At 44.1% G+C, this 115,343-nt stretch carries 130 protein-coding genes and 1 pseudogene (2 of these 131 cut by a window edge); 15 read left to right on the top strand and 116 right to left on the bottom strand.

Annotation, left to right across the window (positions count from 1 at the left end; genetic code table 11):
- From MKY66_RS12150 to MKY66_RS12040, 23 genes are all read right to left on the bottom strand, one after another.
- Positions 1-448: the 5' portion of a phosphotransferase gene (locus MKY66_RS12150; RefSeq protein ID WP_076216238.1), read on the bottom strand. Its footprint begins 347 nt before the window's first position; the window shows 448 of its 795 coding nt (coding positions 1-448); it begins with the start codon at positions 446-448; the stop codon falls past the left edge of the window.
- 18 nt (positions 449-466) lie between these two features.
- Positions 467-742, bottom strand: a complete 276-nt coding sequence (locus tag MKY66_RS12145) for a hypothetical protein (RefSeq protein WP_047842597.1) — start codon at positions 740-742, stop codon at positions 467-469.
- A 165-nt stretch (positions 743-907) separates the two neighbouring features.
- Positions 908-1,399: a GNAT family protein gene (locus tag MKY66_RS12140; RefSeq protein ID WP_076216240.1), complete on the bottom strand. Its 492-nt coding sequence runs from the start codon at positions 1,397-1,399 to the stop codon at positions 908-910.
- A 251-nt stretch (positions 1,400-1,650) separates the two neighbouring features.
- On the bottom strand, positions 1,651-2,838 hold the full coding sequence (locus MKY66_RS12135; RefSeq protein ID WP_143760390.1) for a glycoside hydrolase family 5 protein: 1,188 nt from the start codon (positions 2,836-2,838) through the stop codon (positions 1,651-1,653).
- Positions 2,839-3,045: 207 nt separating this feature from the next.
- Positions 3,046-3,462, bottom strand: coding sequence for a hypothetical protein (locus MKY66_RS12130; protein WP_083657361.1), 417 nt, complete (start codon positions 3,460-3,462; stop codon positions 3,046-3,048).
- A 26-nt stretch (positions 3,463-3,488) separates the two neighbouring features.
- Positions 3,489-4,517, bottom strand: coding sequence for an alpha/beta hydrolase (locus tag MKY66_RS12125; RefSeq protein WP_076216244.1), 1,029 nt, complete (start codon positions 4,515-4,517; stop codon positions 3,489-3,491).
- A 50-nt stretch (positions 4,518-4,567) separates the two neighbouring features.
- Entirely contained in the window at positions 4,568-5,203 is a 636-nt protein-coding gene (locus MKY66_RS12120; protein ID WP_076216246.1) for a hypothetical protein, read from the bottom strand.
- Positions 5,200-5,745 (bottom strand): GNAT family N-acetyltransferase, encoded by a 546-nt coding sequence (locus MKY66_RS12115; RefSeq protein ID WP_179088582.1) that lies wholly within the window; start codon positions 5,743-5,745, stop codon positions 5,200-5,202. The genes MKY66_RS12120 and MKY66_RS12115 overlap by 4 nt, the downstream gene beginning before the upstream one ends.
- Positions 5,746-5,905: 160 nt before the next feature.
- A complete protein-coding gene (locus tag MKY66_RS12110; protein ID WP_076216248.1) occupies positions 5,906-6,373 on the bottom strand; it encodes an NUDIX domain-containing protein in 468 nt (155 codons plus the stop codon).
- A 155-nt stretch (positions 6,374-6,528) separates the two neighbouring features.
- Positions 6,529-6,987 (bottom strand): GNAT family N-acetyltransferase, encoded by a 459-nt coding sequence (locus MKY66_RS12105; RefSeq protein WP_076216250.1) that lies wholly within the window; start codon positions 6,985-6,987, stop codon positions 6,529-6,531.
- On the bottom strand, positions 6,984-7,553 hold the full coding sequence (locus MKY66_RS12100) for a hypothetical protein (protein ID WP_076216252.1): 570 nt from the start codon (positions 7,551-7,553) through the stop codon (positions 6,984-6,986). Before MKY66_RS12100 ends, MKY66_RS12105 begins: the two co-directional genes overlap by 4 nt.
- Positions 7,550-8,092, bottom strand: coding sequence for a GNAT family protein (locus tag MKY66_RS12095; RefSeq protein WP_076216254.1), 543 nt, complete (start codon positions 8,090-8,092; stop codon positions 7,550-7,552). The genes MKY66_RS12100 and MKY66_RS12095 overlap by 4 nt, the downstream gene beginning before the upstream one ends.
- 2 nt (positions 8,093-8,094) lie before the next feature.
- Complete coding sequence (locus MKY66_RS12090) at positions 8,095-8,592, bottom strand: GNAT family N-acetyltransferase (protein WP_076216256.1); 498 nt, start codon at positions 8,590-8,592, stop codon at positions 8,095-8,097.
- 479 nt (positions 8,593-9,071) lie between these two features.
- The gene (locus tag MKY66_RS12085; protein WP_076216258.1) at positions 9,072-9,539 is read right to left on the bottom strand and encodes a DUF2691 family protein; all 468 of its coding nucleotides are present in this window, start codon (positions 9,537-9,539) and stop codon (positions 9,072-9,074) included.
- 48 nt (positions 9,540-9,587) lie between these two features.
- Complete coding sequence (locus MKY66_RS12080) at positions 9,588-10,118, bottom strand: AAA family ATPase (RefSeq protein WP_076216260.1); 531 nt, start codon at positions 10,116-10,118, stop codon at positions 9,588-9,590.
- A gap of 12 nt (positions 10,119-10,130) precedes the next feature.
- Complete coding sequence (locus tag MKY66_RS12075; RefSeq protein ID WP_256704344.1) at positions 10,131-10,616, bottom strand: GNAT family N-acetyltransferase; 486 nt, start codon at positions 10,614-10,616, stop codon at positions 10,131-10,133.
- Between the two features lie 25 nt (positions 10,617-10,641).
- Positions 10,642-11,166: an AAA family ATPase gene (locus tag MKY66_RS12070; protein WP_076216264.1), complete on the bottom strand. Its 525-nt coding sequence runs from the start codon at positions 11,164-11,166 to the stop codon at positions 10,642-10,644.
- 190 nt (positions 11,167-11,356) lie between these two features.
- A complete protein-coding gene (locus tag MKY66_RS12065; protein WP_076216266.1) occupies positions 11,357-12,421 on the bottom strand; it encodes a polysaccharide deacetylase family protein in 1,065 nt (354 codons plus the stop codon).
- Positions 12,422-12,639: 218 nt separating this feature from the next.
- Positions 12,640-13,692 (bottom strand): ABC transporter substrate-binding protein, encoded by a 1,053-nt coding sequence (locus MKY66_RS12060; RefSeq protein WP_076216268.1) that lies wholly within the window; start codon positions 13,690-13,692, stop codon positions 12,640-12,642.
- A 42-nt stretch (positions 13,693-13,734) separates the two neighbouring features.
- Complete coding sequence (gene yjfF / locus MKY66_RS12055; protein ID WP_076216270.1) at positions 13,735-14,709, bottom strand: galactofuranose ABC transporter, permease protein YjfF; 975 nt, start codon at positions 14,707-14,709, stop codon at positions 13,735-13,737.
- The gene (locus tag MKY66_RS12050) at positions 14,699-15,742 is read right to left on the bottom strand and encodes an ABC transporter permease (RefSeq protein ID WP_083657362.1); all 1,044 of its coding nucleotides are present in this window, start codon (positions 15,740-15,742) and stop codon (positions 14,699-14,701) included. The genes yjfF and MKY66_RS12050 overlap by 11 nt, the downstream gene beginning before the upstream one ends.
- Before the next feature lie 4 nt (positions 15,743-15,746).
- A complete protein-coding gene (locus tag MKY66_RS12045; RefSeq protein ID WP_076216272.1) occupies positions 15,747-17,258 on the bottom strand; it encodes a sugar ABC transporter ATP-binding protein in 1,512 nt (503 codons plus the stop codon).
- Positions 17,259-17,343: 85 nt separating this feature from the next.
- On the bottom strand, positions 17,344-18,366 hold the full coding sequence (locus MKY66_RS12040; protein ID WP_076216274.1) for an ABC transporter substrate-binding protein: 1,023 nt from the start codon (positions 18,364-18,366) through the stop codon (positions 17,344-17,346).
- Between the two features lie 243 nt (positions 18,367-18,609).
- Here MKY66_RS12040 and MKY66_RS12035 point away from each other — a divergent pair, with 243 nt between their 5' ends.
- From MKY66_RS12035 to MKY66_RS12025, 3 genes are read left to right on the top strand one after another with little or no spacing between them, the layout of a single operon-like run.
- Positions 18,610-20,421: a sensor histidine kinase gene (locus MKY66_RS12035; RefSeq protein WP_076216276.1), complete on the top strand. Its 1,812-nt coding sequence runs from the start codon at positions 18,610-18,612 to the stop codon at positions 20,419-20,421.
- Between the two features lie 5 nt (positions 20,422-20,426).
- Positions 20,427-22,016, top strand: coding sequence for a response regulator (locus tag MKY66_RS12030; protein WP_256704345.1), 1,590 nt, complete (start codon positions 20,427-20,429; stop codon positions 22,014-22,016).
- Positions 22,009-22,974 (top strand): substrate-binding domain-containing protein, encoded by a 966-nt coding sequence (locus tag MKY66_RS12025; RefSeq protein ID WP_076216280.1) that lies wholly within the window; start codon positions 22,009-22,011, stop codon positions 22,972-22,974. The genes MKY66_RS12030 and MKY66_RS12025 overlap by 8 nt, the downstream gene beginning before the upstream one ends.
- Positions 22,975-23,108: 134 nt before the next feature.
- Here MKY66_RS12025 and MKY66_RS12020 read toward each other — a convergent pair whose 3' ends face one another.
- The 6 genes from MKY66_RS12020 to MKY66_RS11995 form a co-directional block, all read right to left on the bottom strand.
- Complete coding sequence (locus MKY66_RS12020; protein ID WP_036670493.1) at positions 23,109-23,633, bottom strand: GNAT family protein; 525 nt, start codon at positions 23,631-23,633, stop codon at positions 23,109-23,111.
- Positions 23,634-23,671: 38 nt separating this feature from the next.
- On the bottom strand, positions 23,672-23,995 hold the full coding sequence (locus MKY66_RS12015) for a hypothetical protein (protein WP_076216282.1): 324 nt from the start codon (positions 23,993-23,995) through the stop codon (positions 23,672-23,674).
- A 45-nt stretch (positions 23,996-24,040) separates the two neighbouring features.
- Positions 24,041-24,487, bottom strand: a complete 447-nt coding sequence (locus MKY66_RS12010) for a GNAT family N-acetyltransferase (protein WP_076216284.1) — start codon at positions 24,485-24,487, stop codon at positions 24,041-24,043.
- Between the two features lie 180 nt (positions 24,488-24,667).
- The gene (locus tag MKY66_RS12005; protein WP_339807143.1) at positions 24,668-25,495 is read right to left on the bottom strand and encodes a phosphotransferase; all 828 of its coding nucleotides are present in this window, start codon (positions 25,493-25,495) and stop codon (positions 24,668-24,670) included.
- 75 nt (positions 25,496-25,570) lie between these two features.
- Complete coding sequence (locus tag MKY66_RS12000) at positions 25,571-26,503, bottom strand: hypothetical protein (protein ID WP_076216287.1); 933 nt, start codon at positions 26,501-26,503, stop codon at positions 25,571-25,573.
- 34 nt (positions 26,504-26,537) lie between these two features.
- A complete protein-coding gene (locus MKY66_RS11995) occupies positions 26,538-27,365 on the bottom strand; it encodes a methyltransferase domain-containing protein (RefSeq protein ID WP_076216289.1) in 828 nt (275 codons plus the stop codon).
- Positions 27,366-27,712: 347 nt separating this feature from the next.
- Here MKY66_RS11995 and MKY66_RS11990 point away from each other — a divergent pair, with 347 nt between their 5' ends.
- Both MKY66_RS11990 and MKY66_RS11985 read left to right on the top strand, forming a co-directional pair.
- Positions 27,713-28,186 carry a MarR family transcriptional regulator gene (locus MKY66_RS11990; RefSeq protein ID WP_076216291.1) on the top strand — a complete coding sequence of 158 codons (474 nt, stop codon included), beginning with the start codon at positions 27,713-27,715 and terminating at the stop codon, positions 28,184-28,186.
- A gap of 41 nt (positions 28,187-28,227) precedes the next feature.
- Entirely contained in the window at positions 28,228-28,677 is a 450-nt protein-coding gene (locus MKY66_RS11985; RefSeq protein WP_076216293.1) for a DUF1569 domain-containing protein, read from the top strand.
- Between the two features lie 42 nt (positions 28,678-28,719).
- On the opposite strand, the gene MKY66_RS11980 is transcribed toward MKY66_RS11985, so the two are convergent.
- From MKY66_RS11980 to MKY66_RS11915, 14 genes are all read right to left on the bottom strand, one after another.
- The gene (locus tag MKY66_RS11980) at positions 28,720-29,316 is read right to left on the bottom strand and encodes an HAD-IA family hydrolase (protein ID WP_076216295.1); all 597 of its coding nucleotides are present in this window, start codon (positions 29,314-29,316) and stop codon (positions 28,720-28,722) included.
- Between the two features lie 48 nt (positions 29,317-29,364).
- Entirely contained in the window at positions 29,365-30,300 is a 936-nt protein-coding gene (locus tag MKY66_RS11975; RefSeq protein ID WP_076216297.1) for an acetamidase/formamidase family protein, read from the bottom strand.
- 89 nt (positions 30,301-30,389) lie between these two features.
- Positions 30,390-30,917: a DUF5662 family protein gene (locus MKY66_RS11970; protein WP_256704340.1), complete on the bottom strand. Its 528-nt coding sequence runs from the start codon at positions 30,915-30,917 to the stop codon at positions 30,390-30,392.
- Complete coding sequence (locus MKY66_RS11965) at positions 30,884-31,393, bottom strand: AAA family ATPase (protein ID WP_076216299.1); 510 nt, start codon at positions 31,391-31,393, stop codon at positions 30,884-30,886. The genes MKY66_RS11970 and MKY66_RS11965 overlap by 34 nt, the downstream gene beginning before the upstream one ends.
- Positions 31,394-31,447: 54 nt before the next feature.
- Positions 31,448-31,930, bottom strand: a complete 483-nt coding sequence (locus MKY66_RS11960; RefSeq protein ID WP_076216301.1) for a DinB family protein — start codon at positions 31,928-31,930, stop codon at positions 31,448-31,450.
- Between the two features lie 30 nt (positions 31,931-31,960).
- Positions 31,961-32,617: a DUF4367 domain-containing protein gene (locus MKY66_RS11955; protein ID WP_076216303.1), complete on the bottom strand. Its 657-nt coding sequence runs from the start codon at positions 32,615-32,617 to the stop codon at positions 31,961-31,963.
- A gap of 99 nt (positions 32,618-32,716) precedes the next feature.
- Positions 32,717-33,112 (bottom strand): VOC family protein, encoded by a 396-nt coding sequence (locus tag MKY66_RS11950; protein ID WP_076216305.1) that lies wholly within the window; start codon positions 33,110-33,112, stop codon positions 32,717-32,719.
- Positions 33,113-33,145: 33 nt separating this feature from the next.
- A complete protein-coding gene (locus MKY66_RS11945; protein WP_256704342.1) occupies positions 33,146-33,673 on the bottom strand; it encodes a YfiT family bacillithiol transferase in 528 nt (175 codons plus the stop codon).
- Between the two features lie 298 nt (positions 33,674-33,971).
- On the bottom strand, positions 33,972-34,373 hold the full coding sequence (locus MKY66_RS11940; protein WP_076216307.1) for an NUDIX hydrolase: 402 nt from the start codon (positions 34,371-34,373) through the stop codon (positions 33,972-33,974).
- Positions 34,374-34,783: 410 nt separating this feature from the next.
- Positions 34,784-36,070 carry an IS110 family transposase gene (locus MKY66_RS11935; protein WP_339807176.1) on the bottom strand — a complete coding sequence of 429 codons (1,287 nt, stop codon included), beginning with the start codon at positions 36,068-36,070 and terminating at the stop codon, positions 34,784-34,786.
- A gap of 168 nt (positions 36,071-36,238) precedes the next feature.
- The gene (locus MKY66_RS11930; RefSeq protein ID WP_076208811.1) at positions 36,239-36,448 is read right to left on the bottom strand and encodes a hypothetical protein; all 210 of its coding nucleotides are present in this window, start codon (positions 36,446-36,448) and stop codon (positions 36,239-36,241) included.
- Between the two features lie 48 nt (positions 36,449-36,496).
- Positions 36,497-36,667 (bottom strand): hypothetical protein, encoded by a 171-nt coding sequence (locus MKY66_RS11925; protein WP_179088476.1) that lies wholly within the window; start codon positions 36,665-36,667, stop codon positions 36,497-36,499.
- An 86-nt stretch (positions 36,668-36,753) separates the two neighbouring features.
- A complete protein-coding gene (locus MKY66_RS11920) occupies positions 36,754-37,278 on the bottom strand; it encodes a hypothetical protein (protein WP_076208812.1) in 525 nt (174 codons plus the stop codon).
- A 199-nt stretch (positions 37,279-37,477) separates the two neighbouring features.
- Positions 37,478-37,681: a helix-turn-helix transcriptional regulator gene (locus MKY66_RS11915; RefSeq protein ID WP_036670472.1), complete on the bottom strand. Its 204-nt coding sequence runs from the start codon at positions 37,679-37,681 to the stop codon at positions 37,478-37,480.
- A 171-nt stretch (positions 37,682-37,852) separates the two neighbouring features.
- Here MKY66_RS11915 and MKY66_RS11910 point away from each other — a divergent pair, with 171 nt between their 5' ends.
- On the top strand, positions 37,853-38,140 hold the full coding sequence (locus MKY66_RS11910; protein ID WP_076208813.1) for a hypothetical protein: 288 nt from the start codon (positions 37,853-37,855) through the stop codon (positions 38,138-38,140).
- A 147-nt stretch (positions 38,141-38,287) separates the two neighbouring features.
- On the opposite strand, the gene MKY66_RS11905 is transcribed toward MKY66_RS11910, so the two are convergent.
- From MKY66_RS11905 to MKY66_RS11790, 24 genes and pseudogenes are all read right to left on the bottom strand, one after another.
- A complete protein-coding gene (locus MKY66_RS11905; protein ID WP_076209477.1) occupies positions 38,288-38,689 on the bottom strand; it encodes a GNAT family N-acetyltransferase in 402 nt (133 codons plus the stop codon).
- Positions 38,690-38,820: 131 nt separating this feature from the next.
- The gene (locus MKY66_RS11900) at positions 38,821-39,042 is read right to left on the bottom strand and encodes a helix-turn-helix transcriptional regulator (protein WP_179086413.1); all 222 of its coding nucleotides are present in this window, start codon (positions 39,040-39,042) and stop codon (positions 38,821-38,823) included.
- 264 nt (positions 39,043-39,306) lie between these two features.
- Positions 39,307-39,960, bottom strand: coding sequence for a lysozyme inhibitor LprI family protein (locus tag MKY66_RS11895; protein ID WP_076208814.1), 654 nt, complete (start codon positions 39,958-39,960; stop codon positions 39,307-39,309).
- Between the two features lie 205 nt (positions 39,961-40,165).
- Positions 40,166-40,816, bottom strand: coding sequence for a DUF4304 domain-containing protein (locus MKY66_RS11890; RefSeq protein WP_076208815.1), 651 nt, complete (start codon positions 40,814-40,816; stop codon positions 40,166-40,168).
- A 207-nt stretch (positions 40,817-41,023) separates the two neighbouring features.
- A pseudogene (locus MKY66_RS11885) lies at positions 41,024-41,566 on the bottom strand (GrpB family protein).
- Between the two features lie 154 nt (positions 41,567-41,720).
- Positions 41,721-42,704: a phosphotransferase gene (locus tag MKY66_RS11880; protein WP_076208816.1), complete on the bottom strand. Its 984-nt coding sequence runs from the start codon at positions 42,702-42,704 to the stop codon at positions 41,721-41,723.
- 203 nt (positions 42,705-42,907) lie between these two features.
- Entirely contained in the window at positions 42,908-43,369 is a 462-nt protein-coding gene (locus MKY66_RS11875) for an NUDIX domain-containing protein (RefSeq protein ID WP_076208817.1), read from the bottom strand.
- 356 nt (positions 43,370-43,725) lie between these two features.
- Positions 43,726-44,418: an inositol monophosphatase gene (locus tag MKY66_RS11870; RefSeq protein WP_305956031.1), complete on the bottom strand. Its 693-nt coding sequence runs from the start codon at positions 44,416-44,418 to the stop codon at positions 43,726-43,728.
- Between the two features lie 129 nt (positions 44,419-44,547).
- Positions 44,548-45,318 carry a nucleotidyltransferase domain-containing protein gene (locus MKY66_RS11865; protein ID WP_076208818.1) on the bottom strand — a complete coding sequence of 257 codons (771 nt, stop codon included), beginning with the start codon at positions 45,316-45,318 and terminating at the stop codon, positions 44,548-44,550.
- A gap of 200 nt (positions 45,319-45,518) precedes the next feature.
- The gene (locus MKY66_RS11860; protein WP_339807142.1) at positions 45,519-46,355 is read right to left on the bottom strand and encodes a Cof-type HAD-IIB family hydrolase; all 837 of its coding nucleotides are present in this window, start codon (positions 46,353-46,355) and stop codon (positions 45,519-45,521) included.
- Between the two features lie 180 nt (positions 46,356-46,535).
- Complete coding sequence (locus tag MKY66_RS11855) at positions 46,536-47,162, bottom strand: Type 1 glutamine amidotransferase-like domain-containing protein (RefSeq protein ID WP_076208819.1); 627 nt, start codon at positions 47,160-47,162, stop codon at positions 46,536-46,538.
- 207 nt (positions 47,163-47,369) lie between these two features.
- Positions 47,370-48,029: an HAD hydrolase-like protein gene (locus tag MKY66_RS11850; protein ID WP_076208820.1), complete on the bottom strand. Its 660-nt coding sequence runs from the start codon at positions 48,027-48,029 to the stop codon at positions 47,370-47,372.
- A gap of 236 nt (positions 48,030-48,265) precedes the next feature.
- On the bottom strand, positions 48,266-48,985 hold the full coding sequence (locus MKY66_RS11845) for a ferritin-like domain-containing protein (protein ID WP_076208821.1): 720 nt from the start codon (positions 48,983-48,985) through the stop codon (positions 48,266-48,268).
- A 221-nt stretch (positions 48,986-49,206) separates the two neighbouring features.
- Positions 49,207-49,545, bottom strand: a complete 339-nt coding sequence (locus MKY66_RS11840; protein WP_143760253.1) for a hypothetical protein — start codon at positions 49,543-49,545, stop codon at positions 49,207-49,209.
- A 281-nt stretch (positions 49,546-49,826) separates the two neighbouring features.
- Positions 49,827-50,207, bottom strand: a complete 381-nt coding sequence (locus MKY66_RS11835) for a retropepsin-like aspartic protease (RefSeq protein ID WP_076208823.1) — start codon at positions 50,205-50,207, stop codon at positions 49,827-49,829.
- The gene (locus MKY66_RS11830; protein ID WP_076208824.1) at positions 50,208-50,450 is read right to left on the bottom strand and encodes a hypothetical protein; all 243 of its coding nucleotides are present in this window, start codon (positions 50,448-50,450) and stop codon (positions 50,208-50,210) included.
- A gap of 252 nt (positions 50,451-50,702) precedes the next feature.
- On the bottom strand, positions 50,703-51,317 hold the full coding sequence (locus tag MKY66_RS11825; protein WP_339807141.1) for a DUF1643 domain-containing protein: 615 nt from the start codon (positions 51,315-51,317) through the stop codon (positions 50,703-50,705).
- A gap of 275 nt (positions 51,318-51,592) precedes the next feature.
- Entirely contained in the window at positions 51,593-52,084 is a 492-nt protein-coding gene (locus MKY66_RS11820) for a GNAT family N-acetyltransferase (protein WP_076208826.1), read from the bottom strand.
- A gap of 310 nt (positions 52,085-52,394) precedes the next feature.
- Positions 52,395-53,492 (bottom strand): Gfo/Idh/MocA family oxidoreductase, encoded by a 1,098-nt coding sequence (locus MKY66_RS11815; protein ID WP_076208827.1) that lies wholly within the window; start codon positions 53,490-53,492, stop codon positions 52,395-52,397.
- A 63-nt stretch (positions 53,493-53,555) separates the two neighbouring features.
- Positions 53,556-54,728: a Gfo/Idh/MocA family oxidoreductase gene (locus MKY66_RS11810; RefSeq protein ID WP_076208828.1), complete on the bottom strand. Its 1,173-nt coding sequence runs from the start codon at positions 54,726-54,728 to the stop codon at positions 53,556-53,558.
- A complete protein-coding gene (locus MKY66_RS11805) occupies positions 54,725-55,639 on the bottom strand; it encodes a sugar phosphate isomerase/epimerase family protein (RefSeq protein ID WP_076209479.1) in 915 nt (304 codons plus the stop codon). Before MKY66_RS11805 ends, MKY66_RS11810 begins: the two co-directional genes overlap by 4 nt.
- Before the next feature lie 342 nt (positions 55,640-55,981).
- Entirely contained in the window at positions 55,982-56,479 is a 498-nt protein-coding gene (locus tag MKY66_RS11800; protein ID WP_036670453.1) for a metallophosphoesterase, read from the bottom strand.
- Positions 56,480-56,638: 159 nt separating this feature from the next.
- Positions 56,639-57,073, bottom strand: a complete 435-nt coding sequence (locus MKY66_RS11795; protein ID WP_076208829.1) for an Rrf2 family transcriptional regulator — start codon at positions 57,071-57,073, stop codon at positions 56,639-56,641.
- A gap of 41 nt (positions 57,074-57,114) precedes the next feature.
- Positions 57,115-57,492 (bottom strand): DivIVA domain-containing protein, encoded by a 378-nt coding sequence (locus MKY66_RS11790; protein WP_017689054.1) that lies wholly within the window; start codon positions 57,490-57,492, stop codon positions 57,115-57,117.
- Between the two features lie 199 nt (positions 57,493-57,691).
- On the opposite strand from MKY66_RS11790, the gene MKY66_RS11785 reads away from it, so the two are divergent.
- On the top strand, positions 57,692-58,258 hold the full coding sequence (locus tag MKY66_RS11785; RefSeq protein WP_076208830.1) for a TraR/DksA C4-type zinc finger protein: 567 nt from the start codon (positions 57,692-57,694) through the stop codon (positions 58,256-58,258).
- 191 nt (positions 58,259-58,449) lie between these two features.
- Here the strand turns inward: MKY66_RS11785 and MKY66_RS11780 are convergent, their stop codons facing one another.
- The 7 genes from MKY66_RS11780 to MKY66_RS11750 form a co-directional block, all read right to left on the bottom strand.
- Entirely contained in the window at positions 58,450-59,142 is a 693-nt protein-coding gene (locus MKY66_RS11780) for a helix-turn-helix domain-containing protein (RefSeq protein ID WP_076208831.1), read from the bottom strand.
- A gap of 133 nt (positions 59,143-59,275) precedes the next feature.
- Complete coding sequence (locus MKY66_RS11775) at positions 59,276-60,565, bottom strand: MFS transporter (RefSeq protein WP_076208832.1); 1,290 nt, start codon at positions 60,563-60,565, stop codon at positions 59,276-59,278.
- Positions 60,566-60,825: 260 nt separating this feature from the next.
- Positions 60,826-61,101: a barstar family protein gene (locus tag MKY66_RS11770; RefSeq protein WP_076208833.1), complete on the bottom strand. Its 276-nt coding sequence runs from the start codon at positions 61,099-61,101 to the stop codon at positions 60,826-60,828.
- Between the two features lie 14 nt (positions 61,102-61,115).
- Positions 61,116-61,556 carry a ribonuclease gene (locus tag MKY66_RS11765; protein ID WP_076208834.1) on the bottom strand — a complete coding sequence of 147 codons (441 nt, stop codon included), beginning with the start codon at positions 61,554-61,556 and terminating at the stop codon, positions 61,116-61,118.
- A 268-nt stretch (positions 61,557-61,824) separates the two neighbouring features.
- A complete protein-coding gene (locus MKY66_RS11760) occupies positions 61,825-62,832 on the bottom strand; it encodes a Gfo/Idh/MocA family oxidoreductase (RefSeq protein ID WP_076208835.1) in 1,008 nt (335 codons plus the stop codon).
- A gap of 2 nt (positions 62,833-62,834) precedes the next feature.
- Entirely contained in the window at positions 62,835-63,209 is a 375-nt protein-coding gene (locus MKY66_RS11755) for a helix-turn-helix transcriptional regulator (RefSeq protein ID WP_036609188.1), read from the bottom strand.
- A gap of 515 nt (positions 63,210-63,724) precedes the next feature.
- Positions 63,725-64,873, bottom strand: a complete 1,149-nt coding sequence (locus MKY66_RS11750; RefSeq protein ID WP_076208836.1) for an acyltransferase — start codon at positions 64,871-64,873, stop codon at positions 63,725-63,727.
- Between the two features lie 72 nt (positions 64,874-64,945).
- Here MKY66_RS11750 and MKY66_RS11745 point away from each other — a divergent pair, with 72 nt between their 5' ends.
- The gene (locus MKY66_RS11745) at positions 64,946-65,338 is read left to right on the top strand and encodes a DUF202 domain-containing protein (RefSeq protein WP_256704103.1); all 393 of its coding nucleotides are present in this window, start codon (positions 64,946-64,948) and stop codon (positions 65,336-65,338) included.
- 176 nt (positions 65,339-65,514) lie between these two features.
- On the opposite strand, the gene MKY66_RS11740 is transcribed toward MKY66_RS11745, so the two are convergent.
- The 11 genes from MKY66_RS11740 to MKY66_RS11690 all read right to left on the bottom strand — a co-directional run bounded on the left by MKY66_RS11740 (position 65,515) and on the right by MKY66_RS11690 (position 80,440).
- Positions 65,515-66,120, bottom strand: coding sequence for a general stress protein (locus tag MKY66_RS11740; RefSeq protein ID WP_017689064.1), 606 nt, complete (start codon positions 66,118-66,120; stop codon positions 65,515-65,517).
- A 350-nt stretch (positions 66,121-66,470) separates the two neighbouring features.
- Positions 66,471-68,990: an ATP-dependent helicase HrpB gene (gene hrpB / locus MKY66_RS11735; RefSeq protein ID WP_076208837.1), complete on the bottom strand. Its 2,520-nt coding sequence runs from the start codon at positions 68,988-68,990 to the stop codon at positions 66,471-66,473.
- A 153-nt stretch (positions 68,991-69,143) separates the two neighbouring features.
- Positions 69,144-69,950, bottom strand: coding sequence for an SDR family NAD(P)-dependent oxidoreductase (locus MKY66_RS11730; RefSeq protein ID WP_076208838.1), 807 nt, complete (start codon positions 69,948-69,950; stop codon positions 69,144-69,146).
- Positions 69,951-70,323: 373 nt separating this feature from the next.
- Entirely contained in the window at positions 70,324-71,166 is an 843-nt protein-coding gene (locus tag MKY66_RS11725; protein WP_076208839.1) for a hypothetical protein, read from the bottom strand.
- Positions 71,167-71,176: 10 nt separating this feature from the next.
- Complete coding sequence (locus MKY66_RS11720) at positions 71,177-71,929, bottom strand: vWA domain-containing protein (protein ID WP_017689069.1); 753 nt, start codon at positions 71,927-71,929, stop codon at positions 71,177-71,179.
- 32 nt (positions 71,930-71,961) lie between these two features.
- Entirely contained in the window at positions 71,962-74,037 is a 2,076-nt protein-coding gene (locus MKY66_RS11715) for a hypothetical protein (RefSeq protein ID WP_076208840.1), read from the bottom strand.
- Positions 74,038-74,195: 158 nt separating this feature from the next.
- Positions 74,196-74,471, bottom strand: coding sequence for a WXG100 family type VII secretion target (locus MKY66_RS11710; RefSeq protein ID WP_017689071.1), 276 nt, complete (start codon positions 74,469-74,471; stop codon positions 74,196-74,198).
- Between the two features lie 187 nt (positions 74,472-74,658).
- Positions 74,659-75,207 carry a WXG100 family type VII secretion target gene (locus MKY66_RS11705; RefSeq protein ID WP_017689072.1) on the bottom strand — a complete coding sequence of 183 codons (549 nt, stop codon included), beginning with the start codon at positions 75,205-75,207 and terminating at the stop codon, positions 74,659-74,661.
- Between the two features lie 6 nt (positions 75,208-75,213).
- Positions 75,214-76,044, bottom strand: a complete 831-nt coding sequence (locus MKY66_RS11700; RefSeq protein WP_047842537.1) for a hypothetical protein — start codon at positions 76,042-76,044, stop codon at positions 75,214-75,216.
- A 16-nt stretch (positions 76,045-76,060) separates the two neighbouring features.
- Complete coding sequence (gene essC / locus MKY66_RS11695; protein WP_076208841.1) at positions 76,061-80,065, bottom strand: type VII secretion protein EssC; 4,005 nt, start codon at positions 80,063-80,065, stop codon at positions 76,061-76,063.
- Between the two features lie 54 nt (positions 80,066-80,119).
- Positions 80,120-80,440, bottom strand: coding sequence for a hypothetical protein (locus tag MKY66_RS11690; RefSeq protein ID WP_074094613.1), 321 nt, complete (start codon positions 80,438-80,440; stop codon positions 80,120-80,122).
- Between the two features lie 422 nt (positions 80,441-80,862).
- On the opposite strand from MKY66_RS11690, the gene MKY66_RS11685 reads away from it, so the two are divergent.
- Entirely contained in the window at positions 80,863-81,102 is a 240-nt protein-coding gene (locus MKY66_RS11685; RefSeq protein WP_074094612.1) for a hypothetical protein, read from the top strand.
- A 123-nt stretch (positions 81,103-81,225) separates the two neighbouring features.
- Here the strand turns inward: MKY66_RS11685 and MKY66_RS11680 are convergent, their stop codons facing one another.
- From MKY66_RS11680 to MKY66_RS11655, 6 genes are all read right to left on the bottom strand, one after another.
- Positions 81,226-81,378, bottom strand: coding sequence for a hypothetical protein (locus MKY66_RS11680; protein WP_164783094.1), 153 nt, complete (start codon positions 81,376-81,378; stop codon positions 81,226-81,228).
- Positions 81,379-81,620: 242 nt separating this feature from the next.
- On the bottom strand, positions 81,621-83,099 hold the full coding sequence (locus MKY66_RS11675) for an aldehyde dehydrogenase family protein (protein ID WP_076208842.1): 1,479 nt from the start codon (positions 83,097-83,099) through the stop codon (positions 81,621-81,623).
- Positions 83,100-83,268: 169 nt separating this feature from the next.
- Entirely contained in the window at positions 83,269-83,808 is a 540-nt protein-coding gene (locus MKY66_RS11670; protein WP_076208843.1) for a GNAT family N-acetyltransferase, read from the bottom strand.
- Between the two features lie 113 nt (positions 83,809-83,921).
- A complete protein-coding gene (locus tag MKY66_RS11665; RefSeq protein ID WP_076208844.1) occupies positions 83,922-84,260 on the bottom strand; it encodes a L,D-transpeptidase in 339 nt (112 codons plus the stop codon).
- A gap of 56 nt (positions 84,261-84,316) precedes the next feature.
- Positions 84,317-85,462, bottom strand: a complete 1,146-nt coding sequence (rsgA, locus tag MKY66_RS11660) for a ribosome small subunit-dependent GTPase A (RefSeq protein ID WP_339807140.1) — start codon at positions 85,460-85,462, stop codon at positions 84,317-84,319.
- A gap of 411 nt (positions 85,463-85,873) precedes the next feature.
- On the bottom strand, positions 85,874-86,467 hold the full coding sequence (locus MKY66_RS11655; protein ID WP_076209482.1) for a metalloregulator ArsR/SmtB family transcription factor: 594 nt from the start codon (positions 86,465-86,467) through the stop codon (positions 85,874-85,876).
- Positions 86,468-86,645: 178 nt separating this feature from the next.
- On the opposite strand from MKY66_RS11655, the gene MKY66_RS11650 reads away from it, so the two are divergent.
- The 3 genes from MKY66_RS11650 to MKY66_RS11640 all read left to right on the top strand — a co-directional run bounded on the left by MKY66_RS11650 (position 86,646) and on the right by MKY66_RS11640 (position 88,983).
- Positions 86,646-87,644: a YpdA family putative bacillithiol disulfide reductase gene (locus tag MKY66_RS11650; protein ID WP_076208845.1), complete on the top strand. Its 999-nt coding sequence runs from the start codon at positions 86,646-86,648 to the stop codon at positions 87,642-87,644.
- A gap of 5 nt (positions 87,645-87,649) precedes the next feature.
- Positions 87,650-88,093 (top strand): DUF441 domain-containing protein, encoded by a 444-nt coding sequence (locus MKY66_RS11645; RefSeq protein ID WP_036609212.1) that lies wholly within the window; start codon positions 87,650-87,652, stop codon positions 88,091-88,093.
- Between the two features lie 377 nt (positions 88,094-88,470).
- On the top strand, positions 88,471-88,983 hold the full coding sequence (locus MKY66_RS11640) for a hypothetical protein (protein WP_036609214.1): 513 nt from the start codon (positions 88,471-88,473) through the stop codon (positions 88,981-88,983).
- Between the two features lie 99 nt (positions 88,984-89,082).
- Here MKY66_RS11640 and MKY66_RS11635 read toward each other — a convergent pair whose 3' ends face one another.
- Both MKY66_RS11635 and MKY66_RS11630 read right to left on the bottom strand, forming a co-directional pair.
- Complete coding sequence (locus MKY66_RS11635) at positions 89,083-89,532, bottom strand: NUDIX domain-containing protein (protein WP_076208846.1); 450 nt, start codon at positions 89,530-89,532, stop codon at positions 89,083-89,085.
- Positions 89,533-89,588: 56 nt separating this feature from the next.
- Positions 89,589-89,885 (bottom strand): HesB/YadR/YfhF family protein, encoded by a 297-nt coding sequence (locus MKY66_RS11630; protein ID WP_036609218.1) that lies wholly within the window; start codon positions 89,883-89,885, stop codon positions 89,589-89,591.
- Between the two features lie 485 nt (positions 89,886-90,370).
- Here MKY66_RS11630 and MKY66_RS11625 point away from each other — a divergent pair, with 485 nt between their 5' ends.
- Positions 90,371-92,116 carry an ABC transporter transmembrane domain-containing protein gene (locus tag MKY66_RS11625; RefSeq protein ID WP_076208847.1) on the top strand — a complete coding sequence of 582 codons (1,746 nt, stop codon included), beginning with the start codon at positions 90,371-90,373 and terminating at the stop codon, positions 92,114-92,116.
- A 12-nt stretch (positions 92,117-92,128) separates the two neighbouring features.
- Positions 92,129-94,216: an ABC transporter ATP-binding protein gene (locus MKY66_RS11620; RefSeq protein ID WP_076208848.1), complete on the top strand. Its 2,088-nt coding sequence runs from the start codon at positions 92,129-92,131 to the stop codon at positions 94,214-94,216.
- Positions 94,217-94,403: 187 nt separating this feature from the next.
- Here the strand turns inward: MKY66_RS11620 and MKY66_RS11615 are convergent, their stop codons facing one another.
- The 8 genes from MKY66_RS11615 to MKY66_RS11580 form a co-directional block, all read right to left on the bottom strand.
- On the bottom strand, positions 94,404-95,030 hold the full coding sequence (locus tag MKY66_RS11615) for a YdcF family protein (RefSeq protein WP_076208849.1): 627 nt from the start codon (positions 95,028-95,030) through the stop codon (positions 94,404-94,406).
- Entirely contained in the window at positions 95,027-95,572 is a 546-nt protein-coding gene (locus MKY66_RS11610; RefSeq protein ID WP_053061520.1) for a hypothetical protein, read from the bottom strand. Before MKY66_RS11610 ends, MKY66_RS11615 begins: the two co-directional genes overlap by 4 nt.
- Positions 95,573-95,671: 99 nt before the next feature.
- On the bottom strand, positions 95,672-96,382 hold the full coding sequence (locus MKY66_RS11605) for a hypothetical protein (RefSeq protein ID WP_076208850.1): 711 nt from the start codon (positions 96,380-96,382) through the stop codon (positions 95,672-95,674).
- Complete coding sequence (locus MKY66_RS11600; RefSeq protein WP_076208851.1) at positions 96,379-97,434, bottom strand: ATP-binding cassette domain-containing protein; 1,056 nt, start codon at positions 97,432-97,434, stop codon at positions 96,379-96,381. The genes MKY66_RS11605 and MKY66_RS11600 overlap by 4 nt, the downstream gene beginning before the upstream one ends.
- Before the next feature lie 6 nt (positions 97,435-97,440).
- A complete protein-coding gene (gene argS / locus MKY66_RS11595; protein WP_076208852.1) occupies positions 97,441-99,171 on the bottom strand; it encodes an arginine--tRNA ligase in 1,731 nt (576 codons plus the stop codon).
- A gap of 278 nt (positions 99,172-99,449) precedes the next feature.
- Positions 99,450-99,584 carry a hypothetical protein gene (locus MKY66_RS11590; RefSeq protein ID WP_256704105.1) on the bottom strand — a complete coding sequence of 45 codons (135 nt, stop codon included), beginning with the start codon at positions 99,582-99,584 and terminating at the stop codon, positions 99,450-99,452.
- Between the two features lie 123 nt (positions 99,585-99,707).
- Entirely contained in the window at positions 99,708-100,043 is a 336-nt protein-coding gene (locus MKY66_RS11585; RefSeq protein ID WP_036609230.1) for a four-helix bundle copper-binding protein, read from the bottom strand.
- A 73-nt stretch (positions 100,044-100,116) separates the two neighbouring features.
- Positions 100,117-101,235, bottom strand: a complete 1,119-nt coding sequence (locus tag MKY66_RS11580) for a GTP-binding protein (protein ID WP_076208853.1) — start codon at positions 101,233-101,235, stop codon at positions 100,117-100,119.
- A gap of 170 nt (positions 101,236-101,405) precedes the next feature.
- Between MKY66_RS11580 and MKY66_RS11575 the strand changes: the two genes are divergently transcribed.
- Complete coding sequence (locus tag MKY66_RS11575) at positions 101,406-101,924, top strand: molybdenum cofactor biosynthesis protein B (RefSeq protein WP_076208854.1); 519 nt, start codon at positions 101,406-101,408, stop codon at positions 101,922-101,924.
- A gap of 68 nt (positions 101,925-101,992) precedes the next feature.
- Here MKY66_RS11575 and MKY66_RS11570 read toward each other — a convergent pair whose 3' ends face one another.
- From MKY66_RS11570 to rny, 15 genes are all read right to left on the bottom strand, one after another.
- The gene (locus MKY66_RS11570) at positions 101,993-102,505 is read right to left on the bottom strand and encodes a hypothetical protein (RefSeq protein ID WP_339807139.1); all 513 of its coding nucleotides are present in this window, start codon (positions 102,503-102,505) and stop codon (positions 101,993-101,995) included.
- A gap of 116 nt (positions 102,506-102,621) precedes the next feature.
- On the bottom strand, positions 102,622-103,641 hold the full coding sequence (locus MKY66_RS11565) for an acryloyl-CoA reductase (RefSeq protein WP_076208856.1): 1,020 nt from the start codon (positions 103,639-103,641) through the stop codon (positions 102,622-102,624).
- A 111-nt stretch (positions 103,642-103,752) separates the two neighbouring features.
- Positions 103,753-104,406: a hypothetical protein gene (locus tag MKY66_RS11560; RefSeq protein WP_076208857.1), complete on the bottom strand. Its 654-nt coding sequence runs from the start codon at positions 104,404-104,406 to the stop codon at positions 103,753-103,755.
- Between the two features lie 276 nt (positions 104,407-104,682).
- Complete coding sequence (locus tag MKY66_RS11555) at positions 104,683-106,137, bottom strand: nicotinate phosphoribosyltransferase (RefSeq protein WP_076208858.1); 1,455 nt, start codon at positions 106,135-106,137, stop codon at positions 104,683-104,685.
- 197 nt (positions 106,138-106,334) lie between these two features.
- Entirely contained in the window at positions 106,335-106,892 is a 558-nt protein-coding gene (locus MKY66_RS11550; protein ID WP_036609245.1) for an isochorismatase family cysteine hydrolase, read from the bottom strand.
- A gap of 67 nt (positions 106,893-106,959) precedes the next feature.
- Positions 106,960-107,763, bottom strand: a complete 804-nt coding sequence (locus MKY66_RS11545) for an NUDIX domain-containing protein (RefSeq protein WP_076208859.1) — start codon at positions 107,761-107,763, stop codon at positions 106,960-106,962.
- A 78-nt stretch (positions 107,764-107,841) separates the two neighbouring features.
- Entirely contained in the window at positions 107,842-108,246 is a 405-nt protein-coding gene (locus tag MKY66_RS11540; RefSeq protein ID WP_076208860.1) for a PaaI family thioesterase, read from the bottom strand.
- A 209-nt stretch (positions 108,247-108,455) separates the two neighbouring features.
- The gene (locus MKY66_RS11535; RefSeq protein ID WP_036609251.1) at positions 108,456-108,905 is read right to left on the bottom strand and encodes a YlbF family regulator; all 450 of its coding nucleotides are present in this window, start codon (positions 108,903-108,905) and stop codon (positions 108,456-108,458) included.
- Positions 108,906-108,962: 57 nt separating this feature from the next.
- Positions 108,963-109,151 (bottom strand): hypothetical protein, encoded by a 189-nt coding sequence (locus MKY66_RS11530; RefSeq protein ID WP_339807138.1) that lies wholly within the window; start codon positions 109,149-109,151, stop codon positions 108,963-108,965.
- 22 nt (positions 109,152-109,173) lie between these two features.
- Positions 109,174-110,730 carry a tRNA (N6-isopentenyl adenosine(37)-C2)-methylthiotransferase MiaB gene (miaB, locus tag MKY66_RS11525; protein WP_076208861.1) on the bottom strand — a complete coding sequence of 519 codons (1,557 nt, stop codon included), beginning with the start codon at positions 110,728-110,730 and terminating at the stop codon, positions 109,174-109,176.
- A gap of 312 nt (positions 110,731-111,042) precedes the next feature.
- Positions 111,043-111,615 (bottom strand): phosphate propanoyltransferase, encoded by a 573-nt coding sequence (locus MKY66_RS11520; protein ID WP_076208862.1) that lies wholly within the window; start codon positions 111,613-111,615, stop codon positions 111,043-111,045.
- Between the two features lie 193 nt (positions 111,616-111,808).
- Positions 111,809-112,804, bottom strand: coding sequence for a dipeptidase (locus MKY66_RS11515; RefSeq protein WP_256704106.1), 996 nt, complete (start codon positions 112,802-112,804; stop codon positions 111,809-111,811).
- A gap of 85 nt (positions 112,805-112,889) precedes the next feature.
- Entirely contained in the window at positions 112,890-113,150 is a 261-nt protein-coding gene (locus tag MKY66_RS11510) for a stage V sporulation protein S (RefSeq protein ID WP_007430104.1), read from the bottom strand.
- A 117-nt stretch (positions 113,151-113,267) separates the two neighbouring features.
- Positions 113,268-114,062, bottom strand: a complete 795-nt coding sequence (locus tag MKY66_RS11505) for a TIGR00282 family metallophosphoesterase (RefSeq protein ID WP_036609256.1) — start codon at positions 114,060-114,062, stop codon at positions 113,268-113,270.
- Positions 114,063-114,216: 154 nt separating this feature from the next.
- Positions 114,217-115,343: the 3' portion of a ribonuclease Y gene (gene rny, locus MKY66_RS11500; protein WP_036670418.1), read on the bottom strand. 415 nt of this gene lie beyond the right edge of the window; the window shows 1,127 of its 1,542 coding nt (coding positions 416-1,542); the start codon falls outside the window, past its right edge — the gene reads right to left on this strand; its stop codon occupies positions 114,217-114,219.

Here is a 115,343-nt window from a genome sequence, read left to right as displayed (position 1 = left end):
CCGCCATATCAAAATCAATAATGCCTTGAGGACGGCCATCCTTGTACACCACATTATACGGCGCAAAATCGTTATGACATACAACATCATCTTCTGTTATGCCTGGATATCTGTTCGTTGAAACTGATGTTGTTGTAAATCCAACGGTCGCATCATGGTAACTTCTCAACAGTTTTGCGACTTCAATCAAAGATTCGTCTGACCACATATACTCTTCTAGATCAGGGTAGTCATTGCCTGGAACGATGCCTTCGAGGTAAGAGAGCGTTTCTCGCCCCTGTTCATCTATTCCCAGAAATCGAGGGGCATGATCATAACCAACTTTTTCGAGATGTAAAAGCAATTCAAGCACATATGGATTTGGTTTCGCATGCCGGCGAACCGTCTCGCCTATTCTGACGACCTGATTCACATTACCTCCCGACAACACTTCCTCCTGTTCGGCCAACTTTCATCCCTCCTCAAGCTAAACTTCCTTGTTATGACCATGATTACGATTTTTCTTATAACTCCCCGGGAATCCCGCGACCAATAGTATGAATCCAACGAAGAACATGAAGTATACGAGTAGACCTGTTGGATGCTCGTTCATCTGAGCAAACTGGGGTACGTTCGTCCCTCCTGACGCATATCCTGCTTCTACTATAGCGACAGAGACTCGGATTGAAATTCTCTCCATCGTTGAAATAAACACACTGCCAAGCATGAGGACTACACCCAAAATCTTGTTAATATTATTCATTTCACGCCTCCTACATTAACCGCACACTTTTTATGAGGTTACTACTTAATGTCTTTCGATTCTCTAGTCTATATTCCTGCATGTTATATTAACAGTCCGTTCCTATATCATCATATCAAATAGCGGTGTCATCACTGACGCCGCTATTAACGCTCTCTGTATAAGTTACGTAGCTACCACTTGGTGCAGATCCATACTATTTTCGAAAAAGGCTGACCGTTCAACATAATACAGATCATACATCTGTTCATTCATATTAATCCGTTGATATACATCTGGATACACATCATTGGCTAATTTTACATAAGGCAGTTTTTGTACCGCTTTTCTGGATCTTATATTCTGCTTGCGTATCTTCATAAATACCGTTTCAATCCCATGTTCCAGAAACAATTCAACAAAAAAGGCTGATTTGGCTCTTTGGCTATACCCATTTCCAAAAAACGGTGATCCAATCCATGTGGCTAAAAAACCGGTTTGATGCTCAATATGATATAGATCAATGGTTCCAATAGGCTGCCCTGTTTCATTCAAAATCGTTCGAGAAATCACCGTTTTTTGCTCTTCTTCGGCCATCAATTGTTTGGTCAGGAATAGATATTCCTCATACGATTGGCATGCATAACGAACGTAGGGAAAAACTGCGGGGTCCATCATTAAGCTGTACAGTGAAAGGCATTCCTGCAAATCACGTTTTTTAACATTCTGTCTACCACCTAGTCCTTTTAGTTCGCTATATCAAGCAAATTAAGTATATAAAAGCTATTGTGGGATTTAATGAATTCTGTATGTGGCTTATGTAAAATGCATTGGTAAATGTTGTTCAACTTTATCTCTGGGTAGCACAAAAAACGGCATGTCCCTTTTACAGGAACACGCCGTTTACACGGATACAGCCAGACAGTAATTTATTGCATACCTTGCATGATGGCATTAATGATATTTTGCTGCGTCACGGTTTTGTTCGAACGGTTAAACAAGGCGAATCCATGTTGACCGTTATGCCCGTTATCCCAATACACAGGAACCATTTTGTATTTCTTGGCTTTTGCTGTAACTGCTTTGGCATAAGCAGCACGATATACATTGTTGCTGGAATCGTAGGACGTTTTATCAATGGAACCGAACTCACCAATCACTACGGGATAGCCCTGAGCCACAAATTTGTCGTACATGGACTTGAACTGTGATTCAAGATAATCCTCTTGTCCCCAAGTAGACTTTTTGGCAGGATTCGTAGAAGTTGCACCCCACTGTGTGATATTACCGTTTTCCTCACCTGCAAAATCCCACGGAGAGTAATAATGTGCCGAGATCATGATTCTCTTCTGCGAACTAGGAATAGCCGAGGATCTGTAATTATCTGTCGGAAGAGCAAAGCCATAATTACCAACAGTGTAGTCAATATTGGTATTCCAGCCTGGAATCAGCAACCATCTGGCATTGTTGTTACCTCCAGTCTGACGAACCGTATCCACGAAGATTTGATTGTATGCGTTCAGATTGGCGTAATAAGCCGAGTTTGGATTGCCATAGTTACCATCGAATACTTCGTTCATGGATTCGAAAATAAGACGGTCATTGTAGTTGCTAAACTTGGTGGCAATCTGCTGCCACACCTTCTTATATTTTTCCTTAATGGCAGTCTGATTGCCACCATTCACGAGTAGCCATCCACCCTGTACGGAATTATACCCATCACCATGAATATTGATGATCACATACAGACCTTCATTGTACGCATAATCCACGACTTGCTGAATTCGATTCAGCCATGCCGCATTGATTGTATAATTGGGAGCGCTTCCAATGTTGCTCAAATAGGAAACGGGAATACGAATGGATTTGAAGCCTGCCGCTTTCACCTTTTTGATTAACTCTGGAGTTACCGCAGGATTGCCCCAAGCTGTCTCATTCGGTGTACCGTTCACCGATGCTTCCAGCTGATTGCCGAGATTCCATCCTGCACCCATCTCAGCCACCACTTGCGAAGCGTCTGCTGCTGATGCTTTAGGGCTCCATCCGGTAAAGGCCACGGCAGCCACTAACACAAGCGCCAAGCTGCTGATGCTGAATTTCTTCCATTTTTTGAACATAACCATACCTCCGCTTATTCTATTATTTTTAACAAGCAGTGCAGTTAATCTATCCATACAGATTGAATGATTCGAGAATACGTGCCTCCTCTCTCTATCGATCAAACAAATGAATTCTTCGTTCACCACCAACATAATAACACATTTATGGAAAATAAAGCGATATCTTTATTGTTTTTTGTGACTATTTACTACAAAATAATCCATCTATCCGTTCAAGTGGATTGCTTGGATTTGTTCTCTATCAAAATCAATAATCATGATGTGATCGCGCAAAATATGATCTCCGCATGATATTGTTGTGCCGTAGTCGGCTATACTGTTAAATGTGATATCCACACGATAGACTTCAATCTCATTAAACCAATTCTGATGTACTTTTTCCTGAAGTTCATTCTCATAATAATCTCGAAAGACAGTCTCACAAGTTGAAAACCACTTAATGTAATCTTCTATTTTATGAGCAATTGAATCTAACGGTGTATTAGTGGACACATATATTCGCACGTCATTTAAATCCTCATCCTGTATGCAATGTTTAAATATTTGCACAGTATTTTGCAGAGTGTAACACCGGTAACTCTCATCACTCTCTTCTTCAAGCTCAATGAATTCATTTAACAATATGATCTTACTCCTCTCAATGCATATTAAAATAGCTCATTTAACCACTTTACGAATTTTTCTTTCTCTTCAAACTGTGGGTAATGCGCCGACTCGTCGAATACAATGAAGTCTTTGATTGGTGCATCCAATACATCAAAATAATCACGTGCTGCCTTCGCAGTGGTCATATAATCATATTTACCCGTTACAAAATAGGTAGGAATCTCCAGATGATCAACAATTTCGGGTAAATTATGATCAAATGCTTCCCTCAGTAAGATGTCTTGTGAACTGAACAGCCCTGAATAAAAGCGAATCATATCCAGCCCATTATATTCGGGATTTAAAAGGAATCCTGAAATATAATCTCTATTCTCGTTGATTAGTCTGGCTGCACCACCGTACTTTTGCAACAAAATTCTAGGCGTAAGTTCCTTTCCTTGCTCGATCGAGCTGCGGATTAGCTCCAGTTTTTTAACATCTTCTTCATTACCGGCTTGTTTCGCTTGCTCGTACGTGTACTCCAAACTTTCCAGTTCGCTCTGAAGTGTATTAGCCATCTGTCCAATGCCTATATAAGCGTGAAACTGAGCAGGTGCTTTAGCCGCAGCTTTCATCCCGATGTATGTACCAAATGAATGACCAATTAATATAACCTTCTCTTGTTTTAACTCCTTAGATACATAATCCCTTAACGCTAACAAATCATCTACTAATACATCTGTTGTGAGATTCGAGTAATCCTCAAAAAAGTGATAGGACTTTCCACTCCCACGTTGATCGTAATGCACCACCGTGAAGTGTTGCTCAAGCTCTTTCTGATACTTCCTTACGTATGGAATCTCCGAGCACCCCGGCCCGCCATGCACAAAAATCAGGATAGGGTTAGTCCGATCAACACCCCTGATCATGACTTCATGTCCTGTACCGTTAATTTCGACCTGTTCTAACATGCTGATGCTGTTTTCACCTTTAATTTTGGGTGTCCATGTGGGAAATATCAGAGCTACTATAACCATTAAAATAATACTGAATATGCTGTATTTGAGTGTTTTACGTATTTTTTTGCGCATGTAATGCTCCCTAAATATAAGTTTCATTTGTAATTCTACCAACGGTTCCTTTATCGTAACGGATACAACAATTCAACGGGTTCTATCATCAGCTCTTCGTGGAAGATGTAATTGTGATCGGCTCCAACGATACAGAGGATTCGTTTTCCTGGATGAGCTTCAATTGTATTTTTGACTCTTTGAACCATAATCTGATTACGGACCACCCAGCGAAAGTTCTGTGCCTTCGCGTTTACCTGATGCAACCATTCATATTTTTGTCTGGTTACACGATCGAACTCCTTTGAATTAAAAGGAATCTCGCCAAACTGATACGTCTCCATTTGCTCTGCAAACCAATGATCATCCCGTTGTTCAAGTTCTTTGCGTTCCACGTCCGAATAACCGTTGAATGGATCAAAAGCATTCCACACATCCAATTCAAACCAGTCAATAGGGACAAATGGGATGTTATGCTCCTCGCATAAAGGGAAGACCAATTCCCAATACTCACTGGCTGGTTCTCCCCAGTATCCTCTATCATGTTTGTCCTTAAGATACCTCAACCAACTCTGCGGATGAACTTCACCACAAATGAGATCTGGTTTAAACTCAGTAATCACATCCTTGTAAAGAGAAAGGGAACAACGATATCGCTCCCTGAGTTCAGGATTATGAATGGTTCCGAGTATCCCAACCGTTGTCATGTGCCCAGCTCCTTTATCATATGTATATCGTTCGGCTCTTTGTCATAGAGTTCTTGATCAATCTCACTTGCAATCTGACTGCCCTGACTTCTATAAAAGGATACCGCTGATTCCGTCTCTGTGGAGGAGATATACAGATACTGTGCACCACGTTTCTTAGCCTCTTCACCTAACTCGTTTAGAATACGTTTTCCAACGCCTTGTCTTCTGTACCCGCGTGAGACATACATCAAGTCAACTTGTAATTGATTTCGTTCTTTTCCTCTATATTGATGTGCCAGTACTCCAAATCCGATTAATTGATCGCCAGCAAACGCGCCATATGCCATGCCACCTTGTTCTAATTCGTACACATATCGATTTTGAATCTCTTTCAAAAGCATCTCATCCCAGTTTGAGCATTCATGATTTTGTTCAAGTTCAACCAATCGGTTCTCTCTCATTTCATAAATGAGATCAATATGTTCCGAACGATCTATTTCCTGCAGCTGATTCACATCATCAAGGGTCAACGTTCTATACGTTATCATGGTTGTTGCCATCTCTCCTTCCTCATGTTATTTCTAAGATCCTATGGCTTTATAGATCGAAGTCTGTATTTATCAAAGACCCTTTTATCGTACAAAATAGTGTATTCCTTGTTCTCTTCAATTAGTTTTGACATATCCATTGGAACGGCTATTGTTGTTCGCGATACTTAAATCAGCTTATTTTAATTTCAGGTAACTCATTCAAATGATTTATTTCGATAGTGTATTTCTTAAGCTTATGGTTCTCAAGTCCATCCCATCTGTCTGAGAAACGATAAAACATATCTCCGAAGTTCATCCCTTCAGGTAATACATCCACAAGCTTTATTTCATCGATTTCAGACTCCGGTAAGCTCTCCAGCAATTTAACCTCAGCATAAGAGACCATACCCAAGCTCCCATTCCATTCATATACACCATAAGGTATTAATTCGAAGTGTACTGCCCCTGTCTCTTCATAGAGTTCTCGACTTGCCGTGTGTAAAATGGTTTCCCCTATTTCTTTGTTGCCTCCTGGGATCTCCCAACCTCCTCTTTTCCTATTTTTTATAATGATGAATTTATTATTGTATTTAGCGATCATAACTGCAAAATTGATTAACTCCGGATCAAGTTCATCTAGATCAAACCAGTGGCTCATGTTATCTCTCCCATAAACAACTATTCTTTCAATATATAATTGTTAAACCATTGAAGTGGTAACAAGCTATCATCGGATATAATCATTGTGAATACCGCAACCAATCCTCGCTTTTGGTTAACAAAGATATATTGCCCTCTGAAATGCTGGGTCTATCATTCTATTGCCAACCTGTAGATCACTTCATCATCTGAATTGGTTCTGTTCTCACTAATGAAGGACATGCTCTTGTACAACTTCTGTGCTATTTCGTTATCCCGTTCAACCGTTAATGAAATAACCTTGCACAACGGATGCTGTTTCGTAATGTAATCTAGAATGGCTCTTAAAGCGGGCTTTCCCATTCCTTTACCTTGATAAGATTTATCGAGTTGAAAACCACCAATCCAGTAATTATCTGTACTATCTGGCGTATAACTCAGATAAAAGAAACCAAATACCTTACCATCAATCTCAAGTACGTAAGGATCAAACGCTTCATCCCACGGTTTTATATAGGCGTAAGCGATCCCCTCAATAACAGATGGAACTAATGAGACTTGGTGTTCATACAAAGAGATCTTCAGCGCCTCTTCCCAATTCTCTCGTGTGACTGGTTGTATCTTGATATTCACCACTGTATCTCCTCTTTCGATAATCTTTGATTACCTCTAAGGTTCTTTTCACTTTCACTTACAACCACTTCCAAATGATGTTCAATCAACTGTATCACTTGTTTTTTATTCTTCGTGATTGTTGCAGTCTTATGGTTTTTGTTAATTGTACATATAACTTCTTCTAAATTATATTGATGGTTCCATTTCACAATCATCTTGCATAAGTTCTTGAAGGACTGCTTGTAATTCCACGGTTGCAAACCCATTCTGGACAATACAAACCTTTTTATAATCCGATAATCTCTAATGAAAACATTTGGAGCTAATACAAAAATCAAATCCGCTTCCTGGATGGACTTAACGGTCCAATCTTTGCACTGCACTCCTTCTACAATCCAAGCCTCTGAACTGACAATAGATTGGACCAATTCATCCCTAACACTTTCAGGATATCTCAGATTTTCGGCGCTTCTGTCCCATATGAGATTGTCTAATTCATAGGAAGGAATACCATATTTATCCGATAATTCTTTGGCTAATGTTGATTTCCCACTGCCACAAGATCCAATAATTCGTATTCTCATACATATTCTTTCTTCAGAAATGCATAGATGACATTATCAACAAATCGATTTTTCCAATAATAATGTTCTTTCAATATGCCTTCTTCACTGAACCCAATTTTCTCAAGCAACTTCCTTGATCCCGCGTTCTCTGGCTCTACAAATGCTTCAATTCTGTTTAATTCAAGGTTCTTGAATCCATATTCAACGATTTTCTGAGTTACCTCGGTCATGTAACCCTGCCGCCAGAACTCCGGTGCTAACTCATATCCCAACACAGCTTTATGATGTTGTTTCATCCAACCATGAAATCCGCATGTTCCAACAATTCTGTTATCCGATTTCAAAGCAATTCCCCAGCGGATGACCTGACCATTCTCGAATCGTTCAGTCCATCTTTGTATGAGTTCTTCTGCTTGTTTTGTATTCTTAAAACTTTCTACATCGTAGAATTTTGTAACTTCATCTGAAGAAAAAATATGAAATATGTCTTGGGAATCACTCTGTTTAATCTCTCTTAACAGCAGTCCTTTGGTTTCAAGTTCAGGAAAAGGAGTCATATTCACTTCACCTCAATCGAGTACACTGCTACATTTTTCCCAATGATGTCTACGTCCTTCTCGTGTTTCATGCCATTCTTTTGCGCGACTTTCATAGAACCCACATTGCCATGTTGAATTAAAGATATTAATCTTTTCTGCTTCAAGTGATCCATGCCATATTCTTTCCACGCTTTTGCTTGTTCATATCCGTAACCCATTCCCCAGTATTGCTCTATAACCCAGTAACCAACTTCAAGCTCATCAGTGCCTTCAATGATTTGAGGAATCAGTCCAGAGGTTCCAATTAACTTGTTATCCTCTTTATTAAATGCGAGGAACAGCCCTTTATCGTCTTTATTCCAGTTGATGAACTTTTCCAGGCTTTGCATGGTTTCTTCCTTGGTCCAAGGTCCTCCATGTCTTATAAATTTCATCATATTGGGCTCACGTGTCATCTCAAAAAGTAAATCGAAATCATTTTTAGTATATTTCCGAAATATAAGTCGTTCTGTCTCCATCTTTCTCTCAACTCCTTTTTCATTCATAAGATGTAATCATATTCATAAACATTCAAATATCATGGGGAAACGAACTAGAGTGTGTCTTCAAACTCAGGCAAGTGAACCGTGATGGGTGCCAGCTTACCGTCCGAAAATTGCTGAAGTTCAGAGTGACTGATGCTGGCGAATCGCCAGGCGATTTTCTAAGGAACACAGGACATCTTATTCGGTCTTCAGGTCCTCTTTTAGAATTGTAAGGAACATGAGACATTTTATTTCCCAAAATCATCTGACAAAAACAAACAAAAGGCTATTTTTTCTGGTATAGCGTGTCTCAGATTCCTTAGATTTCGGAGGGCGTTTCAAATCCCTCAATAAGACGTGTCAGGTTCGTTAGCGTTTAACCCCTAACACTAAACTCAACGCTATGCTAATGCATAACAACGAAAGCATGGGAAGTTCTATCAAACCTTAGCAGTTAATCCCATGCTCCTTTATCACCAGACCGATAGTTTTGTCCTCGCATCATTCTCATCCGTTAAATATGCGAGAGATTCAAATCCCTGTCTATTTATATGTTTATATAATTCCTCGACTTTTTCTAGATCTTTACAATAAACCGTGACGTAGATACTATCGATCACAAGAAGAGCCATCTGACACTCACTCTCCACATAATCTTCATAGGTGATTACATCTGTTACTTGTGTGCCTTTTGGAAATGCTTTTAAATTTGCAAATATTAAATAATACTCGTTGTTATCAATAACCTTCTGTAATTCTTCTCCATTCATACCAATAATCATATTTGGAAAAAGACTATCCCCTAACGTATCATCAACAACGAAATAGGACTCCTCCTCACCAATAAACCAATCGAAATTAGATACTTCCATTGGTTTTAAAATCTCCCCAAGAAAGCGACCATAGGCATTTGGTATTTCAAAACGTATTCCTCTGTTCATCTGCTCACCCTCTTATCATTTTCAATTCAAAGCATAATAACAGTTCAGTTATTTCACCCGATACTTCTCATTATTTATAATTCCACTTACTATTTCAGGTAATTGTGCTTCTGTAAAATGATTAGTACACAGCTTGTTATCTACTCTCAGATCCGGATGATTTTCAAACTCATCCAGCAGAATTATACTTCTTTCTTTCATTTGATATTCTTCCGCTCTTAGACGGTCTCTACGAATAATGGTTTGACGATCAACCATTAATACAACATAGATTATGCGAACATGATAGTCTGCCAATTCTGTCATTAATCCATCAATGTCTTCCGGAAAGGCCACATAGTCCAGCACTACATCGTATTTATAATCCAATAAGTTTTTCACTAGACTAGATATATTTTTCCAAGTTAAGTCATTTGTATCCTTATCAAGCCAGGGTTTACCTCGCCCTTTGACCGGAAAGTGACTAACTGCATCTCCAGAAATGTAAGCACTTTTATCTAAAGTCTGAACCAGCAGCTTGGAAGTTGTAGATTTCCCTACTCCAGGGGGTCCAGATATAATATATAGGTTTCTACTCATTTCGTATTCTCCTTACAATATCTTTTGGAAACTTCCAATATCCAGTTTTCTGTCGAATTTATATCCGATCTCTTTAAACAGAGCACATTGTTCATAACCATTTCTCTCAAATAATGATTTACTTCTTGTATTCTCCATGCAAATCGTCGCAATTAAGGTATGGAATCCTTGTTCTTTTGCAATCTTCTCAATAAAATGTAGTGCTTGTTTCCCCAAGCCTTTTCCCAAAATATCGGGTTTTAAATATATGGTGACTTCACCACAAATATCATATGCCTGTTTACTCTTATATTGGGTGATCAGAACATAACCCATCATTTGATCGTTTTCGAAAATTACGTAAGTTTTATACCGTGTATCCTTGTTCATCACAGAGGATTTAATCTGATCAAGATCTAATTCCTCCGTATGAAACGAAATCGTTGTATTCATTACATAATAGTTATAAATCTCTCTAATTTCAGGGAGGTGCTGTTCGGTTACCTCTTCAAAAGTCACAGTCGTCAAGTACGATACATCCTCTTCAGTTCATTTTCTTCAAAATAATTTCGATGATTTCACTGGTCTCCAGATGATCGGTAATAATGCGAGTTTGAAATTGTTCATCCTTGAAAGCTTCAACACACTTTGGTGCTTGTTGATATTGCCAGCCTCCATATTCATCCCCTCGTTTAGCCAAACGATGATAAATCGTTTCTTCTGTAGCCGTTAAGCAAAAATGATGAATGTCCTGATCGATCTCTTTCAACCCGTTATAAATATAATGAAAGTTTTCCTCTTTATAGATGGTCATGGGGATAATTAAGTGTCTGTTGTATTTCTGCTTTACTTCTTTTGCCGTCTTTACGGTTAGAATTTTCCAAAGTTCGATATCTTGAAAATCATCCGTCCGTTCCCTCTCCTCTCTACAATTCTCCGGGAGAAGTTTTCTCAGCATATAACCTATTTCTTCAGGATCGTAGATCATGCTATTTGCAATTAAGGGCTGAAGTGCTTCTGCTGCAGAAGTTTTTCCCGAACCAAACGCTCCGTTTATCATAATAATCATTTGATCCTTTCACTCCCATTCAATGAAATTTTTCAATAGAAACAATTCTTTTCATATACAATTTCATCCATTATAAATGTTTTCCTTCTACTTTTGTGTTACAAAATGGCTAAAAACATGATGAAATCCCATTGGGTCAACCCAACGGGATTTCATTATAGTGCATTATTTTTCAATCAACCTAAGCTTGTTAATGTATTTCCAAGTAATCGATGTATATATCCCATGTCCCGTCATCGGCTGTTACAACCAACTCAATGACCTGATTTCCCGTCCCATGGCTAATATTATTCAGGGTATAAACCGCTGGAGCGCTTCCGCCAAAGTAAAAGGTTCCCTTCGTCTGTCCGCCAATCTTCAAATCAACTCTAGCCATGTTGGCATTGTTTGAAGCTCCACGAAGCGAGAAATTATGAGTGCTCGTTGCAAAATTCTGAGTGTATTTAACCAAATCATTGTTGGCATAAAGGACCACACCATTGAAAGGAGAACTGATATTGCCGGTGTATTGTCCTCCTTTGGTCATGTTCTCAGCTTCCACTTTTGTTCCGTTACTCGGGGGATTAGTAGTGCCATTATCGGGTGCGACTGCCCGACCGGTAGTTGATGAGATCATGCCGGAGCATAGGCCACGATTCTTCAGATTTTGTGCAATCTGCGGAATGGCCTGAAGTGTCGTCTGGTACTGATCATGCATTAAAATGACGTCACCACTTTTCATCGTGTTCACAGCTGCCACGATCTGGGCTGCGCTGGCACCATTCCAGTCTTTGGAATCTACGTTCCACAGTACTTCCTTCAGGCCGTTTTGGCTCACAACGGATTTCAAGGTCGCATTTGTCGCACCGTAAGGAGGTCTGAACAGTTTAGGTGAACTTCCGGTAATGGACTGGATCGTCTGTTGTGTCCGAGTAATCTCTGACGACATCTGAGAACTGTTTAATGTAGTCATATTCGGATGTGTATAGGAATGATTGCCAATCCACATACCAGCCGCCACCTGTGCAGTAACCAGAGATTTATTATTTTGCGCATTTTGTCCAACATTGAACATCGTTGCCCGTAAGCCAGCCTGCTTCAACGCATTAAGCATGTTTGTTGTATTTCCAGTTGGGCCATCATCAAACGTCAGACCTACATAACCATTCGGACAACTTGCATCTGCAGCACGAGCATCGGGCACCGCCGGAATAGAAAACAAGGTACCGAAAAGTGCGAGAGATATTACCGCCTTTGCCAGCTTTACTTTGAACATAAAATTACCTCCTCATATTATATTCACAGCACAATACCTTCTACACTCCCTCTCTTTATCGGACTTTCACCCTCGAAAAAAGCGCTTTCAAATGAACGTAATCCACTGCGTCCTTTCTCATAGATAAGAGCTTTAGTTCAAGGTGAGTTCAGTATAAACGATACCTCTATTTAAAGTAAATTGAATTTTATCCAAAATGTTCTATTTTTTTACGAATTCTAGAATCGCCTGTTGTACATCTCCCGTTTAGCACTCTCCTGTGTAAAAATATCCTCCGGGGGCACCATGCGCTTTGGCAGTGTACGCCCTGCAATAATTTCTTTTGTAGCCTGCATAAGCTGAGGACCAAGCAGCGGGTTACATTCCACCACAGCATTGATTTTCCCACTCGCCAGAATTTCAAGTGCTTTGCGGGAGCCGTCCACCGAGACAATGATAATGTCCTCTCCCGGCTTCAGCCCAACTTCTTCTATCGCTTGTATGGCGCCAAAAGCCATTTCATCATTATGGGCAAAAAGAACCTGCGGCCGTTTGTGTTCCGGAACCTGAAGGAATTCTTTCATCACTTGTTTGCCATTGTCCTCCGTAAAATCGGCAGGAGCACTTTGTGAGAAGATGATATCTGCTCTGGTGTCGAAAATGCTTCTAAAGCCCTCGCCACGCTGGATGGAGGGTGTAGAACCACTCGTGCCTTGCAGTTCGGCAATCCGTATCAAACCCGGATGATTTCGCATCCGATCCTTAATGTACTTCCCGGCCTTCACACCTTCCTCATAAAAGTCCGATCCAATCGTTGTCACAAAAAGTGAAGTGTCCTTGACATCAACGGACCGGTCTACGATGATCACAGGTATACCTGCATCCCTGGCTTCCTGAAGAATACCATCCCAGCCCGATTCCACGACTGGTGCAATGGCAATGACATCTACCTTTTGCCTGATGAACGACCGAACAGCCTCGAACTGTTTCGTCTGAGACTGTTCTGCATTTTTTATGACAAGGGAGATTCCCGATTCAGCCGCAGCATTCCGAATAGACGTGGAGTTTGCCAAACGCCAGGCACTCTCTCTGCCCAGTTGTGAAAAACCCAAGACAATCGGTTTCGTAGAGGTATCCCTTGCTACCGCTGATTCCATCCATTCCTCAACGGAGGGAAGAGTTTCTAAGTTGTTAGACGAGATGGGAGAAGGAACAGATTCAGACTCAGGGGCTGTGCAACCGACAAGCAGCAGTAGAATGAACAAACACAACCAGTTCACATGTCTTCTCACTCACGTATCCCCCATCTCCATATTTCATTTAATTCGATCAACTTAATGCAGTGATTTCGAGGATACTCGCCGCCCGCTAAGAAGTCGCTGGAACAAAATAAAAACAAACAGCATCAGGCCAATCACAATCTTGGTCCACCATGAGCTGAGCGTACCTTCAAAGCTAATTATAGTTTGGATAGCCCCCTGGATCAATACACCAATAAAGGTTCCCGCCACATACCCCACACCACCTGTTAACAAGGTGCCTCCTATTACAACAGCCGCGATGGTATCAAGTTCAAGACCCATGGCGTGTAATCCATAACCGGATAACATATAGAAGGTGAAGACAACACCGGCAAGCGCGGAGCACAAACCGCTGAACGTGTACACCAGGATTTTGGTACGTGCAACCGGCAGTCCCATGAGCAGCGCGGATTGCTCGCTTCCGCCGATGGCGTAAACGTTGCGCCCGAACCGGGTGTAATGTGCCAGGTAGATCGCGAGCAGTACAATAACCAGTGCAATAATCACATTAATGGAGACAAAGCTGCCCCCTGGCAGGGAGATTTTCGCCTGCGCAACCTGTGTGTAAAATGGATTCGTAATGGTAATGGTGTCGAGACTGATGACATAACACAACCCCCGCGCCAAAAACATGCCTGCCAGTGTCACGATGAAAGGCTGGATTTTGAAAAAGTGGATGATCGCCCCCATGACTGTGCCAAACAACGCACCCATCACAAGCACCATAGGTATAACGATCGCAGGCGACCACCCTTGCTTCTCGACCAGACTTGCGCTAATGATGGTCGTCAGCGCAATGACAGAACCTACCGACAGGTCGATTCCTCCCGATACAATCACAAAAGTCATGCCAATCGCCGTGATAATCAGAAATGCGTTATCAATGAGAAGATTAAGCAGTACCTGTGTGGAGAAGAACCCCGTATACCGGAAAGAGCCTATGGCAAACATCACGGCCAGCAAACCGAAGGTGACAAAGACCGGGAGATACTTACGATTAAGAAACATGGCGGTTAACCCCCTGTTCGGCTGGAAACTTCCGTTTTTTCCAACGGATCACCATGGAATTGCGGAATGAATCGGATTGAATCAAACATACGGCCAGTACAACAAAGGCTTTGACAACCAACGTAACTTCTGGCGGGACTCCAATCATATAGATCGTCGTTGTTAAGGTTTGGATAATGAGTGCTCCAACGACGGTACCCATTAGATAGAAACGACCACCATTGAGCGAAGTGCCCCCGATGACTACAGCAAGAATGGCATCAAGTTCATACCACAGACCTGCGTTATTGCCATCCGCACTGGATACATTCGAGCTAAGAATAAGCCCGGCAATGCCGGCACACAGACCACAGAAGACGTATACCGTGAGAATAACTGTTTTTGAACGAATACCTGCCAGTTGGCTCGCGTTTGCGTTACTTCCAACCGATTCAATAAACAGTCCAAGTGCCGTTTTTCTCGTCAGCAATGAGGCAACAAGCAGCACAGTTAATACGATGAAGATGGAAAAAGGTAATGCTGCAAGCGAACCTGCCCCGATATAGGCGTAGTTCGCGTTGGATACAGTAATAATCTGTCCACTCGTAATCAATTGCGCAATCCCACGTCCGGCTACCATCAGTATAAGCGTTGCAATAATGGGCTGGATTCTGGCAACCGAAACCAGCGCCCCGTTCCATATGCCCAAGATCAGTGAGAGACCTATAGATAATCCAAGTGCACCCAACACAAGCCAGAGCGAACTCTGATCCACTCCTCTGCTGATGCTCATACAAGCCACGGCACCGGAGATTGCTACAATGGAGCCTACAGACAAATCGATACCTCCGGTCGCAATCACCAGTGTCATACCGATCGATACCAGAATTAAAGGCGCTCCAAAATTGAGAATATCAATCAAGCTGCCATACAGATTCCCTTCACGCATGACGAGGGAGAAGAAATCCGGAGAGTACAGCAAATTAAAGATTAAAAGTAAACCAAGCATACATAACGGCCAAAACAAATGATGTTTACGCATCTTGCCCGCCATCTCTTTAACCTCCTGCCATTGCTTTCATGATTTGCTGTTGATGGATCTGATCCCCGCTAAGTTCTTGCACTTTTTTGCGGTCCCGGATTACGGCAATCCGGTGGCTGACACGAATCACTTCTTCCAGCTCGGACGAAATGAACAGCACGGCCATGCCCTGCTTCGACAGAGAGAGCACCAGCTTCTGTATTTCAGTCTTGGCACCGATATCAATTCCACGCGTAGGTTCATCGAGAATCAACAGATCGGGGTTCATCAGCAACCACCGTGCAAGCAACACCTTTTGCTGATTACCGCCGCTCAGATTTTTAATTAAATGCTCCGGGTTTTTCGGATGGATATTTAACAGGTTGATGTACTTTTCGGCGATCTCATCCTGTTTCTTGCGTGAGATTGGTTTGGACCAGCCTCTTGTCGCTTGTAAAGCCAGAATAATGTTCTCCCGAATGGTCAAATCATCGATTATGCCTTCGGTTTTACGGTTCTCGGAGCAAAAAGCAATATTCTGATCAATTGCATGACGCGGCGACTTGACCGTACTTCCTGTATCTACAACGAGCAGCTTGCCTACATCTGAACGATCTGCACCAAAGAAAAGGCGAGCGATTTCGGTACGACCAGACCCCAATAACCCAGCCAAGCCCACGACTTCTCCTTTGCGAATGTCCAGATCAAATGGCTCAATTGCTCCTTTGCGTCCAAGTGCCTTAGCGGTAATTAACAGTTCTCCCGCCTCCGCCTGGGCAGCATCCGCTTCCTTCGGAAGCTCCTCAAGCACCTCAAGCTCCTTTCCGATCATCTTGAGCACCAGTTCCATGCGTGGAAGTTCTGCGGCTATGTACTCTCCTTCCAATTCCCCGTTACGGAGTACCGTTAGACGATCCGACATTTCGTATACCTGATCAAGAAAATGAGTAACAAAAAGAATTGCGAGACCTTCACTCTTTAATTTGTGCATAATACGAAACAGTTGCTGAACCTCGTTTTTGTCCAGACTGGATGTGGGTTCATCCAATATGAGCACTTTTGCCGAGATGCTGAGTGCTCTTGCAATTGCAATCAGTTGTTGCATCGCGACCGAATAGGTCTGTAAAGGAGCCTTAACGTCGATGGACAGATGTAATCTGTCTCGCAGAAGGTTCTCCGCATCTTTGTTCATTTGCTTCCAATTGATTTTGCCAAATCGCATCGGCTCCCGCCCGATGAAAATATTCTCAGCAACCGTTAAGTTTGGACAGAGATTGACCTCTTGATAAACGGTACTGATTCCCGCCTTTTGCGCTTCAAGCGGACCGGAGATCGAAAGATCCCGGTTATCCATCGTTACCGTTCCTTCGTCAATGGAATAAACGCCGGTCAGAACTTTAATAAGCGTTGACTTCCCCGCTCCGTTCTCACCCATCAAGGCATGAATCTCGCCCGGAAACAAGCGAAAGCTGACGCTGGACAGTGCTTTAACCCCGGGAAATTGTTTGGTGATGCCTGTCATTTGTAAAATGGGTGCTTGCTCGGCCATATAACCCTCTCCTTTGTTATGAAAAAAAGTCATTTAGCGACAGCCTGGTCGAAAAATGACTTTTCGGTGTTATACGAATCTGCTTTTAATATTCACGTGTTGGCAATGCTTCTTTGGCTTGCTCCGATGTGAAGGTCGTCTCATCCGTAACGATTCGGGGTTCGATGTCTTTCCCGTCCACTACCGCTTGAACCGCTTCCATTAATTGAGGTCCTAACAACGGATTACATTCAACGATAAAGTTGATTTTGCCATCAGCAGCAGCCTGCATACCATCCTTCACGGCATCCACAGAGATAATGGTAATATCTACGCCTGGTTTCAATCCTGCCGCTTCAATGGCCTGAATTGCACCAAGTGCCATATCGTCATTATGTGCATAGAGAACATCTATTTTTTTATGTGCTTTGAGGAAAGCTTGCATGACTTCTTTGCCTTTGGCACGTGTAAAGTCACCCGATTGTGAAGCAATCACTTTAAGCTTCGAGTTGGAAGCAATCAATTCCATAAAGCCCTCTTGACGGTCATTCGCTGGTGCGGAGCCTGTTGTACCCTGCAGCTCAACAATGTTGATCTCGTCTTGTGTGTCCTTGTATTGGTCACTAAGCCACTGACCTGCTTTGCGTCCTTCTTCTACAAAGTCGGAACCAATAAAGGTTTTGTAGAGGGTTTTATCCGGCGAATCCACAGCACGGTCCGTCAAAATCACGGGAATTCCTGCATCCTTCGCTTCCTTCAATACGGTATCCCAACCGGATTCTACAACAGGGGAAAAAGCAATCACCGTCACCTTCTGTTGTATGAAGGAGCGCAAAGCTTTGATTTGATTTTCCTGCTTCTGCTGCGCATCGGAGAATTTCAAATCATAACCCGCTTCTTTGGCTGAATCCTGAATCGACTTGGTATTCGCCGAACGCCAACCACTCTCCGCACCAACCTGTGAAAAACCAAGCGTAATTGTTTTGGCGCTGGCAGGTGTACTGCCATTCCCACTCGTTGAAGTTTCATTATCGGAGCCTGCTCCTCCATTGGTACTGCTACATGCCGTGCTGACCAGCATCACCATAGCCAATGTTATGGCAAGTCCCCACTTTTTTTTGGTTCGCATGTTGTGATCCTCCCTTTTTTCGTTTCACCTTGTGGTGTGACCACATTATAGAACGCTTTCATTCCGAGCTTATATGGAGTCTCATACTTTATTTATGTAATAATTTAGTAATTTCAAAAAAATGAAATTTAGAACGTGTAATTTCTTTGTTTAATTGTGTAGTATTTAGCGATTCTCTTACATATTAGAAAATCATGTTATACTAATGATACATTTTGATCCCTTCAGATGGAGTGGAATACGTTGAAACTCATTCAATGGATTGCTTCAAGCCTCAGGCTTAAATTACTCAGCATGTTTATCATCCTCAGTTCAGTACCACTGATCGTGGTTGGATTGATTTCTTACCACAAATCCTATACGGTCGTATCCAATCATAACAAGGCCTCGACACAACTGGTTGCCGACCAGCTTGCCAGAAACATTGACATCTTGTTTGAGGATACGGAACGGCTGCTCGAACTGGGCAAGAACCCGCAAGTGCTTCAATACCTGTATTCTCAATCGGAGTCCTACCCGGAAGCCAAAGCCATCCTTCAGACATACAATCTTTATCGGGAAACCTACAAGTATGACAAGGTACTTAATATCTCGTTCGTGAATTTCTATGGAAAAGGCATAAGTGAACGAAAAGGCGTGTTCAAGCTGGAACGAAATCCGCTGCGTAACCCGTACTTCAAGTATCTGATACAGTATCCGGATGCCATTCTGCGCATCCCTCATTCTGCAGCCTATGCCGAATATAACAGGCTGGATGGGTTTGCTTACCCTAAACAGAATGCGCTTTCAATTATAACCACGGTCAAAGAGCGAATTACGCATGAGGTCATCGGGTTCATAGTAATTGATTTGAATGATTCGTTCATTGATGATTTTTTGACGAATACCCCTATTAAGGATTCCGGTTTTTTCTATATTAGTGATCAATACGGAAATACACTCTTCAGGCCGGATGCCACCCCGGCATCCATAACCATGATGGATCAGATCCGATCGGTCCCTTTACATCTACAGCACGACAGCTTTATCCTGTCTGCAGGATCCAAGCCCCAGTTTGTTGTATACAGCACCTCAGAACAGACCGGATGGAAAATGATCGGGGTAGCTCCTTATCAGGAAATCATTGCAGAGGCCAATAGCATTCGCCAATTGATCATCATTACCGTTTTGTTAAGTGCTTTCTTTGCGATATCGTTATATTTTTTCCTGAATAATCGACTGATTCTTCCCATCCGGATTCTGATGAACAAGATGCGTAAAGCTGCAAACGGTTACTTGGAAGCCAAAGTCACACCACACGGCTCGGACGAAATTGCTGATCTGGGCAAAAGTTTCAATGTGATGCTGGATAAGCTCAAAATGCTAATCGAAAAGAGCATTCGAGAGAATGAACAGGTGAAAATAGCTGAACTACGTACGCTGCAAGCTCAGATCAACCCTCATTTCCTGTATAACACGTTGGAATCTATTCTATGGATGGCTGAAGCAGAGAAAAAAGAAAATGTAATCAAACTTGTGCAGGCCCTCTCGAAGTTCTTTCGGTTGAGTCTGAACAAAGGATTCGACTGGGTATCCATTCAAACCGAGCTTGAGCATGCGCGGAGTTACTTGGTTATTCAACAGATGAGGTACCACGATATTCTCACCTACGAGATCAGCGTTGATCGTGAGCTTCAGGATTATCCCATTTTGAAAATGACGCTGCAGCCCCTGATTGAAAACGCGCTCTACCATGGGATCAAGAACAAACGCGGTCAAGGGTTGATATCCATTCACGGATATGTAGAGGACAATAGCATCATTCTCACCGTACAGGATAACGGAATCGGCATGTCTGCGGATCGATTGGCACAATTACGTGAAGAGCTGGAGAAGCCGGCCGGTTCCCGTTCACCCCAAGATGACGAGCAGGAAGGCGGATTTGGTCTGCTCAATGTACATCACCGGATTCGACTCTATTTCGGACCAGCTTATGGTGTTGAAATGGAAAGTACCTATATGGAAGGCAGCACATTTATGATTCGTATCCCCAAAAGCAAGGAGGTTAACCGTTGAAAAAGGTGATGATTGTGGATGACGAAATTGGAATTCGGGAGAATATACGGAGCTGCATTGATTGGGAAAAGGAAGGTTTTCACTATTGCGGGGATGCACCCGACGGCGAGCTTGCGTTACCTTTAATTCATGAATGGGCTCCGGATATTCTGATTACGGATATCAAAATGCCATTTATGAACGGATTGGAACTGACCTCCATCGTTCGCACTCAACAACCTGATATCAAAATCATTATCATGAGCGGTCATGATGAATTCAGCTATGCCCAGGAGGCTATCCGACTTGGTGTGACCGAGTACTGTCTAAAGCCCATTAGTGCAGCAGAGCTAATCCAAATGCTTCATAAGGTCAGCAAACAAATGGATGAAGAACATCAACGCATGACAAACCGGACGATCACCAAAGAAAAACTGCTGGCCGATCTGTGCGGAGGACTCATCGGTACAACCGATGCGATTGAATCAGCCAAACAACTCTCACTTCCACTCTCGGCCCGGTATTATACAATTGTCATTATCGACGTTCGATTAACAGATGACTCCCGGGACCCGGAATCCCTGATGAAGAAACTGCTTCCCGTACTGGAGGAAACTCGTGATCCCCACGTGGAACTTCTTCCCTATATTCGAAGCCGGACCGAGTTGGTGCTTCTGCTCAAGTATCACTCCGATGACAGCATATCCGTATATCTGGAGCAGCTTCGCGGGCGGGTTCGTATGGAACTTGAGCATACGTTCAAATGTAATATTATTCTGGGCATCGGCAGTCAGCAGGAGCGGCTGCAAGGAATTCATGTCTCGTATCTGGAAGCGGAGGAGGATAAATATATTAATCGACTCACCCTTCAGAACAGAGCTTCTCTACATGAAATTAACCTGGATGAGCAAACGACTCTTTTCCTCGACAGGAATTCGTTTCTTGAATTTCTCAAAATCGGCAGTCTCAATCTGCGTGACCATTTTGTGCAGGAGTTTGCTGCTCCATTACAGTCCTTCGACTGGAAGTCCTCATCGTATGGCTTCTATCTGTTGAATGATCTTACGCTGGAGTCGTTCCGGCTTGCGAATCAGCTGTTCCGCATGAGTGACCATTCGGATGAGAACATTACTTCCCTACAGCAGACGATCCGGAAGATCACGTGCTGGGAGGACTGCACCCAATATCTGTGTTCCCTGCTTAACTTGTTATGGCAGAGAAGAGCAGCTTGCTCTGGAAAATACAGTGATGTCATTGATCAGGTGAAAGCCTATGTATCCCGTGAATACAATAACGAACAGGTCTCGTTAAAGATGATTTCTGCACATGTCAGAATCAGTCCAAGTCATCTAAGCAAGATTTTCAGTCAGGAAACTGGTCAAACGATAACGGAGTATCTAACCCAGATTCGAATCGGCAAAGCCAAGGAGCTGCTGAAAACAACCAACAACAAAACCTTTGAGATTGCTTACAAAGTTGGTTACAACGATTCTCACTATTTTTCTAATATATTCAAGAAAACAACAGGTTTTACGCCAAGAGAATATCGAACTCAAGGAACCGCGGAATCGCAGGCCAGACCATCAGATATGAGAAAAGAGCCAATGTATGAATAAAGCCAGATTTGCACTTTTACTTACACTAATACTTCTGTTCCCGACGATCATTTCATCCGGTTCGGCACACATTCGGCCACAGCAAATGGCTGCAACACTTCCTGCAACTTCACCTGTAGAGAAATCTGCAGCGAGCAAAACTTTCGGTATTATCTATCCAATGACGTATCCAACCTATGAGATGATCACGAAGGATGCAACGGAGTATGCAGGGAAACACAATATCACGTTAATTGTAAACGCACCTGATGAAGCCAATACCGAACAACAGATCCGTATCATGGAAAATATGATCAAACAGCATGTGGACGGGATAGCTATATCTCCTGTGGATGCTGCTGCACTTACACCCGTTATTGATGCAGCCCAAGCTGCGGGTATTCCTGTCATTACATTTGAGTCAGATGTCCCATCCAGTCATCGAATCGCTTATGTTGGCGCAGATAACTATCGCACTGGCCAGCAGTTCGCGATGACGACTACACGACTCCTGCATAATCAAGGTATGATTCTTGTCGAGAACGGCTTGGAGGAGATGCAAGGTTTGCAGCAGCGGCTTAATGGATTCATTGACTATATCCGCAGTGAAACAGACATCGAAATCTTGGAAGTTCGTTATCATCAAGGGAATGAAGATCAAGCCATGTCCGATATGGAGAACATGATTCAAGCTCACCCTCACTTCAATGCGATTATCGGGCTCGATTTTGTTTCTGTCTCTGCTTCTACCCTGATCTGGAAAGCAAAAGGCCTTAACCGGCATTTAATCGCGTTCGGTGATAGCCCGACCAGTGAAAACGGGTTACTTAACGGTCAATTGTCTGCCGTTATTTCGCAGAATGAAGGAGTCTGGGGTGCCAAAATGATGGAGACCCTGTTACTTGCAAGCGACGGTGTGCCTGTGAAGGAATTTATTGATACGGGGATCATTGAAATAAATCAGAAAGAAAGCAATTAAGGGGATGTCCACCTGTCATTCTGATGACAGGCGGACATCCCCTTTTAAATTTTCGTACACGTAGTTATTACATCCGTTCATGGAAGTGTTTCTCAAGAAAGATGACTCTCAAGTATGATGATCCTTTTGAGAAGTCATTTTTTCCATTCGTTTTCTAGTATGCTCATTTCGATTAGATTCCAGAATGTATCTTCATATCTTCTCGCATCACGAATAAGTCCTTCTTGTACAAAGCCCGCTTTTTCATAACATCGGATGGCTGAGACATTAAAATCAAATACGCCCAGACTGATCCGGTGCAACTTCTCCTCTTCAAATCCAATGCGAAGTGCCTCATCGATCATTTGCTTCCCATAACCCTTACCCTGATATGGCTTACCAAGAAGCACCTTACCGATACGCCCTGAACGATTATATCGATCGATACCGCCAAGAGCAATATGACCTACAATCTCCTGAGTCGATTCATCCATCACTTTATAAATGAACTTATTTGAAGTGTTCTTATCATTGGCACCATGCAAATAATCCGATAGCTGCTCTCTGGAAAGTGGATATTGGAACTGAGGGCCGGCCCACTGGAGCAGAAATGCTTCATCCCCACTCCATTCGATCAGTTGATCAAAATCTTCCGGTTCAAAGTATTGGAATGTAATCATGTGTATCCGCCCCTTCTTTTTTTATGTCATATCATAACCTATTTCAGTTCTCTTGTGTCGTCATAATTATGAGTTTCATCAAACGCTTTGTTTCTTATATTCATTTCACGGATGGAGTTCTGAACCCAATTCATTCTAGCTAATAAACAGATAACTCCACCCAAAACGCATATCGCGCCTATCCAATAATTCAGTTCAAAATTCACTTGATAAGCACTCGAATCATAACTGCCAGCTGCTGCTGACTGGAATGCTGCATACCCTAGCTTGGGAATCACCTCTTCAATCATTTTCGAGATCGTAATAATCACAATGCCTAACATGATAAAGAGTAATGAGAAAATAATGTGTACATGCTTCAAAGACAAGCTACCTCCTTTACAATCCAAATCGCGTGCGTTTTGGCACTACTTGCATCTTAGAAGCCGAACGACTTCGCCATCAATCAGCCCTTCACTTACTCTCCGAAAACCAAGGGATTCATACAGATTTCCGGCGATACCATTTTCCGGCCTGTGTCCAATCATGATGCGTTTGCAATTCTGCGATTCTTTCATTAGATCAATTAACTTCCTCAATGCTTCTCTTCCATAACCTCTGCCCTGATATTTTGTATCTATCATTAGAGCAAGAAGCCAGTAGTTATCCTCATGATCCGGCTTATCTGAGTACACAGCAAATCCAACCAGATCCGAATCATAATAGATGGCCATGGGTCGAAAATCGGTCACGACCTTGGATTCAGCAATCCAATATACAACCGGCGCGGGAAAACTTTTTTTCTGTTCTTCCGTTACATTCAGTTGAGTACATGCATACCAATTATCCACCGACACATTTTTTAATTGAATCATAAATTGAAACTCCTCCTAGTGAAAATTACACAGAGGAATCCCACTGAAGACTTCCTTGGGTCCTCTGCGCTAGACAAAAACACCTCTTGTAACTTCATTTCTACTTTTCAGATTCGTATTGTTTCTCATATCACATCACTCCTCTCACGTATATTTCAGCGTTTCAACGAAATTTCACGATTAAGACTTGTTAAAGCTCGCTTGCAGTGTCCATTCTAATCTGCGGAGCCATTCCCTATGTACATCTGGATGAGCATTCTTGATTCGGTTCATGATCTGTATTACTTTGGATGTGGAATATGCCCGAATTAGATCATTTGTTACATCAATATTTGTACGTTCTGTATATGCATTTAAGAAGACTTCTGACAGATCCTTTGCCATGTGAGGGTAATGAAGATGCACAAACCAGACCACCCATGCGATATCAAACAACGGATTGCCCCATCCTGCCCACTCCCAGTCCAAAATGAACATTAAATCGTTGGATAACATGACATTATGTGGTCCGTAATCTCCGTGAATCAGAGTTTGCTCCCCATGATCGGAAATGTCCAACACTTCTTTTACCATGCTTTTGATTCCGGAGGGTACAAACTCAAGTTCCTCCACATCATTAGCGGACTTCGTTATGACTGGCAGCTCTGCTTCGCAATCATATCGTTTGATGGAGTGCACGTCTCTGGCGAGATATATACCAAGCTGCTCATAAATTTTCCTACCTTGGTCAACTCCATCTTGATCCAGCAGCCTCTGTGCGTTTATTCCTGGAACGTAATCCATCATAACAAACAGCCAGTTTTCTTTTTCAAAATAATCCTGCACTCGCGGAGTCACGCCAGAATGATTTAACAACCTTAACGCGCTTATTTCTGTCCTTGCATCTGTATTTTCTACATGATAGATTTTAGCAATCATCTGCGGATCAGTTCCCTCAAGTAAAAGGGTCGTATTGGTATAACCACCTGTTAGTTTAACAATGTTCACATTCGGAAATCTGTTTAACAAGATGTCATGGTTCACTTCATGCATTCCTTCTTTCTTAGTCCTTGAAGTTCAGTCCTCTATTAGACAACCTCAAACCTAATCTTCGATCTCTGAAAGCATAGGACTATGTTTAATCAGTTCAGCGATTTCAAAAGATTTATTGGCACCTAACACTTCCTTAACAGCTTCAACCCCCTCTGACTTCCAGACCGAACAGACATATTTAGAAAAAGCATACCCATTCAAAGCATATCCACTGTCCTGTAGCCGTCTGAATAACCCCACACTTTCCTCTACCTTTTCAATATCTGTCAAAATACATGCCAGATTGTTCATCGCGATGTGAACATTTCTCTGTGAGTTACTGGATGAATTCAATTGTCTCCAGCTACCTACAACTTCCTGATTTTTTATTGGATCTAATGCTGACCAGTCGATCTTGTTTATCAAATTCAGCGTTTCATCCAGAAGCAGATTTACTTCTCTAACCTCCCCGGCATGATACAGATAGGCCAGACGCTGTTTGTTGTATGTAATCCGGGCAAAAAGAATATTGGACCATGTCTCATCTTCTTGTATGAGCTGGTTCATATTTTCAAGCACACTGTCCATTTCACTGTATCTCTCCAAAACCCAAAGCGAACCACCCAAAGCCCGATGACTCTCGAATCGAGCACCTCGGTTGGTATCCAACTTCGGGGCATGATCACAAGCATATTGGTACCAATCCATCCAATGATCAAAGTAGTTGCCCAGAGATAATGACAACGCTTGGGTCGAATCCGAAACAATCCAGTGTAACTGCTCCGGGGCTAGGTTTTCTTTCCCCCATTCGAAGAATACCCGGTGATTGGCATAAAGCAGTTCAGGTTCTCTTAACAAGGCATAACCATCGGAAATATTCCAGTAGACCCAGCCCTGTTCATTAACAGATAATGGTCTGGATTGTTCGTAGTTTTTCAGTAACTCAATCATACCCTGATGATCCCCTCGAACTACTAATTCCTGAAAAGAATGAACGATATTCATCCCCATCCTCCGTCCCTAATTAGTTTCAACCCAGCTATGTCAATGGCTTCGTACCGCAAGCTGTAATGAAATTCATCATGGCATAGGCTTCCGGCGAATGATTTATCGCTTCAGAAGCTTGTTGCAGCTGAGCAAATTCCTCCGAACTGATCACACCTTTTTCAGCAAAATGTACAAAACGATTAAGATTAAACTGGTGCTTAAACCCTTCTATGCCTAACAGATCACTATGTTGAAGGACAGAATCAATGTCAACATCGATGTATCCGCTCTCAGTAAGGAGACGCGGCAGACTTCTACCAATTAAACGATTACCGCCGTGTTGTGCCGCATAGTCCGAAATTTTCATTAATACCGTATGCAAAGCAGGAACATCAGGATTCACTGCTCCAAAAACGCCGTCATCTACATCAATAATGGCAAGACAGCCGCCAGGCTTCAGTACACGATATATCTCTTGTGCAGCTTCGTCAGGATTGTTCAAATGAAGAAAGATAAGTCTTGCCACGACAAAATCAAAAGAATCATCAGGTAGATCCATCTGGTAAATGGAAGACTCTACAAATTGCAATCGCTTGGAAGGAATATCTTTAAGCCGTTCTTTAGCTTGTGCTTGCAGTGAATGATCAATCTCAAGTGAGGTAAGCTCGCTGTCCGGCAGACTGTTCACTAATTGCTCTGTGATATAACCTGGTCCGCTTCCGACCTCCAATACACGCATTCCATTTTTCAAACCATACCATTCTAGATTTCGGAATTCTTTGGACCACCCCATTACCGCCTGTATCTTTAACCTTTCTAATTCCTCTTGTAAACTTAAAACTGCCGTTTGGATACTGTATGTTGAACGCGGATCACTCATATATTCTCTCCTGTTCTTAAGTAGATTAATAAAAACATATATTCTTAGACCTTTTTCTTCCCTAGAAAAAAGCATCCTTATGATTCAATTGTTCCCCTGCTTGAGCATCTGTAGAAACAGCTTCACGAACATGCAATTTTGTCATAGATAACTCGTCTCCTTATGGTTTGGATCATGACGTAATTGATCTATTTATAGCTCGAATTTTATATAACTCTTCTGGATTAACGAAAATTCCCCTATCTTTCTATTCTTGATTTTAGCATGAACAACCTTCTATATCTCAGAAGCAATAAGGATATATCAGATATATTGACAGCACACTGTCAATGAATTAAGATAAACATATGAAATACAACCAAAATATAGAAGATCCACTAAGCAAGTTTTCCCTTCACATCTTTCACATTCATGGATTATTGATGCGTTCGGGGGATATCGTTACACGTTCACTCCATCAGAGCAGTGCCCGATGGCAGGTATTGGGTCGCATTGGACATGGTACACCGACAGTAGCCAAAATCGCCCGTGATATGGGGCTAGCCCGCCAAAGTGTACAGCGCATTGCAGATGTATTAACCGATGAAGGGCTCACTATGTACAAAGACCATCCGACAGACCGACGAACCAAGTTACTTGAATTAACGGCGAAAGGAGAAGAAGTGCTGGAAGCGATCTATACACAGTACGATGAATGGAACCAGTATATTATGGCTCACCTTGATCCGAAGCAATTATTAGATATAACGAATGCTCTCGGCCAAGTCGGGCAAATTTTAGAAAAGGAAATTACACAGTTTAGCGATAAGGTGAATGAGTAGAGAAGCTTAATCTAATCCAAAACAATGATTGGGGTGTTCTTATGAAAAGTATCTTCATTAAAACGCATGCTGTGGAAATCGTAGAGCGTATTGATAGACTCAGTGCAAATTGCAAGCCTGAATGGGGAAACATGCAGGTCCCTCAAATGCTGGCTCACTGCTCGGCATTTCAAGACATTCCCATGGGGAATGCTTTTCCACCTAGAGGATTGCTAGGAAGGCTCGTTGGAAGGTTCGCCAAACCGATGTTTTATAACGAAAAGCCATTACCGCATAATATGTCGACCATCCCAACGATTATTATAGAAGACAACAGAGAGTTTATCGTAGAGAAAGAGAAACTGAAACAAAAGATTACAACTTTCCAAAGTCTTGGTCCAAGAAAATGCTCCTCTCACCCCCATCCTTTTTTCGGAAGATTAACACCTGAGCAATGGGGTATAGGCATCTATAAACATTTAGATCATCATCTAAAGCAATTTGGAGTGTGATTCGTAAACGAACATTTTTTTGGAAATTATGGATTATACTTGTTATTCATTGATGAACTTCCTTAGCAATGACTCAACTTCATTAACCCAGTCTCCTTCTTCGTCAGCCAGTAAAGTCTCCCAGCCAAGTAGCTTAGCAGAATGTAAATTTTTCTCTTGATCATCTATAAATAGAACCTCTTCTCCATCTGCCAGGAAGGTCTCTACCCGTTGGTATATCTCAATCTCAGGTTTGCATAAACCTACTTGATTAGAGATAGTTACACTTTTGGTAAATGAGCTTAAACGGCTCAGATTCGGCTCAATCCATTCCTTACAATGATTGCTGAGTAGATGGATATCGGCGGACTCACTCCATCGCTCAAGGTATTGAGCGGCTGGTAAGGGAACAATAGAATTGTATAAGATGTCCTTCGCTCGGCTTATTGATAATTCAGGATACATCTCCTTCAACGATTGCCAGAACTCTTCTTCCCTCATCATTCCTGTCCAGAGCTTTCGTTTGATTCCTGCAAAATGTACTTTCAAAGATTCTGCCGATAGGTTGGTTTCCTCACTCATATCTTTCCAGCACGTTAACGATATATTACTTAACAAAACCCCTGCGATATCTAAAACGATCTGTGGTCTGCCTATCATTTTATCGACCCCCAAGTTCATCTAATACGACGTATAACAGGCCTTAAGTTACTTAAAAGCATCATGCGGAAGGACAGCATGCACACCCTTAACGCCATTCACAATTTGAGTGATACGCAGGTCAATTACCGCGCTTCCAAGTGCAATCGCTTCCACTCGATCTAGTCCGTACAACTCACCCATCAGATTGAGCATCCCGTCTAATGCTTGAACCGTAGCCTCATTCAGATCTTCATGAAAACCGAAGGTAATCCAGCCGGATGGCGTATGTGCACGAGGATTGGTCAAAATCATATCATCAATCACATTAAGTGTAACATCCACCACTTTCATCGGACATTCAATGGCCTGACAGCTGACTTCACCGTCTCCCTGCCGTGCATGACCATCACCAATCGCGAGATAACCCCCGTCTACGGGGATAGGTAAATATAATTTACTTCCCTGCACCAGTTCCTTGCAGTCGATGTTCCCTCCACAATAGCGAGGCGGCCAAGTCGTATGAATTCCACCTGACTCTGGCGGCATGCCCACTACACCCATAAACGGCGAGAGAGATACCGTGAAGGATTTCCCGTGTACTTCACAGGTTCCACTCATCGTTTGGCGATCAAGTGTCCAGTTCAGCGACAGTTCTTCAATCTCTGTTAGATGTAACTTCTGGTTCTGCCAGTTCGGATATCCGCCAGCGGAAGTAAACCCATAACTCCCGGGTACGATCTCATTGAAAACAATCTCCAACGTCTGTCCTTGCTTCGCCTCATCGATATAGATCGGACCGATTAAGGCATGACCTCCATCTTTTTCACCTTGTCGATCAAAAGGTTTCATGCGTTCCGCATAACTCACACCCGTTCCCCAGCCCGCATCCAGCGTCTGAAAACGAATGGAGTCACCAGATTTCACGCTCAAAATGGGGGTTACCTCATTGGTAAATGAACCGATCAGATTTTCCTGAGTTAATTCAATCGTATGAATGGTCATCATAACCTCCACAGTTTCGGAATTCAGCTTTTTGCTTAATTACTACAGTATCGAGTATCTTTATTTGCAATAACGATCTGCTTCCATGATCATATGAACTTCCCATCCTTTCTAATAAATAACTGTTCAAGCTCTTCTCTCGTCACTGGATGTAAAATAATATCTTGTGAATTTATCATTCGTTCTACCAGATTAGAATCTTTCACTTTACGTCCCCATTTTCTTGAAAAAGACCTCCAATCACATACCATTTCTATCAAATATTTTGTAGGCATGGGCAGAGTTTCTTTTGTATTCCTATTTACAATCCAATACTCCCAATGATGTTTATTATGATTTTGGTGATGGAGCCATGCATTCTTCCATCTTAGATGGGAGTCTTCATCCTTCTGTTCTGAATAAAAATGAATTGCATAGGGAATAAATTCTTGCGGAAAAAACTTGGATATATCATGAATTAAACCTTGCACATAAAGACCTTCTTGCCAACATTCGATCAGCACGTTCAATTTATGCTCAACAACATATAGAAAATACCTCCAGTATGCGGAACGAATGGTCACCACCTCCCATAACGTTGTGTTTAAAACAGCGCTGCAATGATCCTCTCCGCACATTCTTCCGGTGTGTTCATACTTGTATCAATTGAATAGCTATAGTTGATGTTTTGGGCCATGATTTGATGCTGCTCATCCGATTGCTCTTCTCTTCGATCACCACGTTCAATGTTCCGCTGACGACAGATATCGAGAGGACAGTGCAGTTCCACAATATCCAGTGGATACCCTTCAAAAATCTGTTTGACTTGTTCATAATGCGGCGCGAGCTCTGGTCTTTCCACAAGTATGCCATCGATCAGAACATGCTTGCCATGGTCTGAAAATACTTTTGCCGTATGATACATCATTACAATCGCTTCACTCAGATACTTCCAGTAATCCGTCTGAAGATGTTTATCACCGATCGTATTTTCAAATAAATCATTAGCCACAACATAGAAAAACGGATCATCGTATGATTGCATCGCCTCTACAATTGACGTTTTCCCAGAGCTGGTTACACCGTTCAAAAATATAATTTTGCCTTTTTCCATGATAGTCATCTTCCTTTGCTTAAGTATAATTTTATAAATGTAATACAGCATGTACTACGTGTGTTTCATTGATTTTTTGAGCAGCATGATCTGGCCAATATGATAGGCATTATGAATACATAGATTGGATACAACTCCCCACCATGGCGCGTTGAAATAGGAAGGGATTTCACGGGTCAATTTATGTTCTTCGCTATCTTCAAGTGCCCTGTTCCAATCACCAAAGACGGTTTTTAGTCTATGTAATGTCTTGCCCCACTCCACATCATTCAGGTTAGACGGATCTATCTCGAATGTATCCTCATTATTCACTGAATGCTGCCCGTCGACCTTTTCGGCAACATATCTCGCAAGCCACCTCTCATTCCAGAAGATAAGATGATTGACGAGCGCCCAAATGGAATGCTCTCCCTCATTCTTTACATAAGCGGCCTCCGCCGCATTGAGGTCTGTCAAAATATCATGAAGCGGTATAAACCAGCTCTTGTCATGATAACAGGCATTTAATTGGTCTATGAGAATAGCTTTATAACTCATCGTTGCACCTCACTCAGATTAATATAAAATTTATCCGTTCATTGACTTCGCAATCTTCATCACAAGATCTTCTGACATATTTCTGCCAATGATCTCGTATTGCAACGCCTTCCCATGCACGTCCTCTTCGATCCATACCAATTGGGAAGTTTCGTTATTGAAAATATAAAATGCTTCGACGCCACGGATGGCTGCTTGTTTAACCTTAGTACCATCATGATCAGGCAATGCGATCCGGCTCTTTGTTGTCCCGAAAATATTAAGTTTATAACCACCGTATTCTTTATACGTGATGCTGATGCCCACAACCTTCTTATTGGGCTTCAAGTCTCGAATCACTACATTTCTGCCTGACCTGTTACTTTCTTCAATCATTTCATCGATTTCTTGCGAAGTTAAATTATCAAATCCATAAAATACATGAATGGCATCTATATCAGAATCAATCGGAAATTTCGGCTGCCATGGAGAGTAATGTTGTTGCAATCGTTCCAAACCGTCTTCCCATGGAATGGGTGCATAATTGGTCTGTTGCGTGAATTGGTTCTCTATAACATCTGCGGTGTATATCGCCTTCCCCTCACCAGGCTTTAAGTTAATGACGACCCGGTCAATCGCATTATCATTGCGTAAGGATTCAATTTGAATCTTTCCAAGCACATCTCCGCTTTTGTTTTTGATATCCATTGGTCTTTCACTCCTTTGTTTTCAAAAATACCTTTCTGATCTTCATACAATAGAAAGCTGAGCCTAATTCGGTAAATGATAGCAGCAGCCCAAGGCTCCTCAGAAATTCAATTTACAATCATGGTGTTCCCACACATCAAATAAGTTACCGTCCAGATCTTCTAACACAAAAAACTTCCCATAGTGTCTCTCATCACTAATATCCCCTACTTTCACATTCTCTGATGTTAAGTAGTCATGTAAAGAAGCAATGTCATCAGTGAAAAATGTAATGACCCATCTCTTTTTCTGATGCACTTCAAATGTCGCTCGTGTTTCATTATCGCTTTGGATCAAGTCCAAAATTGGGCGATTCCCCCGAAATAAACTCAAATATCCTTCGCGTTGGTGGCGAATGTTAAATCCAAAATGCTTTACAAACCAAGCGGCTGACACTTCTAAATCTTTCACTGGAATTACATTATATGCTATGCCCAGAATCCTTCCATTCCCCATATGTTACCTCCACACTTGAGATGTGTATAAGACCTACCATCTCTGCGATGTTATACAAGATTTAATTTGAGCAATATGATGCTGCCCGTGCCATACAAATCTTTGAATCGCGATATCCAATGAAATTGTACCTAACACTTCTGTTTGAATTGTTCGTCTAAACTGATCGGGATGTAAACCATGTAGCAACGTGAGAAATCGCTTGTGCAGTATCTCCATCAGCAAAATTGAATCTTCGATGGGCGTATTCCTGTAATCATGTAATGATGCCCATAAATCCTCTCGATATGAGCTTGCCACCGGTTCATCTTCAGTCAAGGCTCTCTTAAATCTGATATAAACGTTCATGTCATTGTCCGCAAGGTGGTGCACAATCTGTATGATCGTCCAACCGCCATCACGATAAGGAGTACAAAGTTGATCATCATTGAGATGTTGTGTAATCTCTCTTAAGGTCTTCGTAATTCCGGGAATTTGACCTATGATGTGGATTCTGTCCTCATTAGAGAATTTAAGAATTGGCTCAAAGTGTCCTATCGGAAAGCTTACATTTTCATCCAAGGTTGACCACCTCTCCATTTCTCTACTATAGAACCAAATCATATCCAATATAACCCACAATGTTCCATTTGCGAAGTATAAAAGCAAAAAAGAAGCAACCTTTATTCTCGGGCTGCTCCTTATATTACACTACTCTCATATCTGTATTTGGATTAGAAAACTAGCACAATTAAACCTGAGTTACGAAGGTACAATTATATAAGAAGCGCCCCTATCTTGGGTAGAATGGTGCTTGTCTAGAACATCACCAACCAAGAGAGGAGCGACTTTATGGTGGAGTCTACCATAATGAGTGACCTTATTCTGAAAATTCAATCAAAAAAGGATGGCTTTTCTCATCTAATGCATTATGAATTCTGTTATAGAAATTTCCCCATGTTATCATTTGCCCAGCTTCTTCTAAAGTAAAGTAGCCCACCTCTTCACTTTCATCACTGGTAGTTAAAGCTCCACCAATCGGTTTCCCAGTAAATATATTGTTGCATACACCGCGCGTTATGTTCTGATACAAACCACAAAATTTAATTAATTCAATGTCAATCCCTGTTTCCTCTTTCACTTCTCTAACTGCTGCCTGCCTAATAGTCTCTCCTTCTTCAACACAACCTTGAGGCATTTCCCAACCTCTTCGACCTTTCATGAGTAAAATCTCATTATGTTCATTGAGAACGATTACACTAGCAGAAACGATAAATTTCATTCTAATTCCTCCCACTATAAAGTAACGTTTTCGCCTGTTTTCTCGTCCATTCGTAGATTTACAACCTCGACATCTTGGATTGATGGAGGAATATTGGTTCAGAACCAGATTTTGCTGTAATGACCGGTGACGGGAACAGAGCTTGGACTCCATTTTTTATCCAAACTGTGGTCATGCTTATGATCGCACAGTGGATCTCCACATCTCCCTCGGGGTTCACCCTCCCATGTCACGCGGGGTCATTGCCCTTACATTCCTTCGTTCTACCTGCCAAGGGGTGGAGGCCGATTCTTGCTCCTAAACGGGGTCGTTGCCCTTATGGAATGGTATTCTTCGGCTTCTCCGGTGCTTCAATTGTCTCGTTATACATCTGTGAACGAGTGGAGATTTCAGGCTATTGATTCTTTGAACTAAGCTGCAATCTGTTGTAACTGCGCTTGTCGTACAGGACCAAGAACTTCGTTTGCGTTGTACTCTATTTCCTTCGTCCCCAGCGTGTGCAGGACGCGTATCAGTTTGCCGCAGAGCGCGATGAGCGACTGCTTTTTCTTCAGCGGATTTTGACTTCGTGTTGTGAAATACTTGTGAAGGGCCTTGAACTCCTCATTCTTAGCTACCATTGGCATGACGCAACGGAACAATAGGGCTCTTAGTCGAGATCGTCCACGCTTGGTAATGCCCGTTTTACCCTTACGCTTACCAGAACTATTTTCTTTTAGATTCAAGCCCGCCAACCGGATGATTTGTTGCCCGTGGTCGTAATGACTCAGATCGCCAACCTCAGCCAGAAATCCTGCAACGGTAACCGCGCCAACGCCTGGGATATTCAACATCTGCGTCGTTCCCGGTATCTCACTCAAGATATCCATGACCTGTTTCATGGTCGTTTCCACCTGTTTAGAGAAAAGCTCATACTGGTCGAGCAAGCTCAGAAGCTCCAGTCTCGCAGCTCGTAACCCTTCGGTAAGCCCGATGGATATCCCGGCTGTTGCAAAGAGCTTTTCCGCTCTCTTGATACCAACTCCACGCTTCACTTCCGTTTTCCAGTGTGCGAGAACGCCTCTGGCGCCTGTAGAGACGATCTCTTCCGGTGTCGGAAACTGGCGCATGGTCATCAAGGAAGTTTTGCCTTCCCAATCTTTAAACACGCTCAAATACTCTGGAAAATAGCGGTCGAACCAATTATGCACACGTGCCTTGACTTGGTTTAAACTCACCATAACCTTCTCACGGAAATTCATGAGGATGCGTAGTTCGGCATATTCCATTGCCGGCAATTTGGGCTCCGAGTACTTCCCGTTTCGAATGAGATCTGCAATGACTTTGGCATCCTTATAGTCACTCTTCGTCGGCGAGTTATCCTCAAGTTCCTTGCTCTTGTTTACGTGATGCGGGTTCACAATGACGATCTTGATATCTCGAGCTTCCAGGAAAGCGGCTAGCGGAAACCAGTAGTGCCCGGTAGGCTCAATTCCGAAAACAATGTCCGTTTTCAGATGAACCTCCTGAAGTTCTTTCATCCATGTTACTAGCCTAGTTAACCCTTCCTGATCGTTGTAGAACACGCAGTCTTTTCCTAATTCAATGCCACGGAAATCTACCGCTCTAGCTACGTGAATCTTTTTGGCAATGTCTGCTCCAATGACTAGCGTATCTTCTGTAATTCGCGTAATACGTTGATTCTGTTTCTGTTTCATCTTATACTTCATTTGTGCGCCTCTTTTCGTGTGTGGGTATTGTTCTTTGGTCGGAACAACGATTCCCAGTATACTAAAGGCGCATTTTTCATTCAAAGCTCAAATTACTTCATTACAGGAATGGCTCCTATGGTGGTTTAAATAACCACTCTTCCTCGAATGGAATAGCTAAATGCCTAGAACTGAAACAAAATCTTGAGTTGTTAATTGCTTTTCAACCCATACAACAAACTCTATGATTAATTCACGAAGTCTCTGAACACTATTGAGAAAATCTTGTTGAAACTCATCTTTAGAACTGCCAAAGAAGAAATATACATGTTCATTTATTAATTCCATTGTTACTTTTTCATCAAGGAGATTAGCAAGCGTTTTCAAATCCTCAAGGATCACCTCCCACGTTTTTCGATGTATTTCGTTAAATGCCTAATGATCATATCCAGAAAATATATTTTCTATTGTTTTCTCTACAAAGCCGAATACTTCCTCATCAAAGTAAATTGAGTCCTCATTCCAAAATTGCCCAAGGTACTTCCCGGGTAAAACTTCAATATAACCAGTTCCTTCAAGTTCTTCCCTATCTCTTATTATCTTCATCGTTCACCCTCATTAAATAGTTTCGTCGATTTCACATACTTTTCTGTATATAAGACCCAGCATATGCTGGGTGTGTGAATGCGTAGTTATGTGATTTCCCTGCCTTCATTGAGTAAACTTATCATTTGCCTGTTGGTTTTTAAGATTATCACTTTGTCTTTATAAGGGGACAAGAAACTACAGATTTCTTTCCGATTTGTACTATTAAATTTATGATTCCAAATAAGCATTTCAATTAGTCCTCTTAATGTTTGCTTGTATATAGATCTTTCTGCGCCTATTCTTTGTTTAACAAATCTCATGATAATTCTAAAATGTCGAATCAAAACATTAGTGTCTAGGTAATAAATTACATCTGCTCTTGAAAAGCTATCAGAAAGCCATTTATAATATACTCCCTCTACAATCCAACTATCATTATCAATTATTTTATGTAGTAATTTATCTCTCACGTCTGGAGAATTCTTTCCTGAAAACTCCACTTTACTGCTCCACATGACTGTATCTAGTTCGTAAATTTTTATATGTAACTTCTCTGACAAAACTTGACCAAGGTATGTTTTTCCGCTACCAGTTGAACCTATAATATGAATTCTTAAAGGTCTAGACATAATTAGCTTCTCCTTTTTAATTTATTGCAGTGATTTCTAATCACCTTCCTTTTTTATGCAGTTCAACAAACTCTCGGAGGTGTCTGCCAAAATATCAACTTTGAAATCCATTTAGCAGACCAAGGCTCCGTTAGGAGCCGTTGCTTTATGTCATACGACGGAATCTCAATTTTGGTTAACAGCAGATGTTATCGTCCCATCATTGATCTGCTATATGCTCCAATAGATCTCCAGGCTGGCATCCCAATGCCGTACATAATTTATCAATTACTTCTAAAGATACATACTCATTCGTATTGAGTTTTGCCATCGTTGCCGATGAGATCCCTGTGATTTTTAATAAATCCTGCTTCTTAATCTCCCTGTCAATCAATAATTTTTGAAATGGTTTATAACTTATCATCTGGTATCCCTTCATATTCGAATTGAATTTTTCTTTAATTATATGAAAGTATTTTTTCTTAATCAAAAATATCTTTGATATGACTTGAATATGATTTTCGTTATGATAAAATAATATTCAATAAGTTAAATTTTTATTCGCAAAATAAAACATAACGGATGGTGATCTTTTATGCACAATTCTTTAGAAGTCCTACTTGATTCTTTGATACGTAATCGGATTGAAGCTCTATATATCGATCTTCTCAAAAATAACTCCATCTATAATCAATACTCCTCAGATCGGAATCTTTACTTCAAACAGTTACATGAGCTTTTACCTCAGGATATGCATAAAACTCTATTTCTTTACGATGACGCAGACCTTTCTGTTCAAGCAATCTTAGAACGTGAAATCTACTTACAAGGTTTTAAGGATGCTCTTCAATTACATAATGAATTAAATATATCATCTAATTGAGAGCCAAATGGCTCTCTTTTCATTTGAGTCTGTCGAAACGTTCCTGTATTCACGACGCCCCACCGACTTAAGTCCCCGTTTTAATTCGGCCGCTGTGCGGATGTGTCCAATGACTGTGATTCCTTGCTACCGAAATTCCTCTTAATGCTATACCATATCTGAAATAAACATGGCTTTAGTTCCTTCTTCTGGCTTAAATCCAAATATTCCATAGAATTTTTCTGCACTATCATAGGATATAAGTACTTTTGTTTTGACATTAGAATATCGACTAAGCATTTGTTCCATCATGCTCTTTCCAATTCCTAATGATTGATATTCTTTGTGTACTAACATGTAATGAAAATATACTGTCATCACGCCGTCAGACAATGCATTTATTAAACCAACTAATTTGTTATCATCCCATGCAGTAATAACCGTATGCGAGTTGTTTATTGCTTGTCTAAGATCTTCTGGGAAATCTCCTGATTTCCAGTCAACCGAGTGAAACAGTTCTTGAATTGCTTGTGTATCAATGTCTTTTACTTCTTTGAAAATGATTGTCATAATATTGCTCCTATGCTTGTTGTTTTGATTGGGAGTATTGGATAACGTTTCTGTATTCTTGAACCCAAAGGGGGGGCTCTGAAATTCCTTCTCAAACTCCATCCACAGACCAAGGCTCCGGACCTCACTATTTATTTTTCTCCTGGCACGTATTCGATCAAATCAGATAATTTACAATTAAATGTATCGCATAGCTTGAATAAGGTTTCCAACTTTGTTGTTTCTATATTTGTTTCCCTATAGAGCTTATTGATCGAATTCCGACTTAAGCCCGATTTTGCCATCAACTCTGTTATATCATCTATTCGATGTTCTGCCATGAGTTCTCGTATATTACACTTGATTATGTTCATGCTTCCCCTCCATAATTCTATCTTCTGGGGTTATAAAACTCTCTTTTCCTATTGTTTTTGATTCTGTTGTATAACGTCCTGCACGTTCACGAAAATACCCAGCCTTGGATAGCTCTTATCTTAGGCTGAGTCGTGTTTTCTGAGTTTTCTTCCATGATTATACATCTAATAACCAAGGTATGGTATCCCTGCAACTTAATACATTGTTATATGCCGTTACTGACTTCGAAGCATCACCTAAAACCTTTGATTCAGATTCCAACTCTATTTTTTACTTTGGTATAAAAACTCAACTTCACCATCTAGCAAATATCGATATTCAAATAATTGCATTGTTCTTTCCCTAATTCTCTCCCGTATAACCGTGCCTAGGCTTACCGAACCTTTTGATCCAAGGTAACCATTATTAATAAATGCCTTCTCTACAAATTTTGTTTCCTTTAAGTGATACTGTAACCATTCTTTCTGCGATTCGATTAGTGCTTCTCTTGGTTCTCTATCCAACTTAGAACGAAGCTTTTTATATATTTGATTCAACTCTTTATCCCAAATCTCTGTATATTTGCTTTCCAACGCCCCCCATCCCATTGTTGTAATAATCTCTTTTGAATTTTGAGCCTCATTAAATTCCACTTCATAATCATGATCTATAGGATTTCGAAGCATTTCATCATAAAATTCTCCTTTCAATTCATAGTTCCCAATGCTCATGGATAACACTTCATTGTTAGAAGCATCTGATTGACTTTCAGTTATTTCTTTCGATTCTGTTCCATCACCTTTACTCACTACATCAGGAGGCAGTTCAGAATTCATTATTGATTTAGTTTCGCTGTTCATGGTAGTCAATTGACTACTATTTTGGCAAGATGAAAACACTATCGCAATAAATAATAAGAAGAGTATCTTACCTTTCATAAATTATCTCCTTAAATATTATCTTTGATATTTACCGATAATGGGGCATAACGTTGTTGTATCCATGACCCTCCCACCGACTTAAGCGACCAATTGGAGCGACCGCGATGCGGTTAGTCTTACGGATGTGTCCGCTAGTTCTCTCCCCTGCCGATTGCTTCTCGCGGACCGTGGAGCCTTTAGGCGCCGAAGCACGGATATTATGTTAGAAACTCCCTAGACCTATGGTCTTAAAGTCCTTAATGAGTCCTTTTGCTTCCCCAATATTATTTAATCCCCAATGAGCATAAACTTTCGCGTCCCTATCATTACCTAGAAATTTATGCGTTCGTGCAATTAACAAAACCAGCCTTAAATCAAGTGGAGCTCCAAAATCTTCAATCTTCTTAGATCTAGCTATTATCTCGGCCAATGAAATTGATGTAATCATCCTAGGATCATTAAATTGAGAAAAATAACTCATTCCTTGATCCAAAAACAACTTTTTCATTTCATTTATAGTAACTATTGCATCATCCTCTGTTTTTCCGTATTGAAACCATCTTTCATGCTCCACAGTAAAAAATCTCTTCAGCCAATTTGCTTTTTTATTAAGACGTTTTCTGAATTCACAATCATAGGTCGTGATTTCATTTGAAGACTTAAATTCACCAATAGAATTAGGAAGAAAATCTAGATGCACCCCCATCTCCATAACACAAGATCCACCGGATTTATCTGCCTGAATCACCAGAGTGTAAATAAAGTGATTATCAGTTGTCTTCACAAAATGGTGATCGGTTCCCATAAACCCAACCTCATGTAGTTTTGGAGCAAAATACACCCTAATTAGCTTTCTAAAATCTTTAATATTCACGTTTTCATATCCTTTGTAAGATTTCCGATAACGTTGTTGTATTCACAAACCCGAGAGCTTAAAGAGCACCAGCGATGGGTCGAAAACTTAGCCTCGTAGGAGTTGTCGTCTGATACGACTTCCTCGAAACATCTCTGGCAGGCCAAGGGGCGTTAGCCCCGCAGCGTGAATAATTTGCTATCGGATGTTTTAATCCCATTGAGCAACCTACAAGTTCTTTCCATATTCATTAAGTACTTTATTTACAAATTCGGTCTTCCCATCCGTATAAGACTGACGATTTTCTCCATATTTAATAGCAAGTTCTTTCTTTAGATTGCCATATTCGACTACAAATTCGGGATTGCTAATTAGTGCATCTCTGAAGGATATATGTCTTAGTAACTCTTTGCTCTATTTATTACAAACATATAAATGATGTTTAGGTTTCTGTATTTTTACTATACTATAAGGAACATTTGCATCTTTTCTTGCAAAAGCTTCTCTGTTCTCAACACCCAAATTCCCTTCATGATAGTAACCTAAACTTTCTAATCCTTGAATTACATCTGGAAGCAAGTCCATAGAATCAATTACTACATCAATATCTAAAATAGGTTTTGCCGCTAGTCCAGATACTGCGGTACTACCAACGTGCTCAATTCTAAGTACTAGATCCCCGAGTCTTTGTTCTATGATGGATTTCAGATCAGAAAACATTTCAGGCATTTCATTGTTGTAATCTTCAATAATTATTGTTTTTTCACTCATCCTTGAGATGCCCCCAAAAAATAAAGTATTTACGAATATTTCCGATAACGTTCCCGTATCTAAGAACCCGAGAGGCGTAAGATATATCGCTCCGGGTCCAACGGATTTAACCTCTCAGGGCTGACGCTGACTAGTCCGAATTGACCCACAATCATTATTTAAAGATAGTTGTGAATATCTCTTCGAGATTCTCCCACTCATTCCCTATCCAAATCATTTCCTCGATAAACCGACTCATTGCTCTATCTTGACTGTACTTTTCATGTACCCACTTAAACTCTTTGTACCAAGTTAATTTAATCGATAGTACCAACTGTTCTATCGTGAGATTAGTATGAATTCTATAACCATCAATATATGCCCTAGTTGACTCAACATTTAATTTCCCGTCATCTAAAAGTGCACTTGAGAGTATTGCGCGGGAAATGTCGAAATCTGAATATACGTAGTGTAGTCTATCAAAATCTAAAATATCTACTAACCGATCTTCGTGAAATAATAAATTGTCGACATGCATATCCCAATGCGCCCATCCTTTAGCACACTCATTGAATATATCCAAATCTAATTCTTTAAGAATAATTCTTTGATTCTCTATAGCTTCTATGTATCTTTGATTAGTCATTTTTTTCATTTCATTTAGATTTGCTTGTATCTTTTCAAACATCTTTGCCTTTGAAGGCAACTCCCACTGTAAGTATGGTAATTTCGGCATATGTGTTTTCATCCACATATGCATACGACCAGTAGCCTCGCCAAGACTATACATCTGAAGACTGTTTAATTGCCCTGCTTTTATCAAATGTCCTGTGCTAACACCAGAAATCATATAATCCTCGCCGGAAAATGTGGTATGAATATACTCACTGTTGTAACTATATACTGGCTGACAAGGAATTCCATCAAGATGCATAAGATGTTGATACTTCAATGCGTCTCGAACCCCATCTAATCCGCGTCGATACCTTATCTTGCAATATTGTTTAACGAAGATGGGCCCAATATTAGTTGTCATAATCCACTTTAAATTACCATGACCCAAATAGTTTGATTCAACTGCATATACAATCCACCCATATTTTGTTTCGATATCTTTTATAATTTCGTTTTGTACGGATTTAGTATTTATAGCACTCATCGCTTCACCATCTTTCGAATAAATTTATTCTTTCTTCACGACTCGAAAGTCTTAAGTGACCGAATAAAGCGGGGCGCCGCACTTATGCTCGCAGGGTTGTCAGGCTGTTTTCACTTCCCTGCCATAACTTCGGCCGGGCCTAAGGTGTTAGCACGCAGAGTGAATACGTTGTTATAAGCCCCATCTTCTTCAAATCCCTCAAGCTATCGTTTACTTAAGTGTTTAATATATCTTCCATCTGTTCCGTCTTGAAGCAACTCTAGTAACCCATCTGGTACCAGTTTTACTGTCAAATTCCCCTTAAAATAATTTAGTGGTTTCCAAACTGCTTTATAGGGTTTACTTCCTTCTATACCATCTATTTCTTCCAAATCGTAAAGTGATCTATTCATAAGTTCAGCCTCATAAATAAAATCATTTTCATGCCCAATTTGATCCCGATAGTTGAATATATTCTCAATTACACCAATCAAGATAGGTTCTGAAATATCTGCATCAATTTCTTCTTTGACTTCACGAATTACGGTGATTTTACTACTTTCTCCATATTCAACGGTTCCCCCTATAGGTCGATAATAAGTTATGCCTACAGCCTCATCAAAAAACTCTTCTAACAGTAGTTCATCCCCTCTTCGGATAACACAAAGTGAAACTGTTCTAATCATTAATATGTCCTCCCTGCTTCTATGCAATTAGCCCACATAAATATAATTAGAGTTTGTCGTATAAAGTTCCTGTATCCACGACGTCCAACCGACTTAAGGACCCTCAATAGTCCGGCCATGAAACGGTTAGTCAGGGCGGATGTGTCCGCTGATTCTCTTCCTTGCCGATTGCTTCTCGTGGACAGAGGAACTGTCAGGCTCCAAAACGTGGATATAATGTTAAATGAAGTCAGTTGCTTCTAGGTGTTAGCTCAATCCTTCTCTTACAATTTGCAATAGTTCTTCTTTGTGGTCTGGGTGACATGCAATTAGATAAGGTTCTTCTTTCATTCCATTAAACTTATTTCCTTCAAAATCTATAACAAGCCCCCCCCTGCTTCCTTAACCATTAAGATACCTGAATACAAGTCATCACCTTCAGAATTGTACAGAATAATTCCATCAATATCTCCTTTGGCCAACATACACCATTGAATCGTTGGAGCCCATAATCTTAACATTCGTTTATATCTAATATCAATGTGTTGTCTTAGTTTTACTGCTTGTGGGTCGTTTTGTACTCTGTGACCTTGAATCCAACCTATATTTCCTTTGAAAATATTCGGGTTACTCTTAATTTGTATTTGTCGATTATTGCAGCTTGTCCCTTCACCAATAACAGATACAAATAAACGTTCTGTTAGAGGTTCATAGACCACTCCAAGCACAGGATCTTTTTTATACATTAAGGTAATTGATATCGCAAAAACAGGTAAACCAATCGCAAAATTATTAGTTCCATCTAAAGGATCAATTAACCATAACCAATCGTGCTTAGTTCCGATAAGCCCTGCCTCTTCACTGTGTATCTGATGATTTGGAAATACGTCTTGGATTTGTTTGATAATCATTTCTTCACAGATATGATCTACTTCAGTAACCACATCCCCAAATTCATCTTTAGATCTCAGTTCAACAAAGTTATCAAACTTCTCTTTAGAGATTAGACCTGCTTCGCGAATAATTCTTATTGCAATCTCTTTTGCGGTTTGAATAATCTTACGATCCATTACGCACCTCATATTGATATTGATTTTAACTGATTTCCGATAACGTTTTGTATTGGCGATGTCCCGACGGGATTAGGGGCTGGATGTGGTCACTCGCTTCTCAAGGTGATTACGATCGTTAATATATTGTTAGCCAAATGAATTTCTGGAAGCAGCCATTGTATTTAAAGCGTTCTCAAAATAGCGATATACTTCATCTGCAATTCTCAAAAACTCTTCAACAAGTACATTGCTACTATCCAAGTAACAAGCATATAGATATTCAACTAAAGCGGCGTTAATCTCACAATAGTTTAATATGGCATTCTTCATCTTAATGATTTCATCTTCCCATACCCCTGTATCTTCTAAAACCAAAGAGTATAATGCACGAATTAATCTCTTAGAGTAACCTTTAATATATCTAGTTTTCATTGAGTCATCACTGACATTAGAAAGTGAACGATGTACACGATCTACTTCCTCCTTGGTATCTGTATTTAACTCTAAAATGAATTCTGGAGAAATTATGATCGGGGGTACTTTTTCACCAATGTCCTCCCCATGTATGCAAACACAAATGATCTTAATCCAAAAACCCCAATCATTCGGTCTACTTAATACATCATCAATCGAGCAAATGATCGTATCCATTTTAGTGACGAATGGATATTCTTCCAAAAGCCTGTCTTTAATCATTGACAATCTTTCGTAATCAATATCTTCGGGATTTGCACATACAATAGTAAAGTCTGCATCTGACTTAAAAGGTTGAGCCGTTCCTTTTGGAATCGAGCCACACATATAAATGCTATGAATCTTATCTTTGAATTCGTTAAGAATATGATCCACATACTTATCAACTAAATCCTTATATTCACTTTGTATGGTAATTTTATTTATAACTTTTCCTAATATCATATAGACCCCTCCTAAAATAAGAACTTCTTTCAGCTAACGTTGTTGTATTCACGACGTTCAAGCAGCTTACCGTAGGAACGAGTTAATAGACTTAGCTGATTGAGTGTGTCGCCTTAATCAACTTCTCCGATATCCTTCTTGGCGACCGAGGAGCAAGTGCGACGGTGTATGAATGTACTCTTAGATAAAGTAACCTTGAGTTACCCACAAAATCTTTCTAGACTTACAGCAACACCGTTTTCATCATTATTAACGGTTATTTCATCAGCGATTTCCTTCAATTCCCTAATCGCATTTCCCATAGCAATAGAATATCCCGCCATCTTAAAGAGGCCTACATCATTATGATCATCCCCAAATACAATAACGGAATCCAATTCTACATTATATAATTCACAGAGTTTAGTAATTGCCATTTCCTTAGATGCCAGAAGAGGCATGATTTGTACTAATTTATTATTATCCGTAATTAGTATATTCACTCTACCCTCGAATTTTTCAAACAATCCAGAATTGTGATTATTGCCAGTCAGAAGTATCTTCGTAGCATCATATTGCTTTAATTCTTTTAAGGGTTTTACTATGGGGTTTGATTGTGTGTTCATTGAGCTCATATAATCAAGCTCTCTTAAACTAAACCACTCATCCTTCACTTCCATAGTCAGCTCAATTTGAGGGTCACACTTCAAACAGTAATCAAGAATTTCTGTAGTTACATTAGCAGGGATTGATTCATTAATTTCTATCTTGGTTTCCTTACATATCACTTGAGCTCCGTTGTAATATACAAAAGCCCCGATATCTACTAATCCTTGTGGAAGCAACCAATTAACCGCCCTGGGCGGTCGAGCTGTTGCAAATATTATTCTCATTCCTTTCTGATAACAAGATAAGATCGCATCTACGTTTCTCTTAGATACTTCTTTTTTTGAATTTAATAATGTTCCGTCCAAGTCAAGAACTACAGTTGAATACTTCAATGAATCAACTCCCAATATAAACTTCTTCGTTATTTTATCTACCGTTGTTGTATTCACGAACCCGAGAGACTTAATGGGGCGACTGGGTCGAAGACTTATCCTCACAGGAGTTGTCTGCTGGATACCACTTCCTCGACCCCCCACTGGCAGACCAAGAGGCGTAGCCCCGCAGCGTGAATACGGTGTTGGCAAGATTTTAGGGTCTTCTTCGAGCTACTTTCAATGAATTTATCACTTTCAATGTGCTTGGTTCATTAAGATTGAGATATATTCTTCATCTTTAAGCCTTGTCACCTTACATTTCTCATTGCATTCAAATTCTACTATTCTCTCTTCGATTGTTTTATTAGTACGATCTTTAAATATGTCCTCTCGATCATAGTGAGGAAAAATAAGCTTGTCTGTTACACCTAATGCCTTAAAATCCGTTAAATTCATTGTGTTCATCTGTGGAGTAAAGAAATCGACAATGTTAATATTCGGCCCCAGTAATAACGTTCCTGCACTTACTCCAACTATAATTACATTCTGTGCGGCCAGTGTTCTGATAATTTCATCAGCACCACTTTTCTTAGCGTAATACAATAGTGTAAATGGATTTCCACCATTAATATATATAACATCTCTATGTAAGAGAATTTGCGGGTCATCAAATTCAATATCTACAAAATTGATATGCTGAAATCCCATGTCCTTAAACTCTTGCATTGCTCTTTGTGCATATCTATTAGTTTCTTTTCTAGGGGATGCTGTTGTAATAATTGAGACTTTTAATTGAGAAATATCTCCATCAATAAAATCCAGAAATTGATTTTTAATATCATCTGTATAAAAACCACAAGAGGTTAGTAACAAGCTACTCATTGAAATCCCCGTCCTTAACTAATAGTTTATCTAATCTTTTAATTAAGCATTCCCCTGATTTTTGCTAACTTTTTTGTGTTCCCAAACTTACGCAGCAAGTTGTCACATAAATCAGCCAAAAACATCATTGTGACCAAGGGGTAACCGTAGCTTAACTATGGTGTTATAGGACTTCAGCGTCTTCATCGATATAATTACAAAAGTATTCTATTTTCCCTGATGTCTAAATATATTTTTTAATTCAAGTAAGTCGTCAATAATAAAATCCGCTTGTGCAAGCTCCCCTTCTTGGGCAAAATCAAATCGACAACCAATAGCCTTCAACCCATTGTTTTTTGCGCCATTGAAATCAGAAATCCTGTCCCCAACTACAGTTGCATTGCTGATGTGATGTTTTTTAAGAATATGACCGACTAAGTCATCCTTATTTTGAGTTCCTATTTGTTGGATGCTATAAGTTTCTGCCACCCACTTATCTAATTTATAGCAGTTAACGATGGCATTAAGGTATTCGTTTAGTCCATTACTTGCAATAAAAATGAAATAGCCTTCATCTTTCAAGTAATTAAAAATTTCTTTGACATGCGGATATAGGGCGCCATTGCCATTATTAATATTTGCAATTAACTTCTCAAGGAAGATCTCATCCACAATTCGTCTGATTTCATTTGAATGGTTCGGCAATAACGTTTCCCAAACAACTGGTAGAGGAACTCCCATAATTTCACGATATTTTTGAGTTGGAGTCTCACTCGACCATTCATTACGAGACCTCAAGATAGAAAACGTTTCTTCTAACGATAACTCTAAGATTTTGTTTGTTTGAAATAGTGTACCATCCATATCGAAAATAACCGCTTCCAGCATGATTTCACTCCTATTCAGAGTTTGAATAATTTATTTTGTATTTTTATACGCTGATTTCCTATAACGTTACTGTATCACGACGCCCCACCGACTTAAGCCACGTTCGGGGCGAACGCGATGCGGTTAGTCGGTGCGGATGTGTCCGCCAGATTCCACTTCCCTGCCAATTCCCTTCGGGCTGACCGAGGGAGCGTCAGGACCTAAAGTATGGATATAATGTTATCTGACATAAACCTCTACTGTAAACTAGCTATAATCTTCTTTGTTAAGTTAAACTCATGGCGGCATTCATAGTAATAACTTTTGAGTTTATATCCCCCAGCTTTAAATACAGGCTTATGTTGATACCACACTATAATTAGCGTTCCTTCAAAAAGAATTCTACGAAGGGTATAAACTATTCTGTTAAAGAAGACGTTTCTATTTTGAGCAAATTTATGAAGTGTTTCGGATTGAAACTGAACATGTTTCTCCTCGTCACTTAAAATCTGATTACATAAATCTATTAATACTTCTGAATTTGTAGATTTTTGCAAGGCTTTATAGTACAACTTAGCAATGATCTCAGCGGTTAATAGAACAATGACTGATTGTTCTAGACTCGCATATTGACGTAATCTTCTAAATACATTGTCCACCCAATGTCTACGAAGAAGCGGGATTCCCTGTACCTTCATAAATCTGCCTAGATCTCTAGCGTGCCTCTGTTCTTCTTTAATGAATTCTATAAGCGCTTCATAGTAATCCTGATCTTGTGTCTGATGTACATATTCTTGCGCACGTTTAATTAGATGTTTACCTTCAGAGTTTTCTCCTAATTGAAACTGTTGAAGTGACTTAATGATTATTTCTCTTTCATTAGTTGTTAATTTATAGTGGTCATCCCAATGAATATATTTGAGGTTTTGATTATTTCTTCGATAATATTGCACCCATTTCGAGAAAGTGATATTCATTATTTGTTCCTAAAATGTAATAGTTTTATGTCAGATAACGTTTGGCATTCCTGACGTTCAAGCAGCTTAAGTGACCGCAGGGAACGGGTCGTCAGACTTAGCTGGTTGAATGTATCGCCTGAATAATCTTCTTGAAAATCCTTCTAAGCAATCAAGGGCGAATGCCCACAGTAGGAATGTATTGTTATCCGATGTACCTGACTTCATTGAATTACTATCATTCACGGTTTTTCCCATTTCTTAATGATTTTCCATCGACCCTTAACCAGATCTACTTTTATTCTTATTGGAGCATTTGCACCAAATAGTATTTCATTAGTCTTCTTGTCAATTCCTCTATATCTATAAGTCATCCATGCATATCCCCCAACAAAATAATGAATTGAAATAGGTTGACTTACAACAACATCTATCTCAACATCATTTTTGTTATATAACGGATAAACTTCCCTACCGCTAAATCTCAAAAAGTTATCAAATGCTTCTTTCTTTATATTTTTTTCATTCTTTATAAAATCTTCAGTTAGCAATACACTTCTTATAGTTTTTTTCACTTCCATGCTTATCCATCCAGAAAGAGAAAAATAAATTACTACGATGAGCAAACATGCAAACATAAACCTTTTTCTTCTTGTATTCAAGTACTTCATTGTCATTCCCCATTTCAGGTATTTCGGATAACGTTACTGTATTCACGAACCCCGGAGGGGTTGACTGCTGAAATACCTCCTCGAAATCCATCTAGCAGACCAAGACTCCGAAAGGAGTCGCTGCTTGAATATGCTGTTAAGTGATGTTCCAGTCTTCCTCGAATCACCACTCAATCTCTAATGTCTTTTATCTATTGTGAACGAAGTAATTTAAGTCTCTTTAAATCAATATCAAATTCTCCTTCCGTCAGTACATCGAGTCCCAAAAGTCCGTTAATGTTGTGATATTTAAATGAAGTAAAGTCTATGTATATATCCTTTAAAATGAAATCCCCTACCTGTATACCGTCGATTCGCTTACTGAAGGCATGCTCTTTGCCTCCGATTCCGTAGCTGGTTATGATTTCATCGTCCATACTCACTAGTATCCCAATCTCATCCACTTCATCTTGTGAAAGCAAGCTATGACTAGCTCCTGTATCGATCACGATGTTCGATATCACTTTCTTCTGCTTATTAAAATGGACTGTTATTTCCGTGAATAACAGCCCATCTCTATATTCAATATTCATTTAAAGATTTCTCCTTAATCCTATATTTTTCCGTACCTTAACAACGATTTGATCTTTGGAAGTATGGTAAACCAGAGTCTTGTCTCTGCTGTTCAATAATTCGCGAGTTGCCTCTTCATCACTGATCGGGCCAATCACGGCCACATCATAAATGATCTCTTGATTGTCTGTTTCTTCAGAATGAAGAACTTCGAATTTTACGAATTGATTCGGAAAAATCTGTTGAACTTCTTGCCATTTCATCATTGTCCCTCCTCTGTTTTGATGGTTATATCATACCATTTCTCAAGCCTATAGTTCTCACTGGAATTTCACTTAACGTTCCGGTATTCATGAACCCCGAAGGGGTTGTCTGCTGAAATGCTTCTCCGAAATCCAACTTGCAGACCAAGACTCCAAAAGGAGCCGCAGCTTGAATATTATGTTATAGGATGTCAACGCCCTCTTTGAACTACTTACAAGCATTAGATCCTATTTAATTTAAAGATATCTTATTTATCTAACAAATAAGCAGTTGAATTCATCACTACTAATATTTTGAATTGATATATTTGAATATTTATTTTTCTGCCCCTGAGGCCGTGGATGAGGTACATAAAAAATAGGATTTTCAATGAATTTCTTATCTTCCGATTTTAATACTTCATAACTATACAATTTATCTATCGAAGTCTTAAAAGTATTTACTATAGCAGGATATAATTTTTGTTGTTTATTAATTCCTTTCTGCCCCTTCATTCCCCATCCAAGGAAAACGATTTTAGCTTCTAAAATAGCATTAGAAACAAACAACCAATTAATGGCTTCATAATCAAAGTGTGAAACTTTTGTTTTACTACTGGTACCTTGAATATGACTAGAAACATTAACAACAAATAGTGCATGACAATTCTGCATTTTTGCAACACTAATTAACTGATCAACCGTATCATCAGTTTCATTGTGTGAAGCCCTACTTGGATTCATCATTATGGCAGTCAGAATGTCTTCACCTTGTTCCCAACGTTTCTCTAAAAAATATCGACTAGTACACGATGTATTGAAAACAGCAACTCCTGAAGTCCCGTTAATTGAACCAGATTTAAAATGTAACTGATTTTTTTCAGCCAATTGAGCAAACAACAATTCGATCTTCTCCTTCCTTGTATACGCATTTTAGCGACTTTTTTTCGATTTACTCGCTGATTTCCTATAACGTTTCCGCATTCCTGACGTTCAAGCAGCTTAAGTGACCGAAGGGAACGGGTCGTCAGACTTAGCTGGTTGAATGTATCGCCTGAATATACTTCGCTGAAATCCCTCTTGGCGATCAAGGGCGAATGCCCACAGTAGGAAAGCATTGTTAGACGATGCCGCCTTAAATAACCCTATAAAATGCTATCTTTCTATTGCTTTGTACTAAACGCTTGAACATACTTCTTTACATCATCCCTGAATCTTTCAATATAATTATCTTCTGTAAAATCTTTTATTACTTTTCTCCAGAACGATATTGCAGGAGTATTATTCTCCATCTGAGCAATTTTCCAATTCGCTTCATATAATTCAAATGCCTTGATAGCAGCGGAGTAACCAATACCATTTCTTCTGAATTTCTTAATAATCATAAAATCATAGATCACATGTGTCGGATCTGGATCGGTATCTAAATTCTCAAGAAGCACAATTAAGAATCCTGCTAATCTTCCAGAAACCTCTATTAAATATGGCTTCCATCTATGGTCACCTTCCCAAAAGAAATCAATGTTCACTTCATACCTTCCATCTTTATTAATCTCTTGGTTTGTAAATTCGCTAAAATCATAATGATACAGTTGATATAGATTCGATAGAGTACTCTTTTCTTCTGGTTTTACTGGAACAAGTTTAATTTCCATAATGTCTCCTATCATATCTTTTTTCTATTTATGCTTCTAGCGGTTTCGTCTAACATCATATATACGAACTTCGTAAACACCTCTCTTTTCAAACAATATTCGAAATACATATAATATAACCCATATTAATCCATCTGCGAAGTCACGAACATTTAAAAAAAGCAGTCCCAGTGCAAACTGCTCCATTCGTTAGAAAAGACTAACTTGTTGGATGCAGTTTAACATTTGGGCTGCTCTTTCTTCACTCAACAAAAGAAGATTTACTAATAACCTTTAGTAATCAACCTTTGCTCCCCTTCACCTAAAACATTTACTTCGCTCCGCTACTCCACACCACGCGCTCGCTCATGGCTTTGTGCTGTGCAATCAGACAGAGTTCTGCCGCTTTGAATGCATGTTCCTGTGTCATGGCGGTCTCGGTCCGGTCCAGACAATCGCGAATGAGTTGGCCGAAGAACGGGTAACCGACCTTGCCTTTTACATTGTAGCGGTACTCCCCTTCATGATTGACCAGGTACACCTGATCCCCCTGAGGTTCCCTTGCGATGTCGATATACTTCCGCAGCTCAATATAACCGTCCGTTCCCAGAATAACTGTACGTCCATCGCCCCATGTGCCCAGACCATCCGGTGTGAACCAGTCCACTCGGAAGTAACCGGACGCTCCGTTGTCCCCGATCAGAGAAGCTTCGCCGAAGTCTTCCAATTCCGGGAACTGTGGGTGATTGAAGTTATGCACACGACTGAACCCTACCTCAGCGTCCGTGCATGATGCAAACGTCAGGAATTGTTCGATCTGGTGACTCCCGATATCACAGAGAATACCGCCATACTGCTCATGCTTGAAGAACCAGTCGGGTCTTCCTCCTGCATTTAAGCGATGCGGGCCTGTGCCCATAACTTGCACTACTTTGCCGATTGCCCCTTGTTCGATGAGCTGCCCCGCATAGATCGCACTTTCTACATGCAGTCGTTCACTGTAATACACCATGTACTTCTTGCCCGTTCGCTTCACTTCTTCTCGTGCAAGCTTTAATTGCTCCAGTGTGGTAAATGGGGCTTTGTCTGTAAAATAATCCTTGCCTGCGGCCAGAACTCTCATGCCAAGCGGCGCACGATCTAAAGGGATCGCTGCACTTGCCACCAATAACACCTCATCATCTGCAAGCACCTCCGCTTCAGATCCAGCAACTTGAGCCTGTGGGAACTGCTTCTGAAATGCCGCTACCTTCGCCGGGTCCGGATCATACACCCACTTGAGGGTAGCACCAGCCTCCAACAATGCCCCAACCATGCCGTAGATGTGTCCGTGATCCAGCGCAACAGCAGCAATCGTGAACTCACCCGGACCACATAAGACCTCTTTTGTAACACTTTTTGGTGCATAAAACATTCCGTCTTTAGCCATGTCATCCCATCCTTATTATAAAATGTTGATTACAATGAACTCGTCTTATATAACAAATCGTCTTCATTTAAACGTCTGACTCAAATCAGCAGGTTGACTGCCACTGAATGCCTTGTCTTTCTTCGTCGTTGAACCAGCAATACGTTCTTGCAGATGCTCATAGAACAGATCCTCATCGATCGGCAGATCCACCCAGTTATCCGTCCAGGTGGACAGCAGCATAGCGTTTGACAATGTTAATCCGTGTATACCATCCTCACCGGGAGCAATAAGTGTTGCACCTGTTCGAATCGCATCAACCCAGTTACGAATCAGACCCGGGTGCCCCGTTTCCACACCTGTAATCGGAACCTCACATTTCCAGCATTCGGGCTGTCCAAAACCTCCGGTAAACCGCTGATTGAATTCAGGCTCAGATTCCCGAAGTCGCCAGAACGTAAGTTTTCCGTCTTCGATCACGATTTTCCCCCGGTCTCCGTTGACCTCGAATCGATTGGTACCCGGTGCTTCGCCAGTAGTCGTTACAAAGACACCTGTTGCTCCATTTTCATACTCCACATAAGCCGTTACATCATCTTCCACTTCAATATTCCGATACTTGCCAAACGAACAGAAAGCACGCATTCGTACCGGCATCATGCCGATGGTCCACTGCCACAGATCCAGTTGATGCGGGTCCTGGTTAATCAGTACACCGCCACCTTCCCCTGCCCAAGTTGCCCGCCAGCCGCCGGAATCATAGTAACTTTGGGATCGATACCAGTTCGTAATAATCCAGTTGGTACGCCGTACTTCACCCAGTTCGCCCGAAGCAATCAAGTCTCTCAGCTTAATGTAGAGTGGATTGGTCCGCTGGTTGTACATCATGGAAAAGACTTTGCCACTGGCTGCGGCCGCTTCATTCATCTTGCGTACCTGTTTCGTATATACACCGGCCGGCTTCTCGATCATGACATGCAAGCCATGCTGGAAAGCCTGAATGGCCTGTTCCGGATGATCATAATGCGGCGTTGCAATAATGACTGCATCAATCGTACCCGAAGCCATCATCTGCTCTGCATCCTGCCAATAAGTGACCGTTGCGGGAAGATGACTGGATACCCAGCTCTCCATCTCTCTTCTTACATCACATACGGCGACCAGCTCTGCACCGGGTACTTCTCCAGCCACCAACGTTCTGGCATGTGCTGCTCCCATGTTTCCAATACCAATCACCGCTACTCGTACGATACTCATGACTGCTCCTCCTCGTCCACACGACGCTCAATTTCGGCGAAAACGTCTGCAAAATGCTGTAACATCGCCTTGGATTCCAAGGCACCACTAAAGTCCTCTATTCCGTAATATCCGTCATACCCGACGGCACGAAGATCCCGCACCATCTGTACCCAATCGACCATGCCTTCAGTCAGCGGCGTCCAGTGACATTTCCAGGCTGTATTCAGAGCCACTCCGCTGCTCTTTTCAGTCACATTAGCCTTTTGCGAATCTTTCCCTTCTGCTTCAAACCACCCGGCATTTTTTACATGTACATGAGCAAGATAAGGGCCTAACAACTCAAGTCCCATCCGATGATTCTCATATCCTTCATGCACCATATTGCCTGGATCGTACAGTACACCCACATGCTGCGGATCGAGCGATTGCACAAGCCGATAGGCCAGCGATGCCGTCGGTGCAATCGTCTGGTGATGTGTCTCTACAATCGCCTTGATGTTGTACTGTTTGGCCAGATCTTGTACTTCACTCAGGTAATCAACGGCTTTACGATACAACTCAGGATAACTGGTCTTGCGATCATATCCAGGAACACCCACACGCATCATAGATGCTCCTAAACCAGCCGCAGCCTGAAACGCTTGCTTGGTGGCAGACAGATCTTCACAGTTCAGATACGGTACAAGTGCGATGGATTTTCTACCTTGCCCTAACGCTGCTTCACGAAAAACAGGAACCTGTTCCTCCCAGCGGCTCGGATCTACCGAGCATCGATTATTTCTCCAGTAAGAAGGCTCTTCAGATATAGCATCTTCAGGAATTCCACGGAATCTCCACTCGATTCCATCAATTCCCGCTGCTGCCGCAGCCGATGCCAGTTCTTCTGCATTCAGATCAGGAGTAGCCACCGTGAATACAGACAGTTTCATCATGATCCATCTCCTTATGTAAACGTATTCATTTTATGTCGTAAAGGCATTGTATCACTCCACTGAACGTCACCATAGGGGAAAACGCCAACAGATGAATGACAGATAACGAACAGAGCACATTCCCCATTCAGAGATAACTTCTCAAGAGAATGATGTGATCAGAAATCAAAAAAGACATCCCTGGAACAGATTTAAAATCTGCTCAAAGATGCCTTGTACAATAATCATATATATAAGATGAAATTTAAGGAAAAGGTTCCCTGTCCGTTATCAAGTCGCCACTTCAGTAGCTGGTTCTGGTTCTTGCACTCGTCCAACTTGCAACCAGCGCATATCTCTCTAATCCCGATCAAAGAACACGTGTTCAGCCTGTATTTTCCCCTGATCTATTGTCATGATGCCAAATGAGTATTGCTTCTGAAAACGCCGATCCGTAGGCGACCCGGGATTAAATACCAGCGTGTTGTCCACGGTATGCATCACCGGGATATGTGAGTGTCCATAGATCACAGCATCCACATGCTGGCCTGCAAACGTATGAATTGCATTCTGCTCCGTACCCTTTGATCCCAGATGTCCGTGCACAAGACCCAGACGAAGTCCTTCCACTTCAACAATACGGGAATATCCCAGTTTTTCAGCGATTTCGGACGGGTCCGTATTACCCGCTACACCTTCAACTGGTGCATACTCACTAAGCAATGGGTATACACTCCAATCCGACCAGTCACCGGCATGAAGAATGAGATCGGCACTCGGCAGTACATCCAGGAGCCTAGTCGGTAACTTCCGTGATTTACGTGATAAATGCGTGTCAGAGATGACTACAATTTTCATATAACAACCCACCTTTCCTTTAAGAGGTCGTTCAAAAAGTCCGCTTTTGATTACGAAGGATGCCTAACGGCATCGCAGCATCGAATATGGAATTCATCCCATCTTCTCGGTACTGAAAACCACCCTTTTTGAACATGCACTTTAAGTCTTTATTGCAATCTATTCTGTCTGTGATGGAACAGCTTGCATCTGAGTACAGGAACGTTCCATATCTTCGAGTGTAATGGATGCAAAGAACTGCTCCACCTTCGCCTCTGCAACCTGATACAGATTGGTCAGCAAGCCGTCTATATGCAAGCCCACTTCACAATCCGGGTTACAATTGCCGTGAATCGGGAACAATGGACCTTCGTCCTTGGCAGCCTGATAGATCATGGCTAATGTGATTTCACTTGATGGCTTCGCTAAGTAGAAGCCTCTTGTTCCAGGAGAGGAGTTCACCAATCCTGCCTTTTTCAGCCCGCCCAGAATACGTCTGACGACGACAGGGTTGGTATTCACGCTACCTGCAATATGTGCAGACGTGATTCGTTCAGGCGCGCTGAGTGACAATAACAACAAACAATGCACACTGACCGAAAAATGAGTACTCATGATTAACCACCTTTATTTAATATAATCCTAGTCATACTGACCTATTCAGAGAACAGATCCTTTTCGGGACGTGCTCTGATCTTGAGCTGTCGCACACTGTATTCCAGTTGTTTCACAATATCATCCAGTTGTTTGCGATCAATCTTGGTTGGATCTTCCACCGGTTTCGCGGACGACTTGAGATCGCGGATCGTTAACTGCTGTTCTTGCCATTTGTCCATCAGATCTGCAATATTGGCATAGAAACGTTCGTAATCTTTGATGACCAGGTCAAGATAAGCATCTACCTCATCCGGATCATAACCACGAAGTTTATAATTAAATTGTTTTTCATGAATCGATAACGCATCTAGCTGCACACCCAATTGTTTGAACAATTGTCTTTGTTTATCCAATCTTCGTTTCATATGTTCATCCATATTGACAACCTCCATTATAAGCCAAGCCGTAGTTCTATTTCCTGGGAAGAACACACGGCAATTTCTCTCTCTATTTTTTATAACACATAATCCGTCAGATATAAAACGATACAGCCCTATTCCTCACGAAAATGATTGCTTTTCTTCCAATTCGGGTAAAGACTTACTACACCCCACAACGGGAAAGGAGCATGTCCTTATGAGTACATTAACTAAAGATCAACATCAAATACTGAAAAACGCCCTTTTAGAGCAACGTGAAAACTTGCAGCGTCATTTTGAATCCAGCATGGAAGACAGTGCTCCAGTCGAGTCGCTGAAAGATTCAACCGGTGAGCTGTCCTCCTATGATAATCATCCGGCAGATGCCGGTACGGAAACATTTGAACGCAGCCGTGATCTGGCGATCGACGATACATTAACAGACGAATTCAATCAAGTAAACGACGCATTGGAACGTATGGAGCAAGGTACATATGGAACCTGTGTAACGTGCGGCGAAGATATTCCCTTCGAACGACTTGAAGCTATCCCCTATACGGCTTACTGTATTGACGACACGCCTAATGTGGAGATCAGCAACGATCGGCCCGTTGAAGAAGAAGTGATGACCATGCCTCCAAGTGGTGCTGGAGAAGGAAGACAGCAGCGAGCGGGCAAGTTCGACAACGCAGATGCCTGGGAAGCGGTCGAAGAATATGGCACATCCAACTCCCCCGCAACCGCAGCCAAACGTGATGTGAAGGGTTACGATGAGAACATGTAACTTCGTTATGAGCTGAAATGGTAAGCGTCAAAATTGAAATGAATTCAATAGACTGCTCCACCATTAGCCTTCCTTATCACGCATTAAAAAGCCGCCATTGGGCGGCTTTTTCTAGTTTTCTCCATAGCAGTCTCTCACGTTTGCGGTTACTTGCTTCCATCAATAAGGCTGAACCCATGTATTCCATCCGTTTATTCTTCGGACTCACTGCCAGATGATGCAGATTCCTGCCGCTTAGACACAGATCGAGACTTTTTCGTAGTTGCTTTGTCCTTATCAGACGTAGCTTTCTTTTTCTCTTTTGCATTTGTCTTAGAAGCAGGTATTTTCACTATAGGTTTAGAGAGAGCAGAGAATAACTGAAAGACCTCATGTTCCCCTTGTCGATTCTCTTTTGTAGTATAGGGTTCACAGAGTTTTATGATGCTTTTATACAGCTGCTCTACTTCCTCACGGGTTGCATACAGCGTGATGTCCGAGAGAAACATCCGATCTTCGTTTTCCGCCTGATGCATGAATCGCTGACGACTTTGTTCGAACATCTCATTTAATAATTTGAGTGTCTCGGACCGAAACACCTGTTTCAATGGAGAGTTTTCCTTATCTTCATCTTCGTGACGGAGATGGATCTCTCCGGTGAATGGTTCGTAGTATTTTGCGATAATCCCATTAATCTCACGTGTGGAAACGATCGTCAGCAGACCGATTTTCTCCAGCTTTTTTACATGATAGTGAACTTTGGCTGGCACCTCACCCATCTGGTCGGCGATTTCTTTGACAGTGGATGGTCTGCCCTGCTTGTTAAACATATTCATGATCTGAATCCGATACGGATCGGAGTAGATTTTTATTTCTTCAATTGTTGAAAGAACCTTGTGCGCCATCCCTGTATCCTCATTTCCGGGGTACCTGTTGTCCATCGATATCTCTATTATAACGTTGCGTCAGGACTTCGGTCAAAACGAGCGAGAAATGACTTGATACAGAAAATTGGCTAATGATCACTTCAGAATATCTTCACATAGCACTTCGAAAACTTTTGCTAAATAACAGCATACCTGCGGACATGGCAAGCATAATACCAAAGACAATAAACAGAACAGGCATGGTCATCCAATCTGCAAGTGCTCCCGAAGCCAGACTTCCAAGTGGTGCGACACTCAAGACAAGCATACTTTGAAGGGCGTACACTCTGCCTAGCATCTCCGAAGGGGTAACTTCCATAAGATAGGTGGCCAGCGGTGTTGTAGCCAGCGGAATCCCCATACCCATCAGTAGACAAAAGGCCGCTGCAACCGGCAGTTGGAAGGAAGTCATATAAGCGGGTAGTGCCGTCATCGCATAACTGAGACCCAACATGACAATACCGCTGATGACCAGCACACTTTTACGATAATTCGCTCCCCTTTGTGTCAACCATACACCACTGAGCAGCATGCCTCCCACCATCAGCCCACTAAGCAGACTTAATCCCCCAGCGCCAGCATGCAGCGTTTCAATGACATAGGGTGTACGAAGAACATTAAACGGCATCAGGCAGAAATTAACGAAGGCAAACAGGATGGAGACAATTAACAATAAGGCATGTTTACGGAGAAAATGAAAAGCTTCCGCCATTTCGGAGAATATACTACTTTTGTCGGATGGAAGAGAATTTATTTCAATTGATGTTTTATCTTCATTGTTAGCAGATGTTAAGGCTTCAGGGTAGCCTACTCGGCTCATAATCAAAGCACTTAGCGCAAACAACCCCGCATCAATCAAGATCGTCCAGGCAATGCCTATTGTAGCAATAAGGGCTCCCGCCACTGCAAGTCCTGCGAGTTCGGCCACTCTGGTTGCGGAAGAGGACATCGCATTACCCGAAAGCAGCATCGATGGGGGAAGCAATCGGGGGACACTGGACACTTCCGCAGGACTAGTGAAGCATTCCAGCAAAGAATTCAGAATTGTAATGACAAACAGATGCCAGACTTCAAGTTGGCCCAATCCAAACAGCAGAGCTGTAATCCCCACCAACAACCCGCGACCGGTATTCGTAATCACAATCACTCTTTTGGGAGACAGGCGATCAACCAAAGCCCCGGCGAACAGACCCAGAAGGATATTGGGCAAAAAATTCACCGCCAGCAACGTACCCATCAGCACTTTCGAACCGGTTAGAATGTACACCATCCAACTGTAGGCAATCGAGTCAATCGAATCACCAAATCTGGATACAACTTTACTAAGCATAAATTGCATGTACGGTCTGATTCGTATTAACTCACCCATACCTTGCTTGCCAACTGCTGTGTTATCGCTCATCCCTTTTCACTCCTCGACGTTAAAATATTTTTCATGTTAATTTTATTTTAACGTAAGTTATGCAGAAATCAATACCTCCGTGAAAATAATTTTAACGACAAGTAAACAAAGTAAATCTCGCTCTACTTTCAGATGATTCGTAATCAACACAAAGACTTTTTGAACAACCTTTTTGGACAACCTCCTATAACACAAAAAAACAGACCACAAGTGGTCTGCTCGGCTGGACGGATTGTATTTAAACTGCCTTTATTTACTGCCTACTTCTCAACAAGCAATTGAAATCCAGACTGTTCAGCCTGAACCTCCAACATCAAATCACGTACCCGGCCTGCTTCATTCCCCAGGCGTTCTTCGCTGATTAGGTAGTTGGTCCATTTTAGCTCTAGTGGAAGTTCAATCGTACCCGTCAGACAATCCCACAGAGCGTCGAGATTACCGCCATAAAAATCCGGCAGTTTCAGCTTGTCCTTTAATTGTTGATGAAGTTCAGCGCTACTCGCAAAGTCTTCTCCATCCAGAATCACGGTATTCATCGCTGCTCCTTCCTCTATTTCAAACGTGTAAATGATGCATAGTGATCTGTCGTTTTGTAGATGAGTCCATCATTGGAGTACACAATCCGATCCGAATTACGGAAGCCGGAAGTATAGTTAATATCCGCTTCGCGCCATGTACGTCCGCTGGCCGAAGGCAGCAGCCCTTCCCGATTGCCAAATGTGTCCCCACCGATGCTTTTGCCAGGAGCAACTACAGCCAAGTTTCCTTTGGATGCTACCCAGCCGAGTCCTGTTGCCTGTGATTTGGTAATAAAGTTACATGGCAACGTTCCGTTTGCACTTAAATAATTTGCTACACCCGTAAACGTATTGATGATGGTACATGTTGCAGCAGATGCCTTCTGCTGTGCGACTGGAGTGAACTGTGAACCTGTGAAGAAAACAAACGTTAACAACAATGCCAGTAATGCGGTGGATATCAACTTTTTCATCAATCCGGCCTCCCGATCCCTCAAAGTAGATGAACGTTGTCACGATATGCGTTCTACAAGCTGTAACGGTCTAGTTGTATGTTCTGCTAGATTATAGTAAACAAGTCATCTCATGACTATTTATATCACATCATTTTGGTAGAAATATCAAATGAAGAGGTTTAAATTGTAAAATATTATAATTGTAACATTTAAAGACAGAAAAAAGACTCTCATCCCTGAAGATGGAGTCTACTTTTCTAGTATGTTTAAACTGATTTGACCTAATCTAATCGATCAATTGCACACGTTGACGAGTTCGAGCCGATTCCAGGCATGCATCAATAACGCGCATGTTTTGAATGGTATTTTCCGGACTGAAAGGTAGGGCTTCACCTTCAAGCACAGCCGTTGCAAACGTCTCCACCTGAAGCACATAGGAATTCGACACCGATACACGCTCCTCACGGCTGACCGAATCCGTGTGCACAATAATCTGAGGTGGAATATCACTGTTCTCCCAGCCAAACACTTTTGGCAGTTCAATCCGCCCTTCCGTCCCGAGAATCTCCATCTCCGCTCGACCTGAAGCCCACATGCCACAGTCAAAAGTTAAAGCTACCGAATTCGGAAATTCTACCAATCCCGACGCCATCATATCCACGCCATCATGCTCGTCCGAGAATAGAGCGTGTACTGTCACCGCTTCCGGTTCCTGTCCCAGATACATCCTGGCTGCCGAGATCGGATACACGCCAAGATCGAATAATGATCCGCCGCCCATCTCTCTTTTGAACCTTACATTCTCCTTGTCATCAGCGGTATTACAGGTAAAGTTACCATGGATGGCTCTGACGATGCCAATCTCTCCACTAGCTATAATCTCTTGCACACGTCTGTGCTTGGGATGATATCGATACATAATCGCTTCTGCAAAAAGAACACCATGTTGATGACATGCCTCAATCATTTCTGCCGATTCATCTGCATTCAGGGCAGCAGGTTTCTCACACAACACGTGTTTGCCAGCCTGTGCCGCTTTGATGGTCCATTCTTTGTGCATATGGTTAGGCAAAGGAATATAGACGGCTTCAATGTCCGGATCAGCGATGAGCTCTTCATAACTGCCATACGATCTGGCAATACCGAGTTCTTCGGCAAGGGTTTCCGCCTTTTCTTTGCTGCGGCTGGCAATCGCCAACACCTCACCACGTTCAGACTGCTGGATCGCCGGAATGACTGCATTTTTGGCAATGGTTGACGTACCGAGTACTCCCCACTGTAACTGTCTGTTCATGCTCATCTTCCTTTCGTACCGTAATTGTCCTCTTCTGCCTTGTGTAACATGCCGAGACAACGATCCAGATCCGTTTTGACCTGTTTTTTGTATAACTCAGCTTTTTCCGCACCATCATCCGTAAAATGATATAAAACGATTTCCTGAAAATCGACCTTTGGATCATTGCCTTTAAGTTTCTTTGTCCGATAAAAAACACCTTGCTGTACCAATTCATGCAGTGCCCGATATACCTCGCTCTGGGGTGGTACATAACCGTAGTCTTTGAATTCCTGCTTCATCGCCTCCAGCATCTCGTAACCATACCCCCTGTGCTGTTCAACCATCGTAATCAGATACAGCTTGATAAATGCCCGCTGTGCAATCATAAAAGCCACGTTCATTCCCCTCCTGTCAGAACCTATATATCTAGTATTATAAAACTTATGTTCGTGTTCTGCCATCTTTCTCCGCTTTGCCTCCCTTTTATCTATCTTCAAGGAGGGCGAGCAAGAAATCGTGTGAATATGGGATAGCCTGGGGGAAGCACGGAAAAAGGTTTTCTGTTGTGAATTTTTCAGGTAATGAAATTTTAATTTTTATTCAAAAGAATTAATTTCATAATACCTTTAGCTGCTTCAATCAAGGCTGGATATAGATCGAAACGGTTCAATTTGTCTATATCCAGTTACAGAAATTCATTTTTAGTGAGTTATGAAATTAGTTTAAAAGTTGTTTATTTCAGAGCTCAGAGAGTCGTGTGAACGAATTTTAATAATAAGAAAGACTGTGCACAAGCTGTAAAGGCTGTACTACCTGTGCTTCTTTATCTTGTGATCGTATACTCTCGTACTCCCGTACACTTCTGTGCGACTGTGGTAATCTATTATGAATTTTTCATATGTTGATGGATTCATTTATCGCGGACAGACTTCGGTACGGTTCCCACAATCCATTTGCCCCAGCTTACACGCGAGATAAGCCATGTCAGTACACAGGATAATGCAAGAGCCAACAACCAGGTGATGATCATTCGGACGACAGGGTTCCAGCCCATAGCAACGTACAACAACTCATCCGGAATGTAGCTATACCGCAGCATCAACATATGCATCAGATAACCGCCATACGATACACCACCAATCCATCTCAGCAATCGTGTAGCCCTGAGGTTATGCAGTTTCCCTGCCAGCTGGTACATGACCATAATGGAAGCGATCAGAAAGAGTGCCATATCAGGGCGGATCAAGCTGACTGTGTAGAATGTAATTTTGATTCCTTCCGGCTTCTGAAACTCCAACATTAATAAATAAGTAAACCGCAGACCCAGAACAATAAACACTGTCCAGTATATCCAGCGCAATCGATGAATCCATTCATTCCAGTGTTGGACGGATAACCCCGCTGCTGCACCAAGTACAAAATAAATAAAGAAATAGAGGAAATTGCGGTCTGCATACGTTGTAAAAGCATCTGTCAGCACCGGGATATCCACCCGTTCCATGAACTTGGCGATGTTTCTTAATTGATCCGCAAGTACAAGATACACCACACCAGAAATCAATAATGCGATCAAGCGCCCCTTAGCCTCATATCGGTTATATACATAACGAATGGCACGCAAAAAGAGCGGAAATAACAGATAAAACTGAATCAACATAATGATGTACCAAAAGTGTGAAGTCGTTTTGCCCGTAAGCAACTTCAGGCCCAGGTCCGGGATGTCATTCCATCCAAATCCGGTCCAGCCCCGCGGTGCAAGTGTAAAATAAATGAGTGACCAGATCAGATAAGGCACGATCACGTCGTTTACTCTTTTTCTCATAAACTTGCCGTAATTCAGCTTGTCTCCCGTGTTATAGAAGAGCACCATACCTGTTATGAATATGAATAAAGGAACTGCAAATTTGGAGAGCATCAGCAGTATGGCCAGTAACACGCCATCCTCCAGTCTCGTTTCCGGGACTAATGAGTAATGTGCGATGGAATGCTGGAGAACCACCGCTCCAAAGGCGATTCCCCTTAAGCTCTCTATTTCTGTAATTCGTTCTTTGCGAGGCATACATTCAGCCATCCTTTCTTGGTTTTGCGATAAAAACAAAGTACAATGAAGCCGTATATTTAATGAACGGAGTTGATACACATTTCTTTAACAGACAAAGACGTAACCACTACCGATTCCAAGTATGTCCAACAACATCTGGCTAACGAGCGAACTTTTCTGGCCTGGGTACGCACCGGTATTGCCATGGCGGGCATTGGCTTTCTTGCTGCCGGATTTGGTTTCAATTCATCGGCGTATGATCGGCTTGCGCATATTGCGGCGATTATTACCGGTATCACTTCTCTGATTGGCGGCATATCCATCATTTTATATTCGGCAGCGGCCTATCATCGGAAGCGTACACAAATCAATGAACAGACATTTCAGGCATCGACCGGATTAATCCGGTTTCTTACCATGATGTTACTGGTGATTGGACTCGCTTTGGCTATTCTGCTTTATGTATTGTTATTCCCTGCTTGACTGGGTTAAAAAACCATCATCATTTTATTATGCACAACTACTATAACACAGGGACAAAAGCCGGCTTCCCTTAAGGAAACCGGCTAATGACCATCTGGTGGATCATATATGTCATTCCATTTTGCAGATAATAAGTCATTGGTTTTTATTTCATACCGATTAAATTCGCGGCAAGATTACAGGAATGTATTGTTACCGAATCGCGCTGCCTTGTTTTGGGCTTCCAATCTGCGTTCTTCCATATCCAGATCCGGACGTTCGGCTGGCACATCTCCGCGATGAGCTGCTTCGGCTCTGTCCCGGTTAAGCTGGCTGTTGCCACTGAACACATCGTACACATCGGAGTCCCGATCCGTAGAATCTACGAGCAGCAGGATTTTACCATTCTGTACATACTCCTCATACTGTTTAGCGTCCTCTTCCGGAATACCAAGTCCCACAAGTCCACCCACAAGTCCGCCAGCTCCCGCACCTACAGCTGCACCGGTAAATGCTGCTGCAATAGGGCCTGCGGCCAGAATCGGTCCTATGCCGGGTATGGCTAGTGCACCGATACCTGCGAGCAGACCGGCTACGCCACCAAGGACACCACCTGTTGCTGCACCAGCAGCCACACCTTCAGGGGCTTTGGTACCTGTCTCTTCCCGAATAGCCTTCAGTTCATCCCGATCCTGTGTAACAACGGAGATTTCGTCTGAAGTGAATCCTTGTGCTTTCAGACCTTCGATAGCCTGTGATGCTTCACGTTCTGTATTAAACACACCTACGATTTTCTTCTGCATAGTGAATTCCTCCTCATATTATTGAGTGGTTCGCTATGTTATTACCCGCCTAAGTTTCTTTTAAACGCTCGCAAGTCAATATACTATGTGTTGATAGCAAATAATTGCTGAGATTCATTCCTTTTTATTCCTCATCATGGTGTGTCTTCAAACTCAGGCATATGATACGTTGTCAGGCATGCTCTACGTTGAAGGACGTCGGCGTCCAAATCATCTTGAAGTCCAGACTGGCTGATTCTGGTGAATTGTCCAGACGATATTCTAAGGAACCGGGGACGGCTTATTAGCCTTTGGGTCTTCATTTTAGTTTATATGGAATCGTTGATGTCTTAAAGAATGAAGTAATTCATCTACTTGCCCCGTGGTTTGGCTCGATTCGTGGCGACCGCTTCAAGTGGATTATCCGGCCAGTAGTGCTTCGGATAACGACCTTTCAGGTCTTTTTTGACGTCAAAGTACGTCTCTCGCCAGAAATTCGCCAAGTCTCGTGTGACCTGTACAGGTCGCTGAGCCGGTGATAATAGGTGGATGGTCAACGGGACTCGCCCACCCGCTATACGCGGTGTCTCCTGTTGTCCAAACATCTCCTGTAATCTTACCGCCAGCGCCGGGTCCTCTGGACGACTGTAGTCCACGGGAATACGAGAACCACTGGGCACCTGTATATGCGTCGGCGCTTCATCGTCCAGTTGTTGTCGTTGCGTCCAGCTCAATCCACCCAGTAATACATCCTGCATCGACAATCTCTTCAGGTCGGCTGCCGATCGCATGCCTATCAGATAAGGGGTAAGATGTTCTGCCAACTCTTCTGTTAGATTATCTTCGATCAGGTCGGGCCACTCAGGTAGATGGAGATGCAGGAACCGCAGCCTGTCCGCAAGTTGTCTGGATGTTTTTGTCCAGGGCAAACAATCAAGCCCTTCCATCCGTATTCCGGTTAACAGTGCTTCCAGCACCTGATCTTCAGGTGGCTGTGCAATACTGCTCTCTTTAATCACAAGGGCTCCAATACGAAGTCTCTTATGTGCGCGAACGCTGCGGGTATTGGAATCCCAGGCCACTTGTACTTCATTGTGCAGCAAGTGCTGCCCTGCCTGCACCAATGTCTGCTCCTGCAGCGGCGCAGCCAGCAGGATGCGAGCATCTGCGCCCTGGTCGTCTGCCTCGGCTGCGACCAGATACGCTGAACGGCTCAGCGATTCTGTCGCTGCGAGCCGTACGCCGCGGCCGCTGCTCAGCAGATAGCGGCCGTCCTCCCGGCGTTGCCCGATCCGGTCCGGATAGGCGAAGGACAGCAGCAATCCGCAGCTTTCCTCATCCGGCCGCACCGGATCGACCGCCGGGCCGAGCGCCGAGCGCAGCTGGCGGCTCTCCTGGAGCATGCGCCGCACGGCCGCGCCGTCTGCGACAGCCGCGGCCGCTTGAGACATGCCGCTGCTGTCCGCGGTCAGCAGCGCCTCTACGCGCGGGCGGAGGTCCGTGCCCGCGCCTGCACTGCCACTGCTGCGAAGGCCCGCAGGCTCCTGCAGCAGTGCCGCCAGCATGCTGGCGTAGCTGGCCAGCCCAAGCTCCGCCGCGCGGAGCAGCATGCTGGCCAGTCGCGGATGCACGCCAAGCGTGTTCATCCGCCGCCCGAAGGGCGTGATGCGGCCTGCGTCGTCCAGGCCGCCCAGCTGGCGCAGCAGCGCCTGAGCCTGGCCGTAGGCGGCGTCAGGCGGGGTGTCCAGCCATTGCAGCTCTGCTGGGGACTGGACACCCCAGACGGCAAGCTCCAGCGCCAGCGGCGCAAGATCCGCGGAGGTGATCTCCGGGCGAGCTGCCTCAGGCAGTCCCCCGTGAACCTCTTCGCTCCATAGCCGGTAACACACCCCCGGGGCAATTCGCCCTGCACGACCCCGCCGTTGGTCGGCTGACGCCTTGGACACCGGCAGGGTGACAAGTCGGCTCATTCCCGTGCGCGGCGAGAATGCCGATGCACGACTCAGTCCCGCATCCACCACAATCTTAACTCCAGCGAGTGTGAGGCTGGATTCCGCAATGGAGGTGGACAGCACAACTTTGCGCGAGCCCTCAGCCGCCGGGCGTATGGCCTCATCCTGTTGTTCCACCGGCATACTGCCATATAGGGAATGAACTTTCACATGTCCAGGAAGAGAACCATTTGATAACTCCCGCTCTGTACGGTGTATCTCTCTTGCGCCAGGAAGGAAAACAAGCACGTCCCCCTCCTGTTCAGCTAATGCCTTGGTCACCGTCTGAGCCGTGAATTGTTCCAGTGGCATGGCTGCTGGTCTCGGCACATATCGTGTTTCCACCGGAAACGTGCGCCCCGGACAATGAATTGATCCTGTACCTTCGCCAAGCAATGCACAGACGGGAACAGGATCTAGGGTAGCCGACATCACCAGCAATTTTAGATCTGGACGTAACATCGCTCGCGATTCCAAGGCTAGAGCCAGACCCAAATCCCCATGTAGATGCCGCTCATGGAATTCATCAAATATAATCATCGCCGTATCCTCAAGCCCCTGGTCCTGTTGCAACATCCGGGTCAATACCCCTTCCGTCACAACTTCAATCCGTGTCACCTGACTCACCCGGGTATCCATGCGTACACGATATCCTACGGTCTGACCCGCTTTTTCTCCAAGCGTAGCCGCCAGTCTCGATGCAGCCGAACGCGCAGCCAGCCTTCGAGGTTCCAGCATAATGATTTTCCGTCCCGCTACCCACGGCTCCTCCAGCAAAGCCAGCGGTACAACAGTCGTTTTTCCCGCTCCTGGCTCTGCAATTAACACACCTGTATCTTGATCCCGAAATAACTGTCTTAACTCAGGAATAATCTCTTGTATCGGTAACTCTATATGCATATAATCGCTCCTAATGAATGTACCCTACTGCTCTTCAGTATCTCTATTCGAATGTTAGCATTATAACAAAAAAAGCCGTTCCAGAGGAACGACTATCGCAGACATATCCTAAGACACGACTTAAGTAAAATGGAATTTATCCAGAATGCTCACTTAGCTGAGCAATGATTCGGCACCATCAATAACGATCTCTGCTCCGGTAATATGTCTGGATTCGGACGATGCGAGGAAGCTTACCAGATCCGCAACATGTTCCGGCTGACCCGGCCCGTCCGCAAGTGGCTGCTGTCCTTCCGGGAACTCCATTGGAATAATGATCTGCTGCAGATCATCCGTTTTGACCGTACTTTGATCGATATTCGTCGCAATCGCTCCTGGGCAGATCACGTTCACACGTATCTTGAACTTCGCCAGCTCAAGCGCAGCCATCTTGGCAAAAGCAACCTGTCCTGCCTTCGACGTGCTGTACGCCGACATGCCAAAGCTTGAGAAGCGTTGATTGCCATTAATCGAACTCGTAATGATAATACTGCCGCCACCCCGTTTTTTCACGTGAGGCAATGCATATTTAATCGTGAAAAATGTACCATTCAGGTTGGTTGTAATAATCTGCTGCCAATCTTCAACCTGAATCTCCTCAATGGGTGCCGATACACCGTTAATGCCCGCATTGGCAAAAACAATATCCAAACCGCCGAATAACTCAACGGTTTCAAGTACAGCCTTTTCCACACGTGCCGGGTCGGAAATGTCTACATCAAATGCTCTTGCCGCATCAGGGTGCAGCGCATTAATCTGTGCTTCCGTTTCCGAGATCCGATCATTCACCAGATCAAACAATGCAACATGTGCACCCTCTTTAGCCAGCTTGACCGCAGTGGCCTTCCCAATTCCGGAGCCTGCTCCGGTAATAATCGCAACCTTACCTTGGAACCGTGACTTGCCGTTATGTTGTGTCATTATCCATCCCACTCCTTTGATTTAGCAATTATGTAAGAATGTACGTTCAAGCTCATCGTTAAAGAGGTTGTTCAAAAAGTCCGCTTTTGATTACGAAAGGTGCCTAACGGCACCATCAGCATCGAATATGGAATTCAGCCGAAATGTCCGTTGCTCACGTAGCTCTATCTACGCTCCGCTACTCCATTTCTAGCTTTATCCCATCTTCTTGGTACTGAAAACCGACCTTTTTGAACACACACTTAAAATCAATTCTTCACAAGATTACCCAAAAAGAGTGTCTTTTAAATCAACACCAGCAAGTTTTTTCACCGTTGATCTACACCAACGTCACAGCAACTTCAGGATCAGTCCACAACTTTATAACTGGCACTCACCATTCCAGCTCAATGAAAGCGGCATCATCTTCAAGTCCGCCCGTATGTGTAGCATCCAGCAGTACCTGAATGTGTTCATCCGGGACATAGGCTTGAATGGCATCCAGGTCGTTCAGTCCATCCGTATATAACTGGAGCCGCAGCGAATCACCTGCTGAACCTTTTGTCTCATAGATGTGCGGTTTACCTCCAACGGGGCCTTCGAGTGTAGACCAACGCTCATTTGTCTTGCAGTGAGTCTGAAATAATTCAGACTGTTCCTGGCCATTACGCCACAGACGAATGCGGGAATCTCCTTGCCACGCAAGCCACACCCGACTTTTGCGTCCGCCTCCGGTGAGCTCGATCCGCCCACACACATACATGGCCTGACTGCCCCGACTTCGCTTTTCCATCAACACTTCACGCAGCAACAAAGGGGAACTTTCCAGTGGCTGTAATTTCTCCAATTGCTCCGATGCGGGAAGGGTAAGATCATGGAGAAGACGCTCAACACCTTCTACCGTTGTGTGTTGCGTTGTTTCCAACCAATCCAGCAAAGCATTCCCTAGAAAACGCGCTGCAAAATCGCCCAGGTAACTCATACCTACGCCATCACACAAAACAAAATTGCAGATATTCCCTTTCATACGTACCGCAGCAAAGTCCTGTCCGGTATCTCCCTGATGTACGGTCTCGGCAGCTCTGCCATAACCATATCTGCACTTAAATGTGCCCTGATAGCGAGTTAGCGGCTGTTCCCCGGTCTGTACACTCACATAGCGAAAGTTGCCATGCCGTTGCTCGGCATGGCCCCCCTTATCTCCAGCAGACAATGTTGCCAAACGCATCGCTCTCATGATTCCCCTCCTATCTCACAGGCGTAGCAGCGGACATCTGGAACCCGATTGATACCAATTCTGCACATGTACCTGGCAGCATCATGAGTGCACCGGGTGCAAGCAAATAATCAGCTTCAACAAGCATTTCCCGATAACTTTCGGGCAGAACGGATGACATATTCCGCAGCTTCTCTCCATGCTCATCCTGTAGATTCGTTTCCGAAGAGATTCCCTTCCATCTTCTAGGCTCAGCAATTGGCCCTTCCAGCAGATGATCCGATATAAAAATGTTCTCCACCAGTACATTGCCGTCCGGCACACTCATGCCCATGATTCTTTTGGCAATCGGCTCGGGATCTTCACCTGTAGCCACCCCGTCGGTCATGTGGCATACAAGTGGCGCAGGACAATCCTGCATATTCGGAATTTCGGCCTGTAGAATCTTTTCCGCCTGCAGGAAAGCCTTCGCAGAATCTGAAAACCGTCTCGGTGTCAGGTCAGGCAAAGAACCAACGGCAGCGATCTCGTCAATTCCTTTGATTCCGTTCAACAAGTCATATACATCATCGCTGTAAGCCAATATGGCTATACGATAGCGAGGTGTCAGACGATTTCCCTTGGTAGACCGAAACACCATTTGGCGAATCGCAAGAGATAAGGCATCATAGACGACGTCAATCCGTCGACGATTTTCCAGAACCATGTTCATTGAGGCGCTAATATCAATTAAATATATAATAAGTGCAGGTGTACGCTGTGATGCTTGAATCGTGTAGTTCATCTAGGGTGAGTCACCTCCATCATTCACGTTATTTATAAGTTGGGCAACTTGTAACTGTTGTTGCTCAGAAATTTGTTAATGGCACTCATTCGAGCGGCTACTTTGCCAACACCTTTGAAATAGGAAGCATCGGTATTGTAAAGATTTTTGAAATCACGGGCATACGATTCCGCATTTTCAATTTTTCTGCCTTTTTGCGCGTTATACGTTTTATTGTAATGAGCAATCAGCGTGACCACATTCTGGGCACGTTTTTTCTTCAGAGCTGCTTTCTGAGCAATCTCCTGTTGACGTTTAACTTCAGCTGCCGCTTTACGCTCCGCTTCCTGTTTTGCAAGCTTGGCATCATTCTCTTTTTTCCAGACCAGATAAGCTTCATATTTTGCCTGTTTATCGTACTTCTCCTGCTGCGCTCTCTTAGCAGCTTCTTTCTTCTGCTGTTCCTGCTTCACCAGAAAGGCCTCATATTTCGCCTGTTTGTCGTATTTGGCCTGTAACGCCTTACGTTCTTCTTCTTTTTTCTTTGCTTCAGCTTCCTTCTGCTTGGCTTCAGCAAGTTTTTTCTTTTCCTGTGCGTCCAGTTTTGCAGCATCTGCGGCCTTTTGTTTCTCTTGCTCTTCCTGATGTTTGAGCGCAGCTGCCTTTGCTGCTTCAGCCTCTTCCGCAGCTTTGATATCTGCCAATCGTGTGGCTTCCTGCTGTTCTTTCTGTTTCACCTCTGCCTGATCGGCGAGTATTTTGACCGTTGGCACGCCACCTGCCAGCAATACAATAAGCACAGCGGAGGAAATCATGAACTTTTTGGATCTGTAGAATGGCACAGGTACGGGCTTGTCTGTGTCTTCTTTTGGATTAAGCTTGGCATCCAGTTCCTTGATTGCAGCCTCGACTTCCATCTGCATCGCGCTGTTATGAGGAATAAAATGATAAAGCGAGCGGTACACTTCCAGTGCCGCAGCCGGTTTATCTTCATCCTCCAGGGCTCTTGCTTGCAGGAACAGACGGTTCACAACCGCTTCCTGATCGGGAGAGTGCGGCGTTTGAGGACGGTTCCCTTCTTGCGTATTCACCGGTTCACTTACTGGTTCTGAGCTCTTTTTCAGATTCACATCAGCTTCGGACGAATTGGCAGCTTTTTCTTCCGCTGTCACAGCAGCCGCTGCATTGGCCTGATCCACGTCTACCGCAGCCAATGCAACATACCACTCACCAAACGTCGGACAGCTGCTCAGATCGTGACTTTCCCAAGCTCGAATAAACAGATCGGACAGTTTGGAACCCCAACGCTTCTCAAGGGACTCCCGCATCGCATAATACCGTTCACTCACCGTTTGCATTTCATGCTGATCAAAATAACTTTCGCCCCACGCCTTCTCTACAATCACAGGGTCGGACCAGCTTAACATTTCAGCAATGATAACAGCTCCGGCAAATCGGTCAGCATATGAACTCCACAAACCGCTGTGCACTGTTCGATGGGCTGCATAACCGGGTGACCCGGCAAGCAGGGCATCCGGACGATCCATCTTGGAACCGTACATCTGCTCGACATCCACCAGTTCTACCGCAGACATCTTCCCCAGGTTCTCCACTTCGGAAAAAAACGGAATCATTACATTGGGAGCGGACATATCGCAATGAGCCAGTCCACGTTGTTCCATAGCCGAACCTGTTCCAGCAAGCGCTCTAGCCAGCTTCAGGCTCTCCTCAGCCGTCAACTGTCTCTGATCACTGATCACATCGAACCAGGTCTGACCTTGCACCCATGGCATCAACACCGCATATAACAGATCGGGATGTTTTCCAATGAGCGCTCCGTTTCTTTCCGGAGTGAGCACATCACGCTTGCATACCTGCAAACCTGGCAGTTCACTATAAGACTCCATATGTTCAGACTGATATACCATAGCCGGAATACGGAATTTAGGAAAAAATACTTTTAGTGCTTTAGCCCCATGAATGGAACCATTTCGGGGTAACAACTGATAAACAATCCCCTGCCTTCCGGCTTGGGCATAAGCCAGACCCGGCGCAGCCGGATGTTGCCCAATCGTATAGGCAATGTCGTTAATCACCACTTCATCCCCGGGATTTGGTTGAAAAGACATGCTTATCCCTCTCTCTGTCCTAGTGTCATAGTTGCAACAAAAACCGGGTGTTGTGAAAACGCCCGGTTTTTGCTGTAGTTGTACATCTTCAGCTTGCTATCCACCTATAATTCAGGACGAATTCAGACTTCACATCGGCCTGATCTATGTAAAGCAGATTAACGAGCTTGGTCAGCTGTACGGAATTTGTTAGCAATAGCTGTAAGTTCAGCGCTGATGCTGTTCAGCGTTTGAACGAATGATTGCATTTGTTTGCTAGCTTCTTGGAACTCTTGGAAGAAGCGTTGCTTTGTCATACCTTCCCATTGTCCTTCCATGCTTGTGATGGATTGAGTCAATGTAGATACGATTTGCTGACTTTGCTCACCGCTTTGTTTAAATTGGTTGGAAACCTGATCAAGCTGCTCTGGGGTAACTAAAATACGTCCTGCCATTTGTAAATTCCTCCTTGGTTTGTGCAATTAAATTTTTACTTGTTCAAATTGTACTATACCAGGATCGATCGGACAAAAGCCGAAGGACCTAATCCTATTTACCCCATTTTCAGCACTTGAAACTTCTCCTAACAGCCTATTTACAAAAAAAATATTCACTTTCTGCTGTTATTTTTATTCACCCTGTTCAGGAAACAACAGGCTCGGTCCCTCTTCTTCCCCGAAAGGAAGGATCTGTGAATCTCCATGCTACAGGCTCAGGCTGCATAGCCTGCACCAGTGTAGCCGGGGAGCCATCAGGCGGAGCGGCATCCTGTACACGATATACGGCCGCCATTGCGGAAAGGGGATCGGATACTACAGCTACAGTTGCAGAATGTGCAGGCATGATTTCTCCTGTACGATTGTTCTGAAGAACATTCAGCATATTGACCGCATTACCATAGGCTGTGTTCACATGACTCAGCACGGAACGATACTCCATGTCTGCCTGCTGGAATAACAACGCTTTGCGTCCCAGCTGTACGCTTAAGTCCATTAATCGACGCAGCGCATCCTCGCCCAGTCGTTTACTGTGATTCCATTCATTCATCACCGCTGCGCGGGATTCAACCTCCCACTCCAGCGAATGAATCGCCTGATCCAACACTGTCATCTTTTGCTGTATTTGCTCCGCTGCATACTGAATCTGCTTGCTCAGTGCCCGAAGCACATCCGGTTCCACACGAATGCGCATTTACCATCACCTTTCCTCTTCCCCTGCAGGCTGTTTAAGCCAGTCCAGCAGCATCTCGTGAAACTGTTCTCTAGTCGTTAGTGCTGCAACAAGCCAATCATCTGAAGCCGCAGTGCTCATCCGGAACAACCAGTTGGATACCGCACTTGCAGCAAATGCTGCCGACTGCGACTTCCACCCGTCTTCATTCCATACAAGCAACCTAAGCTCCCCGTCTGACTCCTTACCCACCAGACAGCGTGCCAGTGCAAGTGAGCCCTCAGGATCACTTGTCTCCTGTTCGAGTTCCGCTGCTACGGTCTGTACTCCGCTGTTTTCGAGCTCATTCATGACATCATAAAATTTTTTCTTGGAGCACATTAGGGCCGGTTTCTCCGCAGGAGAATGGCCGCTCCATTTCATCCGCTCTATCAGAACATCAATGGCTTCACGAACACTTCCCAGATCGCTGAGCCGGAACGAGTCCGGTACGTCGTCAACACGGGAAACTTCAACGACCCGCTCATCCGTGCAATGGATATAACTCTCATACGACTTGCCGTTGATCGTGTAGCGAATCCAACAAGCTCTGTCGGACAATCCGGCAATGGCTACCCTGGAGAAAACGGTCGGTGTCATGATCAGCTCATCGGTATCCTGATCCCGAATCAGATATCCTTTGTCAAGCAGGGAGGTTTTGACACGCTCCCACTCCATCGCGATATCCTCCGCCATATAGCCGCGAAACGGATCTTCCACACCAAGCAGTCGGTCTGAACCGAGAATACCAGCCAGGAAAAAAAGTTCCTTTGTTTGCAACGTGACTACCTTTTGCTTAGAATCATGAACCGTCAACATTATGAGCCACCTCCCCTCAAACTACAACATGCCATCGGTCACGAATTTCAGAAATCCAATCGGTCATTTTCCAGCTGTCATCACATGGAACTGCACCTTTAACCCTGGAATATTTACGTTTTACATAATAACCTTGACCCGGAGGCAGTACCTTCAGCCCACCTGAACTACCTCCAGATTCGGAATAAGGTATACGGAAGAACGAGAGATCGTTAGGGTCTAAAGTCCCGAACAGCATTCCACTCTGGGAAGCCTTCACATCCGTTACCCAGTCAGAACCAAAGGTTGGGAAGTCTGCCGGAACTCCGGATAGAATCACGTGTACACCGCGATCCCTTCCTTGACGAACAATCGCTCCCAATTGATCTTTCACATTAAAATCGTTTAGCTGCTTGGACAAGGTGTCCGCATCGTCGATGACAAGCACAAGTTCCGGTCCACCGGAAATCTCGCCTCTTTTCAGAACTTCATCGTACAACTGTTGAATGACAGGCGCAAGCTGTTCTTCTCGCGATACATGTCCACGGACATGGGGCAAACTGCTGATTTCCCCCAGCCCACCTGAGCCATAACGCATATCTACTGTGTATATTTGCACATCTTCCGGAGAAGCATGATAAGCCAGTGATAACATCCATGTCAATAAAAATGTTGTTTTGCCGCCTTCCATCGGACTCGTTACCATGAAATGCGGACCTTCACGCAGATTAAGCTCGAATGGTTCCAGATCATCCGTAAGCAATCCCACAGGGACAGTTACAGACGATGTATCCCAAGCCTGACCATATGATCCTGTCCGAATGAGCAGATCCTTCAGTTTGATCTCTTCCGGAAGTGGAGCAATCTGCGGCGCTTCTTCCCCTGTCCAGCCTTGGCGAATCTCAGCAATCGTACGGCGCAGTGCCGATGAACGCTTGCCCTCATCTGCCCCTGAAGAAGGTAATGCCGCCTGGAACATTAATGGAGGCACTTGCCCTTTGACCAGGCCTCTTCCTGGCGGAAGTTGGCTTGGTGCCTTGGAAGGTCTCCCCACGGCATAATAATAATCGCTTGGATCGGATAACTCAAATGAAACCGCATTGGGAATATTGCTTCTGAATTTTTCAAATACATCGGTTACCCGATTCGCAGTAAGCACAAAGGTGATACCCAGACTTCCGCCTTCACGCAGGATCGTCTCCAGAAGTTCATTTTCTTCCGGATAGGCATTGCGGAATGAAAGATAGCCATCAATAACGATCAGAACCTGCGGGACTGCCGCGTGAGCTGAACGGCGGTACGCCGAAATCGTTTTAACCCCCGCCTCCGAGATGATATCTTTGCGTTGTGCTGACAGCTTGAGAATATAGCGGAATAACCGCTTGATCCGGTCTTCCTCTTCAGCCATCATCACGCCACCGATCTGAGGTAATGCTGCAAAGTCTTTCATCATACGGCCCATGTCGATAATGTAACCATGCCAAGGCTCAGTTCTATGGGAACGGGCCAGAGACATAAGCAAGGTCTGAACAAATGTTGTTTTGCCCAGTCCTGGCATGCCGTACACGACCAGATGGCCTTGATCCACAGGCAATGCGAGCGGTTGTTGGCGCTGATTAGGGAGATCATCCAGCAAACCAACCAGTGGTTTCAGACCACTCGCTCCGCCATCAAGCAGCAGATCCCGATTCTCTTCTTCCTGCCATTCCTGAAGACCTTCCCATTCCAGTGTCTCTGGTAAAGGTGGCAACCACGGTCCTGGCAAACGACGGATACCCGCATCCGCTGCAGACTGCGCAACATAATCAATAAATACCTGAAGCTGTTTCGGAACATCTTCACCTTTGAGAACGGCTCTGCGCTCTCCAGTTAACAGAGGCTCCCGCTTACCGTTCAGGCGCACTTCCATAACAGGTAATACCGTTGTTGAATCCTCCTGCTGGTTATACGGTGCACCACTCCAGGCGAATTGCATTTCTTCAAACACTTCATCACTACCAACCTGGAAATATCCACGACCAGGCTTTGTAATCCAGGCAGCATTTGGAATCTTGATCATATCCCTGCTATCTCCCTCACTCTGTACGCGAAGGCAGATCCGGAAGCGCGAATTACTCCATATTTTATCGTCCACAACACCAGCTGGCTTTTGGGTTGCCAGAATTAGATGAACCCCAAGTGTCCGGCCAATCGCCGCGATACTGATCAATTCATCCATGAACTCCGGCTGGTCCCTCTTCAATTGAGCAAACTCGTCAATGATAATAACCAGATGTGGCAGTGGCTGTTCATGTCTGGAACGCAGAATCTTGTAATATTCATCAATATGCTGGAGGTTTCCCGCATCATTTAATATTTTTTGCCTTCTGACCAATTCGGCACGAAGTGAGATATTTGCCCGCTCGATCAGATTCCCATCCAGATTGGTGATCGTCCCTACCACATGAGGCAGATCAACAAATGTATTGGACATCCCGCCACCTTTATAGTCAATCAACATAAACGCCAGATCATGTGGATGAAATTCAGCAGCCAGTGAGGCTACGATGGACTGAATGACCTCACTTTTACCTGAACCGGTTGTACCTGCAATCAGACCATGGGGCCCATGACCCTGACGTTCGATTTTATCATGCAGGTTAAGAGCAATTTTTTTGCCACCAGCTCTTACGCCCATAGGTACGGGAAGTGTGTCAGGATATCTTGTCTGTCCCCACCTGGACACCACATCCAGATCCTCCACACGTGATGTGCTCAGCATATCGAATAACGGGAGCAGTTGCGGGATATCCGACGCAGATGAACGCTTCAAACGAATCGGTGACATATATCGGGAAAGTGCCTCTGCCATCTCCTTCGAGATTACATCAGGCTTGTACGTTTGCTGAATAACATCCGCATCTTCCGTTTTTTTGATATACACCCCTTTGCCTTTGGAGGCATCCATAATCAACTGACAATGCATCGGTAGAGACTCCTTGCGATTAGCCAGTATAATGGTGCATACATCAATGTCATGAGCCGACTCCAGCAGCAGCGGAAGCAACGGTTCTTCTTCAATCAATTGCGTATCGGAGAGAATTACAACGTAACACGGCGTTTGTACGCTTTTCTTGTAGCGGTCTTCCTTATTGTTACGACGCCGATTCAACACGGAAAACAAGCTGTCCGCCAATTGATGCGCACCGCTGTGCCTGTCGGCCATATAGCGTTGTCCTTGGTCTTCATCCCAGATATGGGGCATCCAGCGAAGCCAGTCCCATTCCTTGCTGTCCTTTTCTTCATAGAAAGCAGCAAGCTTCAGTTCATCCGGGGAATGGCGTACCGTCAGTTGTGAGATGATGACTCGCAGGGAAGCAAGCACTTCCTCCCGATCACCGACAAGTCCCATAACCTTCGATTGGAACAAAGGCAATGTAATAGAAGCATCCGGTACCGTCTGGAATTCAGCCGCAAGTTCATGGGCCGCTTCAATCAGCTCATCCTTCTCATAACCATCAATCCGCGGAACCTGAAGTTTGATGCGGAATGGAATCTCTCCCGTACCAATGCGCACCTGAAGGAAATCATCATCCTCTGGTGAACGCTCCCACAAGGAACTGTTCCGGTTCTTCACCACTTGAAGACACACACCCGGATCACCATGAATTTCGTACAGACTCTTCACTTGCTCCGCCTGAGCTTCTTTCAGTTCTTCCCGGTGTTTGTCCAGTTGGGCAAGATACATTATTTTTCGTTCTTCCAATTTTTTGCGATATGATTTCTTATTGCTCAGATACACGAAGAATGGAATGGTGTAAGAAGTAAGCATCATCATGACCGTCATCATCTGAAACATCATATAATTGCTGTTGCCCATTTTGCCGGTCATATTGATATATACGTAGAAACCAATGCTGACCATGGTCATCATGATCGGCACAATAATGGATATCATGGAAAACGTGGGTTTGCTCGGTTCTGTTGGAGGCCTGAGTATTTCGAGTCTCTCTTCCTTGAGAACCGGTGTCATTCTTGGAGAACGCTGATATAACACATTCACGAAGAGAAGACCTCCTTTAGTTCGTTCAATAATGAATGTATACGTTCAAAAGCTCTATTCGTTGCTGTCCTGCTGAAACAATGAACGTCTTCCATATACAGGCGCTTCTTCCGAAGTCGTTGAAAAAGCCCGCTGGACACGTACGCAACTGCCTTGTCGCAGCCCTGTTTCCATTAACTGCTGTGCGTTCTGCGGAGAGAACCACAGACCTTCCGGAAACTTGGCTTCAAGGATGTACTGAATGCCGTCTCCCGGTGCCTGTCCAAAAATGCGAACGCCGAGTAATGTCTTCAAATGTTCAATGGTACATTCGTCCGGAACATCGATGTCGAACCATTCTCCTTCCTCGCGGCCGGAATACACGGTTAGAATCATCCGAATCCCTCCCATGGTCTCATATGTAAATTGTCCTAATGTCAGATTAAATCAAAAAAAAGAGAATGAATCGTTATATCAACCCTATTTTCTTACATAAACACCCTGTTTGCAATGTACCACCTGTAATTTTGTTACATATGACCCACGTATATATTAAAATATCGTACATTTGACTCAGAACTTTCGTGGCAGTTATGCAATTAAATATTGCGAGGATACGAAAATTATCGTTTTTCGTTCCATTTAAATGGTAATTAAGATTCGTTTTTCGGGACTTTTATTCCTTCGCTCACAATTGAATTGTGAACACTTTTCAAACATTACCCACCTTTATGTTTTCATAAGCTGATTTTAAGGTAATTTTAAGCATTGGAATTTAATATTAGCTGTATGAAATAACAACCGTGAGGTGATTTCAAGTGAGAACCCTAATAACCTTTCAAAACAAATCAATCCCTGTATATTTTAATCAAGAAAACAAACAACCTATGCAGAAGACATTAAGATTGCTTAGCAGTGCTCTAGAGCATAAAATTAGCAACGGTAAACGCGCCATTCAAAAATGTCTGCATTCTTTAATTAGTATTGAGATTGTTAATGGAGAAGCCATTCTCCACAGTCGAAGTGAAAACGACTCCCTTGCTTTATCGTTATATTAAAAGGAGTCAACCAAGACACAGTCATTACAAGACATGAAAAAGGAAGCTGTCGTTATAGACAAGCTTCCTTTTTTGAGTTGTATACACGTTAACAGCGGATTGCAAATTATTATCAGCCATCACTCAGTGCAGTTTGCTCAGGACATAGGCGGCATCATGTTCTTCCGCAATCTCGGCTTTACGAATACGAATGACAAACAGCCGAACCAAATTGGCACGTGTATGTTCTTCCTGACAGGTATTCAGTTTCCTCAGAATAAAGCGGTCAATGGACATGAATTTAAGCCCCTTTGCCATTGGATTTACGGATCGTTTCTTCCGTATCCATAAATAACCAGATAGCGTCAGCCCCAAACAGCTTTTCCACTCTTATATTAAGCCGTATTTTGCCAAGGTGTAAAATTGTGCAAAAAGCCCGTCCCACCAAGCTGGAGACGGACTTTCAAATGATTTGTCGATCTTTTTGTAACCCATTCTTATCATTTATAAATGAACCTGCTAGTTCACCCTTTTTCGACTTATTTCACTCCCGGATATTCCCGATATTGGTGCTGAATGCTGATCCAACGAGTACGTGTAAACTTCTCAATGGCCCAATCCCCACCGAAACGTCCAATCCCTGAAGCTTTTTCACCGCCAAACATCACATGCGCTTCATCGTTCACAGACTGATCATTTACATGCACCATACCAGATTCGATGCGCTGAGCAACCTGATATCCTCGATTCAGATCTTTGGTGAATACGGAACCACTAAGTCCATAAGGCGTATCATTTGCCAAACGTACAGCTTCCTGTTCATCATGAGCCTTCATGATCACTGCTACTGGGCCAAACAATTCCTGCTGCACGATATCCTGTTCAGGTTTGACATCGGCAAGTACAGTAGGAGACAGCACGCTGCCTTTACTGGTCCCCCCGAGCATTAACCGTGCACCTTCGGCTTTGGTTTTGTTCACAAGCTCCTGTAATCGTTCTACCTCTTTTTCCCGAATGAGAGGACCCACGAGTGTGTTAGCATCCGCCGGATCACCTGCCTGAACATTCTTCGTTTTGGCTACAAATGAATCGACGAACTTATCGTAAATATCGGCATGCACAATGATACGATTCAGAGCCATGCAGATCTGTCCCTGATGCAGAAACTTGCCAAAGACCGCCGCTTCGGCAGCACGTTCAATGTCCGCATCTTCCAGCACAACCACCATGGCGTTGTTACCGCCCAGTTCCAATGCCGTTTCTTTTAAATGTTCACCCGCCAGTTTACCGATTCCTTGTCCAACTTCTGTGGAACCCGTAAATGAAATTACTTTGGGAACCGGATGAGCGACAAAGTAATCCCCGATCTCGCTGCCACTTCCGGCAACGACATTCAGCACGCCCTCAGGCAGACCAGCCTGTTCAAACAAATCGGCAATGAGCCAACCTGCCGTAATCGGAGTGTCCGATGCTGGTTTAATCACCACACCATTACCAAGAGCAATTGCTGGAGCTACAGATCGCAGGCATAGATGCAAAGGGAAGTTCCATGGCCCGATAACACCAATCACTCCCTTCGGTTCACGAACCACACGGTTCTCTTTGCCAGGGGTATTGGACGGAATAATCTCACCCTTCATACGATAAGGAAAAGATGCTGCTTCGTCCACAATGCGTTTAGCCGCTGCAAACTCCGCCTCCGATTTGATTCGGGTACTGCCGGATTCCGTGATTAACAGTTGAATGATCTCCTCTTTTCGCTCTGCCATCAGGGATGAAACTTTACGCAATACCTCTTCTTTCGCAGCAGGTAATGACTTCGACCATTCAATCGAATTTTTCTGAGCTGACTCATAAGCCTTGTCTATGTCTTTCTTATTGGAAGAGCGCCATGTGGCAATAACTTCTCCCGTATAAGGGTTGATATTCTCCATTGTTTTCTCGCCGGAGCCATCTACCCATTGGCCATTAATATATTGTTTCGTCCATGTTGTATGTTCGGTTTCCATTAAAGTCATCTGAATACGCCTCCTGATCAAGATTAAATGTCACACCTGCACAACGGTGTAATACATCATTAAACTTGTTCAGAATTACGCAAACGTGAAGACCTGAATTAGCTCTTCCATTTTTAAAGCTTAAGGAAACAACACAACCCACACTATTCTCTCGCCACCTGCACGTCTTTCAACAGTCGGGCAGGCTCTCCTCTCCAAAGAGGCTCAAGTCTTCCCATCCGTAGCCAACTTCGATCAGATCTTGACCACCAATGCGGAGGGACTGTGTCTGAACTGGAGTACCTCCCATCTTTTCATAGAAGCGACAAGCTGGATTACGCTCCAAAGCCCATATGATCAAACGTTTCATATTATGGGTCTGCAGATGATGAACGACATGTGTCGCCAGTTGCTGACCTATCCCTTTTTGTTGTACTTCCTTCAGCAAATATATAGCGTATAACTCCCCATCATAAGGTAATTTGCCTTCACGCTCCTTACCCCCACAAGCAAATCCGACAATGTTCCCATGATCCTGTTCAGCTACCACCAGGATCTGATCCTCTTCGTCAGAACGAATGGTCTTCTCCCAATGGGACAATCTTGATTCTATAGTCAAATGATCCAAAAAATCGTCGGGCACAATTCCCCGATATGTTGTTTTCCAACTCTCCGTATGTACATGGGCTATTCCCTCCGCATCCCCTTCACGCGCCCTCCTGATCAGCATAGCTATCACTCACTTTCTCTCGTAACTGCCGTAGCTTTACCATATTATATGTTCATCTTTCTATAATTCCAAATTCATCCACTGAACTACCTCTTATAAAGTAAAATCCGGCCCTACGGCCGGATCGTTACCCTTGTGCCTACAGATACCTTGGAAGACAGATCCAGTACATCCGAGTTGTACATGCGTATACAACCATGGGAGACGGATTTGCCAATAGACCAAGGCTCATTGGTACCGTGTATGCCATAGTGGGGAGCAGACAGTCCCATCCAGAACACGCCAAATGGCCCACCTGGATTCGATTGTTTGTTAATAATAGTGAACTCTCCGCTTGGAGTCTGCGTGAGCATCTTGCCGGTGGCTACGGGATAGCCCTTAATCACCTGATTGCCATCCAGAAGATATAACATGTGGTCAGACAGATCTACAATAATCCTGTAATCTGGCATAATGACATCCCTCCTGACCTATCTTATGCAAGATACCGGATGATGCCCGCCTGATTTCAGGCTTCCTCCCACTCTTTCACACTACGGGAGTGCTTGGATTTGCGACTATTGGCCGGTTTGCTGGAAGCGGTACGCCTTCTGGATGCCACTTCTTCCTTGCGCTGCTGATATTGCAATTCCTTCTGCATTTTCAGATAATTATTCAGCCTTTTTTCATCCAATGAACCGTCCTGTATGGCCTCTTTCACTGCACATCCAGCTTCCCGTGTATGACTGCAATCCAGAAATCTGCACGTGGCGGCAAGTTCTTCAATTTCTCCAAACGCCTGCGACAGCCCGTCATGGCCCTCATCCCAAAGATTAAGCTCACGCATTCCTGGAGTATCGATCAATACGGCTCCCTGAGGAAGTACAAACATCTCCCGGTGTGTTGTCGTATGTCTCCCACGGCTGTCTCCCTCGCGGACGGATTGCGTAAGCTGCACATCCTCACCCATCATCCAGTTCACCAGCGTAGACTTGCCACTGCCAGAAGATCCTGTGAGCGCAACAGTCAGCCCTGGCTGCAAATATCGTTCCAGTAAGGATTTCCCTTGACCCTCCACTGCAGATATCGCAAGCACTTCAACGCCTGGGGCAATCCCTTCTACACTTCGGATCTGTTCTTCCACATTGTTGCACAGATCACTTTTGCTTAAGACAATGACTGGCCTCACGCCACCATTCCAAGCCATCATCACGTACCTTTCGAGTCGTCTAAGATTGAAATCATGATTAAGTGCAGCCACGATTAACAGTGTATCTACGTTTGCGGCGATTAATTGTTCCTTGGTCACTGGACCTGCCGCCTGTCTCGATACCCTGCTCCGACGTGGCACCAGATTATGAATAATTGCTTCTTCACCTGCCTGACCTGTAATGGCCACCCAATCGCCAACCGCTGGAACCAAGCTGGTCTCCAGACTATCATGACGCATTCGGCCCGCAATTCTTCCCCAGCATTCGCCCTCTTCTGTAATCAAACGTTGCAGATGTCCATGGTCTGCGATAATTCTGGCTGGCTTTTTCTCCTGCTCTTCCATCCCTGTCTCTTGCCACAGTTCCTGCCACTTTGCAGACCAGCCGTACTTCTCAATATGGTTATCTAAAATAAAAATTCCTCCCAAAATAAGTTGTTTACTTCGTTCAAGCCGAGTGAACAAACATCTCCGGTTCAGATCAAAACAAAAAACCACGAGCAGAAATACACCCGCGGCAATAAGTAGTTAGCCGAATCAAAGATGATCCCTTCTTGTAGATCTACCGGATAGAATACTTAACCCTCCGATATAAACCATTCAGGAACACCCTTTATCGGCAAACAAAAAAGCCACGGGTGCGTCACCCGTGGCTTCATCTGAGCATGTGATACTTCACGTTACAATGGATACTGCTATCCAGCTAACGCAAAATTACATGCTTTGATCCGTTCCGGAGACGCTGTTCTTATTCAAATTAACGTATACTGCATTTAAATTTGTCATAAACAATCGCCTCCCTTGTAGAATTATCCATTATGTTACACACTGAGCTTTACAGTTGTCAAGCCCAAACTTTTTTTACCACCAGCTACTCTATTTGACCTGATCCCAGCGTGTCCACATTTCCTTCGGATTCAATTCATAGATATCCTCTTCCCGATACATGAACTGATGCATGATAAATTCCCGCCGAATCGTGGCAAAGTCTTCATGGTATTGCTTTATAAATGTATTGATTTCTTTTTCCGTATACTTCCGACCAAATTCAAGCTGCTCGACCAGATGACCAAGTACAATCAGTTTTTTCTTGTATTGAGCCGGAATCTGACGCAGTCGTCCATCTTTGGAGAAAAAATTTCTCATGACCGACGCTTTCAATGTTTCGTTCACATCACTCATATCCGAAATCTCCTCTCGATTAAAGATAAAATCAACCGAAGCCTGTGCATTCTCGCGGATAAACGAAGGATTGAGTGTGAAATACACTGTATTTTTCTCCCGTCGTTCCTTAATCAGCGCCGCCTCTCTCAGCTTGGATGCATGATGTGTCACGGTTGGCTGTGACAGATTCAGCCGCTCGGCAAGTGCCTGTCCGTGCAGTTCACCCTGTGCCAACAACAGTAGCATGCGAAGCCGGGTCGGGTCAGCCAACGCTTTATGATAAGCCACAATTTTCTCCAGCTGCATCATCGTTCATCTCGCTTTCATTTAGATATATATCTAATTTGATATTAGTCTTTTCTTCTCTGCACGTCAACTCCTTTGGTTTCAAGTAAGCTTGTCTAATTAAACTCCACGCTTGAACTGGCATTGGCTCGTTATTTACGGTAGGATTATATTGCTTGAAATAAGGAGGATTAAGAACATGGAAGATGTCATTATTATCGGCGGAGGCCCATGCGGTCTGTCTGCTGCCATTGAATGTGAGCGGCTGGGACTGTCCGCTGTGATCGTTGAGAAATACAATATCGTTCAATCTATTTATCTGTATCCAACCCATATGCAGTTTTTCAGCACAGCCCCGCTGCTTGAGATCGGAAACGTTCCGTTCAGCACACCTAATGATAAACCGTTTCGTTATGAAGCACTTGCCTATTATCGCAGGGTAGCCGAACATTTTGGTCTGCGTGTTCATAACTATGAGGAAGCCCGTGAAATTAAACGCAAGGATGATGGTACGTTTGAGGTACATACGCTCAATCGCCGCGGGGAAGCCATCGTACATGTTGGACGCAATGTAGTTGTAGCTACCGGTTATTTTGACCATCCTAACTATCTGGGCATCCCTGGAGAAGATAAAGATAAAGTAACCCACTACTTCCGGGAAGCCCACCCTTATACCCGTACACGTGTCGCCATTATTGGCGGAAGCAACTCAGCCGTGGATGCGGCCATGGAACTGGTTCGGGTCGGAGCACATATTGATATGGTTTATCGCGGCAGTGGTCTGTCCCAGCATATTAAACCATGGGTACGCCCGCTATTCGAGAGCATGGTGACAAAAGGTCATATCACACTCCACCTGGAATCACGCGTGAATGAAATACTCGATGATTCGATTCGTCTGATACACACGGATGGTTCCACTCAGGAACTGGATAATGACTTCGTACTGGCAATGACCGGTTTCCGTCCAGATCGTCAACTACTCACGTCGGTAGGTGTGGAGATGTCTGATGATATGGATAAACCTCTATATGATGCACAAACGATGGAAAGCAGCATACCTGGTGTATATGTAGGCGGAGTCATCGCTTCGGGTCGTAATGCCAATGAAGTCTTTATTGAATCCGGACGCTGGCATGGACGGTACATTGCGGAACATATCGTTAGCAAACAACGTGGACAGACTGAAGGGAAATGAAAACAATGGATATGACTTCCCTGCTGTTGCTCGTATTTGCGGCTCTCGGGATTATCAGCAGCAACACACCTGTGACCGTAGCGATGGTATTTCTGTTGTTGCTACGAGTCCTGAACCTGAATCAGGCATTTCCATGGCTTGAAAAATACGGACTTACACTGGGCATTATCATTCTGACCATTGGCGTGATGGCACCTCTTGCCAGTGGCAAGATGAGTCTACAGACGATCGGTGAGTCTTTCCTGCACTGGAAATCACTGCTCGCCATTGGCGTAGGATTACTGGTGGCATATCTCGGAGGACGTGGCGCTACGTTGATGGGTACACAGCCAACTGTCGTTGCAGGGCTGTTAATCGGAACGGTACTTGGGGTTGCCCTATTCAAGGGTGTACCTGTGGGTCCATTGATTGCGGCGGGAATTTTATCATTGCTGCTGGGCAAATCCTGATTCAAGTTGTGAAGGTTGTGACCTGACATGCTATGCAGATTGGCTGTATTTCCCACCGTTGTGTGATATACTTCTATTCATGCAAATCATGTACACGAGTCTACAGCAGAATAATCCACATTAGAGGTTGTTCAAAAAGTCCGCTTTTGATTACGAAGGATGCCTATCGGCATCATCAGCATCGAATATGGAATTCAGCCGAAATGTCCGTTGCTCACGTAGTTTTCCCTACGCTCCGCTACTCCATTTCTAGCTTCATCCCATCTTCTCGGTACTGAAAACCGTCCTATTTGAACACGTACTATTATGGTTATGCTGTTGCATAAACGTATAGATTCACTTTGCAACTATTAATGGCGCAGGAGGATTCAGGAACCATGTCACGTCAGTTTATTACAGAAGCCGTGATGGTGGCCATTTACGGTCAATTGTTAGCGCCGCCCGCGCCTGTTGAATATATTGTTCCTTATACCACCATCCTTGAGCTATATGAATTCCAGACCAGTCCTGATCCCATGATGGATAACCCGGCAGATGATCAGCATGTGAAATCCAAAATCAATGAAATGATTTCTTATTTCGAGGAACCGCTGAATAAGAAAAAAATAGAGCGTGCGTTACTTGTTCCATGGGCCAAAAGCCCCTCCATTTTATTTGGTGACCAAGTATCCATTGCCATTATCAATGCAATAGATACGGCACAGTACGGGGAGTATTTCGATCCCATTGAGACCGAACTGCTGCTGACATCTCAGCGCCTGAGTATCCCGATTCTCACCGATCAGGTTGAACTGATTGCACGCATCATTGAGTCCGAATCACCTGTACAGGTATTTGATATTGATGATTTTGATTTTGCGATGGATGATGAACCGCTGGATCAGGTGTAATTCATGCTCTGAGCACGTGAATCGGATTTAAAAAAAAAAAAGACCTTGGCATCCACTTTATCGTGCATGCCAAGGTCTTTTTTTGCGTCAACACTTATTTTATTCTGCAAAATCCCGCGCTAACAGGATTCGGCTAATCTGATTAAGAGGTGGTAATGACTCCAGCGCAAAAAACTTCAGACCTGCATCACTATTTACACGCGACTCCACAAGGTCATCCTGAATGATCACTGTCCGGAACAAGGCAATGACATAATACTCTTCATCTCCGCTTGAATGCAGATACCGAAGGTCAGGCCCCGAATAGAGACCTTCAAGTGTCATGGTATCAGCAGTCCAACCTGTCTCTTCCCATAACTCCCGATGTGCAGCATCTTCAATAGCCTCACCCGGGCGCATCTCACCTGCTGGCAACCGCCAGTGACCATGTTCAGCATGCTGAATCAGCAGTAATTCACCTTGTTCGTTCTCAGCCCGCACCGCCGCTTTTACAACAATATGAGAGCGTTTTGCGATATACTGGGCCAAATCTCGTGGTGGCAGATTCACTGCTTATCCCCTCCTCCTACTCGGAAGCCGGTGGCGGCCTGTAATCCATCTATTGCTTAGACTTCCGTGTAACGATATTCGATATCCTGACCTTCATCAACGATATCCACATGCAGTTGGTGTCCTTTCAGATACCAATAATCGTGATCTTCCATAAAGAATTGAATTCCCGACACTTCGGTTTGATCCGCAGGATGTCTTGGTTTCTCCACAGCAATACCTAGCGAAAATCCAGGGTGAAGACCTCCGCCAGAGCTATAACGGGCAAAAAATCGGATGCTGTCTCCCTCGTTCAAATTCAGTTCTTCCTTGTACCAGCGAGCAGCTTGATCGGATACATGTATGGTACTCATTTGGTGTCAGCTCCTTCTGTATATATATGTTCCATCATATCTCGACAGGGACTTGAATACAAACCCGAGTGACCACATAAAGACAAAATAAGTTGTGAAAAATGTTTGACAGATTGTAAAAGCCGGTGTTAAGATGCAAACATACGAGGTCTACATTGTATTTATTTCCAAAAAAAGAAAGGGTGATTACGGTGTTTAACAAACATATGATTGGTCAATTCAGCACACAACTAAATACCGGAGCACACCCGAAATCATTATTCCGTTCATAAGTCGGCATGACAGGCGATCTTTCATTAGAATCTCTGTGATGTTTACTCACAATCGAACTTATATATGGTGGCGGCTCTGTTCTCTGAGCCATGCTGCAGTATGATTATATGAAGACATACCGCCTGCGTGCGGTATGTCTTTTTTTGTGGGTACATTTCGGCATACATGAACGGAATCTGCATTTCTCGGACATCGAAAGGAAGGGATAACACTTGTTCTCTGTACTTAAAAACCTGGCCTGGTTCTTCCGGCTGGAACGCAAACGATACCTAACCGGTGTCATCTTGCTTATTCTGGTGGGCATTGCCGAACTGCTGCCTCCCCGTCTTCTTGGTAATGCCATCGACGAGATTGTGCGCGGTTCCATTACCGGCACCTCACTTACGCGTTATATTTTGCTTATTCTAGGAACGGTCATCATTATCTATCTGGTTACATACGTTTGGATGCACAAACTGTTTGGTGGTGCCAATCTGGTGGAACGGCTGCTTCGTTCACGCTTTATGGACCACTTGTTACGGATGACTCCTCCCTTTTTTGAGAAAAACAGAACAGGAGATCTGATGGCTCGGGCCACCAATGATCTTCGTTCCATTGCCACTACAGCAGGCTTCGGCATGCTGACCTTAACAGACTCTACAGCCTTTCTGGCCACCGTATTGTTCGCGATGGGTTTCCTGGTCAGTTGGAAACTGACCCTGGCGGCAATCCTGCCATTACCTTTTATCGCCATTGCCATGATGATCTATGGTAAAGCTGTACATCAACGTTACACCCTGGCACAGGATGCATTCGGAGATATGAACGACCAGGTGCTGGAATCCATCGCCGGGATTCGTGTCGTGCGTGCTTATGTGCAGGAACGTCTGGACGAGAAACGGTTCGCCGACGTGACCGAGGATGTGTATCGCAAAAATCTGGCTGTTGCCAGAATGGATGCCCTATTTGAACCCACCATCCGCCTCTTCGTTGGACTCAGTTATGTGATTGCACTTGCCTACGGCATATATCTTGTATTCCATAATGAAATTACCCTGGGGGATCTCGTATCGTTTAACATGTACCTGGGGATGATGATCTGGCCCATGTTTGCCATCGGCGAATTAATTAACCTGATGCAACGTGGTAGCGCTTCGCTTGATCGGGTCAACGAGACTTTATCGGTAGAACCTGCCGTACAAGATGTGGAGCAACCTGCTCACGTTACGAATCCGGAAGAAATTGCGATGCAGGATGTTACATTCCGTTACCCAAGTTCCACTGTCGACAATCTCAGTCATATCAGCTTTTCGCTGCGACGGGGTCAAACATTAGGTGTTGTGGGTCGTACGGGTAGCGGTAAGTCTACTTTGCTCAAACAACTGCTTCATGAATACCCTTCCGGTTCGGGCACATTAAGCATCTCGGGTCATCCAATTCAGGATATCGCCAAAGATGACTTGCACAGCTGGATTGGGTACGTACCACAGGAACAAGTTCTGTTCTCCAAATCAGTTCGTCAAAACATTCAATTTGGTCAACCTGGGGCCAGTGATGAAGTCATCATGGAAGCCATTCGTACCGCCGCTTTTGACGGGGATCTGGGAACCTTGTCCGATGGACTGGATACACTCGTTGGTGAAAAAGGAATCTCTCTGTCCGGTGGACAGAAACAGCGGGTATCGCTGGCGCGTGCCTTTATTGCCAATCCTGATATCCTGATCCTCGATGATGCCTTATCTGCTGTCGATGCACGTACTGAAGCCAAAATTATTGAAAATATACGCAACAAACGCTCGGGCAAAACCACGCTGATCTCGACTCATCGCCTGTCTGCTATTGAACATGCTGACCGAATCATCGTACTGGAGCACGGGAAAATTACGGAAGAAGGCACTCACCAGGAATTGTTAGCCATGAACGGCTGGTACCGTGAACAGTATGAACGGCAACAGGTCGAGTCCAATCTGTCCACGTAGGAGGTCAATTCATTGAAGTCTAATACAGGCAAAAGGCTGCTTGATTACGCCTTGAAAGCCAAAGGAACATTTATCGCTGCATTAATTATGCTTACCATTGGTGTTGCGGCCGAGCTTGCCGGGCCGTTCATCGCCAAATCCATGATCGACAATCACTTGCTCGCGATTGAGCAGCCTTTCTATGAGACGACAGCTTCAGATGAAGCCGCAGTCTACAACGGCAAGAACTACAAACGCGAAGGCTTGTTCGAACCGGATGAAAACAAAGGTTCCGAAGTGCGGGTATTACAAGCCGGCAGAAGTTTTTATTTTGTAAACGAACCGGTCAATGCACCTGATGGGGACCGCACATATGCGGATGGAACCCTCACAGTTACACGCGCAGGTGAAGTGACAGGCCAATATGCGGCAGTACCCCTGTCCGCGGGTGAACTGTTTGCTTTTTACAAACCGGAGATGCCCAGCATTTATCAATTAATTGTGTATTACATGATCTTCCTCGTGATCTCGGTCATTATGGAGTTTGGTAAAACTTTCTGGCTGCAATCCTCGGCCAACAAGGTCATTCAAAGACTGCGTAACGATGTGTATGCCCATATTCAGCGACTGCCGGTGCACTTTTTTGATAACCTGCCGGCAGGTAAAGTTGTATCTCGGGTCACAAACGACACAGAAGCCGTCAAGGATCTGTTCGTTGCTGTTCTTTCGAACTTTTTCTCAGGAATCATCACAATTACAGGTGTGTATGTCGCACTCTTCCTGCTTGATGTTCGCCTGGGTCTAATCTCATTATTCGTGGTGCCGATGCTCATTACATGGATTGTGCTCTATCGCAAATTCGCCACTCGCTACAACACGATCATTCGATCCCGACTGAGTGAAATCAATGCAATCATTAACGAGTCCATTCAGGGAATGTCCATTATCCGCGTATTCCGCCATCAGAAACAAACCAAACAGGAATTCGAAGATCTGAATGATGACTATATGAAACACCAGAACAAAATGCTGAACCTAAATGCCTTCACCTCACACAATCTGGTTAACGTATTACGGAATATCGCCTTTGCGGTTGTCCTGTGGTACTTCGGTTCCAGTGTGCTGGATGGCACAAGTATTATCTCATTAGGTGTTCTGTATGCCTTCGTTGATGTTCTGGGTCGCTTGTTCCAGCCAATCACCGGTATGGTGAATCAACTCGCCAACCTGGACTCCTCCCTCGTATCTGCTGGTCGCGTCTTTGAGCTGATGGATGAAAAGGGAGAAGCTGTAACCGATGGTTCCATGCCAAGATACAAAGGGAATGTTGTCTTCGATGATGTATCCTTTGCCTATAAAAAAGATTACGTGCTTCACAATATCTCATTCAAAGCATCCCAAGGTCAGACGGTCGCTCTGGTCGGTCATACCGGTTCGGGTAAAAGCTCAATTATCAACCTGCTATTCCGGTTCTATGACCCGCAAAAAGGCAAGATCACGATTGACGGTCAGAATGTCAAAGATCTGCCTAAACAGTGGATTCGCGAACATATGGGGATTGTATTGCAGGACCCGTATCTGTTCACAGGCACCATTGCTTCCAACGTCAGTCTCGGCGATGAGAAGATCTCCCGTGAACGAATTGAACAGGCGCTGCGTGATGTAGGCGCTGAACGTATACTGGCTCATTTGCCTCAAGGCTTTGACGAACCTGTCATCGAAAAAGGAAGCACATTGTCTGCTGGACAGCGTCAGTTGATCTCCTTTGCTCGTGCACTGGCGTTTGATCCGGCCATCCTCATTTTGGATGAAGCGACAGCCAATATTGATACGGAAACGGAAGCATTGATTCAGAACGCACTCGAAGTCCTCAAAAAAGGACGTACCACCTTCATCATTGCTCACCGTCTCTCCACCATTCGTTCAGCAGATCAGATTCTGGTTCTGCATCGCGGGCGTATCGTTGAGCAAGGTGCACATGATGAACTGATGGAGCTTAAAGGCCGCTATTATAAGATGTATCAGCTTCAGCAAGGTGCGCAAGCAGCGGGTGCAACCAGCGGGAATCCGTCGGGTGAGATCATTCCAACCTCAACCTCCTTTGCCGGAGGCAATGCATAACAGAGTAAAACAGAAAGCTCTTTAAGTAACCAATCAAAATGATGTACTCGACGGCAAAACAAAAACCGATCTACACAGCTACTTCAGGGTTTGCGTGTAGATCGGTTTTTTTGTATTTTCATCGGGATTCAGGTTCCGATACTGTTTATTTCGATTTCGGCCAGACAAAAAAAATCCGCGTGCAACCTCATGGCTGCTGCGGATTGTCTATCCATCCTTTGATCGTATATCCCATGTACATCACGGTCTCTCTTGCGAGAAAAGGAAACTTGCTGCGCCAGGTTCGATAAGCCGTTGTTCGTGTCGGAGAAGGTACGGCATCCATACCCAGTCCGGCAGCCAGCTTCATGGCCCGTTTCATATGTAACGGATCACTCACAATCGTATAGGTTTGATATCCGGCCTGTTCAGCAATTGGAATAGAATTGACCAGATTCTCCTCGGTAATTCTAGATTTGGTCTCTATGCGAATGTCCGCAGGATCTACTCCATGTGCAATGGCATACTTCTGACCCACTTCAGCTTCCGTATGTTCTCCATCACCACTTGACCCACCTGTGAAAAGCAGATTACGAACGGTACCCTGACGGTATAATTCAATCCCGTGTTCAATACGTTCGCGAAATACAGGTGAAGGGTTATCCCCCGCCACAGCTGCGCCCAGAATGATTGCTGTATCCGATATCCTGGATGAATCCTCATCCGTATATGCTGATATACGGATTGCGGTAACCACAGTCCACAGGATTCCAACTAATACTACAGCTAGAGCCGTAATTACAATCCAGCGTTTCGTTATCCGTTTGCTTGTCATTCATCCTCTTCCAAAGCCCTTGCTTGCATACTCTCGGTATGCATCCGCTCCAGCGTTTGCAGAGCTGCTGCGGATTCGGCATCCAGACCAAGCTCTGCGATCCAGGCACCCGTATATTGCTGAAGACGGATCTCCAACTCCTGTGCACGGTCTTTGAAATCCTCCAATTCCTTAATCATACGTGATCGTCCTTCCGGACTGAATGTCTCGTGAATTCGTTCCTTGAAATAATGATGTACAATACGGTTACGTTGTTGCCATAATTCATTCAACTGGCGAGTCTCTTCCTCAGAGAATGTAAAATGATGGCGCACTTCGTGAATGAGCTGCCCCAGTGAACTGCTCATCTTTCGTTCGTACAGATCTTCCAGATCCTCTTCAGACACGGCTTTGCCCTGAGACATTTTCATTAATAAAATCAGATTGACCAGCTGCTGTTCAAGCGCCTGCCCGTAGTACACTGCCAATCCGTAATAGGCAAACAATTCCCTGGAGTGTTCGCTGTCCAGCATGTCACCATTCTGGATATCTGTATTTTGCATATGCGAGCGCCCCCTTCAACCGTACAATGTTAACCATTCCATGTCCCTCTATCCTAACCAAACCAAGAGCAACATTCAAGTTATCGGGAAGCGCGTCTCCTAACTCCGCAGATCTCTTCTTCCGGACAGCCACACATGGATGATTAATAATCCCAATGCATAGAGCACAGTCCACAGCATAACCGAAACAAAAGAGTCCATCTTTGATTCATCAAATAACATCATCTCACGAACAAGATAAAAGGCTGGTGGAAGAATGTGGCCAAGCCATTCTAACGATTCAGGCAAACGTTCACTTAAGGAACCTTGGATAAACGATAGTAATAATACAATAATGAGGGCAGGCATACTTCGACTAAGCAAGGGAATGTACGATTTTTGAAAGAATACACTGATGCCCAATCCCAGCAGTGATAACCCCAGATGTCCTAACCAAGTCATCATCCACTCCTCACCTGTAGGTTGTCTCTCGAACATTCCCGCGAACACGGGATACAGCACAGTGATTGCGGTGAGCATAAATTGCATTATCCAGGCACAGATGAGTTGACTTGTTACAACCTTACGCCTGCTTCCTGCATGAAGGACGAGTAATTGATACTGCTTTGCAGGTTCGGTATTCATCACCATTACTCCAAGCCAAGCAGCTGCCAGAAATAACAGCATAGCCGTGACACTGTAACTGTCCGCAATAGGGTTGGGTTTGTAGGAATAGATCAGCAGCATGGCGATGATATAAAAGATAACCGGTGCAAAATATTTCTGTGAGCGAATGTGATGCCTTAACAAATATCGGGTCAGATAGATCATTCGGCTTCTCCCCCCGCATCATCCATGGAAGAGCTTAAGTCCACAGATTCTGTGAAACCTCCACGACTCGCATGTACAGCTGGATGTTGTCCTTCCAGCAGACTTTCCATATGTAATTGACTTTCTTCCTGTTGTACAGACACAACCGAACCTCCGGATGCCAGAATCATGCTGAGGACATCATCTGTTGATTGTTGAACTACTTTCCAATCCCACAACCAAGCATTGGATATCTCCGAGCTTGTATTACGAACTAAAGACAGTACTCCCGGTTGTTGTACAATCGATAGATCGTTAACCAGATCCTCTCCAGCTTCCGTTAGACTTTGAATACGTACAACCGGTTCGCCAGCTTGAAGTATATCTTCACGACTCCAGTAGCGGAGCACGCTGCCTTTCTTCAACACAATTACCTGGTCTGCCAAACGTTCAATAAGCAACGGTTCATGGCAAGCTGTAACGATGGATGTCCCTTCACCCTTCCATTGTCCCAATAAGGATACAACTGCCTCTTGAGCTGGAATATCCAAGCCTGACAACGGTTCATCCAGCAGCAAAAGACCACCCGGTCCAGGTAACAGGGCCTGAATCAAATTTACTTTTTGCAATGTGCCCTTGGATAATAAGGGTAACTTCTGATCGATCGCGGTATCGAGATATAAAAGTTCACTAAGTTCTCTAATCCGCTCACGCAGTATTTCGGGGCGAATGCCCCGAATCCGTCCCATGTCCCACAAATACTCTCCAGAGGTAAAGGGTAAACGTGGCAGGCCATCTACTGCATACCCATGAGAACCCTTCATTGTGCGCTCGATCGATCCTGTATCGGGTAACAAAATACCTGCCAACATACGTAGCAACGTGCTTTTGCCCGAGCCGTTTCTGCCAACAAGCACAGCACATTCTCCCTGCTTCACTTCCAGATTAATTTCAACAAGTACTTGAGCATTACCTAATCGCTTGCTCACTTGTTGAAGCAACATACCTCGACCTGATGAGTCTGGTACATCTTGATTGGCTTTTTTGAAAAGTCCACCTGTACTCCATATCACCTGGGATCACATCCGCTCTGGAGCTTGCACACCTAGCAAATGTAAACTGTACGCGAGGCGTTCGGCAGTCCGTTTGGCCAATGCCACCCGGAAGGACCTTACATCAGATGACGCATCCGCAATCCGTTCGGCGTGATAGAAGCGGTTGAACGCTTGAGCGACATCTATTGTATATTTGGCAATGACCGAAGGCTCATTCCGATGAATTGCTTTTTCCAAATACTCGGGATAATCACCAAGCAGTTTCAGTAATGCCCATGAGGTATCTCCGATACAGGATGGAGTGGTCACTGTGTCAATCTCACCATCCGCAAGACTGGGGTTAGACAGAGGGTTTTCATTTTCCACGTGGATCGCCTCTTCTGCCTTGGCAAGCACACTTTGAATCCGGGCATGGGTATACTGCACATAAGGTCCGGTCTCCCCTTCAAAACTCACCGCATCCTCCAAGGAGAAGTCCACATCGTTTAACCGACTATTACGCAGATCACCGAAGACAATGGCACCTACACCAACCGCCTCAGCCACCTTCTGAGGGTTCTCCAGATTCGGGTTTTTCTCCTGGATAATCTGCAAAGCACGAGCGACTGCCTCATCCAACACTTCCTGCAAAAAGATGACTTTACCGCGGCGGGTAGACATTCTCCGTCCCTCAAAACGCATTAATCCAAACGGGATATGTTCACACTTCGCAGACCATTCATGACCCATCCGGGATAGGACCGCAAATACCTGCCGGAAATGTAACTTCTGCTCGCCTCCGACCACGTATAACAACCGATCTGCCTTCATCACCTCATGACGATAGACTGCCGTAGCTAAATCCCGAGTAGGATAAATTGTTGTTCCATCTTTTTTGATAATCAGGCACGGGGGCATGTTCTCATCCTCCAGGCGTACCACGAGTGCTCCATCACTCTCTTCAAGTAAACCTTTTGTCTTGAGTTCTTCAACCACTGCGCCCATCTTGTCATTGTAAAAGCTTTCTCCCAGCGTATGGTCGAACTGTACATTCAGGCGTTCATACATCCGGTTGAATTCCTTCATGCTCACTTCCACAAAGAACGCCCATAACCGCTGTGCTTCATCATCCCCTTGCTCCAGCTTGCGGAACCACTCGCGTGCCTCATTCTCCAGTGAAGGATCGTTCTCCGCCTCATCGTGGAAGCGCACATACAGTTCCAGGGACGTACGGATCGGGTCTGCCTGCAACGCTTCATCATTGCCCCACCGTTTGTATGCTGCGATCTGCTTGCCAAACTGGGTTCCCCAGTCTCCCAAGTGATTCACACTTACAGAGGTATAACCCGCTTCGTTATACAACCGATACAGTGCTGCACCGATTACAGTAGAACGCAAATGTCCGATTCCGAAGGGTTTTGCGATGTTAGGGGAAGACATATCAATCACAACACGTGAACCTTGACCAAGCTGAAGCTTACCAAATGTGGCATTCCCCAGTTCTTTCAGCAGATTCGGCGCGAGCTTCTCCCGATTAAAACGGATATTTACATACGGCCCGGCGGGAGTCGCTTCAAGTCCTGCTGCCTGCAATCCCGTTGCTAGCTCGGTCGCAATGACTGCCGGTGCTTTCTTTAATGACTTCGCTAATACAAAACAAGGGAATGCTGCATCACCCATCTCCGCCTGTGGTGGGACTTCCAGTAATCTCAGAACCTCTTCTTCATTCAATCCCGTTAAAGGGGCAATATCGGCCGCAGCCTGCTTCATCAACATGTCAAACACTCCTTATCCATTCATTATTGGCTGAAAATAAACACAAAAAAGCTCTCGTCTCTAAATAAGAGACGAGAGCTGAATTAACAGTTCCCGCGGTACCACTCTAGGTGAACAGCTACTCCTAATATGCATCAACATGCATACCAGTAGAACCTGTTCCGCTCGATGCGTATAACGGTCGCAAGCCGGGTTACCCTCAGACAGATATGGCCTATCCCCAATCGGGATACGTACATCTTTTCGGATAACCATCTCACGGGTGCGGTTCACTCAGGTCATGTCATACCGGCTTCCACCTCTCCCGGCTCGCTGTCATGTATGGATCTGGCTACTCTCCCGATCATTGATATTCTTCGTTTCAATTCATTGCCATCATTATACATACCACGATCAGACTTGGCAACCTGCATTAAAAATCCCCTACTGAAAGGCAACACATAGGCACATCGTCTCAGATGCCTGTGTTCACTGCCTTCCCTTAGGGGGACAACGGTCATTATCGGTTTTAATTATATATTCCAGTGAAATAATATTTACGCCACTGCTGCCATCAACCGGCAAGCTTCTGCACATCTGCGGCAAGCCTCTGCACATGCTTGGCAGTGATCATGGTGGTGTTTGCCACACTCAGCGGCGCAAGCTTCACAAGCTTTCACACACAATTCACATATTTCAGCAATGAAATCACTTCCACGTGTCATCGCTTGTGCAGCAAAACTGCAGATCTCCGCACATTCACGATTCAAACGAATGCAATCACGCAGCATCGCCAGATCATATTCTTTCAGACTCGATATGTAACATACGTTGCAAGCATTCATGCACTCCAGGCAAGCATCGATACATTGTTGATATTGTTGTTGTGTCATTTAAAGTTACCTCCCAGGCAAAGTTTGCTATGCTTTTTAATACCCAGTTCGGAGGAATATTGAATCATCTAACCTACTTTATCGCTTCCAATTCCAGTAATTGGTCACGAATGACAGTTTGGTCAAAATGTTCACCTATAAACACTGCAACATTAGGGACATCTCCCTGAGGTGTAATCTTCATGTAATCCGATTCACGGTAAGCATACTGGAACCAGAAACGGCTCGCCGTGTCACTAAACGATAAAATGCCTTTTGCTCGATACACGTCCCGTGGCAAAGCAGATACAAATTGTTCAAATGATTCGCTGTTCACCGGATGACTGAAATAATGCGTATACACCATGACATGTTCGTGTGATGCATGGGGAGCGGAATGCTCGTGACCGTGGTTATGGACATGGCTATGGGGTGCGTCAGTATTAGTAGCATCGTCTTGGACTGTATGATCTGTATGTTCATGACCATGACTGCAACCATGTGTACCACAGGTTTCCGTATGCACATGTTGCTCTTGGTGAGCCAGCTTATCAGCTTCAGAAGCTGAATCACGTACATGCACGTCTGCCCCACTGCGAAGCAACAGATCCATCTCCACCTCACATTTGACCGTAGGGATTACAGGTGCGAAGCCATTCCATTTTGCCAAAAGCTGCTCCAGATCCTTCAGTTCCTGTGCACTCACCCGATCCGTTTTGTTCAAGAGAAGCACAGATGCACAACGAATCTGCTCCTGCATCAGTTTGAACGTCTGCCCCTTCTGCTCCTGATACAGACCAGATAGATGTGCTGCATCCACAACGGTAATGAGACTTTTCAGTTCCAGTCGCATGTAGAGTGAGGTCTCCGTTACCGCATCCAGAATCTCCATTGGGTTCGCGGCACCGGTTGCTTCAATGATGATCACATCCGGTGATTCCTCTTGAACGAGATCAGCAAGTTGCAATCCCAAGTCGCCACGTACGGTACAACAGATGCATCCACCTAACATCTCTGTCATCGGAACGGTGGAATCCACAATCTGACCATCCAGATTGACTTCGCCTAACTCATTCATAACCACTGCGGGACGCAAACCCTGCTGTTGCCAATGTTCGATCAACTGAACAAGCAGTGTTGTTTTGCCACTCCCCAAAAAACCTGACAGTATATATACAGGTATGGATTGTTCTTTTATAATCGTTTCATTCATGCGTATACACCTCTCTATTGTCCTTCTTGTAACCTGATCTATCTATATCTAGCGAGTGTACACCATCCCGCATTCGTTGTGCAATAATGTTCAACTCTTTCCCAGTACATTGCCTGATTCTTACGGATGGTCTATGCTATGAGGACATGTTGATTGAAGGAGGAAGTTTCATGACTAATTCAGTGGAACAACATCGCCAGGAAGCCCCTGACACGGTATCGTGCATGATTGTTACGGTGTCGGACACACGCACTAAAGACACTGACACCAGTGGCCAGCTCATGCAACAGCTTCTGCATGAAGCGGGTTATCAGATCGTTGAATACATCATCACACCAGATGAAACGGAGAACATTCGAAGTATCCTGCAAGATGCAGCTGTTCGTGATGATATCGAAGCCGTGTTGCTTAGCGGCGGAACAGGGATTGCACCCCGAGATACAACCTACGAAGCGGTGTCTTCACTTCTCGACAATGAACTTCCGGGCTTTGGTGAGATCTTCCGTTTTCTCAGTTACACCGAAGATATCGGTTCCGCTGCCATCCTGAGCAGAGCCGTCGCTGGAACGATTGGACGCACAGCAGTATTCTCCATGCCGGGTTCCAAAGGAGCCGTCAAATTGGCCATGGAAAAACTCATTCTGCCCGAGCTGCGGCATGTGATGCGTGAAATATATAAACCCGTCTGAAAGATCAGACGGGTTTTTCGGGTTTATTTTCAGCTGTAGGGTAACGTACGAAGGATATCTCGCTCTACTTACTTTAGTTGCCCCAGCACATGTTGGAACACCTGCAACACATCCTGTTCATACTTGTCCTTTTCCCCACCGGAAGCTGTATAAACGAGTGAGACGTATCCTTTGCTCCAAATGGTTGTCCGTCCAAGTGCATTCTCCAAGACAGCCTCATCACGATCCTCACTATACATTTGTTCCATGCTGGCAGCCCGGGTTGTCGCATCACTGAAAATATGGACTTTCACGATGTGTCTGCCACTTCCATTCAACAAATACATATAAGAGATCCCACCATGGCCATCATCTTCAAACATATTATTCATCAGTTGAATGCCTTTTGCTTCAAAACTCTTACTGATCTCACTCACCAAATCACCGTTTAATCCGTGTCCTTGACTCTGTGCTCTCATATTTCCTTCATCTGTCGCTTCGCGGGTGTAGACCTTCCGCTCCTGCTCAATGGATGATGCCGAACAAGCCACCAGGGACCAGACACTTGTGATCAACACTCCACTTACAAGTACCGACTTCATTGTTCTTCGAACTATATTTCGCCCTTTTCTACCAAACCACATGCCAATCCTTCCTTTCCAGCCAGGTGTACTGTGACCCAATCAGGTAGAATTAGCATGTCTAAGGACTTAGAATCTTATGCGGATGGCAGATCTGATATTGTATTGACCACAGTCCGACCTACTGCACCACCTTGGAGTATCGTCTCCAGTGTATGAGGTAATTGGTCTAGAGAAATCTCCCGGATTCCCAGTTCCAGCGCGCGCTCTGGTTTCCATTCTCCGCCGAGCAGTTTCCACAATCGTTCCCGACGTTCCATCGGACAATATACAGAGTCTATACCCATAAGCTGGATGCCACGCAAAATAAACGGAAGTACCGTGGATTCAAAAGCTGTGCCTCCGGTTAACCCGGATACCGCTACCGCACCTCCGTATTGAATCTGTTTCAATCGCTCCGCAAGAGCCGGTCCTCCTGTTGGATCAACAACTCCCGCCCATAGCTGTTTCCCCATGGCTCCTTTAGCTGGAGCATCAGCTTCTTCACGAGTAATAACCTCTGAGGCGCCCAAATTTCGGAGCAATGACTCCTCCTGATCCTTTTTGCCTGTGCTAGCTGTTACTTCAAAGCCAAGTCTCGCCAGAATAGCAACTGCCATACTGCCAACGCCACCCGTTGCACCCGTAACCAGAACCTTGCCCATCTCCGGTGTCACTCCAGCCTGTAACAGCGCATCTACCGAAAGTGCAGCCGTAAATCCTGCGGTTCCAATTGCCATGGCTTCTTTTTCACTGAGACCCGGTGGCAGAGGCACCAGCCATTCACTGCGCAGACGAGCATACTCGCTGTACCCTCCGTAATGGGATACGCCAGGTTCAAATCCTGTACTGATCACCCGATCTCCTGGAGCAAAACGTCCACTGACCGACTCCTCTACCGTTCCTGCCAGATCGATTCCTGGTACCATCGGGTACTCACGAACGACACCGCCTTTCTCAAGAGTCGCGAGTCCGTCTTTATAATTGACACTGGAATATTGCACCTTTATCGTTACATCTCCATTTGGCAGATCTTCCTTCTTCAGTTGCTCTATAGCAGCTTTCACTCCGCCCTGTTCTTCTTTACGGACAACATATGCGTTAAAATGATTTTTCATCGATAGCCACTCCTTCTTTGGATTTTATATATTTTTCCATTAAGCACATGAATTGTTCGCATTTCGGCTTAACGGCTACCTTTTACCTTTGGATTCATCAGACATTGATGATCAAGCTCTGTCTCTCCTGAGCGTCAACAGATAGATCAGTGGACCCACGATGGGGATAATGCCTGTCACTGCCCAAGCTGGTGAACGTCGACTCGCTTCAGTATCCCTGTATATCGCAATCATGGAAAGTAAGGTCAGCAGTACAAAATCAATCGTCATGATATGTACAAAGGCAGATTGATTGAATGCTTCCATATATACATCCGGATGACCTTGCGTCACGGCATAGAATGCCGTCCCCAGCGTCAACAGCAGAAGGATTACATGCGTCAACTTATGGGCTGCTACCCGTCCAATTCCCGACTCACGCTGACGACCAAAATGTAAGCTTCCGTAACCCGAAGCTCTATTTGCGGATGATGACCATGCATAATAGGGAAGCAGGGCAAAAGCCCCCAGTCCGAAAGAAAGGATAACAAAAGGCCAAGCCGGCACACGGCCACCGCGTTCTTTCGCAGATGTTCTTAACAGCATACAGGCATAAACTGCCGGGAAAATACCTAACCATGAAAACGCCGTAAGTAACCAAGGTTCTTTGCTTTGCATTGTAATCAGTTCTTTGAATATCGGATCACTTCCAGGTGACTGCCCCGGTGCCAACAACAATGCATAGGCAATAAAAGCGATCCAGACCAGTCCTAATATCCACCTCATGTCTGCACCTCCTCTTACTTTCATCCCCTACAGCTACGGGATTGAAACAATGCGATGCAGAATTTGGCGTCTCCTGCGCTTTCCCGAGAAATAATTACTGCTTTTCCCCTACAACCTCTTGAATTGGGAATGACTATTATCCAGTATAGCCTGCTACCTTGGCAGTCTGTCCATGAGATTTCTTACATCAATGGTCCATCTCATCGGGATCATATTAAAAAGGCATAAGCCAGTATACCTCACTGGTTATGCCTCTCTGTAATTCTTATGTGTGAATTATTCCTCTGTGGATTTCACATGTTCCGCAATGAGCTTCTGCTTCATATTCCATGCCGCAGGGCTGATGTTCACACGGTAGATCTCCGGGTTGAGCTTCCGTTGGTATTCCGGCCAGAAGAGGTTCATCTGTTCCAGGTGGTACGCCCGAATCTCATCCAGATTAGGCAGGTCATACACTTTGCGCCCGTTCACAAAGATCGGCTCCAGCATATTCACCGCTTCGTAGCGGGTAACGGTCTTTTTCAGGTAAGGGTGTAGCGGGTTGAACAGCTTGAGCGGTCCGCCCTGTAGCGGCTGCTCTTCATCTGGATAGCAGATATAATCTGCAATCGCTTTGCCATGTTTCGGATCAATGATCCGGAACACTTCTTTTTTACCTGGAGTGGACACCTTTTCAGGATTGGCAGATATTTTGATCGTAGGCAGCATAGCACCGTCCACTTCACGCTCCACCAATTTATATACTCCACCCAAAGATGGTTGGTCAGAAGCCGTAATCAACTGTGTACCAACACCCCATGTATCAATCCGTGCTCCTTGAGCCTTTAGGTTGAAAATCGTATTTTCATCCAAATCATTGGATGCAACAATTTTCACATAATCCAAGCCAGCCTCATCCAACATCTGACGTGCCTGAATCGACAAGTACGCTAGGTCACCACTGTCGAGACGAATGGCATTCATCTTTTTGCCTTGGCTCTCCAACTTCTTGGCTGTCTTGATGGCGTGAGGTACCCCACTGTTCAACGTGTCAAAGGTATCAACCAGTAGCGTAACCTGATCAGGCAACACTTTGGCATACACGTCAAACGCCTCCTGTTCGCTCATAAAGCTCTGTACCCAGGAATGGGCATGTGTACCTGCTGTTGGGATTCCGAAGCGCTCTCCGGCCAGCATATTAGACGTTGCATCGAAACCTGCTACATACGAGGCACGTGCGCCCCAGATGGCAGCATCCGCTTCCTGCGCACGCCGTGTGCCGAATTCGAGCAACGTATCCTGCTGCGCTACCTGTTTGATCCGCGAAGCCTTGGTTGCAATCAACGTCTGATAATTCATGAAGTTAAGTATCGCCGTCTCCACCAATTGTGTCTCCATAATGGAGCCTTCTACCCGAATGAGCGGTTCGTCAGGGAAAACAATTGCACCCTCCTTCATGGAATGAATCGTCCCCTGAAATGAGAACTGGAGCAATTCTTCCAGAAAGACCGGATCGTAATTTTCCTCTTGTTTGGATAAAAATTTGATGTCGTCCATCGTAAACCGAAGCTGGCTGATATAGTTCACAATACGTTCCAATCCGGCAAATACCGCATATCCGTTGCCAAAAGGAAGCTTACGGAAATAGGCTTCAAATACCGCCTTCCGCTTATGAGTACCATTCACCCAATGGGCGTACATCATATTGATCTGATATTTATCCGTATGTAAAGCCAGGCTAGTTGTCTGCATTTGTCTCATCCTCTCTGACTTCCGCTCGTGTCCCCAGATTTGATCTGTAAACACGGGTTAACATAAGGAGACTTATTCTTCATGATTCTGTTCATCCGTATTAAACAAACAAGTCTCCCGTAAAAAACTCTATACACCATTCACCACATTCATCCGGTTCCTAACATGAGGTCAACCAAACATGACTATGGAGTAAATTAAGCCAAGACTGTCTCGCTCGCCTTAACCACCGAAGCACCAAGGCTGGAACGAAAATGTCCAAGTGCCCACTCATGCCCTGCCGGATTGAAGCTGGCAACGGCATCTTCATATACCGTAATATGAAAACCTTTATTGTAAGCATCCACAGCGGTATGCAATATGCAAATATCCGTGCATACCCCAATCAGTGCAATATCCGTAATACCACGTGCACGCAGTCTGAGTTCCAGATCGGTCCCACAGAATGCACTATATCTCGTCTTATCCATCCACTGTATATCTGTTTTCCGTTCTTCCATCACTTGGGCAAGACGACCATATAACTGTCTTCCCTCCGTATTTCTGATGTTATGAGGTGGGAAAAGTACAGTCTCCGGGTGATACGGATCATTTTCTTCGTGCAGATCCACAGCCATGATTACCTCATGTTTGTTCTTACAATAGGCCTCGGTTACAGCTGCAATCGTCTCTTCAATCTCTACTGCCGGCTGACCTACTGGCAAAGAACCTGTCACAAAATCCTTCGTAAAATCAATGACAATCAGTGCTTTCATCGTCAACACTCCCTTAGCCCAGAAATGGTTGATCCTGATTCAATCAGATTGACACATCTACACCTTATTACGTATAGATGGACAGGCGTGGTACGAGTTCTGTAAAACGATATAACTGCGCCGGACGCTGCGAGTACTGGTTGGAACTCACCAGGTTCCCCTCATCATCTCTTACTTCTTCCACAATGCCTTTACGGCTGCGGGTAGACGTAATCTTGCGAATGAAGTTTGGTTCTTCAAAATCCGGTACAACACTTTGAATAACCTGATATAATTCACTTAATGTAAAATCACGTGGCAGGAACTGACGAGCAATCGTCGTTTCCAGCATCTGCTGTTGAATACGTCGATAAGCGTCTTCGATAATTGTTCTGTGATCAAAGGCCAGTTCCAGTTCTTGCAGCGCCTCCTGAATGGTGAACAATCCAACATCCTCAGCATCATCTGCTGCTTGGCGTTGATCCAGCATCCATTCTTCCACAAGTGCAAAAAATGCGTGGGAGATAATCCAGCCCCTCGGGTCACGACCCGGCTGACTGTATACATTCAAGTACTCCAGATGTCCACCGTCTACACCTGTCTCTTCCATCAGCTCACGCTTAGCTGCACCGTAGATGGATTCATTCTCCTGACAAAATCCACCGGGTAATGCCCATCTACCTGCAAAAGGCCAGCCTTTGCGCTTAATCAGCATCACTTTCAGTTCCCGAATGGGAAGTGTCTTCGTCACCGTCTTGCGCTCCCGCTTGGTTAAGGTGAACATAACGATATCCGCAGGAACACCATCGGGGGTACGATATTTTTTGGAACTATAAGCACGTGCTGCTTGTTCGTCGCTCTCTGCATTAAAATGTTCGTAGTTTTCGCTCATGGGCACCACCGACTATTTTCATTTTGATAATTTCATTATGACATAATAATATCTTTTGTCAACCGCAGGATTCGTGCGTTACGTTCTAGGGCGTGCTATGCGGAATGTCGCCGTAGCCATGCATCCCAACGTACCCGATGCATCACGAACCTCCGAATGAGTCGTAACACTGCGTCCAGCTTGATGCATTACCGTAGCTGTCACCATTAATTCCCCTTGTTTCATTGGTGCGAGAAAATGTACGTTCAGATTCGTTGTCACACAGCCGTCCACTTCCATTGCTGCTGTTGCAACCATACCCATCGCCTGATCCATCAGTGAAGTTAATACACCCCCATGAATAATCCCCATGGAGTTGGTATGATGTTCGCCTGCTGTCAACGCGATCTGTACTTCTTTGCCGTCTCCTTTAATATAACGACAGCCGAGAAATCCCCAGAATCGTCCGTCTCCGTCTTCCACCATTTTGTCCAAAATACTCATTATTCATTTCTCCTTTATTCACTGTACGTATCACGCTCTCTTGATGTCATGTGCCTTTATCATTAAAAATCAGCTGCGCCACACAAAATAACCCCACAGCGTGGAGCTTTGCTTGGAATTATATTCCGCGTACTTGGCGATAGCCACTCCACGTTAACGGTTATGTAATGTCAAAAAAGGCGCGGACAGCGTCCGCACCCTTCCGTCATTTAACCGCAACTGGTCGGAGGTGAATCCGTTCCAGCCTCCACGTTTACTTTTTCAGAAACCGTATCCCGGATTACGGAGATCACTAGTTGAAGCAAGTAGTTGATGTCGCTCTGGCTCTGCTGGAATTCCGTAACCAATGGAATACTGTCCAGTTCGCTTTGCAGATCTTCAATTTCCTGTTCAATTTTGCTGACCATCTCCACATTTTTGAAGCTTTCAAAAGCAACAATCTCTTTTTGTTTTTTCTTGATCGTTGCAATCAACTGCTGGATGCGCTCATGATCCCGAATTTTGGTTTCAGCCTGTTGAAACTGTCTAACTTCCTCACTCGTTCCGAGCATATCAGCCAATTCTTTGGCTTTTCCCATAATGTCGTCGCGTATGACCAGATTGCGCGTATCGTAGGTTGGCATTCCATAATGGTTGTACTGCACTTCTTCCTGCGCCACTGAAATCGCTCCATTCTATGAGATGATATAAGATGAATACTCACTGTTGCACTAAGTTCAGCTGACTGCTGAGTGACCGCTGCGGTGTCGGATCGTTCTTTTGATCGCTGTTGTCTCCGAATTTTTTCGATTGAAATGTTCAAGGTTAAAATTTGGAGACAAAGGCGAACGCTTCGCTTCTACAGAACCGATTCCGTCACCTTCGCTACGCTCGGCCGTAACCCCGCCAAGTGCAAAAATATTCATCTTATTGGTGTGTGTATTACTATTACTGATTGGCAGCTACCGGCTCGGAGAGCAGGTTGCCCCGAATATAAAAAGTCATCGGATCGGTGATTTCCACTTGTACAAAAGTACCGATCAATTCTTTGGGTCCTTCAAAATGCACCAGCTTATTGCTGCGCGTACGTCCTGCCAGAACTTCGGAATTCCGTTTGCTCTCGCCTTCAACGAGCACTTCAACGATTTTGCCGCGTTGCTGTTCATTGCTTCGCTGGCTGTATTCGTTGATCGTTTCGTTCAAGCGCTTCAAACGTTCCTTCTTCACTTCCATCGGTACGTTGTCTTCCATCACCGCAGCCGGTGTACCTTCCCGTGGGGAATAAATAAAGGTATAGGCAAAATCATACCCTACTTCACGGACAAGGGAAAGTGTATCTTCAAACTGTTCTTCCGTTTCCCCTGGAAAACCAACAATAATATCCGTTGTCAACACAACATCCGGGATGGCCTTTTTAATTTTGTCAGCCAGCTTCAGATAGTGTTCCCGGTTATACTTGCGGCTCATACGTTTGAGTACTTCCGAACTGCCAGACTGCACCGGAAGATGAATGTGCTCCACCAGATTTCCGCCCTTGGCCAGCACTTCAATCAAGCGATCATCGAAGTCACGTGGGTGACTGGTTGTAAAACGTACCCGCGGAATATCAATTTGGCGAATGGCATCCATCAAGTCACCAAAACTGTAGTTCAGGTCGGTGAAGTCCTTGCCGTACGCATTCACATTTTGACCAAGCAGCGTGATCTCCTTAAAGCCTTGTCGTGCCAAATCACGTACTTCGGCAATGACATCTTCCGGACGACGGCTGCGTTCTTTGCCCCGCGTGAACGGAACGATGCAATATGTACAGAACTTGTCGCAGCCATACATAATGTTCACCCAGCCGCGCATACCCTCACGTTTCTTCGGCAGGTTCTCAATAATGTCGCCTTCCTTGGACCACACCTCAACAACCATTTCTTTGCTGAACAGCGCTTCCTGGATTAGATGTGGCAGTCGATGCACATTATGTGTACCAAAGATCATATCCACAAAGCCATGCTTCTGCATGATTCGGTTGACGACGCCTTCTTCTTGGGACATACACCCGCATACGCCAAGTAACAATCCCGGACGTTCAAGTTTTAGCGTTTTCAGGTGACCCAGCTCACCAAACACCTTATCTTCCGCATTTTCCCGTATGGCACACGTATTGAGCAGAATAATATCAGCTTCTTTGCGATCCTCTGTAGCCTGATATCCCATAGACTCAAGCAGTCCTTTGATGGTCTCCGAGTCATGCTCGTTCATCTGACATCCATACGTATATACAATATAGTGTTTGCCTTTCCCTATGTTTTTCAGTTCATCGGGAACGGCATTTTCGTAAAGCACCTGGACGTCTTCCTTGCCCCGCTGTTTCTCCTGACGATGATTGGGTTCCGATTTGATATTAATCTCACGGCCCCGGATTCTTATCTTTTTGCTGAATTCATCTTGCGAAATTACTTTGGCATCGGAAAAATCAAAATATTGGGAGTAATCCTTTTTTGAGTCTTTAGCCATTTCCTTCGGTCACTCCTTACAGCCTCTATTAATAAAAAATCGTTCATTCATCCCTGTTCCAGGTGAATTTCTTGCTTGGAACATTAAAAGAGCATTACAGCAAATTATAGCATGAATTGGGCTGTAGTTCCACATCCAAAGCGCATGTCCCTTCGTCTAATCCGTAACATGCCATGTTCAGAAGAACACTCAGAAAATACAAAAACCTGAGCCTTGCCATCAGGGCTGGAATTAACCGGCCCCTGTTGGCTGTGCTCAGGTTTATATGTTATTCAGATCGCCCCAATTGGCGGCTGAAGCTATTACATGTAATTAATCGATGATTTCAGCAGTGTCGCCATTACGAGCGCCAGCAGCGTTAGCTTCATCTGTATCAATATGCATGTCCAGTGCGAAAGAATCGGATACACGAGCAAGTACATTTTCCAGTACAAGACCGCGGTCTCCGCCCAGGCGAACTTTCAACATTTGTTTGTCCTCGATACCCCATTTAGCAGCATCAGAAGTATGGAAGTGAATGTGACGAGCAGCAACGATAACACCTTTATCAATTGTTACTTCGCCAGCAGGACCTTTAATCGTGATTCCTGGTGTACCTTCAATGCTTCCAGATTCACGTACAGGTACTTTAACACCAATCGCAAATGAATCTGTCATGGAGATCTCCAGTTGCGTTTCAGGGCGAACAGGTCCAAGGATACGCACTTTATCAAACTGTCCTTTCGAACCAATTACCGCTACCGTTTCGTTAGCAGCGTACTGGCCAGGCTGGGACAGAGGTTTAAATTCAGTCAGTTCATAACCTTTGCCAAACAAAATTTCAACGTGCTCTTGGGATACATGAATGTGACGGGCAGATACGCCCACAGGTACTGTTTTACTCATTGTAAATTCACTCCTTGTTTATCTATGGCCTGTACTCAGGCTCTTAACAATCCAATGGTATTATACCCCTTTTTGGAGTGAAATGAAAACGAACTGGTGAAAATTCATGAAATACACTTATTTCACCATCATTCCCGTCCTTTATTTGGAAAACTAGTTTCAATTCAACACTTTCAACGCACACACCAGTTCACTATTTCATGGATTTCCCCTTCATCTTTGGATTGCTCTCTGGCAAGTGTTCCCCCAGATAACTCATTGCATTCCCCCACAACCAGCCACGAACCAGATGTTCATCATAATGCTTGAGCAGGATTTCCGTCAGTCTCGGATAATGTCCTGAATGTTCAAGTTTCTGAATATACGTTGAGATTCCATCAAAATCAGACCCCATCATCAGATGGTGCTGCCCGCCGAGAGAACAGAATTGCTCAATATGAGGCAGCAGATCTTCTATACGTACCTCACCCTCCTGCTTTACAAACCAGGGTACAAACGTCAGTCCAATCCGCCCTTCCCGGGCAATGATAGCCTGAATCTGATCATCTTTCAGATTACGCACATGGGGACATACGCTGTAGCTGTTGGAGTGGGAGGCGATAAAAGGACGTTTACTCAAGTCAGCCAGTTCCCAGAACCCTTTCTCTGTCAGATGTGACACGTCAAGCAGCATTCCGATTTCATTACACTGGTGCACCAGTTCCTTCCCCTTCTCGGTCAGACCTGCTCCACGCTTCTCCATGACTCCGTCGGCCGCCCAATTAGCATAATTCCACGTTAGTCCAATAATTCGAACGCCCATCTGATAACATAACTCCAGATAGAACAGGTTGCCCTCCAGGCCATCCACACCCTCCAGTGTGATTAATCCCCACGGACCCTCTGTTTGCCCCACCTGAGCCACCTGTTCACGCCATAACAACGTCTGTGTGCCGGCAGGCCACTCCTGACTTCTCTCCACACGTCTACGATAAATCTCCAACTGCCCCATGACATGTTCAAACTTGCCTCTGCCAAGTACTTCGGGTAAATAGATGGCGAACGCCTGCAACCCTACATTCCCCTCTTTCAAACGTTGCAAGTTCACATCCAGTTGTGGAGCATTTTCAAATGAAAGGGCAGGCTGCATCAAAATTTTGCTCAGTGCATCACAGTGAAAATCAGCTACACGCCAATCAGACATGGACATCTTAAACCCTCCTCAATATGTGATTGCAAAAAAACGCAAAAAAACCTGTCTACATCGTAAACAGGTTCAATGCATACTGCATGTATTATCTGGGCTCCACAATCAGCTTAATGGCCGTTCGGTCCTCGCCGTCGATCACAATGTCTGTAAAAGCTGGAATACAAATCAGGTCAACTCCGCTTGGTGCTACAAATCCCCGGGCTATCGCTACCGCTTTAATGGCTTGGTTCAGTGCTCCCGCTCCAATTGCCTGCAGTTCAGCATTTCCACGTTCACGAAGAACCCCTGCAAGAGCGCCGGCTACAGAATTAGGATTGGACTTTGCTGAAACTTTTAATACATCCATGGTAAGTACCTCCCTGGGAATGTTGAAAGTTTGTTTCCACTTACTAGATGTTATTCGCGGGAGGCAAAAAAATTCCTTCTTTTTAGACGGGTTTCCCTGCAAATTGGGACAATACCCCTATTCCATGCGCCACTCATCCTCCGTCAGACGAATTTTTTCGATGCGTGTTGCCGCACCTGTGGCTTCATCAATTTCAACAAAAACACCATGGAAGTGCCATTTGCCATCATCTACAACGAAACGTACAGGCAGCTGAGTGTAGAACTTACGCAGCACGGCCTCACGCTCCATACCCAATATACCGTCACGAGGCCCTACCATGCCTGCATCCGTCAAGTAAGCTGTTCCTCCAGGCAAAATCCGATCATCATTACTCTGTACATGTGTATGTGTACCTACAACGAGAGACGCACGTCCATCCAGATGCCATCCCATGGCAATCTTTTCTGACGTCGCTTCAGCATGCATATCGACCAAAATACATTTATGGTCTTGGCGCAGCTCATCTACAATTTCATCAGCTACACGGAATGGACAATCCAGAGCAGGCAGGAACGTTCTTCCTTGAAGATTGACAATCGCTAGCTCTTTCCCTTCGCCTTTGACAACCGTGTACCCTCGTCCTGGTGTGCCTGGTGGAAAGTTCGCTGGACGAATCATGCGGGGCTCATCATCTATAAAATCAAAAATATCCTTATTGTCCCAAGTATGATTACCAAGTGTAATACCATGTACACCCCAGTTGAAAAACTCATTTGCGATTGCACCGGTAATGCCACGACCTGCTGCCGCATTTTCACCATTCACAATCACCACATGTGGCTTATACTTCGATTTCAGGTACGGTAAATTTTCCTTTAATGCCTTACGTCCCACGTTACCTACAATGTCACCAATAAACAAAACTTTCATTGATTACTGCCTCCTCAATTCCTGCAAAGTCCTCTTACTTCAAATGTTGAACCTTTGCAGGACTCTATCTCATGCTCCATGATGTGTAGTTGCCTTTTAACAGGCTATCAACAGGAAAAGTGGCCCACTACTGCGGCCACTTTTCCGTAATGCTCTATTTTGCGTATTCAACCGCACGGGTTTCCCGGATGACGGTGACTTTGATGTGACCCGGATAGTCGAGTTCATTCTCAATCATCTTTGTGATGTCACGGGCTAAGCGGAAGGCTTCAGCATCATCGATTTTCTCAGGCTGTACCATAACGCGAACTTCGCGTCCGGCCTGAATGGCGTACGATTTCTCGACACCTTCGAAGGATTCTGAGATTTCTTCCAGCTTCTCCAGTCGTTTGATATACGTTTCCAGCGTTTCGCGGCGTGCGCCTGGTCTTGCTGCGGAGAGCGCATCTGCTGCGCCAACCAACATGGCAATGACCGAAGTCGCTTCGCAATCTCCGTGATGGGACGCGATACTGTTGATTACAACCGGATGTTCTTTGTATTTCTTCGCCAGTTCCACGCCAATTTCGACGTGTGATCCTTCCACTTCGTGATCCAGCGCTTTACCGATGTCATGCAATAGACCTGCACGTCTTGCCAGAGTTACGTCTTCTCCGAGTTCGCCAGCCATCAGTCCAGCCAGATAAGCGACTTCCATCGAATGTTTCAAGACGTTCTGACCGTAACTTGTACGGAACTTCAACCGGCCCAAAATTTTGATCAGATCCGGATGCAGACCATGCACGCCCACTTCAAAGGTAGCTTGCTCACCGTATTCACGGATGCGCTCATCCACTTCTTTACGGGATTTCTCAACCATCTCTTCAATCCGTGCCGGGTGAATACGTCCATCAGCCACCAGTTTCTCCAGGGCAGTACGGGCGATCTCACGGCGAATCGGGTCAAAGCCCGACAGAATAACAGCTTCTGGCGTATCATCGATAATGAGGTCAATCCCTGTAAGGGTTTCAAGCGCACGGATGTTACGTCCTTCACGACCGATAATCCGGCCTTTCATTTCTTCATTTGGCAGGGTAACAACAGATACCGTTGTTTCCGCTACGTGGTCAGCCGCACAACGTTGGATGGCGAGTGTAATAATCTCGCGGGACTTTTTGTCCGCTTCTTCCTTCGCTTGTTGTTCAATGTCCTTGATCATTTGAGCCGTCTCATGACGAACTTCCTGTTCTACGTTGGACAGTATGATACTGCGTGCGTCTTCCATGGTGAGGTTGGATATAC

The organism is Paenibacillus sp. FSL R5-0766 (genome assembly GCF_037971845.1).
Classification (GTDB): Bacteria; Bacillota; Bacilli; order Paenibacillales; family Paenibacillaceae; genus Paenibacillus.
Note: the sequence above shows the minus strand (reverse complement) of the source record. Positions and strands in the feature narration are given on the sequence as shown.

What these genes read in the sequence shown, in the direction of transcription:
- argS (WP_076208852.1), bottom strand. Translation starts at nt 99,171, where the DNA reads ATGTTGATGAAGCAGGCTGCGGCCGATATTGCCCCTTTAACGGGATTG.
- MKY66_RS11700 (WP_047842537.1), bottom strand. Translation starts at nt 76,044, where the DNA reads ATGTTGACGGTTCATGATTCTAAGCAAAAGGTAGTCACGTTGCAAACA.
- MKY66_RS11505 (WP_036609256.1), bottom strand. Translation starts at nt 114,062, where the DNA reads ATGAAAGTTTTGTTTATTGGTGACATTGTAGGTAACGTGGGACGTAAG.
- MKY66_RS11630 (WP_036609218.1), bottom strand. Translation starts at nt 89,885, where the DNA reads ATGAGTACCATACATGTATCCGATCAAGCTGCTCGCTGGTACAAGGAA.
- MKY66_RS12140 (WP_076216240.1), bottom strand. Translation starts at nt 1,399, where the DNA reads ATGATGGACCCCGCAGTTTTTCCCTACGTTCGTTATGCATGCCAATCG.
- MKY66_RS11650 (WP_076208845.1), top strand. Translation starts at nt 86,646, where the DNA reads ATGGAAGATGTCATTATTATCGGCGGAGGCCCATGCGGTCTGTCTGCT.
- MKY66_RS11750 (WP_076208836.1), bottom strand. Translation starts at nt 64,873, where the DNA reads ATGCCTCGCAAAGAACGAATTACAGAAATAGAGAGCTTAAGGGGAATC.
- MKY66_RS11845 (WP_076208821.1), bottom strand. Translation starts at nt 48,985, where the DNA reads ATGAATATCACTTTCTCGAAATGGGTGCAATATTATCGAAGAAATAAT.
- MKY66_RS11580 (WP_076208853.1), bottom strand. Translation starts at nt 101,235, where the DNA reads ATGAATGAAACGATTATAAAAGAACAATCCATACCTGTATATATACTG.
- MKY66_RS12020 (WP_036670493.1), bottom strand. Translation starts at nt 23,633, where the DNA reads ATGATTACATTCCAATACTTTGAACCGGAAGATTTTGATCAACTGATC.
- MKY66_RS11960 (WP_076216301.1), bottom strand. Translation starts at nt 31,930, where the DNA reads ATGAGTTATAAAGCTATTCTCATAGACCAATTAAATGCCTGTTATCAT.
- MKY66_RS11970 (WP_256704340.1), bottom strand. Translation starts at nt 30,917, where the DNA reads ATGTGCGGAGAGGATCATTGCAGCGCTGTTTTAAACACAACGTTATGG.
- MKY66_RS11985 (WP_076216293.1), top strand. Translation starts at nt 28,228, where the DNA reads ATGAAAAGTATCTTCATTAAAACGCATGCTGTGGAAATCGTAGAGCGT.
- MKY66_RS11610 (WP_053061520.1), bottom strand. Translation starts at nt 95,572, where the DNA reads ATGCAAAATACAGATATCCAGAATGGTGACATGCTGGACAGCGAACAC.
- MKY66_RS12110 (WP_076216248.1), bottom strand. Translation starts at nt 6,373, where the DNA reads ATGAGCCACTGGTTTGATCTAGATGAACTTGATCCGGAGTTAATCAAT.
- MKY66_RS11870 (WP_305956031.1), bottom strand. Translation starts at nt 44,418, where the DNA reads ATGGATCGTAAGATTATTCAAACCGCAAAAGAGATTGCAATAAGAATT.
- MKY66_RS11640 (WP_036609214.1), top strand. Translation starts at nt 88,471, where the DNA reads ATGTCACGTCAGTTTATTACAGAAGCCGTGATGGTGGCCATTTACGGT.
- MKY66_RS11850 (WP_076208820.1), bottom strand. Translation starts at nt 48,029, where the DNA reads ATGCTGGAAGCGGTTATTTTCGATATGGATGGTACACTATTTCAAACA.
- MKY66_RS11585 (WP_036609230.1), bottom strand. Translation starts at nt 100,043, where the DNA reads ATGACACAACAACAATATCAACAATGTATCGATGCTTGCCTGGAGTGC.
- MKY66_RS11980 (WP_076216295.1), bottom strand. Translation starts at nt 29,316, where the DNA reads ATGATAGGCAGACCACAGATCGTTTTAGATATCGCAGGGGTTTTGTTA.
- miaB (WP_076208861.1), bottom strand. Translation starts at nt 110,730, where the DNA reads ATGGCTAAAGACTCAAAAAAGGATTACTCCCAATATTTTGATTTTTCC.
- MKY66_RS12080 (WP_076216260.1), bottom strand. Translation starts at nt 10,118, where the DNA reads ATGAGTAGAAACCTATATATTATATCTGGACCCCCTGGAGTAGGGAAA.
- MKY66_RS12115 (WP_179088582.1), bottom strand. Translation starts at nt 5,745, where the DNA reads ATGGCAACAACCATGATAACGTATAGAACGTTGACCCTTGATGATGTG.
- MKY66_RS12045 (WP_076216272.1), bottom strand. Translation starts at nt 17,258, where the DNA reads ATGGCCGAGCAAGCACCCATTTTACAAATGACAGGCATCACCAAACAA.
- MKY66_RS11615 (WP_076208849.1), bottom strand. Translation starts at nt 95,030, where the DNA reads ATGACAAGCAAACGGATAACGAAACGCTGGATTGTAATTACGGCTCTA.
- MKY66_RS12145 (WP_047842597.1), bottom strand. Translation starts at nt 742, where the DNA reads ATGAATAATATTAACAAGATTTTGGGTGTAGTCCTCATGCTTGGCAGT.
- MKY66_RS12000 (WP_076216287.1), bottom strand. Translation starts at nt 26,503, where the DNA reads ATGAATATCGTTCATTCTTTTCAGGAATTAGTAGTTCGAGGGGATCAT.
- MKY66_RS12120 (WP_076216246.1), bottom strand. Translation starts at nt 5,203, where the DNA reads ATGACAACGGTTGGGATACTCGGAACCATTCATAATCCTGAACTCAGG.
- MKY66_RS11835 (WP_076208823.1), bottom strand. Translation starts at nt 50,207, where the DNA reads ATGAATATTGAATATAGAGATGGGCTGTTATTCACGGAAATAACAGTC.
- MKY66_RS11765 (WP_076208834.1), bottom strand. Translation starts at nt 61,556, where the DNA reads ATGAAAAAGTTGATATCCACCGCATTACTGGCATTGTTGTTAACGTTT.
- MKY66_RS11900 (WP_179086413.1), bottom strand. Translation starts at nt 39,042, where the DNA reads ATGAACATAATCAAGTGTAATATACGAGAACTCATGGCAGAACATCGA.
- MKY66_RS11590 (WP_256704105.1), bottom strand. Translation starts at nt 99,584, where the DNA reads ATGCAGGTTGCCAAGTCTGATCGTGGTATGTATAATGATGGCAATGAA.
- MKY66_RS12090 (WP_076216256.1), bottom strand. Translation starts at nt 8,592, where the DNA reads ATGGAGACAGAACGACTTATATTTCGGAAATATACTAAAAATGATTTC.
- MKY66_RS11785 (WP_076208830.1), top strand. Translation starts at nt 57,692, where the DNA reads ATGAGTACATTAACTAAAGATCAACATCAAATACTGAAAAACGCCCTT.
- MKY66_RS12100 (WP_076216252.1), bottom strand. Translation starts at nt 7,553, where the DNA reads ATGAGAATACGAATTATTGGATCTTGTGGCAGTGGGAAATCAACATTA.
- MKY66_RS12135 (WP_143760390.1), bottom strand. Translation starts at nt 2,838, where the DNA reads ATGTTCAAAAAATGGAAGAAATTCAGCATCAGCAGCTTGGCGCTTGTG.
- MKY66_RS12050 (WP_083657362.1), bottom strand. Translation starts at nt 15,742, where the DNA reads ATGGCGGGCAAGATGCGTAAACATCATTTGTTTTGGCCGTTATGTATG.
- MKY66_RS11815 (WP_076208827.1), bottom strand. Translation starts at nt 53,492, where the DNA reads ATGGCTAAAGACGGAATGTTTTATGCACCAAAAAGTGTTACAAAAGAG.
- MKY66_RS11775 (WP_076208832.1), bottom strand. Translation starts at nt 60,565, where the DNA reads ATGAGCGATAACACAGCAGTTGGCAAGCAAGGTATGGGTGAGTTAATA.
- MKY66_RS11940 (WP_076216307.1), bottom strand. Translation starts at nt 34,373, where the DNA reads ATGAAATTTATCGTTTCTGCTAGTGTAATCGTTCTCAATGAACATAAT.
- MKY66_RS11925 (WP_179088476.1), bottom strand. Translation starts at nt 36,667, where the DNA reads ATGAAGATAATAAGAGATAGGGAAGAACTTGAAGGAACTGGTTATATT.
- MKY66_RS11795 (WP_076208829.1), bottom strand. Translation starts at nt 57,073, where the DNA reads ATGAGTACTCATTTTTCGGTCAGTGTGCATTGTTTGTTGTTATTGTCA.
- MKY66_RS11760 (WP_076208835.1), bottom strand. Translation starts at nt 62,832, where the DNA reads ATGAACAGACAGTTACAGTGGGGAGTACTCGGTACGTCAACCATTGCC.
- MKY66_RS11905 (WP_076209477.1), bottom strand. Translation starts at nt 38,689, where the DNA reads ATGACAATCATTTTCAAAGAAGTAAAAGACATTGATACACAAGCAATT.
- MKY66_RS11910 (WP_076208813.1), top strand. Translation starts at nt 37,853, where the DNA reads ATGCACAATTCTTTAGAAGTCCTACTTGATTCTTTGATACGTAATCGG.
- MKY66_RS11555 (WP_076208858.1), bottom strand. Translation starts at nt 106,137, where the DNA reads ATGCAGACAACTAGCCTGGCTTTACATACGGATAAATATCAGATCAAT.
- MKY66_RS12125 (WP_076216244.1), bottom strand. Translation starts at nt 4,517, where the DNA reads ATGCGCAAAAAAATACGTAAAACACTCAAATACAGCATATTCAGTATT.
- MKY66_RS11895 (WP_076208814.1), bottom strand. Translation starts at nt 39,960, where the DNA reads ATGAAAGGTAAGATACTCTTCTTATTATTTATTGCGATAGTGTTTTCA.
- MKY66_RS11520 (WP_076208862.1), bottom strand. Translation starts at nt 111,615, where the DNA reads ATGAGTAAAACAGTACCTGTGGGCGTATCTGCCCGTCACATTCATGTA.
- MKY66_RS11935 (WP_339807176.1), bottom strand. Translation starts at nt 36,070, where the DNA reads ATGAAACAGAAACAGAATCAACGTATTACGCGAATTACAGAAGATACG.
- MKY66_RS12010 (WP_076216284.1), bottom strand. Translation starts at nt 24,487, where the DNA reads ATGATTCAATTAAAAAATGTGTCGGTGGATAATTGGTATGCATGTACT.
- MKY66_RS11545 (WP_076208859.1), bottom strand. Translation starts at nt 107,763, where the DNA reads ATGAGCGAAAACTACGAACATTTTAATGCAGAGAGCGACGAACAAGCA.
- MKY66_RS11805 (WP_076209479.1), bottom strand. Translation starts at nt 55,639, where the DNA reads ATGAAACTGTCTGTATTCACGGTGGCTACTCCTGATCTGAATGCAGAA.
- MKY66_RS11690 (WP_074094613.1), bottom strand. Translation starts at nt 80,440, where the DNA reads ATGATTCTAACCGTGTATTCCGGCCGCGAGGAAGGAGAATGGTTCGAC.
- MKY66_RS11965 (WP_076216299.1), bottom strand. Translation starts at nt 31,393, where the DNA reads ATGGAAAAAGGCAAAATTATATTTTTGAACGGTGTAACCAGCTCTGGG.
- MKY66_RS11565 (WP_076208856.1), bottom strand. Translation starts at nt 103,641, where the DNA reads ATGAAAAATCATTTTAACGCATATGTTGTCCGTAAAGAAGAACAGGGC.
- MKY66_RS11550 (WP_036609245.1), bottom strand. Translation starts at nt 106,892, where the DNA reads ATGAAAGCACTGATTGTCATTGATTTTACGAAGGATTTTGTGACAGGT.
- MKY66_RS12070 (WP_076216264.1), bottom strand. Translation starts at nt 11,166, where the DNA reads ATGATTATTATGATAAACGGAGCGTTTGGTTCGGGAAAAACTTCTGCA.
- MKY66_RS11570 (WP_339807139.1), bottom strand. Translation starts at nt 102,505, where the DNA reads ATGAAGTCGGTACTTGTAAGTGGAGTGTTGATCACAAGTGTCTGGTCC.
- MKY66_RS11680 (WP_164783094.1), bottom strand. Translation starts at nt 81,378, where the DNA reads ATGTCCATTGACCGCTTTATTCTGAGGAAACTGAATACCTGTCAGGAA.
- MKY66_RS11800 (WP_036670453.1), bottom strand. Translation starts at nt 56,479, where the DNA reads ATGAAAATTGTAGTCATCTCTGACACGCATTTATCACGTAAATCACGG.
- MKY66_RS12040 (WP_076216274.1), bottom strand. Translation starts at nt 18,366, where the DNA reads ATGCGAACCAAAAAAAAGTGGGGACTTGCCATAACATTGGCTATGGTG.
- MKY66_RS11670 (WP_076208843.1), bottom strand. Translation starts at nt 83,808, where the DNA reads ATGCTGATCAGGAGGGCGCGTGAAGGGGATGCGGAGGGAATAGCCCAT.
- MKY66_RS11820 (WP_076208826.1), bottom strand. Translation starts at nt 52,084, where the DNA reads ATGGAAATTAAACTTGTTCCAGTAAAACCAGAAGAAAAGAGTACTCTA.
- yjfF (WP_076216270.1), bottom strand. Translation starts at nt 14,709, where the DNA reads ATGTTTCTTAATCGTAAGTATCTCCCGGTCTTTGTCACCTTCGGTTTG.
- MKY66_RS11770 (WP_076208833.1), bottom strand. Translation starts at nt 61,101, where the DNA reads ATGAATACCGTGATTCTGGATGGAGAAGACTTTGCGAGTAGCGCTGAA.
- MKY66_RS11880 (WP_076208816.1), bottom strand. Translation starts at nt 42,704, where the DNA reads ATGAGTGCTATAAATACTAAATCCGTACAAAACGAAATTATAAAAGAT.
- MKY66_RS11710 (WP_017689071.1), bottom strand. Translation starts at nt 74,471, where the DNA reads ATGGCAGGACGTATTTTAGTTACCCCAGAGCAGCTTGATCAGGTTTCC.
- MKY66_RS11665 (WP_076208844.1), bottom strand. Translation starts at nt 84,260, where the DNA reads ATGCCAGATTACAGGATTATTGTAGATCTGTCTGACCACATGTTATAT.
- MKY66_RS12025 (WP_076216280.1), top strand. Translation starts at nt 22,009, where the DNA reads ATGAATAAAGCCAGATTTGCACTTTTACTTACACTAATACTTCTGTTC.
- MKY66_RS11920 (WP_076208812.1), bottom strand. Translation starts at nt 37,278, where the DNA reads ATGTCTAGACCTTTAAGAATTCATATTATAGGTTCAACTGGTAGCGGA.
- MKY66_RS11780 (WP_076208831.1), bottom strand. Translation starts at nt 59,142, where the DNA reads ATGGCGCACAAGGTTCTTTCAACAATTGAAGAAATAAAAATCTACTCC.
- MKY66_RS11720 (WP_017689069.1), bottom strand. Translation starts at nt 71,929, where the DNA reads ATGAACTACACGATTCAAGCATCACAGCGTACACCTGCACTTATTATA.
- hrpB (WP_076208837.1), bottom strand. Translation starts at nt 68,990, where the DNA reads ATGCATATAGAGTTACCGATACAAGAGATTATTCCTGAGTTAAGACAG.
- MKY66_RS11645 (WP_036609212.1), top strand. Translation starts at nt 87,650, where the DNA reads ATGGATATGACTTCCCTGCTGTTGCTCGTATTTGCGGCTCTCGGGATT.
- MKY66_RS11510 (WP_007430104.1), bottom strand. Translation starts at nt 113,150, where the DNA reads ATGGATGTATTAAAAGTTTCAGCAAAGTCCAATCCTAATTCTGTAGCC.
- MKY66_RS11865 (WP_076208818.1), bottom strand. Translation starts at nt 45,318, where the DNA reads ATGATATTAGGAAAAGTTATAAATAAAATTACCATACAAAGTGAATAT.
- MKY66_RS11725 (WP_076208839.1), bottom strand. Translation starts at nt 71,166, where the DNA reads ATGAGAGCGATGCGTTTGGCAACATTGTCTGCTGGAGATAAGGGGGGC.
- MKY66_RS12065 (WP_076216266.1), bottom strand. Translation starts at nt 12,421, where the DNA reads ATGTTCAAAGTAAAGCTGGCAAAGGCGGTAATATCTCTCGCACTTTTC.
- MKY66_RS11560 (WP_076208857.1), bottom strand. Translation starts at nt 104,406, where the DNA reads ATGAGGTGGATATTAGGACTGGTCTGGATCGCTTTTATTGCCTATGCA.
- MKY66_RS11790 (WP_017689054.1), bottom strand. Translation starts at nt 57,492, where the DNA reads ATGGATGAACATATGAAACGAAGATTGGATAAACAAAGACAATTGTTC.
- MKY66_RS11730 (WP_076208838.1), bottom strand. Translation starts at nt 69,950, where the DNA reads ATGACACAACATAACGGCAAGTCACGGTTCCAAGGTAAGGTTGCGATT.
- MKY66_RS11915 (WP_036670472.1), bottom strand. Translation starts at nt 37,681, where the DNA reads ATGATAAGTTATAAACCATTTCAAAAATTATTGATTGACAGGGAGATT.
- MKY66_RS11575 (WP_076208854.1), top strand. Translation starts at nt 101,406, where the DNA reads ATGACTAATTCAGTGGAACAACATCGCCAGGAAGCCCCTGACACGGTA.
- MKY66_RS11855 (WP_076208819.1), bottom strand. Translation starts at nt 47,162, where the DNA reads ATGAGTAGCTTGTTACTAACCTCTTGTGGTTTTTATACAGATGATATT.
- MKY66_RS11830 (WP_076208824.1), bottom strand. Translation starts at nt 50,450, where the DNA reads ATGAAATGGCAAGAAGTTCAACAGATTTTTCCGAATCAATTCGTAAAA.
- MKY66_RS12095 (WP_076216254.1), bottom strand. Translation starts at nt 8,092, where the DNA reads ATGACTCCTTTTCCTGAACTTGAAACCAAAGGACTGCTGTTAAGAGAG.
- MKY66_RS11995 (WP_076216289.1), bottom strand. Translation starts at nt 27,365, where the DNA reads ATGAGTGATCCGCGTTCAACATACAGTATCCAAACGGCAGTTTTAAGT.
- MKY66_RS11740 (WP_017689064.1), bottom strand. Translation starts at nt 66,120, where the DNA reads ATGCAGAAGAAAATCGTAGGTGTGTTTAATACAGAACGTGAAGCATCA.
- MKY66_RS11540 (WP_076208860.1), bottom strand. Translation starts at nt 108,246, where the DNA reads ATGAGTATTTTGGACAAAATGGTGGAAGACGGAGACGGACGATTCTGG.
- MKY66_RS11705 (WP_017689072.1), bottom strand. Translation starts at nt 75,207, where the DNA reads ATGCGCATTCGTGTGGAACCGGATGTGCTTCGGGCACTGAGCAAGCAG.
- MKY66_RS11810 (WP_076208828.1), bottom strand. Translation starts at nt 54,728, where the DNA reads ATGAGTATCGTACGAGTAGCGGTGATTGGTATTGGAAACATGGGAGCA.
- MKY66_RS11675 (WP_076208842.1), bottom strand. Translation starts at nt 83,099, where the DNA reads ATGACTTTAATGGAAACCGAACATACAACATGGACGAAACAATATATT.
- MKY66_RS11605 (WP_076208850.1), bottom strand. Translation starts at nt 96,382, where the DNA reads ATGATCTATCTGACCCGATATTTGTTAAGGCATCACATTCGCTCACAG.
- MKY66_RS11530 (WP_339807138.1), bottom strand. Translation starts at nt 109,151, where the DNA reads ATGAATATTTTTGCACTTGGCGGGGTTACGGCCGAGCGTAGCGAAGGT.
- MKY66_RS11990 (WP_076216291.1), top strand. Translation starts at nt 27,713, where the DNA reads ATGAAATACAACCAAAATATAGAAGATCCACTAAGCAAGTTTTCCCTT.
- MKY66_RS11955 (WP_076216303.1), bottom strand. Translation starts at nt 32,617, where the DNA reads ATGGATATCAAAAACAAAAGCGGAGATGTGCTTGGAAAGATTCAAATT.
- MKY66_RS11975 (WP_076216297.1), bottom strand. Translation starts at nt 30,300, where the DNA reads ATGACCATTCATACGATTGAATTAACTCAGGAAAATCTGATCGGTTCA.
- MKY66_RS11840 (WP_143760253.1), bottom strand. Translation starts at nt 49,545, where the DNA reads ATGGAAGTGAAAAAAACTATAAGAAGTGTATTGCTAACTGAAGATTTT.
- MKY66_RS11950 (WP_076216305.1), bottom strand. Translation starts at nt 33,112, where the DNA reads ATGGGGAATGGAAGGATTCTGGGCATAGCATATAATGTAATTCCAGTG.
- MKY66_RS11715 (WP_076208840.1), bottom strand. Translation starts at nt 74,037, where the DNA reads ATGTCTTTTCAACCAAATCCCGGGGATGAAGTGGTGATTAACGACATT.
- MKY66_RS11655 (WP_076209482.1), bottom strand. Translation starts at nt 86,467, where the DNA reads ATGCAGCTGGAGAAAATTGTGGCTTATCATAAAGCGTTGGCTGACCCG.
- MKY66_RS11515 (WP_256704106.1), bottom strand. Translation starts at nt 112,804, where the DNA reads ATGTCCATGTCTGATTGGCGTGTAGCTGATTTTCACTGTGATGCACTG.
- MKY66_RS11875 (WP_076208817.1), bottom strand. Translation starts at nt 43,369, where the DNA reads ATGATTAGAACAGTTTCACTTTGTGTTATCCGAAGAGGGGATGAACTA.
- MKY66_RS12085 (WP_076216258.1), bottom strand. Translation starts at nt 9,539, where the DNA reads ATGAACAGAGGAATACGTTTTGAAATACCAAATGCCTATGGTCGCTTT.